This window comes from Streptomyces sp. NPDC004031, from assembly GCF_053604375.1.
Map to the genome: position 1 here is coordinate 1 of NZ_JBSGHL010000011.1, position 115,343 is coordinate 115,343.

The window sequence follows — 115,343 nt, forward strand, 5'->3', positions numbered from 1 at the left end:
CTCCGGTTGCGGGTGTGCGCGGCACGCGAGGCGCGGGCCGTACGCGGCACCGCCCTGCACGCCACATTAGTTGCGCACACAACCATATCACTCTTCCCCGCGCACCGGAAACGCGGGTTTAGCCGGAGCGCTTCCGTCCCCTTATAGCTGGTCGTCCACCGGCAGCAGCATGAACATGCCGGTCATCACGTTGCGCAGCAGCCCCGCATGCGGATCGACGTGATAGGTGGTCGGCTGGCCGTCGTCGATGCCCGTCCATTCGAGTTCGGGCGCCCCGCCGCCCGCCGGCGTCACGAGGCTCACGCGGTAGCTTTCATCCGGCCGGGTCACGCGCGCGAAGATCGTCGCGACCTGCTGCGCGAGCGCCGGGCTGTGAATCACGGGCGTCGGCGCGGCCTGCGCCACCGCTTCCCGACCAGGTCGGCGACCGCGGTGCGGCCGGAGTGCCAGAGTGTCAACGCCGGTCCCCGGACACGGAGAACCCGGCCGACCCCTCCCCCCACGGAAGGGCCGGCCGGGCGCGACGGTGGCGTGCTGCGTCAGGACAGCGTGGCCGCCACCGGGTCCCAGTCGTCCGGCAGGACGGGCACGGCCGGGGCCGACGACTCCAGCGGGAGGACGGCGTGCTGCTCGGCCGAGGCGGTGATCGTGGCCATCAGCTCCAGCACGTGCTGGGCCAGCTCGCCCGACGCGCGGTGCTGCTCGCCGCCGCGGATGGCGCGGGCCATGTCCAGCACGCCCATGCCGCGGCCCGCCGTCGACCCCGCCACCGGCAGCTCGCTCCACTCCTGCGCACCGAACGCCTGCACCCGCAGCGGGCCCTCGAAGGTGTTCGGGTCCGGCAGCGACAACGTGCCCTCGGTGCCGGTGATCTCGATCATCCGGCGCGGCACCGACGAGTCGAAGCTGAAGGTGGCCGACGCGCTCGGGCCGCTCGCGAAGTCCAGCAGCGCGTGCACATGCGTCGGCACCTCCACCGCGAACCGTGTGCCCGCCTTCGGGCCCGAGCCGATGACCCGCTCCGCGCGCGCCTGCCGCGCGGTCGCCGACACCCGGCCGACCGGCCCGAAGAGCGCCACCAGCGCCGTCAGGTAGTACGGGCCTATGTCGAACAGCGGCCCGGCGCCGTACTGGAAGAGGAACTCCGGGCTCGGGTGCCAGCTCTCCGGGCCGGGGCCCTGGGTCACCGCCGTGACGCTCACCGGCTCGCCGATGACGCCCGCGCTCACCGCGCGCGCCGCCGACTGCAGGCCCGCGCCCAGGAAGGTGTCGGGCGCGCTGCCCACCCGCAGCCCGGCGGCCTGCGCCTCGGCGAGGATCTTCGCCCCGTCGGCCGGTGCCAGCGCGAGCGGCTTCTCGCCGTAGACGTGCTTGCCCGCACCGATCGCCGCGCTCGCCACCTCGGCGTGCGCGGCCGGGATCGTGAGGTTGACGACGATCTCGACCTCGGGGATCGCCAGCACCGAGGCGACGTCCCCGGCGAAGGGCACCCCGTAGGTCTGCGCCGCCGCCCGCGCCCGCTCGACGTCGAGGTCGGCGATGCCCAGCACGCGGACGTCCGGGAAGCCGGACAGCGCCGTCAGGTACTGGGTGCTGATGACACCGGCGCCGATCAGCGCCACCCCCACCGGCCCGCGGCTCATGACCGCCCCTCCAGCTCCGTGAGGTAGGAGTGGCTGGCGGCGACGGCCTCGAACACGTCGCCCGCGCACGAGTCCAGCTCCACGATCCGGACCGCGTCCGGGGCCGCCGCGAGGATCGGCGGCACGTCGATCGTGCCCTGGCCGACCGCGGTGTGCGGCTGCTCCTTCACGCCCGGCCCGTCCTTGACGTGCAGCGAGTAGACCCGGTCGCCCAGCGTGCGCAGCAGCTCGGGCACGTCCGCGCCGCCCACCGCCGCCCAGTAGGTGTCGACCTCCAGGAAGACCTCGGGCGCCAGCAGCCCGGCCAGCACCTCCAGGGCGGTACGGCCCTCGAAGCGCGGCTCGATCTCCCACCAGTGGTTGTGGTAGCCGATGAGCGCGCCGTGCTCGGCGGCCTGCGCGGCGAAGCCGTTGAGCCGGTCGGCGACCTGCTGGAGGCCGTCGAGGGTGGTGAAGAGCTCGTGGTCGATCCCGCCGGGGATGATCGCCCGGTCGGTGCCGGTGGTGCGCACGGCGTCGAAGACCTCGCCGGCGTCCTTGCTGAACAGCGCGTACGCGTGGGTGCTCGGCACGGTGAGGCCGAGGTCGTCGGCGAGCTTGCGGAAACCGGCCGGGTCGGCGGTCGGGTCGTAGGGCTCCACCGAGCGGTAGCCGATCTCGGCGAGCCGGGTCAGCGTGCCGTCGCGGTCGGCGGCCATCTGGTCCCGGAGGGTGTAGAGCTGGATGCTCAGCGGCTCGGGCATGGAAACGGATCCTCCTGGAAGTGCGGCACTGATGGCAGTGCGGCAGGGCGAGGCGGTACGGCGTGGTGCGGGTCCTGCGGGTGGTGCGCGGTCGTCCGGCGGTGCGCGGGGTCAGCCCACGATGAGCGGGCGCAGTGTGCGGTGGGCGATCTCCAGGCCCTGGGTGACGCGGGTGGTGTCCCCGCTCCACACCGGGTCCTCGTGCTCGACGGACAGCACACCGGTGAAACCGCCCTCGTAGAGCGTGTCCACGATCCGCCGCCAGTCCACGTCCCCGAGGCCCGGAACGCGGTAGCGCCACCAGCCGCTGTCCCAGCCGTCGGCGCGCTCGACCGTCCGGCCGAAGAAGCCGTAGCGGTCCCTGGCCCGCGGGTCGAGCTGGGCGTCCTTGGCCTGGGCGTGCGGGATTCGGTCGATGTACGGCTTGAGCGCGGCCACCGGGTCGATGCCCAGCCACATCAGGTGCGACGGGTCGTAGTTGAGGTAGAGGCCCAGGCCGAACATCCACTCCCACAGCTCGGGGGAGTAGGCGAGGTTGCCCGGGTAGCCGTCCGGGTGCCAGCCCTCCATGACGCAGTTCTCGATGATGATCTTCACACCGCGCTCGCCCGCGTACTCCACCAGCGGCGGCAGCTCGCGCTCGGCCAGCGCGATGTTCTCCTTGACCGACAGGCCCGGGTGGCGGCCGATGAAGGTGCCGACGTACGGGACGCCGAGCAGGGCGGCCGCGTCCACGTTCGCCCGGACGTGGGCGGCGATCTCCGCCCGGCGCGTCTGATCTGGGTGCAGGTTGTTCTCATAGTAGGCGAGCGCCGACAGCTCCAGCGCGTGCCGCTCGAACAGCGCGCGCACCTCGTCCGCCTGCCGCTTGCCGAAGCCGGTCACGTCGATGTGGCTGGCCTCGAACTCCCGGGAGCCGGTGGACGGCCAGGTGGCCACCTCCAGCGCCTGGTAGTCGTGCGCGGCCGCCCACGCCGCGATCTCGTCCAGCGGCAGCTGCGGGAGGCAGGCGGTCAGAAAGCCCAGCTTCATCTCAGGAGACCTCTTTCCAGGACCGGTCGGCCGCCGACGCGAGCACGGCCTCGGTGAGGCGCACCATGCGGGCGGCGTCGTCGAAGGTGGGGAAGGGCCCACCGGTGCCGTCGGCGCGGACGGCGGCGTGCACGTCGCGGACGAAGGCCGCGAAGCAGTCGAGATAGCCCATCGGATGGCCGCCGGGCACCACCGACAGCCGGGCCGCGTCCGGCGCGAGCACCGCGGGGTCGCGCTGCACCGCCGCGTTCTCCCCGCGGCTGCCGACGAACAGCGTCTCCGGGTTCTCCTGGTCGAAGGCGAGCGACGTGGTGCTGCCGTCCACCTCGAACCACAGCCGGTTCTTGCGGCCGGGGGATATCTGGGAGACCGTCAGCGTGCCCGTCGCGCCCCGGTCGGTGCGGAAGAGCAACTGCACCGCGTCCTCCGTCGCGGGCACCCCGCCCGTCCGCGCCAGCGTCTGGCTGGTGGCCGTCAGTTCCGCGATGCGATGGCCCGTCACCCACTCGACCAGGTCGCACCAGTGCGAGCCGATGTCGGCGAAGGCCCGGGAGGGGCCGCCCGCCGCCGCGTCCACCCGCCAGTTGGTGTCGGTCGGCTGTGACAGCCAGTCTTGCAGGTAGTGCCCGTGCAGCAGGCGTACGTCGCCGGCCCGGCCGTCCCGCACCCGGGCGCGTGCCTCGGCCGCCATCGGGTGGTAGCGGTAGACGAACGGCACCGCGGCGACCCGGCCGGACTCCGCGGCCAGCGCCGCCAGTTCGCCCGCCGTCGCCGCCGACGTCGTCAGCGGCTTCTCGCACACCACGTGCTTGCCCGCCCGCAGCGCCAGCGCGGCCAGCTCGGCGTGCGCGTCGTTGGGCGTGCAGATGTGGACCACGTCCACGTCGTCACTGGTGACCAGCTCCGCCGAACTGCCGAAGGCACGCTCCACGCCGAGCGCGGCGGCGGCCTCTTTCGCGCGCGCCGGGGTCGAGGCGCTGACGCCGACCACCGGCGCGCCCGTACGGCGCACCGCGTCCAGATGCACGCGCCCGATCATCCCCACGCCGGCGATCGCCGTACGCAACGACGAACCGGGCGCGGATGCTGCGTTCCCGCCCACAAAAGCCCTCCCATTCCGCTTGCATACGACGCTAGCCACCCGGGTTTCGGTTGACAATGGCAAGATTTCCGCTAACTTCTGTCATAAATCGCGCCTCGCACAGCCCACCCGGGACCCGCCCCCGGGAGCCCGCCCGACGAAAGGCAGCGCCTGGTGACCGCAGCAAGCGACCGGCAACTGGCCGCGCTCAGCGAACTCGCCGGGCTGGTCGCCGCCGGGACCACCCGGCGCAGCCAGCTCGCCGCCGCCACCGGGCTGTCCCGGGCGGCCGTCGCCCAGCGCGTCGACCTGCTGATCGCCAAGGGCGTCCTGGTCGAGACCGGCACGGTCGCCACCGACCGCGGCCGCCCGCCGCTCACCCTGCAACTCGCCTCCGCCGGCGCCGTGGTGTGCGCCGTCGACCTCGGCGCCACCCACAGCACCGTCGCCGTCGCCGAACTCGGCGGCACGGTGCTCGTCGAGGCCACCGACGAACTGGACATCAACGACGGGCCCGAAGCCGTCCTCAGCGGCCTGCACCGGCAGCTCGGCCGCCTCCTCGCCGCCGCCGGCCACCCCGCCACCCACGTCCGCGCCATCAGCATCGGCGTGCCCGGACCCGTCGAGGCCAGCACTGGGACGGTCATCCGCCCGCCGATCATGCGCGGCTGGGACGGCACCTGCGTTCCCGGCTTCTTCGCCGACCGCTACCACGCGCCCGTCCTGGTCGACAACGACGTCAACATGATGGCCCTCGGCGAGTACGGCCACCGCCCCGCCGCCGACCACCTGCTCTACGTCAAGGTCGGCACCGGCATCGGCTGCGGCATCGTCTCCGGCGGCGTCGTCCACCGCGGCGCCACCGGCGCGGCGGGCGACATCGGGCACATTCGGGTGCCCGGACAGGACGACGTCCTGTGCCACTGCGGCAACACCGGTTGCGTCGAGGCGGTCGCCTCCGGCGCGGCCATCGCCGCGACGCTGCGCGAGGCGGGGCTGCCCGCCGAGCACGCCGCCGACGTCGTCCGCCTCGTCGCCGAGGGCGACCCGCTGGCCCGCCGCCAGGTCCGGCTCGCCGCGCAGCGGCTCGGCGACGTCATCGCCTCGCTCGTCAGCTTCTACAACCCCGACACGATCGTGCTCGGCGGGAGCATAGCGAGCCTCCACGACGACTTGCTCGCGGACATCCGCGCGGCCGTCTACCGCCGCGCCCTCCCGCTCGCGACCCGCACAGTCGCGATCGAGACGACCCTGCTCGGCCGACGCGCCGGCATCGAGGGCGCGCGCCGCCTCGCCGTCTCCCACCTGCTCTCTCCCGAGGGGATCGCCCACATGCTCTCCGGCACCCCCGCCTGAGCCGGCCCCCCCGTGGGGTGCCCCTTCCGCTACGGGCTGCCACCTGCGGTGAGCCCCGCGACCTTCCGCCGGTGGGCGGTTGCGCGCGCAGTTCCCCGCGCCCCTTCCGCTTCGGGCTGCCGCCCGGGGTCGCTTTGCGATCTTCCGCCGGTGGGTGGCTGATCGCGCAGTTCCCCGCGCCCCTGGTGTGCCGCCCTGCGCGGCAGGGGCAGCGCCATGCGGCGGAGGGCACTCGTTGTTGGGGGCGCGGGGAACTGCGCGCGCAACCACGGGGGAGGGACGGTCCCGCGACGGCGGGATGGGGCAGCCCGGGGGGACGGGGGGCTCGCCGGAGTGACCGGCGGAGGGTCAGGGGAGCGGCCGCCGCAGGTGGTACGCGTAGGTGCGCCACGGACGCCACCCCGCCGAGCCAGGATGCGGCTCCGGCAGGACATCGGGATCGCCGAGCCCGCGCATACGGATGAGCGCGGCGCACCCCGCCGGCATGCCCGGCAGGGCCAGCAGCGCCCGTTCCGCCTCGTCGCGGTCCGCGCCCGGGTCGAGCCGCAGCGTGCCCGACGCCAGCCCGTCCGCGAGGGCGCGGAGCAACGGCCGTACCCCCGCGGGCACTTCCGCGAGTTCCGCCCCGGCGAGGTCCGCGGGTCGCGGGAAGAGCCGGGTGAGCCCGCCGCGCGGCTGCGCGAGCCGTTCCCCGTACGCGGCGACCACCGCCGCCGACGCCTCGCCCAGCACCGCCCGCAGGGCGAACTCCTCCGGATCCGCGCTGCCCGGCGCGCGCACCCCCGGCCGTGCGGCGACCCGCTCGGCCAGCGCCGGATCCGCGCCGAGCCGTTCCGCCACCGCGTAGGGGTCCGCGTCGAGGTCGAAGAGCCGCCGCATCCGCTGGGTCGCCGTCGTGAGGTCGCGCAGGTCGTCGAGGTGCAGCCGGCAGTCCAGCCAGCCGCCGCGGCCCGGCCGTTCACCGACCTCGGCGACGCCCGCGCCGTGCGGCAGCCGCAGCGTACGGCGGTACGTCCGCGTCCCCGGGCGGCCGGTGACCTCCTCGACGCCGGGGACGGCGTGCTCGGCGAGGAAGCCGAAGACGTACCCCGTGTCGTACGGCCCGCGGTACGCGAGCCGCAGCGGCACGCCCGTCGCGGCGGCCCGCGCCTCCCGGGTGGGGGCGGGGCGCGCGGCCCGCAGCTCGGTCGGCGTGGCCGCGTAGATCTCCCGGATCGTCACGTTGAACTGCCGGACGCTCGCGAAGCCCGCGGCGAAGGCGATGTCCGCGGCCTGCATGGTCGTGGTCTGCAGAAGCACCCGCGCGGTGTGCCCGCGCTGCGCGCGGGCCAGGGCGATGGGACCCGCGCCCAGCTCCGCGTTGAGCTGCCGCTGCACCTGGCGGGCGCTGTAGCCCAGCCGGCTGGCGAGGCCCCCGACGCCCTCGCGGTCCACGACGCCGTCGCCGATGAGCCGCACCGCGCGGCCGACGACATCGGCCCGCGCGTTCCAGTCCGCGGAGCCCGGCACCGCGTCGGGGCGGCAGCGGCGGCACGCCCGGAAACCGGCGCCCTGCGCGGCGGCCGCGGTGGCGTAGAAGGAGACGTTCGCCCGCTTGGGCGTGATCGCCGGGCAGCTCGGGCGGCAGTAGATGCCGGTGCTGGACACGCCGAAGAAGAAGACCCCGTCGAAGCGGGCGTCCCGGCTGCGGACCGCCTCGTACCTGCTGTCCTCGGTCATCATGCGTCCCAGTATCGCCGCCCGCCGCGCACCGGGCTAGCGGATTTCGGACGCGGCGGTGCTCTTACGCGGGGCGGACGGCGCGGGGCCCCACGCAGCGGGCCCCCACCGCCTCGACCCGGGCCCGCAGCCCACGGTCGGCGGTGACGACCAGGCACGGGCGCGGGGCGGCTTCCGCCGCGAGCCGCGCGATGAGGTCGTCCCCGCTGCCCGGGGCCTCCACGACCTCGACGCCCGGCACGGACGGCACGCCGCGCGCCTGCCCCTCGGTGACCAGCACGACCTCGACCGCCGCTCCCACGGCCCACTCGGGCGCGCCGCTGCCCGCCCCGAGCCCGTTCGCGGCGACCGCGACCAGCCGGTCCCGCAACCGCTCCGCGGCCCCCCGCCGGTCCCGCCACCATCCGTCCGGCACCGACCCCACGACATTCGCCCCGTCCACGAGGACCACTGCGCTGGCATCACCCATCCCGGCAGTCTGCCCTCCCGGGCACCGGAAGCGCCCCCACCGGGGCGGCGGGTCGTGTCCCTCCCGGACCACCCCCGGTGGTGGGTTGCGCGCGCAGTTCCCCGCGCCCCTGAAAACGGTCATCCTGCGTGCAGAGGGCACCCCCCAGGGGCGCGGGGAACTGCGCGCTCAGCCCCCACGGGCGGGTGGTCCGGCGGCAGCGCGAACCCCCCACCGGGACGGTGGAACCCTCACCCCGGGAAGGGGTTCAGCAAGGGTCCCGCCAAGCGTCCAGCGACAAGCGCTTCCGCATGGAGCTGAATCCCCGCTTCCGTGCCTCGGGGCAGAACTGGTCGGTCCGCAGGTCGTATTCCACGTGGAAGACGGGCTTCCCGGCGGCGATGAACGGCGCCAGCCGCTCGCACTCGCCGTACTGCGCGCACTGTTCGTCGACGGAGAAGTCGAAGTCGGGGAGCAGGTCGGGCACTTGGCCGAGGTCGTTCTTGAGGGCGACGGACAGGCCGCGGTCGTGGGCGAGGGAGGCGATCATGCGGTTGTAGGCGAGTTGGTCGGCGGCGGTGAGGGGGAAGCCGGTGGTGTTGGTGTAGCCGTCGAGGAGGTCGGGTTCGACGGCGTCGAAGCCTTTGGTGCGGCACATGTCGAAGCGGGCCGCCATGAGGGGGCGGAGCCGGTCGAGGGCGCGGATGTCGAGCCAGCGTTCGCCGTCCCAGCCGTCGCCGCGGCCGAGCAGGGCGGTGGGGAAGTTTTTGGCGTCGGGCCGGAAGGATTCCCACGCGCCCGCGTTGACATAGCAGATGACGTGGCGTCCGGCGGTGTGCAGCCGGGTGACGGCGGCGGTGTCGTTCTCGAAGCCGTCGATGTCGTAGACGGGTACGTCGACGCTCGTGTCGAGCGTGCCGCTGAGCTGCCACTGCCAGGCGACCCCGGGCCGCGGCTGCCACCGCCCGGCCGCGGCCCGGTCGTCGGGCCGGTCGGGCCGGTCCGCCCGGTCCGGCCCGCCGCCCGTGGTGCATCCGGCGAGGAGCACCAGCGCGGCGGCGAGCCAGGCCAGCGGTCGGCGGGTCATGCGGCTTCCGCGGCGGCGGGGGAGTGCTGCCAGGGGTTGGGCGGGGTGCCGGGCACCGCGCAGTGGACTCCGGCGCCGCGGCGGGCGGCGGTGCGGGCCACGGCGCGGGCGGCGGCGTCGCCGGGGACGTCGTAGACGAGGTGGCAGAAGCGGGCCGGGGGGTGGGCCGCGGTCCAGTGGGGGACGGCCGCGGCGGCGTAGTCCGTCCAGCTGCCCTCGTAGGTGACGATCAGGTCGGCGATGTCGGTGTAGGCGGGGTCGGGGTGCACCCCGGGGTTGAGGACGACGGCGGGGGCGCCGCCGAGCCGTGCGGTGTGGGCGAGCCGCCGGTAGTAGGGCAGGCGGTCGCGGCCGGTGGCGGCGCGGTCGAGGAAGACCCCGCCGACGCCGTACCACTCCCGGTGCAGCAGGACGTCGCGCGCGGCGTCCTGCACGGGCCGGGTGGCGTAGTCGGTGTCGACGTAGCCGAACAGCCGCACCCCGGCGGCCCGCAGTCGCCGGGCCGCCGCGGCGAAGGCCCGGTCGGGTGTGCCGCGGCCGGGCCCGTCGGCGATGTTGAGCACCACCCCGTGCAGCCGGTCGGCGGTGTGCTCCAGCGCGCGCCAGGCGCCGGGGTCGACGGCGGGGTGGACGTACAGCGGCACCAGCAGTGTGCCGGTCGGGTGGTCGGGGGTGGGTGTCACGGGTGGGCTCCGGCGGGGGCGGGGGCGGCGGCCCGGCTGAGGGCCGCGAGGGAGTCGTGGAGGGTGCGGGTGGGGCGCCAGCCCAGCGCGGTGGCGGCCAGCGACACGTCCGCCTGTACCCAGGAGACCGCGGCGGAGCGTTCGGAGCCCGTGCCGGACTCGTCGACGCGGCCGGTGAAGCCGCACCGTACGGCCAGTTCGGCGACCAGGTCGCGTACCAGGGTCGCGACGCCCGAGCCGATGTTGAGCACCGGGGGGAGCGGGCCGGGCGCGGTGGCGGCCAGTGCCACCGCCTCGGCCACGTCCGCCACGTCCACGAGGTCACGGTACGCGCCCAGGTCGCCGGTGCGGACGACGCCGTCCGGCGGCGTGCCGCGGAAGGCCGCGGCGAGCCGTCCTGGCAGGCCGGACGCGGGGGCACCGGCTCCTACCGGGTTGAAGACCCGCAGGGCCACGGCGTCCAGGCCCGATCCGGTCACCGCGAGGGTGCCGGCCAGTTTGGTCGCCCCGTACACCCCGGCGGGGCGGGCCGGTGCGGTCTCGGCGAGCGGTTCGCCGGGCAGGCCGGGCCCGTACTCGCCCGCCGAACCCAGGTGCACCAGGCGGGCGTTCGGCACGGCGGCGGACATCGCCTCGGCGAGCGCGGCCGCGCCCCGCGCGTTGACGGCGGCCAGGGTGCTGGCCGGGCCCGCGGCCAGGCCCGCGCAGTTGACGACCGCGTCGGGGCGCAGCCCGCCGAGCGCGGCGGCGAGCAGATCGACCGGTACGGAGCCGAGGTCCACCCCGAGGTCGGGCGCGGGCCCTTCGGCGGGGGCCGCGCGGCGGCTGCCGTGCAGCACCGTCACGCCGGGTTCCGCCGCGAGACGGGCGGCGACCGGGCCGCCGAGGAAGCCGCGGGCGCCGAGCACCAGGATCCTGCGCACGGCGCTCACGCCCCCTTCAGCAGCAGCGGGCGCAGGCTGCTGAATTCGGCGTTGGCCCGGTCGTAGTCGTCGGGGCGCCCGATGTCGAGCCAGTAGCCCTCGAACTCGTGGGCGCGCGGCGGCTGTCCGGCGGCCAGCAGGTCGAGGACGACCTCGTCGAAGCCGAGTGGCAGGCCCGCGGTGAAGCGGTCGAGCGTGCTCCGGGAGACCCCGTAGACGCCCATCGACACGCGGTAGTCCATGCTCGGCTTCTCGGTGAAGCCGACGACCTGGCCCTCGTCGGTGGTGAGCACCCCGAAGTCGATGGTGACGCTGCGCGGGTAGGTGGCGATGGTCAGCGGCGCCCCGGAGGCGCGGTGGCCGTGCAGCAGTTGCCCGAAGTCGAGGTCGGTGAGGATGTCGCCGTTCATCACGAGGAAGTGCTCGGGCAGGCGGTCGCGCATCGTCAGCAGCGGGCCCATGGTGCCGAGCGGGCTGTCCTCGGTGGTGTAGCCGACGTCGAGGCCCCACTGCGACCCGTCGCCGACGTAGGCGCGGATGATGTTGCCGAGATGGCCGATGGCGATCGTGCAGCTGCGGAATCCGGCCCCGGCCAGCTGCCGGAGCACGATCTCCAGGATCGCGTGGCTGTCGCCGATCGGGACGAGCGGTTTGGGCAGGGCGGTGGTGTACGGGCGCAGCCGTACGCCCTTGCCGCCGGCGAGGATGACAGCGTGCATGGTGGTTCCCCCCAGGGGTGGTGGTTCGCTCACGCGAGATGACGGAGCGTCAGACGTTGTAGGCGGCGGTGCGGTAGCGGGCCAGGTGCGCGGGGTCGCGGAAGAAGTCGACGGTGCGGGCGAGGCCCTCGTCGAGGCGGTGCGCGGGCGCCCAGCCGGTCGCCGCGCGCAGCCGGGTCGCGTCGCACACCAGCCGCATCACCTCGGAACCGGCCGGGCGCAGCCGCTGCGGGTCCTCCAGCACGGCGAGGTCGGCGTCCATCAGCGTGCCGATGAGCGTGACGAGTTCGCCGACCGAGATCTCACCGCCCGTGCCGGCGTTGAAGGTCCGGCCGACGACGCGCTCGGCCGGAGCGGTGCCGACCGCGAGGAAGGCGGCGGCGGTGTCCTTGACGAAGAGGAAGTCCCGGGTGGGGCGCAGGTCGCCGAGCGTCACCGTCCGCTCCCCGGCGGCCACCTGCCCGATCACGGTCGGGATCACCGCCCGCATCGACTGCCGCGGCCCGTAGGTGTTGAACGGCCGCAGCGTCACCACCGGAGTGCCGAAACTGGCGTGGTAGCTGTCCGCCAGCCGGTCGGCGGCGGCCTTGGACGCGGCGTACGGGGACTGGGTGCGGATCGGGTGGTCCTCGGTGATCGGTACGGTCTGCGCGGTGCCGTACGTCTCGCTCGTGGAGGTGTGCACGAGCCGCGCGACGCCCGACTCGCGTACGGCTTCGAGGACGTTGAGGGTGCCGGTGACATTGGTGTCGACGTAACTGCGGGGCGCGCGGTAGGAGTACGGGATCGCGATGAGCGCGGCCAGGTGGTAGACGGTGTCGCAGCCCGCGACCAGCTCGCGCACCGATCCCGGGTCGCGGACGTCGCCCATCACCACCTCGACGCACGCCCGCACGTCGGCCGGCAGTTCGTCCAGCCAGCCGTGCGACGAGAAGGAGTTGTACTGCACCATCGCCCGCACCGGGCGGCCGGCGGCGACGAGCGCCTCGACCAGGTGCGAGCCGATGAAGCCCTCGGCGCCGGTGACGGCGACGGGAGTTGCGGTGGACACGGTGGATCTCCTCGGTGGGGTAAGGGGGTTGGCCAACAGGTGGGAACGGAAGGGGGGTTCAGCGGTGGGTGGTCACGCGCGCGGTGACCGTCGTGGCGGCGGCGAGCAGGACGGCCGCGGCGCCCGCGCTCACCACGCCGAACACCGCGCCCGGCGTGCCGATGTGCGCGGCCCGCAGCGCGATCGCCGCCGCGGCGGACGCCGACAGGGTGGCGGCGGCCGTCCACGGCCGCCCGCAGGACTGCAGCAGCAGGGCCAGCCACAGCGCGCAGCCCAGCGCGAGCAGGACGCCCAGGTGCGGCGCGTCCCACGCGGCCGCCCCCGGGAGCACCGCGGACTCGACGCCCGCGAGCACGGCGAGCGTGGCCGCGTAACCGCCCAGGCAGCGCGCCAGCACCCGCCACGACCTGGCGAGCAGCCGCTCGGCCACCCCGGTCGCCCGCAGCGCGCCCAGGCAGCGGCTGCGGAAGCGGAAGAGCAGCCACTCGGCCACGCCCATGCTCACGGTGAGCGCCCCCACCAGCTCCCCGGCGAGCGCCGCGCCCACCACGAGCACCCCGGCGGCCAGCCCGCCGAGCCCGAGCGGCACCGACCGCAGCAGCGGCACGGGCGCCGCGTCCCGGTCCGTGCGTGAGGGCGCGCCGTCCGCGCGGCCCGCGCGCAGCCCCGCCCACCAGGCCGCCGCCACCGCCGCGGCGACCGTCGCCGACAGCAGCGCGGCCGGTACGGCGGAGGGGAGACCGGCGGTGCCCAGGGCGGCGGCCGGGAGGAGCGGCGCGAGGACGTACAGCAGCAGCCGCTCGCGGTCCAGGACGAGCAGGGCGGTCGCCGCCGCCATGTACAGCGCCTGGCCGAGCGCGAAGAGCGGCGCGGCCGGGCGGGCGGTGCCGGTTAGGGCGAGGGCCGCGCCCGCGGCGGGAAGGACGCCGAGGGCCCCGCCGGTGAGCAGGCAGCGGGCGGCGGCGCGCGGGCGGCGGGCGAGCAGCAGCAGGCCCGCCCGGTGCGCGAGGGCCTGGTTCCAGCCCCAGCTGACCAGCGCCGCGGCGGCCCAGCCCGCGACCGCAGCGCTCACCCCGAAGGGGCCCGCGGGACCGCCCGCCCAGCGCCCGCCGAGCAGGTAGGCCACGCCGGGCAGCGCGAAGGTCAGGCCGCGCAGCACACAGCGCGCCAGGTCCGTACGCCACGGGTCGGGCAGCGGCTCCGGCTCGGGATAGGCGCGCGGCACCCGGGCGAAGAGGGCCTCGGCGAGGGAGAAGAGGTCGCGGTGCCGGTAGCGGCCGGTGATCTGCTCGTCCGTCAGCCCCTCGGACTCCAGCAGCGCGGCGATCTCCTCGGCGTGCGCGGCGGCGGCGCAGCCCTCGCCGAGACGCTCGGCCAGTTCCGCGAGTTCGGCCTCGGCGTCACCCGCCGCCCACCCGGGCGCGGCCCGCAATCGCACGGCCCGGCCGGGGGCCTGGCCCGTGTGCAGCCGTACGGCGCCGTCGGGGGCGTCCGCGGGGGCCCGGCCCGCGTCCGGCCGTGCGTCCAGGGTCTGGGCCTCGCCCAGACGTACCGCCCCGCTCATGCCGTGCCCTCCGCGGCGGACGGGGACGTGGGGGCGGCGGTCGGGCGCCACAGGCGCGGCAGCCAGGTCACACCGGCGTAGCTGCGGGCCGAGCGCGGTTCCGTGTCGGACAGGCCCGTGTAGATGGCGCGGAAGGACTCGACGGTCCTGCGCAGCGTGAAGCGGTCGATGACCCGGATCCGCGCCGCCTCGCCGAGCGCGGCGCGCCGGGCCGGGTCGCGCAGCAGGGCGAGGGCGGCGAGCGCCATTGCGGCCGGGTCGCGCGGCGGCACGACCAGGCCGGTGTCGCCGACCGCCTCGCGCACTCCGCCGACGTCCGTCGAGACGGTGCAGCGTCCGCAGGACATCGCCTCGATGAGGGTGAAGGGGAAGCCCTCGCTGATGCTGGAGAGCATCACCACCTGCCCGGCCGCGTACGCGGTGCGGATGTCGTCGACGCGGCCCTCGAAGCTCACCGCGCCGCCCGCGCCCAGCTCCCGCGCCAGCTCCTCGCAGCGCGCCCGGTAGTCCTCACCGCCGCGCGGCGTGCCGCCGAAGACGCGCAGCCGCGCCTCGGGTATCTCCTCGCGGACCAGCGCGAAGGCGCGGATCAGCGTCTCCAGGTCCTTGATCGGGTCGATCCGCCCGGCCCAGCTGAGCGTCGGCACCTCCGGTTCGGGCCCGGCGACCGGGAAGGCCGAGGGGTCCACGCCGTTGTAGACGGTGCGGATACGGTCCGGCGCGGCGCCGCCGTGCTCCTCCCAGCGCCGGTTGTAGCGGTTGCCGGGGGTGACGAGCGCGCTGTGCCGGTAGGCCTCGCGGGCGAGCAGCCGGAAGAAGTGCAGCAGCAGCGCCTTGACCGGCCAGCGGTAGGGCCCGCCGCGGTGTCCGAGGTAGCGCTCGCGCTGGTAGACGCCGTGCTCGGTGAGCAGCAGGGGGACGCCGTCGCGGTGGTGGGCGAGCAGTCCGGGCAGTGTCGCGAGTCCGCCGCTCACCGCGTGCGCCACACCCGTGGGCGGGGTGGCGGCGAGCGGGCGCAGCGCGTGCTCCAGCAGATCGGTGCCGGTCAGCGCGTCGTACTGGCTCGGGCGGGCCGCCGCCGCGTCCGTGCCCGGCCGCCGCCACAGCCGGGCCAGGGTGCGTACCGCTGCTTCGGAGCGCAGGCCCGCCGAGAGGGTGCCCGCCTCGGCCCACCCGCCGAGTTCGTGGAGCGCGGGCCCGAACAGCTCGTCGTCGCCGCTGCCCTCGGCGAGCAGCGCGGTCAGCAGCCGCTCCCACGCGGTGAGCAGTGCCCGCCGGTCGCGCCCGCGCGGCTCGCGCCCTGCTGGGGTGTCGCCCCACACCGGCAGTTCGTCCAGCGCGGTGACGTTCGGCGGGAGCTGCCAGGCGAGCGGCTCGCCGCCGGTGGCGGTGACGGCGGTGACGCGGAATTCGACGTCGGGCATCGCGCGGACCAGCTGGTCGCACCAGACGCTCACCCCGCCCGCGCTGTGTGGATACGTTCCCTCGGTCAGCAGCGTCACGTGCGCGGGACGCGCCGCGGGCAGGCCGGAAGTTGCGTGCATGACGTGGTGTCCCCCTGGACGGGTCGGTACGGGCGGGTACGGGCCGGGGCGCGAGGGCGGTGCGGGGAAGGGGCGTCGGGGCGTCCGGGCGGCGGCGCGGACGGCGGTCGTACGGGCGGGTGCGCGCGGGACGCGGATCCGCGCGCACCCGCCCAGCCGTGCGGCCGGTCAGCCGGTCGGTCTGTCAGCCGGTCGGTCAGTCGCGGGCGCTGTCGCCCGGTCCTGCGGGCACCGCGTCCGTGACGCCGCGCGGCACCGGCAGCCGTCCGGCGGGGGCGGCGAGCCGGGCGGGTGTGCCCGGCGCGGACGCCGCGGCGGCGGCGGCGGGCACGGCGGCCGCGGGCAGCGCGAGCGTCACCGCGCTCTGGAGGAGCCCCGGCGTTGCCCAGCCGGAGACGCGGCCCGCGTACGCGGTGCCGAAGGCGGTGGAGCCCAGCAGTTGGGACTGCCGGGTGCCGGCCGGCATCGTCGCGTCGATCTGGACCCCGGAGGGCGCGCTCACGGTGACGGTGCCGCCGATCCGGTAGGCGGTCACCTTGCCGCCCTTCCACGCCGCGCTCCACGCGGCCCGGCGCTGCAGCTCGGTGGCGATGTCCGCGGTGCGCAGGTTGACCGCCGGGGTGGAGGCGGCGAACAGGCCCGCGTAGTCGCCGAGGACGCGCTCCAGCACCGGGTAGGCGATGCGGTCCTCGGCGAGGTTGGACTGGTGGACGAAGTGCGGGCGCGGGTTGTTGCCGAGCACGTGCCCGAGGTCGATGCGTGCCTCCAGCGGCACGATGTACGAGGTGTAGCCGGTCGCCGGGTCCAGCGGGGCGGGCAGGCAGGTGGAGTTGCCGGACGTGGTGCACGCGCCGCTGCCGCCCTGGGCCGCGCTGGTGTAGATCCAGTTGTACTCGTCGGTCTCCTCCTGCGCCGTGCCGGCGTTGTAGAAGACGTTCATCGGGAAGCGCGGCACGGTGACCGCGGGGCCGACCGTCCGCTGGTCGGGCTCCCGGGAGTTGTCGCTCGCGAGGTACTTCACGCCGAGCGAGCTGAGCGCCGGGGCGAGGTTGGGGTTGTCGGCGGGCTGCTGCGGCAGCACCTTCAGGCCGGAGTGCTCGCCGGTCACCAGCTCGTCGTCGTCCAGGGAGAGCCCGTGGGCGGCGGCCCAGGCGCGGTTGTCCTTGACGGCGGCGGTGATGTCGGCCCTGCTCACCCACTGGGTGGCGCCGCTCGCGGTCGTCGCGCAGCGCCACGGCACCACGGTGACGTCCTGGACGCAGCCCAGGAAGGGGTGCAGATAGGTGTGGTTGACCCAGCGGTAGGACTTCTTGTCGGCCAGCAGCCGGGTCGCGAGCGGGTCGGTGGCCGTGTCGTGGTCGGACTTCCAGTCCTCGCTGCCGCCGCCGTTGAAGACGAAGTCGAAGGTGAAGCCGTGCGCGGCCGACCACTGTTCGGCGTAGGCGGCGTCGTCCGCGGTCATCCGGATCGGGTTGTCGTCCCCGCCGGTGCCGATCGGGCAGTCGACGTCGCCCGGGGTGCAGTTGAGGGTGGGGTTCCACCGGTCGTCGGCCAGGAAGACGTCGTCGACCTGCACCTCGAAGTAGTTGCGGTCGGCGCCGAGGTGGACGCCCTGCGTCATCCACTCCACGATGCCGCGCGCCAGCAGCCGGAACTGCTGCTGGTACTGGTTGTAGACGAACGGCAGCACCAGCTCGCTGCGCCCGTCGTGGGTGTACTGCCCCACCAGCACCCCGCGCCGGGTGCTGCCGGGAACGGGCGCGTCCACCAGCGTGGTGAAGGACGCCCCCGCGGCCTGGTCGGTCAGCGGCGCGGCCAGGTAGCCGTAACTCTCCGCCTGGTAGGGGTCGTTGTCCTCGAAGGGCACCGCGCCCCTGAGGTAGCCGAAGTCACCGGCGGCGCCCTGGGCGGTCACCTGCCCCTGGATGCCGTCGAGCTGGCCGATGTAGCCGCCGTTCTGCGCGTAGTCCAGCCCGACCGCGGGGGAGGCGTACGTGTACGCGTCCACCTGCCGTACGCCGTACGCCGTCTCGTACGCGGCGAGCGCCGCCATCTCGGCCGAGCCCGCCCCGAAGGGGTTCTCGTTCGGCAGCACCACGGCCTGGAACTTCGCCCGCGGGCGCCCGGAGACGGTGTCGCTCAGGAAACCCGCGGTGATCACCGGGCGTCCCGGCGCCGTGAGGTCCACCGTGGTGTACGGGGTCCCCGCGCCGTCCAGTTCCGCGGTCACCGCGGCGGTGGCCGGTCCCCCGTCGTCCACCACCAGCACCCGCAGGTCCACCCGCGGGGTGACGGCCGCCGCCCGCGCCGCCGACGGCGCGAGCACCAGGCCGACCAGTGCCGCGGCGGTCGCGACCGCCGCGGCACGCACACTTCTGCCCATGAATTTCTCCCCCGGCAGCCGCCGATTCCCCATCGGCGCACTCCCACTCGCAACGGCACTTTTCCGGCCGTATGTCCGGGGACCCATGGTGGATCATCGCGCGGAGGAATTGTGACCGTCCTGCGGAGATCGTCGGCAGGCGCGGAAACGTCCCTGCGGGGGATTTTCCGGGCGCGGCACGCTCACCTGCGGTGTTATGGGATGTCATGCTCGCGATACATGCGGATTATCGACCTGAATGATGAATGGTCGATTGTATTTTCGAAGATCACACGAACGGGTGAAGCGTTCGATTGCAGATTCGACACGAGCATGCGGGCGCGGTGCGGCTCCGGCGGTTTCCCGGGGACGAACGGGTCCGCCATCACCCGCTTTTCCGGAGGGCCGGCCGCACCGATCAGTCGATCGGCGGCGGTCCCGGCTGCGGGGTCGGCTCGGGCGTCGGCGGCACGGGGGCCGGCGGTGTCGGTGACGGCGGGGTCGGTACGGGCCCCGGAACCGGATGCGGCTCGGGGGTCGGCGTCGGGTCGGGACCCGGCACCGGTTCCTCGGGCGGCGTCGGTACCGGCGGATAGGTGTCAGGGAAGGGTGTGGTCATCGCAAGCTCCATAAGTTGCGTTCCGGTCGCCCTTCGCGTACCCGGCCCCCGCGCGCCCATGCCGTCCGCGCCCCCCGGTCCGTATCCCGCGCGCCCCCTGACGCGCCCCGCGCGCGCCCCCGTGGGGGTGAATGCCGCCCCCGGCTGCAACTGCGCCCCCGTCCCCGTGGTCCCTCCCGGCGGAAGAGACCCCGGCGGGAGGAGCGGAAGGTTGCGGAAGGACTGGGAGTGCCTGCGGGAGCCTGGCCTGGTGCACGTGGTGGTCACGGCGGGTGACGCGGCGAGCGCGTACCGCGTCTTCGACGCGCTGGTCGACCGCTTCCCCGCGGTCGGTCCGCCCGCCCGTCTCGGCGCCCCGCCGGGCCTGGTCTCCCTCGCCTTCGTGGCTCCGACGGCTCCGACGGCCCCGACGGCACCGAGGGCTACGGAGGCCCCGACCGCCCAGGCGGCGCCGCCCGCCCCCGCGCCCCCGCCCGCCTGATCCGGGTCGCCCGCGTTCGAACACAACACCGCATTCGGGGCATAATGGACAACCGAGGTTCATCGCAGATACGAGCTCCCCGGAGAGTGCGTGAGCGAAAGCAAGCCGCCGGCCCGCAGCGGGTACGACCCCCGGGTCGGACCCGTCGTCGAGGCGGACCGGCCCCCGGAGTCGGAGATCGGCCTCGGGGAGCGGCTCGCCCTGAACGGCATGGGCAGCTTCGACTGGGATCTGGACCGCGGCGTCTTCGAACTGGACGACGCCGCTCTGGAGGTCTTCGACCTGCGGCCCGGCGAGTACGACTCCCGCCCGGAGTCCCTCGTGCTGCGGGTCGCGCCCGAGGAGGGCGCCCGGGTGGACTACGCGCTGCGCCGCGCGCTCCAGTCGGGCCTGCGCAGCTACGGCGGCTACTTCCAGATCACCCGGCGGGACGGCGCCAAGCAGTGGACGCACACCCAGGGCACGATCCTGCGGGACAGCCGCGGCAACGCCTACCGCATCGTGGGCATCGTCCGGGACGCGACCGACGAGCTGGCCCAGACCCCCGACGTGCAGGCGACCGAGATGCCCGCGAGCCGGGCCGCGGACGGTGTGCGGCAGAGCCTGGCCCCGGTGGTGCGGCTGACCACCGAGGCGCTGTCCCGGGCGGTGACGGTCGAGGACGTCACCGCGGTCGTCACCGGCGCGGGCGGGCTGGAGCGGTTCGGCGCCGACGCGATGCTGCTGGCCCTCGTCGAGGGCGGCAACCTGCGGGTCCTCGGCACCACCGGCGGGCCGAACGCGTGGACCGGCGAACTCGCCGTGCGGCGCTCGGACGGGTCGCTGCCGCTGGACGACGTGGTGATGACGATGCGCTCGCGCTTCGCGTCGTCCCTGGACAAGCTGGCAGAGCGCTTCCCGGCCGCGCGTGCCTACTTCGCCGCCTCCGGGATGGCCTCCGCGGCGTTCCTGCCGCTCATCGCGCAGGGCCGCTCGATCGGCGCCCTCGGGCTGTTCTACCGCGAGGAGCGGGAGTTCGGCCACGACGACCGCGAGCTGTACGCGTCGCTCGCCGCGATCGTGGCGCAGTCCCTGCAGCGCGCGATGCTCTTCGACCGCGAGCGGGAGTTCGCCACCGGGCTGCAGTCCGCGATGCTGCCGCGCGACATCCCGCGCTTCGACGGCGTCGGCATCGCGGTCCGCTACCACGCGGCCTCCCGCGGCCGGGAGGTCGGCGGTGACTGGTACGACGTGGTGGCGCTGCCGCAGAACCGCGTCGGCCTGGTCGTCGGCGACGTCCAGGGGCACGACACGCACGCCGCCGCCGTCATGGGCCAGCTGCGGATCGCGCTGCGCGCGTACGCCGCCGAGGGTCACGCGCCCGCGACCGTGCTGGCCCGCGCCTCCCGCTTCCTCGCCGAGCTGGACACCGAGCGCTTCGCGACGTGCAGCTACGCCGAGCTGGACCTCGCGACCGGCGCGGTGCGCGCGGTGCGCGCCGGGCACCTCGGCCCGCTGATACGGCACACCGACGGCCGCACCGGCTGGCCCAATGTGCGCGGCGGCCTGCCGCTGGGCGTGGCCACGGCCGTGGACATGCACGAGTTCCCCGAGACCCGGCTCGACCTCGTGCCCGGCGAGACGCTGGTGTTCTGCACCGACGGACTCGTCGAGGAGCGCGGCCAGGAGATCACGGTCGGCATGGACGTGCTGGCCGAGGCCGTACGGGACGGGCCGCAGGACGCCGACGGGCTCGCCGACCACCTCGCGGGCAACCTGTGGGAGCGCTGGGGCTCGCAGGACGACGTGGCGCTGCTGGTGGTGCGCCGTGACCCCGACCCGGGCACGGGCCTGGCGCCGCGGATGCACTCCTACGTCCACCAGGCCGACCCGGAGGGGCTGGCCGAGGCGCGCGGGGCGCTGCGCCAGACGCTCGCCGGGTGGCGGATGTCCGACCTGGCCGACGACGTGGAGCTGGCGGCCGGCGAGCTGCTGGTGAACGTCCTGCTGCACACCGAGGGCGGCGCGGTGCTGACGCTGGAGGTGCTGCCGGAGCCGGTGCGCCGGATCCGGCTGACGGTGCAGGACCGCTCCAGCACATGGCCGCGCCGCCGCTCGCCGGGCGAGGCGGCGACGTCCGGCCGCGGGCTGCTGATGATCGACGCGCTGTCCGTCCGCTGGGGCGTCGAGCCGCGCGGCGACGGCAAGGCCGTGTGGTGCGAGTTCGGCCCCGCGGAGGATCTGGCGGCGGACCGGACGGCGGAGGAGTCCGGGACCGGGGAGCGGGACGGGCGCGGCCCGGACGGCGGCTGACCGTCCGGGCCGCGGGTGGCGCGGTTCCGCTCAGCTCACGGTGAGCGCGGTGTCGTCGATGACGAAGGACGTCTGGAGCTTGGAGCCCTCGGTCCCGGTGAACTTCACCGTGACCGTCTGGCCCGCGTAGGCGCTCAGGTCGAAGGAGCGCTGCGTGAAGCCGGACGCCGCCTGGACGTTGGTGTACGTCGCGAGCGTGCTCAGTACGGTGCCCGAGGAGTTGAGCACCTGGGCCGTGAGCGTGTCGTAGGCGGTGCTGCCGGTCTCGGCGGTGTCGATGTGCAGGTAGAAGCTCAGCTGTGCGGAGCAGCCCGCCGGGATGGCGGCCGACTGGGAGAGCGTGTCGGTGGTCGCGGTGCCGTAGCCGTCGAGCCAGGCCTTGTACGAGCCGCTGTGCGCCGCCTCGCCGCTGTCGTTGTTGATCACACCGCTGGACGCCGACCACGACGAGGCGCCCGACTCGAAGCCGGGGTTGGCCAGCAGCTGGCGGGAGGTGCAGGTGCCGCCGCCGGTCGGAGGCGTGGTCGGGGGAGTGGTCGGCGGGGCGGTCGTGGTGCCGCCGGAGCCGGACAGCCACGCCGTGGCGTTGAGCGCGAGTGCCGCGTCGGTGCCCGCGGGATCGTTCCAGCCGTCGTAGAGGGTGTTGCCGGACTGGCCGGTGCCGTCGTCCACGGGGGAGCTGTCGCCCCAGATCGCCACCCGGCCGCTGCCGAAGGTGCTGGTGGCGAAGAAGGCACCGGTGTTGCCGGAGTAGCCGGTCCGGTAGAGCAGGCCCTTGACCGCGGAGTTGTCGGACGGGTTGAGCGTGAAGGTGGTGCCGTCGCGCAGGATGCTGCCGGTCACCGTGCCGAACGGGCCGTGCAGCACGGGGTCGGAGGCGTTGCTGACCGCCCGCGGGTTGTCGGTGCTGATGTCGAGCTTGTCGACGGTGAAGCCGAACGGGTCGGTGTTGTCGACGCCGTTGTTCGTCAGCAGGTCGCTGATGACGCAGGGCGAGTCGCAGCCGTCGTTGTTGCGGTCGCTGTTGTTGTGGTCGGAGATCAGGAACAGCCCGCCGCCGTTCTTGACGAAGTTCATGACCGCGGTCTTCTCCGCGGCGGTGAGCTTCACGTTGGGCTCGGGCAGCACGAAGGTGTCGAAGTTGCTCAGGTCCTGCGCGTTGCTGCTGTTGCCGTAGGTGATGGTGCGGCCGGACGGCAGGGTCGCGAGGCTGTAGCCGCCGGCCTTCTGCAGGGCCACACCCCACGAGGACAGCGCGCCGGTCCAGTCGGTCTCCTTGCCGGGCGAGCCGTTCTGGCCGAGCGGGTCGGGCTGGCTGGTGCTGATGATCCAGTCGGCGTTGCCCGCCGTCTCCGCCTTGGTGTTGTCGAACAGCACCCGGTGCGTGGTCGCGGCGGCGGGCGCCGCGCTGTCCGGTGCGGCCTGCGCGCTGCCGGTGGCGACACCGGCCGCGGCCAGGGCGGCGGCGCCCAGGAACGCGGTCGCGGCGAGCGCCGCCCTGCGGCGCGGGTTGGGGTTACGTGTGCCGGGCATCCGTCAACCTCCAGGTGGGGGGCGGTGGGTGGGGGTGCGGGGGGCGAGCTGCGGAAGAGATTCTGCGCGCGTAGATGTGGTGACTGATGTGGCGTGCGTTACCGGTGAATGAACGCTGCCGGTCGGCTCCCCGCCGCCGCAGGCAGACCGTGGGCGATTCACCCGCACGGGCGACCGGCGGGCCGCCCGGTTGCGCCGGGCGGGTGCCGTCGGCCGCCGCTCGGGCCCGGCCGGGAGTGGCGGGCGGCGGCAGCGGGAAGGATGGCGGCACCGCCGCATGGACCGCCTCCGCGCGGGTACCCGCGCCTGGTGGGCGCCCGCTCGCCGCGCCCGCCCGGTCAGGCCCGCGGCAGGAGGAGGAGGAGCAGCATGCCGATCGCCACCGTGAACCCCGCGACAGGGGAGACGGTCCGTACCTTCGACGCCCTGGACGCGGCCGGGGTCGAGCAGCGGATCGCCACCGCGTACGAGACCTTCCGGGAGTGGCGGACGACCGGGTTCGCCCACCGGGCCGGGCTGCTGCGCGCGGCGGCCGACCTGCTCGACAAGGAGCAGGACGACATCGCCCGCATCATGACGCTGGAGATGGGCAAGACGCTGGCCGCGGCCCGCGCCGAGGCGGCCAAGTGCGCCAAGGCGATGCGCTGGTACGCCGGGCACGCCGAGGCGCTGCTCGCCGACGAGCACCCGGACACCGCCGACGTCGCCGACAGCGGCGGGAGCCGCGCGTACGTCCGCTACCGCCCGCTGGGCGTGGTGCTCGCGGTGATGCCGTGGAACTTCCCGCTCTGGCAGGTGGTCAGGTTCGCCGCCCCCGCGCTCATGGCGGGCAACACCGGGCTGCTCAAGCACGCCTCCAACGTGCCGCAGACCGCCCTCTACCTGGGCGACCTCTTCCACCGCGCGGGCTTCCCCGCGGGCTGCTTCCAGACGCTGCTGGTCGGCTCGGGCGCGATCGAGGCGGTGCTGCGCGACCCGCGGGTGGCCGCCGCGACCCTGACCGGCAGCGAGGGCGCCGGGCGCGCGGTCGCCTCGGTGGCGGGCGACGAGGTCAAGAAGACGGTGCTGGAGCTGGGCGGCAGCGACCCCTTCGTGGTCATGCCGTCCGCCGACGTGGACCGCGCGGTGGAGGTCGCGGTGACCGCCCGGGTGCAGAACAACGGCCAGTCCTGCATCGCCGCCAAGCGTTTCATCGTGCACGCCGACGTCCACGACCGCTTCGCCGAGCGCTTCACCCGCGCCATGAGCGCGCTGCGCGTCGGCGATCCGACGAGCCTGTCCACGGACGTCGGCCCGCTGGCCACCGAGCAGGGCCGGACCGATCTGGAGGAGCTGGTCGACGACGCGCTGGCGCGGGGCGCCGAGGCGCTGTGCGGGGCCCGCCGCCCCGAGGCGCAGCCGGACGGCTGGTTCTACGAGCCCACGGTGCTGTCCGGGGTGACGGAGGCGATGCGCATCCACCGCGAGGAGGCCTTCGGGCCGGTGGCGACTCTCTACCGGGTGCCCGACCTGGACGCGGCCGTGGCGCTGGCCAACGACACGCCGTTCGGGCTCAGCTCCAACGTCTGGACGCGCGACGAGGCCGAGCAGCGCCGTTTCGTCCGTGACCTGGAGGCCGGCGGGGTCTTCTTCAACGGGATGACCGCCTCGCACCCGGCCTTCCCGTTCGGTGGCGTCAAGCGCTCCGGCTACGGGCGCGAGCTGTCCGGGCACGGGATCCGCGAGTTCTGCAACGTCACGACCGTGTGGTTCGGCCGCTGAGCCCGCCCGGCCCCGTCTTGTCATGTACATCTGCCTCCCCATGGGGCATCGGTTTCACCCATGGGGAGGCAGAATCCTGCGGTACGTACTCCGGATCTTCACAACCGGCCGGGGCCCGCCCTCGGGCCCCGGCCGGGGTCAGGCGGTCAGGTGACCGTCCAGACGAAGGTCGCGGTGTCCGCCGCGCCCTTGCCGTCCGAGGCCGTCACGCTCACCGTGCTGGTGCCCTTCGCGGTCGGCGTCCCGGAGATCACGCCGTCCTTGCCGATCACCAGTCCCGCGGGCAGGCCCACCGCGTCGAAGGACAGCGCCGCGCCCGTGGACGAGGCCGCCGTGACCGGCAGCCGTACCGCGGTGCCCTTCGGGCCGCTCATGCCCGCCGGGTTGGCCACGGTCACCGACGCCTTGGCGGTGGCCGCCGCGTCGACCGTCTTCGCGCTCATCGCGGTCGCCACGTTCAGCGTCCCCGTCAGCGGCAGGTTCCGCGACGAGTCGCCGACCATGATCTGGTACGCGCCCGCCGCCGTCGTCCAGGACGACGACGAGGTGTTCCAGTACGCCAGGTCGTGCGCGCTCACTGTGAACGTCACCTTCGCGCTCGCCCCCGGCTGGAGGTCCACCCGCGAGAAGCCCTTGAGCTGCTTGGCGGGCTCGCCCGTGGAGGCCGGGTCGCCGACGTAGAGCTGGGCGATCTCGGCGCCCGCCCGGCTGCCGGTGTTGGTGACGGTCGCGCTGACCGTCGCGTTGCCGCTGCCGTCCAGCGCGCCCACCTGGAGCCCCGAGAAGGAGAACGAGGTGTAGGACAGGCCGAAGCCGAACGGGAAGAGCGGTGCGATGTTCTGCGCGTCGTACCAGCGGTAGCCGACCTTCAGGCCCTCGCTGTACTGCACGTTGCCCTGGCCCGGCCACTGCGCCGCGGTGTGCGCCGGCACGTCGTTCAGTGAGGCGGGGAAGGTCACCGGCAGCTTGCCGGACGGGTTGACGTCGCCGAACAGCAGCGCCGCCAGCGAGTTGCCGACCTCCTGGCCCGCGTACCACTCCTCCACGACGCCCTTGACCTGGCCGAGCCACGGCATGGTGACCGCCGAGCCGGTGTTGAGGACGACGATCGTGTTGGGGTTGGCCGCGGCGACCTGCTGCACCAGCGCGTTCTGGTTGTTCGGCAGGTCGATGTTCGCCTGGTCGGTGCCCTCGTTCTCGCCGTAGCCGACGCACACGACCGCCACCTTCGCCGCCCGCGCCGCGGTCACGGCCGCGTTGACGTCCGTGCCGTCGTTGTACGTCACCGAGGCGCCCGTGCCGGCCCGCTTCTTGATCGCGTCGATCGGCGCGACCGTGCCCGAACTGGTCGAGGTGGCGCTGCCGCCGCCGACGCTGCGCACGCCCGCGCCGCCGTCCGGGCCGATGACCGCGATCGAGGTGGCGTTGGCGCCCGCCAGCGGCAGCACGTTGCCGTCGTTCTTCAGCAGCACCGAGCCCTGCTCGGCGACCTGCCGCGCGGTGGTCTGGTGCGCCGCGCTGGTCACGACCGAGTCGCGGTTGCCGGTCTTGTGCTTCTCGAAGATCCCGAAGGCGAACATCTGCGTCAGCACCCGGGTGACCATCGTGTCCAGCGTCGCCTGGCTGACCTGCCCGGCGGCCACCGCCTGCGCCAGGAAGTCGGCGTAGAAGTAGCCGCCCGGCATCTCCACCGTCATGCCGTTGTTGGCCGCGTCCACCGTCGAGTGCGCGCCGCCCCAGTCGCTGGTGACGAAGCCGTTGAAGCCCGCCTCCTGGTAGAGGCCCTTCTTCAGCAGGTCGGCGTTCTGGCACGCGTACACGCCGTTGACGGTCGAGTAGGCGCACATCACCGACGCCGAGGCGCCCTTGCTCACCGCCGCCTGGAAGGCCGGCAGGTAGATCTCGTGCAGCGTGCGCTGGTCGACGATCGCGTTGTCGGCCGGCCCGTTGCGGTTGGTCTCCTGGTTGTAGACGGCGACATGCTTGGCCTGCGCCATCACACCCTGGCTCTGCATGCCCTGGATGCTCGCGGTCGCCATCTGGGCGCTCAGGTACGGGTCCTCGCTGTACGTCTCGAAGGCCCGGCCCCAGCGCGGGTCGCGCACGATGTTCATCGTCGGGCCGAGCGCCACGTCCACGCCCTTGCCCGCGAACTCGTTGCCGGCCACCGTGCCGTAGCTCTTCTGCAGCGCGGTGTCCCAGGTCGCCGCGGACGACACCGCGGACGGCAGCTGCGTCACCCCGCCGAAGCCGTCGCCGACCCCGCTGGGCCCGTCGTGGTAGCCCATCGCCGGGATGCACAGCGACGCGATCGGGTCGGTGTTGCCGATGTACGGGTACGCCTGGCCGTTGCCGTGCAGCATCGTCAGCTTCTGCGCCTGCGTCATGTGCGACAGCACCTGCGCCACCCGGTCGGCGACCGGCGCGGTCGAACCCACCCACGGGCACACGCCGTTGCCGCCGTCACCGCCCGTGCCGCCGCCGGGCGGCTCGGTCTCCCCACCGCCGGGCGAGAGGACCTGCACCTCCCACAGCGAGTAGCCCCACTGCGTGGCGCGCTGGGTGCCGTAGACCCGCACGTAGCGGGTGTGCGCGGTGAAGTCGTGGGTCTCCACGCCGCCCTTGCCCGCGGTGGTGGAGTAGGCGGTGCTCCAGTTGGTGCCGTCGGCGGACGTCTGGATCTGGTACGCCGTGCCGTACGCGGCCTCCCAGTTGAGCGTCACCCCGCACACGTCCTGGGCCGAGCCGAGGTCGACCTGGATCCACTGCGGGTCGGACGCCGCCGAGGACCAGCGGGTGCCGGCGTTGCCGTCGAAGGCCGCCGACGCCGGGAAGGTGCCGGCGTCCTGCGTGGAGGAGGCGGTGGCCGGCTTGCCGGTGGCCGCGCCGGAGTTGCCGCACGCGCCCGGCGTGGTGCCGCCCCCGCCGGTGGTGCCGCCGGTGCCGCCGCCCGAGCTGCCGCCGTAGACCTGGAACTCCCACAGCGAGTAGCCGTACTGGGTGGCGCGCTGGGTGCCGTACACCCGGACGTAGCGGCCGGTGCCGGTCACGTTCAGCGACTGGTTGCCGCCCGTCGCGGTGGTGGTGGAGTACACGTTCGTCCACGCGCTGCCGTCCGCGCTGACCTGGATCTGGAAGGCCTTGGCGTAGGCGGTCTCCCAGTGCAGGTCCACCCGGCTGACGGGCTGGCTGGAGCCCAGGTCCACCTGGATCCACTGCGGGTCGGTGAAGCCGCTGGACCAGCGGGTGCCGTCGTCGCCGTCCACCGCGGCCGACGCGGGGGTGCCGGCGTTCTCGGCGGAGGACGCGGTCGCGGGCTTGCCCTGCGAGAGCAGGACCGGGTCGGCGGCGTGCGCGATACGCGGCGCCGCGACCAGCGCCAGCGCCATGACCAGGACGAAACCGACGAGGGCGGCCAGCCGGGCCTGCGCGGCGGACGGCCCTCTGCGGGCGGACGGTGGGGGAGTGCTGTACGGGGTGTGCAGCATGGGGAAAGCCTCTCTCGCGCGGCGTGGGGGCCGTCGGAGGTGGGGGGTGGGGCAGGCCGCCCGGGTCCCGCGGGGAGGCGGGACCCGGGCGGCCCGGGGTGGCGCGGCTACTGCGAGACGCGCACGTAGTCGACGAGCATCTTCTGCGGGAAGACCGTGCTGGCGTCGGGCGCGCCCGGCCAGTCACCGCCCACCGCGTTGTTGAGGATGATGTAGAACGGGTGGTCGTAGACCCACGGGCCGCGGGTCGATTCCACCGTGGCCTTGTCGGCGGTGAAGAACGCGTGCCCGTCCACCGAGAAGGTCATGTGGGTGGAGTCCCAGTCCACCGCGTAGGTGTGGAAGTCGTTCGCGAAGTCGCCGCCCGCGATCTGGTAGGGCTGGCCGTAGCCGTTTCCGCCGTTGTACGCCGGGGCGTGCAGCGTGGAGTAGACCGAGTCCGGGACCTTGCCGACGTGCTCCATGATGTCGATCTCACCGGAGTTCGGCCACGGCGTGCCGGTCTTGAAGTTCGACCCCAGCATCCAGAACGCCGGCCACAGGCCCTGCGTGCCGGACACCTTGATCCGCGCCTCGACGTGCCCGTAGGTGAAGTTGAAGTGGTCGGAGGTGTTGATCCGGCCCGAGGTGTACTGGTGACCTTGGACGTTCTCCTTCCGGGCCTCGATGACGAGGTTGCCGTTGCCGTCCATCGTGGTGTTGTCGCCGTTGGTGTAGTACTCCAGCTCGCCGTTCTGGCCGCCGCCGGTGTCCTGGGTCCACTTGCTCGTGTCCGGCTTGGAGCCGGCCGCGCCGTTGAACTCGTCGCTCCACACCAGGTGCTCCGGGTTGCCCGGGTTCGGCGGCAGCGCGGGCGGCGGGGTGGGGTTGCCGCCGGTGCCGTAGACGTCGAAGGTCCACAGGCTGTAGCCGTAGCCGTTGCTGCGCGCGGTGCCGTACATCCGCACGTAGCGGCCGGTGCCGTCGACGTTCAGGGTCTCCTTGAAGCCCTTGCCGGTCGTGGTGGAGTAGATGGACGTCCAGTTGTTGCCGTCCGCGGACGTCTGGATCTGGTACGCCGTCGCGTAGGCCGGGTCCCACTGCAGGACGACCTGGGTGATGTGCGCGGTCGCGCCGAGGTCCACCGCGATCCAGCCCGGGTCGACCCAGCCGTTGACGTCGCTGGTGGCCCAGCGGGTCGCCGGGTCCTCGTCGAAGGCCTTGGACGGGGTGCAGCCGGTGCAGCTGTTGGCGTCCTGGTAGGTCGAGGCGGTGGCGGGCTTGTTGTACGACAGCAGCTTCGAGTCGCCGGGCGGGGTCGTACCGCCCGTGCTGCCGCCGTTGTCACCGCCCCCGTTGGCGCCGCCGTTGCTGCCGGTGCCGCCGGTGAAGACCTGGAACTCCCACAGCGAGTAGCCGTACTGCGTGGCGCGCTGGGTGCCGTACATCCGCACGTAGCGGCCGGTGCCGGTGAGGCTGATCAGCTCGGTGGCGCCGGGTCCTGTCGTGGTGGAGTAGGCGGTGGTCCAGTTGCTGCCGTCGGCCGAGACCTGGATCTGGTAGGCCTTGGCGTAGGCGGTCTCCCAGCTCAGCTGCACGCCGCAGATGTTCTGCGACGAGCCGAGGTCGACCTGGATCCACTGCGGGTCGGCCGCCGCCGAGGACCAGCGGGTGCCGTTGTCGCCGTCCACCGCGGAGGAGGCGGGGGTGCCGGCGTTCTCGGTCGAGGAGGCCGTCGCCGTCTTGTGCAGCGCCGCGTTCGCGGTGCCGCAGGCGGCGTTGCCGGTGCCGGTGGCGCCGTAGACCTGGAACTCCCACAGCGACACGCCGTACTGGGTGGCGCGGGCCGTCGTGTAGATCCGGACATAGCGCCCGGAACCGTTTACGGTGAGGTTCTGGACGCCACCGGTCGCGGTGGTGGTGGAGTAGATGTTCGTCCAGTTGGTGCTGTCGGCCGAGGTCTGGATCTGGAAGGCCTTGGCGTAGGCCGTCTCCCAGTTCAGGGTGACGGAGCTGATCGAGTCGGTGGCCCCGAGATCGACCTGGAGCCACTGCGGGTCACTGGCCGCGGAGGACCAGCGGGTGCCGGTGTTGCCGTCCACCGCGGCCGAGGCCGGGGTGCCGGCGTTCTCCGTGGAGGAGGCGGTCGCGGTCTTGCCCTGCGACAGCAGGGTGCCCGCGGCCCGAGCCGGGCTCTGGGTGACCGCGAGGGCGAACGCCGCGAGCATCGCGGCGACGAACGCGAAGACGAGCGAGCGGGGTAGGCGTCTGGACAGAGGTGGGGGGTTGCCGGTCACGGCGTCTCCTGGGTGCGTGTGAGAGCGCTCTCTGATGGCAGCGATGATTACGGCGCTGTTGCTGACACGTCAAGAAAGTGAACGAGATTGGTACCGCTGTTTCACGACGTTCCACGTCGCCGTCGAGATTCGAACGATCAGCGAACTCCTTGCCCGCATAGACGCGTTATGCGGCATCTCGCTGTGTGCAAGATCTTGACGGGCGATCACCCGGGCCCCCGGCCGGTGGCGCCGGGGGTGTGAACCCGGCGCAGCGGGACGTGCCGTACGGCCGCCGCGGCGGCTTCCGACCCTACGCTGGGGCCGTCGCCCCGGCGCCGGAAACGGGCCGGAAAGCGCCTTGACGTGACCCGGCGCCCGGCGCCGGGACCAGACCGACAGGAACGGGGGAGGCCGCAGATGCCCGCGATGCCCGATGTGCCCGAGCCCGTCGTCAAGCTCGTCCGGTGGACGGCGGAGCCCGCGGCGGTGCAGATCCTGCGGTCCGCCGCGGCCGCCGTCATCGCCTACGTGGTGGCCGTGTGGCTGCTGCCCAACCCGGCGCCGCTGACCGCGCCGCTCACCGCGCTGCTGGTCGTCCAGGTGACGCTGTACTCGACGCTCACCACCGGGATCAGCCGCGTCAACGCCGTCGTCGCCGGGGTGCTCGTCGCCGTCGGCTTCAGCGCGCTGGTGGGGCTCACCTGGTGGAGCCTGGGCCTGATCATCGTGACCTCGCTGCTGATCGGCAGGTTCGTGCGGGCCGGCGACTTCGAGATCGAGGTGGCGATCTCGGCGATGCTGGTCCTCGGCGTGACCCGGGTCGCCAACACCGCCTGGGACCGCGTCTTCGAGACGCTCATCGGCGCGGTGGTCGGACTGCTGTTCAACGCGCTCGCGCCGCCGGTGTGGGTGCAGTCGGCGGGGGAGTCCATCGAGTCGATGGCCCGCCGGATGGGCGCCCTCTTCCGCGACATCGGCGGCCAGGTCGCCGGGCACCTGCCGGTCGAGCGGGCCGCCGCCCGGCTGCACGAGGCGCGGCAGCTGGACCACGACATCGCCGAGGTGGACGCCTCGCTGCGGCAGGCCGAGGACAGCCTGCGGTGGAACCCCCGGGTCCGCGAGGGCGCGCTGTCCCGGATCGTGCTGCGCACCGGGCTCGACACCCTGGAGATCTGCGCGGTCGTGCTCCGCGTGCTCTCCCGCACCCTCACGGATCTGGCCAAGCACCGCACCACCGAGCATCTCTTCCCCGACGAGGTGTCCGACGAGCTGGAGCAGCTCATGGACCACATCGCGCACGCCATCGAGAGCTTCGCGGTGCTGATCACCAGCCAGGTCACCGCCAACGCCCAGGCGGCCGAGGACCGCCTCGCGCAAGCGCTCTCCGACAGCACCGAGAGCCGCGACACCATCGCCCGGCTGCTGCTGGCCGGCGTCCAGGAGCACCCCCGGCAGTGGCAGCTGTACGGCGCGCTGCTCGCCGAGGTGGACCGGATCCTGGACGAGCTGGGGCTGGAGAAGCGCTCCGAGCGGCTGGTGGAGGAGCTGGACCGGATCGGCGGCGAGCCGAGCGACCGGCACCCGCGGATCGCCATGGTCAAGCGCCGGCTGGCGGCCACGGGCATCTACCGGCACGCACCGGACGTGCGCAAGATCTTCAAGTAGCCGGTCGCGGTCCCTCCCTGACCGGGCCTCCCCGGCGGTACGGGCAAGCGCTTCCCGTCACCGGGCCGCCCCCGCCCCGCCGTCCCCGCGTCGTCCCCGCGCGGGCGCGCGATCCAACTCCCGCCGTCCGCAAGCGAATCGTTGCCGTCCGGGGCGTAGACGCCGCCGTAGCCCGTCTGTAACACTCTGCCAACACGTACGCAAATAATGAGCAGAACGGCGATGGATACGCATGAGATGAGCGCAACTTCAGATGTTCATCCCGCACGTTTCGAATAGATCGTCTGGACTCCTCTCGGCTGCTCTTCTCCCGGTTCTCCTCCCAACCCCCTGATCCCCCACACACCACAGAGGGACGTCATGAGAACGAAGCGCTCGATACCACGGCTGATGGCGGGGGTGGTCTCCGGCAGTCTGCTGCTGCTCGGCGGCACCACAGCGCTGCCGGCCGTGGCGGCCGCGGCAGCCCCCGACCTGGCCTCCGGCAAGGCCGCGGCGGCCAGCAGCACCAGCGGCAAGAACACCGCCGACCGGATCGACGACGGCGACCAGAGCACCTACTGGCAGAGCGGCGCGGTCAGCGCCGCGGCGCCGCAGTGGGCGCAGGTCAACCTGGGCGCCGGGCGCCTGGTCGACACGGTGCAGCTGAAGGTGCCCGCCTCCTGGAAGGCCCGCACCCAGACCCTGTCGCTGCAGGCCAGCGACGACGGCACGCTGTTCTCCACGATCGTCGGGTCCAAGTCGTACACGTTCACGCCCGACAAGAACAACACGGTCACCATCGACTTCCCGGCCACCAAGGCGCGGTACGTGCGCGCCGAGGTCTCCGCCAACTCCGCCGCCGACTCCGCGCAGCTGTCCGAGATGACGGTCGCCGCCGCCGCGGTGGGCGCCAACCTCGCGGCGAACAAGCCCACCGCCGAGTCCGGCCACGCCGACGTGTACGGCTCGGGCAACGCCGTCGACGGCAACGCGAACACCTACTGGGAGAGCACCAACAACGCCTTCCCGCAGTGGCTGCGCGTCGACCTCGGCTCGGCCGTGCCGGTCAACACCGTGGTGCTCAAGCTGCCGCCGGCCACCGCGTGGGCGAGCCGCACCGAGACGCTCGCCGTCCAGGGCAGCCAGGACGGCAACACCTTCTCCGACCTCGCCGCGTCCAAGGGCTACACGTTCGACCCGTCGAGCGGCAACACGGTGACGATCACCTTCAACACCGCCACCACCCGCTACGTCCGGCTGAACATCACCGGCAACACCGGCTGGCCGGCCGGCCAGATCTCGGAGTTCGAGGTCTACGGCCCCGCCACCGGCGACACCCAGGCGCCGAGCGCGCCGTCCGGCCTGGCGTACACCCAGCCCGCGTCCGGCCAGGTCAAGCTGACCTGGAACGCCGCGACCGACGACACCGGCGTGACCGCGTACGACGTCTACGCCAACGGCCAGCTGCGCACCTCGGTCGCCGGCAACGTGCTGACGTACACCGACAGCCAGCCCGACACCGCCACCGTCGCCTACTACGTGAAGGCCCGCGACGCGGCCGGCAACCAGTCGGCGGCCAGCAACACCGTCACGCGCACCGGCACCTCCGGCGACACCCAGGCCCCGAGCGCCCCCACCGGCCTGGCGTACACCCAGCCCGCGTCCGGCCAGATCAAGCTGACCTGGAACGCCGCGAGCGACAACACCGCCGTCACCGGCTACGAGGTCTTCGCGGGCGGCAGCAAGATCGCCACCACCGGCGGCAGCACCCTCACCTACACCGACAGCCAGCCGGACACCGCGACCGTCACGTACTTCGTGCGGGCGATCGACGCGGCCGGCAACGAGTCGGGCAACAGCAACACGGTGACCCGTACCGGCACCACCCCGCCCACCGGCGGCACCAACCAGGCGGTCGGCAAGCCGATCACCGCGACCTCCACGGTGCAGAACTTCGTCGCCGCGAACGCGAACGACGACGACGTGAACACCTACTGGGAGGGCACCGGCACCAGCTCGCTCACCGTGCAGCTCGGCGCCAACGTGGACACCAGCTCGGTGGTGGTCAAGCTCAACCCCAGCTCCGCGTGGGGCCCGCGCACCCAGACCATCGAGGTCCAGGGCCGTGAGCAGAGCGCGAGCGGCTTCACCCAGCTCGTCGCGCCCAAGAGCTACTCCTTCAGCCCGTCCAGCGGCGGCAACACCGTCACCATCCCGGTGACCGCCCGGGTCGCGGACGTACGGCTGGTCTTCAGCAGCAACTCCGGCGCGGGCGGCGGCCAGGCGGCCGAGTTCCAGGTCATCGGCACCCCCGGCCCGAACCCCGACCTCACCGTGAGCGCCCTGACCGCGTCGCCCGCCGCCCCGGTGGAGACCGACCCGATCACGCTCAACGCGACGGTCAAGAACATCGGCACCAACGCCTCCCCGGCCAGCAACGTCAACTTCTACCTCGGCACCGTCAAGGTCGGCACCGCCAATGTGGGTGCGCTGGCCGCGGGCGCGAGCACCACGGTGTCCGCGTCGATCGGCGCCAAGGACGCCGGCAGCTACCAGCTGACGGCGAAGGTGGACGAGGCGAACACGGTCGTCGAGCAGAACGACACCAACAACTCCTACACCAGCCCGACCGCCCTGGTGGTCAAGCCGGTCGACACCTCCGACCTGCTCGCCTCCCCGGTGGCCTGGTCGCCGGGCAACCCGTCGGCGGGCAACAACGTCAACTTCTCGGTCGCCATCAAGAACCAGGGCACCGTCGCCGCCGCCTCCGGCGCCCACGGCGTCACCCTGACCATCGCGGACGCCGCCTCCGGCGCCGTGGTGAAGACCCTCACCGGTTCCTACAGCGGTGCGATCGCGCCCGGCGCCACCACCAGCCCGGTGAGCCTGGGCAGCTGGACGGCGGTCAACGGCAAGTACACCGTCAAGACGGTGATCGCCACCGACGCCAACGAGCTGGCCATCAAGCAGGCCAACAACACCAGCACCCAGTCGCTCTTCGTCGGCCGTGGCGCGAACATGCCGTACGACGTCTACGAGGCCGAGGACGGCGTCACCGGCGGCGGCGCGAGCGTGCTCGGGCCGAACCGCACCATCGGCGACCCGGCGGGCGAGGCCTCCGGCCGCAAGGCGGTGCACCTGGCGGGCAACGGCCAGTACGTCGAGTGGACGACCAGGAACCCGACCAACACCCTGGTCACCCGCTTCAACATCCCCGACGGCACCGACTCCACGACGCTCAACGTCTATGTGGACGGCACCTTCCTCAAGACGATCTCGCTGACCTCGAAGTTCGCGTGGCTGTACGGCGACGAGGCGAGTCCGGGCAACTCCGCCGGCTCCGGCGCCCCGCGGCACATCTACGACGAGGCCAACGTGCTGCTCGGCACCACGGTGGCGGCCGGTCACAAGATCCGGCTGGAGAAGGACGCGGCCAACACGGCCTCGTACTACAACATCGACTACATCAACCTGGAGCAGGCCACCCCGGTCGCCAACCCCGACCCGACGAAGTACGTCGTGCCGGCCGGCTTCACCCAGCAGGACGTGCAGAACGCGCTGGACACCGCGCGGCAGGACACCACCAAGCTCGGTGTCTACCTGCCCGCCGGCGACTACTCCACGGCCAACAAGTTCACCGTCTACGGGCGGGCGGTCAAGGTCATCGGCGCGGGCCCCTGGTTCACCAGGTTCTACACGCCGCAGACCCAGGAGAACACCGACGGCGGCTTCTCTCTCCAGTCCGGTTCGGGCGGATCGAGCTTCTCCGGCTTCGGGTTCTTCGGCAACTACACCAGCCGGATCGACGGCCCCGGCAAGGTCTTCGACCTGACCGGTGTCGCGAACCTGACGATCGACAACCTGTGGATCGAGCACACGATCTGCGGTGTGTGGGCGACGAACGTCGACAACTCCACGATCAGCAACCTGCGGATCCGCGACACCTTCGCCGACGGTGTGAACCTCACCAACGGCTCGACCGGCAACACGGTGACCAACACCGAGGCCCGCTCGACCGGTGACGACAGCTTCGCGCTCTTCCCGGCCATCGACAATCACAGCGAGCAGGAGACCGGCAACACCTTCAGCAACCTGAGCGTGCAGACGGTGTGGCGGGCCGCGGGTCTGGCGGTCTACGGCGGCGGTGGCAACACCTTCAGCAACCTCTACATCGCCGACAGCCTGACCTACCCGGGCATCACGATCGGCTCGCTCCAGTTCGGCGGCATCCCGGCCCTCGGCTTCGAGGCCTCGCCGACGAGCAACTTCTCCAACATCTCGCTGGTCAGGGACGGCGGCCACTTCTGGGGCCAGCAGGCCTTCCCGGCACTGTGGATCTTCTCCGCGGAGTTCGACCTCCAGGGGCTGCGGATCAGCGACGTGGACATCTCCGACCCGACCTACCAGGGCGTGATGTTCCAGACCAAGTGGAACGGCAGCACCTCGCTCAAGCCCATCAAGGACACCGTCATCACCAACCTGTCGGTGACCGGGGCGCACAAGAGCGGTGACGCCTTCGACGCCAAGTCCGGCTTCGGTCTGTGGGCCAACCCGCAGCCGGAACCCGGGCAGGGCCCGGCCGTGGGGTCGGTGACCATCAACGGGTTGCACGAGAGTGACAACGCCGTGGACATCCAGAACACCACGACCACCTTCACGATCAACGTCACCAACTGAGGTTCCGCAGGCCAGCGCGGGTGCCCGTGTTCGAATCCTGAACACGGGCACCCGCCCATGCCTGCTGACAGTCGGTCAACAGCGGGGTTTCGTATTCAGTTGGTGAACGCGGGGTCTTGACGGGGTATTGGTCTAGTCCTACGGTCACCGATGCGCCGACAGTCAGGTCGGCGTCCATCGTTCCGCCATGTGAACGATGCGGTCTGTCCGCTACGGAAGGCCTCCCCCCATGCAAAGACCGCGCATCGGGCTCAAGCAGCTCGGCGCTCTCACCGCAGTCCCCGCGCTGGCCGCCGGCCTGCTGCTCGCCGCCGGCGGCACCGCCCAGGCCGCGGCCAACGCGGGCCCCGGCTTCCCCGCGCAGTTCGCCGCCCCCTACGCCGAGGTCTGGAACTCGCCCTCGGCCCTGACGACCGTCCGCAACGCCACCGGCCTGAAGTACTTCACGCTCGCCTTCGTCATCGACGGCGGCGGCTGCAACGCCACCTTCAACGGCGACACCTCCATCACCGACGCGAGCTGGACGTCCGCGATCAACACCCTGCGGGCGGCCGGCGGCGACGTCATGGCCTCCTTCGGCGGCGCGTCGGGCACCGAGGAAGCCCTCGCCTGTACGTCGGTCTCCGCGCTGGAGGCCCAGTACAAGCGGGTGATCGACGGGCTGAACCTCACCCGGATCGACCTCGACATCGAGGGCAGCACTCTCAACAACACCACCGCCAACGACCGGCGCAACGCCGCGCTCGCCGACCTCCAGCAGCAGTACGCCGCCCAGGGCAAGCGCCTGGACGTGCAGTACACGCTGCCGGTCTCGCCCAGCGGCCTGGAGTCCAACTCGATCAGCCTGCTGAACAACGCCAAGAGCCACAACCTGAACGTCAGCCTCGTCAACATCATGACGATGGACTACGGGTCGGCCATGGACATGGGCAACGCCGCCATCAGCGCCGCCCAGGGCCTGCACACCCAGCTCGGCCAGATCTGGACGACGAAGTCCTCCGCCCAGCTGTGGGCCATGGAGGGCAACACCCCGATGATCGGGGTCAACGACACCTCCAGCGAGATCTTCAGCACCTCCGACGCCCAGGACCTGGAGAACTTCGCCAAGGCCAACGGCATCCAGGAGCTGACCTTCTGGTCGCTCGGCCGGGACAAGGCCTGCGCCACCAACGGCGGCTCCGCGCAGGACAACTGCAGCGGCACCCCGCAGTCGGCCTGGCAGTTCTCCAGCATCTTCAACGCGATCACCGGCACCGGCGGCGGCACCACCCCGCCGCCCTCCGGCGCCACCGGCCCGGTCCGCTCCGGCTACGCCAACAAGTGCGTCGACGTCGCCGCGGCCGGCACCGCCAACGGCACGGCTGTGCAGCTCTACGACTGCAACGGCACGACGGCGCAGAACTGGACGGTCGGCAGCGACAGCACGCTGCGGGCGCTGGGCAAGTGCATGGACGTCGCCTCGGCCGGCACCGCCAACGGCACGAAGGTCCAGCTGTGGGACTGCAACGGCACCGGCTCCCAGGTGTGGCAGAAGGGCTCGGGCAACACCCTGGTCAACCCGCAGTCCGGCCGCTGCCTCGACGCGACCGGGCCCAGCTCCGCCAACGGCACCCGGCTCCAGATATGGGACTGCTTCGGCAGCACGAACCAGCAGTGGACACTGCCCTCCTGACCGGACGGCAGCGGTGAACGCCCGGCGTCGGGCGGGTCGGCGGACCCGCCCGGCGCCGGGGCCGTCGTCCGGGCCCGTCACCTCCCCACCCGTCACCTCGCCACCCGTCAGCTCACCACCTGCCACCTCACCGCCCGTCACATCCCCGCCCGGATATCCCCGCCCTCACGGCGTTCATCGGCGAAGATCGGATCATCAGGCCGCTTCGTGAGGCCCACCGGCCCCGCGCACGCGGCACCGCCCCGCAGCCGCGAGGAGCCCCGATGAACACCGCAGAACTCCTGGCCGACGCCTTCGACCGGATCAAGGACGCCGTCCACGAGGCCGTCGACGGCCTCACCCCCGACGAGCTGGCCCACCGCGTCGACCCCGCCGCCAACACCGTGGGCTGGCTGATCTGGCATCTGACCCGGGTCCAGGACGACCATGTCGCCGACGTCGCCGGCCGCCCGCAGGCGTGGACCGAGGACGGCTGGGACAAGACCTTCGGGCTGCCCTTCGACGCCGCCGACCTCGGCTACGGCCACAGCGCCGACGACGTCGCCGCGGTGCGCCCCGCCTCCGCCGACGTGCTCACCGGCTACTACGACGCCGTCCACGAGCGCAGCCTCGCCTACCTCGGCACGCTGACGGACGCCGACCTCGACCGGGTCGTGGACCGCCGCTGGAACCCGCCGGTGACGCTCGGCGTACGGCTCGTCAGCGTCGTCAACGACGACCTCCAGCACGTCGGCCAGGCCGCGTTCCTGCACGGGCACCTGCTGCGCCGGCGCGGCTGAGGCGTGCGGCGGCGGGCGGGGCGCACTCCAGGACGGGCGAGGGCGCCCTCCGTGCAGGATGCAGCCGTTCATGTCCCGATGGTAGAGTTACTTAACCTAAGTTAAATAACTTGAACCCACTGACCCGGGCGGGGTGTGAAGGGCCTGATGGCGACACAAGACGCGACCAAGCGAATACCGCGGACCCCGCGGATCGCTTCCGACCACCCGCGGTACAAGTGGGTGGCACTGTCCAACACGACCCTCGGCATGCTGATCGCCACGATCAACTCCTCGATCGTGCTGATCTCGCTGCCCGCGATCTTCAACGGCATCAGGCTCGACCCGCTCCAGCCCGGCAACGTCAGTTATCTGCTCTGGATGCTGATGGGCTACATGCTCGTCACCGCCGTCCTGGTGGTCACGCTCGGACGGCTCGGCGACATCCTCGGCCGCGTCAAGATCTACAACGCCGGCTTCCTGATCTTCACCATCACCTCGATCATCCTGTCCGTCGACCCGATGCACGGCGGCGGCGGAGCCCTGTGGCTGATCGGGTGGCGGGTGGCCCAGGCGGTCGGCGGCTCCATGCTGATGGCCAACTCGGCCGCGATCATCACCGACGCCTTCCCGGCCCGGCAGCGCGGCATGGCGCTCGGCGTCAACATGGTCGCCGGTATCGCCGGCTCCTTCATCGGCCTGGTCCTGGGCGGCCTGCTCGCCGAGTGGAACTGGCGCTCCATCTTCTGGGTGAACGTGCCCATCGGCATCATCGGCACCGTGTGGGCCTACCGCTCGCTGCACGAGACCGGTGTGCGCCGCCCGGCCAAGATGGACTGGTGGGGCAACATCACCTTCGCCGTCGGCCTCACCGCGCTGCTGGCCGGCATCACCTACGGCATCCAGCCCTACGGCGGCCACACCATGGGCTGGACCAACCCGTGGGTGCTCGCCGGGCTCATCGGCGGCGCCGCGACGCTCGTCGCCTTCTGCGTCATCGAGAACCGGGTCGCCGAGCCGATGTTCCCGATGAAGCTCTTCCGCAACGCCTCCTTCGCGGGCGGCAACGCGGCCACCCTGCTCGGCTCCATCGCGCGCGGCGGCCTGCAGTTCATGCTCATCATCTGGCTCCAGGGCATCTGGCTGCCGCTGCACGGCTACAACTACGACGACACCCCGCTGTGGGCCGGCATCTACCTGCTGCCGCTCACCGTCGGTTTCCTCGCCGCCGGACCCATCGCGGGCGCGCTGTCCGACCGCTACGGCGCCCGGCTGTTCGCCGCCGCCGGCTTCGTCGTGATGGCCGGATCCTTCGCCGGGCTGCTGCTCATCCCGACGGACTTCAGCTACTGGCTCTTCGCCCTCGTGGTCTTCCTCAACGGCCTGGGCGGCGGGCTGTTCGCCGCACCCAACACGTCGATCATCATGGCCAGCGTGCCGGCGGAGTCCAGAGGCGCGGCCTCCGGTATGCGGGCCACCTTCCAGAACGCCGGCATGGTGCTCTCCATCGGCGTGTTCTTCTCGCTGATGGTCGCCGGGCTCGCCCGCTCGCTGCCGCACACCCTCAGCACCGGACTGATGGCGCAGGGCGTGCCCGCCTCCAACGCGCACGACGTCGCCAACCTGCCCCCGGTCGGCACGCTCTTCGCGGCCTTCCTCGGCTACAACCCGATCCAGCAACTGCTCGGCCCCGACCTGCTCGGCAAGCTGCCCGCCGCCAACGCGCACACCCTCACCGGGCGGGAGTTCTTCCCGCACCTCATCTCCGGGCCCTTCCACGACGGCCTGGTCGTGGTGTTCTCCCTCGCGATCGTGATGTCCTTGGTCGCGGCGGGCGCGTCGCTCATCCGCAGCCGGCGCACCGCCCAGGACAGCTGACCGCGGTACGACCAGGAGGCGCCCCGCCATGACCGAGACCGACGGGCGCGGGGCGCCCTCCTCCGCGGCCGTCGCCCGGCTGCGGCTCATCATCGCCCGGCTCTACCGGCAGCTCGCCCAGGCCTCCGGCGACGACCTCAACCTCACCTACGCCCAGCTCTCCGCGCTCGCCAGGACCCAGCAGCACGGCCCCCTGCGGATCGGCGAGCTGGCCGCGCACGAGCAGGTCGCCGCCCCCTCGCTGACCCGTACCGTCGCCCCGCTGCTCGGCGCCGGGCTCGTCGTCAAGCAGCCCGACCCCTCCGACGGCCGCTCCTGGCTGGTCAGCATCACGCCCGAGGGCGCGCAGGTGCTCAGCCGGATCCGCCGCACCCGCTCGGAACTGCTGGCCCGCCGGATGGCCCGGCTGGACGCCGACCAGCTCGACGCGCTGCTGGCCGCCCTGCCCGCGCTGGAGCAACTGCTCACCGACCCGCAGCCGGACGAGCGGCCCGCGGACACCGCGGCGCAGCAGACGCGGGCCTGACGCCCCCGCCGGGCCGCTCCCCGTACGCCCGCCGGGCCGCTTCCGTACGCCCCGTCAGCCCGCCGCCTTGCGGCCCGGTCCGCCCGGCTCCAGCGGCGGGGCGGAGAAGCCGCAGTTGGCCCGGCACTCCGGCTGGGGGGCCGGCTCCGCGCCCTCCTTGCCCAGCGCCTGCCGCGGCACCAGCGTGAAGGCCAGCAGCGCGGACAGCCCGCACAGCCCGGCGCAGATCAGCATCGCCCTGCCGAAGGCGTCGTTCACCTTGTGCGGCGAGCGGTACGCCTGGTTCGACAGCCCCACCGCGAGCGGCAGCGCCGCCACGATCAGCAGCTGCGCCACCCGGGCGGCCGCGTTGTTGACGCCGCTGGCGATCCCCGCGTGGTCGACGTCCACCGAGGCCAGCACGGTGGCCGTCAGCGGCGCCACGAACATGCTCATCCCCAGCCCCTGCACCACCACCGCGGGCAGCACGTCCAGCAGGTACGACGACGAGCCCGGCCCCAGCCGGATGAGCAGCAGCAGCCCGGCCGCGGTCACCAGCGGCCCCACGGTGAGCGGCAGCCGCGGCCCGATGCGCTGGGCGAGCCCGCCCGCCGGGGCCGACAGCAGCAGCATCAGCACGGTGACCGGCAGCGTCGCAAGTCCCGCGTGCAGCGCGCTGTACCCGGCGGCGATCTGCAACTGCACGGGCAGGATGAAGAAGACACCGCCGATCGCCGCGTACAGGCACAGCGTCACCACGTTCATCGACGTGAACAGCCGTGAGGAGAAGACGGACAGCGGCAGCATCGGGTTCTTCACCCGGCGCTCGGTGCGCAGGAAGGCCACCCCGCACGCCACGCCGACGAGCGCGGGCACCACCACCGTCGTCCACGACGGGTGGCCGGACGCGGCGATCAGCGCGTACGTGACACCCGCCAGGCACAGCGCGGCCAGCGCCGCGCCCCGCACGTCGAAGCTGCCCGAGGCGTTGCGGTCCCGGCTCTCGGGCACATGGCGCACCGCGATCGCCACCACCACCGCGGCGATCGGCAGGTTGACCAGGAAGATCCACCGCCAGCCGGGTCCGTCCACCAGCCAGCCGCCCAGGAAGGGCCCGACCGCGCCCGCCACGCCGCCCAGGCCCGACCACGCGCCGACCGCCTTGGCCCGGTCGTCCTCCCGGAAGGTCGACTGCACGAGCGCCAGCGAACCCGGCGTCAGCAGCGCCCCGCCCACGCCCTGGAGCGCCCGCGCGGCGATGAGCACCCCGTCGTCCGGGGCGATCCCGCACAGCGCGGAGGCCAGCGCGAACCACACCACCCCGGTGACGAAGACCCGCCGCCGCCCGTAGCGGTCGCCGAGCCCTCCGCCGAGCAGGATCAGCCCGGCGAGGGTGAGCATGTAGCCGTTGACCGTCCACTGCAGCGCCGACAGCGGGGCGTCCAGGTCCTCGCCGATCCGCGGCAGCGCGATGTTGACGATGGTGCCGTCCAGCAGCGCCATCCCCGAGCCCAGCACCGAGCACGCCAGCACCCACCGCCCGGTCGCCGACGACAGCGGGACGCCCACCCCGTTCTGATCCTGGTCCATGACGCCAGATTAGGTGCTGGGGTGCCACATGGCCGGGTAACAACGGGTGGCCGCGGGGCAGGGATGACAATGGTCGGCGGGCCCGCCGCACACACCGGGCCCGGACCGACCGACGCGACCGAGCAGCCGAGGAGACGTGAATGGCGCACCAGCGTGCCGGGAAGCCCGCCCGTACCGAGGATCTGGTGGACGTGCCCCGCCTGGTCACGGCGTACTACGCGCTGCGGCCCGACCCCGCCGAGCCCGCGCAGCGGGTGGTGTTCGGGACCTCGGGGCACCGCGGCTCGTCACTGGCGACGGCCTTCAACGAGGACCACATCGCCGCCACCAGCCAGGCCATCTGCGACTACCGCGGCCGGCAGGGCACCGACGGGCCGCTCTTCCTCGGCGTGGACACCCACGCCCTGTCCGAGCCCGCCCGGGTGACGGCGCTGGAGGTCTTCGCCGCCAACGGGGTGACGGTGCTGCTCGACGAGAACAGCGGCTTCACGCCCACCCCCGCCGTCTCGCACGCCATCCTCACGTACAACAACGGCCGCACCTCGGGCCTCGCGGACGGTGTCGTCGTCACCCCGTCGCACAACCCGCCCTCCGACGGCGGTTTCAAGTACAACCCGCCGAACGGCGGCCCCGCCGCCTCCGACGCCACCTCCTGGATCCAGGACCGTGCCAACCAGCTCATCACCGACGGCCTCAGGGGCGTCCACCGCATCGGCTACGCGCGGGCGCTGGCCGCCGAGACCACCGGCCGCTACGACTTCCTCGGCCGCTACGTGGACGACCTGCCCTCGGTGCTCGACCTCGTCGCGGTACGCCGGGCCGGCGTCACGATCGGCGCCGACCCGCTGGGCGGCGCCTCCGTCGACTACTGGGGCCGCATCGCCGAGTGGCACGGCCTGGACCTGACGGTCGTCAACCCCACGACCGACCCCACCTGGCGCTTCATGACGCTGGACTGGGACGGCAAGATCCGCATGGACTGCTCCTCGCCCTACGCGATGGCCTCGCTCATCGACCGCAAGGACGACTACGCCGTCGCCACCGGCAACGACGCCGACGCCGACCGGCACGGCATCGTCACGCCCGACGGCGGGCTGATGAACCCCAACCACTACCTGGCCGTCGCGATCTCCTACCTGTCCGGGCACCGCGAGCAGTGGGGGCCGGAACTGGCGATCGGCAAGACCCTGGTGTCGTCCTCGATGATCGACAAGGTCGTCGCCGACCTCGGCCGGCCGCTCACCGAGGTGCCGGTCGGCTTCAAGTGGTTCGTCGACGGCCTGCACGGCGGCACGCTCGCCTTCGGCGGCGAGGAGTCGGCGGGCGCGTCCTTCCTGCGCCGCGACGGCTCGGTGTGGACCACCGACAAGGACGGCATCCTGCTGGCGCTGCTCGCCGCCGAGATCACCGCCGTCACCGGCAAAACGCCCTCCGAGCACTACACCGCGCTCACCGAGCGCTTCGGCACCCCCGCCTACGCCCGGATCGACGCCCCCGCCGACCGTGAGCAGAAGGCCGTCCTCGGCAAGCTGTCGCCCGGTCAGGTCCCGGCCAAGGAACTGGCCGGGGAGCCGGTCACCGCGGTGCTCAACGAGGCGCCCGGCAACGGCGCGCCGCTCGGCGGCATCAAGGTCTGCACCGACAGCGCCTGGTTCGCCGCCCGTCCGTCCGGCACCGAGGACGTCTACAAGATCTACGCCGAGTCCTTCCTCGGCGCCGACCACCTCGCCGAGGTCCAGCAGGAGGCGAAGTCGCTCGTCGACTCCGTCCTCGGCGGCTGACCCCGGGCGCGGGGCGGGGACCCGGCGTACGGGCCCCCGCCCCGGCGCTCACGCGAGCTGCGCGGCCTGCAGCCCCGCGTACGCGCCGCCGCTGCGCAGCAGCTCGGCGTGCGAGCCGACCTCCGCGACACGGCCCTCGTCCATCACCACGATCCGGTCGGCGTTCCGGATCGTCGACAGCCGGTGCGCCACCACGAAGACCGTACGGCCGCGCACCAGCCGGGTCAGCGCCTGCTGCACCAGCGCCTCGGAGCGCGAGTCCAGCGCCGAGGTCGCCTCGTCCAGGACCAGCACCCGCGGGTCGCGGATCAGCGCGCGGGCGATGGCCAGCCGCTGCTTCTGCCCGCCGGACATCCGGGCGCCGCGCTCGCCGACGACCGTGTCCAGGCCGTGCGGCAGCCGGTCGATGAACTCCAGCGCGTTGGCGTCCCGCAGCGCGGCCCGCACCCGCTCCTCCGGCACCCCGTCCATGCCGTAGGTGACGTTCTCCCGGATGCTGCCCTCGAACAGGATCGACTCCTGCGGCACCACCGACAGCCAGTTGCGGTAGTCGCGCAGATCCAGTGTCTCCATGTCGACACCGTCCAGCAGGATGCTGCCCTCGCTCGGCCGCAGGAAGCCGATGACCAGGTTGAGCACCGTCGACTTGCCCGCGCCCGACCCGCCGACCAGCGCGATCGTCTCACCGGCCCGCACGTCCAGGTCGAAGCCCGTCACCGACGGGCGGTCCGCCTCGGGGTAGGTGTGGCCGACACCGCGGAACTCGAACCGGCCGGTGACGCCCTGGACCGTCGCCTTGCCGTCGTTCTGCTCCAGGTCCGGCGCCTGGAGCACCTCGCCGATCGACCGCACCGACTCCAGTCCCTTGCCGATCTGCGGGGTCAGCGTCAGCAGCGTGGTGACCGAACCGGTGAGGCTGGAGAAGTACGCGCTGAGCATCACCACGGTGCCCGGTGTGACGCTCAGCCAGCCGTAGTACGCCACCAGCGCCGAGCCCGCCAGGCACGCCACGCCGATCGCGTTGAGCAGGATCCAGGCGATCGAGCCGAACCAGCCGTTCAGCCGGTCCAGCCGCAGCCCCGCGTGCAGCACCTCGCCGAGCGTGCGGTCCACGCGGTGCAGCGCGGTGTTCTCCAGACCGTGCGCCCGGGTGATCGGGATCAGCGCCGTCATCTCGTTGACCCGCGACGACAGCTGCTCCACCTGCTGCCGGAAGGACTCGTTGCGGTGCCGCAGCCGCCGCCGCAGCTTGACCACGAGCACCGCCGAGGCCGGCACCACGACCAGGTACACCGGCAGGAAGGCGGGCGCCTGGATGCCGATGACCACCAGACCGCCGCTCAGCGTGGCCAGCGCCGCCAGCCCGTTGTCGGCGGTCTGCTGCGCCGCGGTCTCGATCGTCTCGACGTCCCGGATCACCTTGGCCTGGAGCACACCGGCGCTCACCCGGGAGTGGTAGCCGATCGACAGCTGCTGCATCCGGTGGCACAGCGCGCTGCGCAGCCGGGTGCCGGTGCGGCGTATGGAGCCCTGCATGCAGCGCACGTACGTCAGGTGCAGCGGCAGGTTGAGCACGAGGATCACCAGCAGGACCGCCGAGTTCCACCACAGGATGTGGATCGGCCGGTGCTGGACGACGACGTCCACGACATTGGCGGTGATCAGCGGCAGCAGCCACACCGGTGTGTGCTTGCCGAAGAAGGCGGCGACGGCCAGGGCGACCCGCCGCCGGTCGGGATGGAAGAGGTAGAGGAGGGTTCGTACGGGGTGCTCGCCACGGTAGCGGTGGCTGAGCGTGCCTTGCGGCAACGCCATTGCAGGCTCCTCGAATCACGTCTTCGCGGTGGTGCGTGCGGGCGCGCCGAGCAGCACCTCAACGCTGAGGTGCTGCCCGTAGTCGATTGCGCGCGCAACCACCCTAGGGCGTGTCCGGCCTGCCGCGCCCCGGCGTTTTCCGCCGGGGCGCGGTCGCGCCGCTCACCGCACGGTCGCGCGGGGCGTCACATCACCACGACGGACCGCAGCACGTCCCCGGCCTGCATCCGGGCGAAGGCGTCCTCGACCTCGTCCAGCGCGACGGTCTCGCTCACGAACGCGCCCAGATCCAGCCGCCCCTGCAGATGCAGGTCGATGAGCATCGGGAAGTCGCGCGAGGGCAGGCAGTCGCCGTACCACGAGGACTTCAGCGCCCCGCCGCGGCCGAAGACGTCCAGCAGCGGGAGTTCCAGCGTCATCTCGGGCGTGGGCACCCCGACCAGCACCACCGTGCCGGCCAGGTCCCGGGCGTAGAAGGCCTGCTGGTACGTCTCCGGGCGGCCCACCGCCTCGATCACCACGTCCGCGCCGAAACCGCCGGTCAGTTCGCGGATCGCGGCCACCGGATCGCCCGCCCGCGCGTTGACGGTGTGGGTGGCGCCGAGCGCGGAGGCGGTCGCGAGCTTGCGGTCGTCCACGTCCACCGCGATGATCCGCGCGGCCCCGGCCAGCCGCGCCCCGGCGACGGCCGCGTTCCCGACCCCGCCGCAGCCGATCACCGCGACGGAGTCGCCGCGGCCGACCGCCCCGGTGTTGATCGCGGCGCCGATCCCGGCCATCACCCCGCAGCCGAGCAGCCCGGCGACCGACGGCGACACCGACGGATCGACCTTGGTGCACTGCCCCGCGGCGACCAGGGTCTTCTCGGCGAAGGCGCCGATGCCCAGGGCGGGGGAGAGTTCGGTGCCGTCGGCCAGCGTCATCTTCTGCCGGGCGTTGTGGGTGTCGAAGCAGTACCAGGGCCTGCCGCGCAGACAGGCCCGGCAGCGGCCGCACACCGCGCGCCAGTTGAGGACCACGAAGTCACCCGGCCGCACCTCGGTGACGCCCGGCCCCGTCTCCTCGACGACACCGGCCGCCTCGTGCCCGAGCAGGTAGGGGAAGTCGTCCCCGATGCCGCCCTCCTTGTAGTGCAGGTCGGTGTGGCACACCCCGCACGCCTGCACCCGCACCACCGCCTCGCCGGGTCCCGGATCGGGCACCGTCACCGTCTCGACGCGCACCCGCTCGCCCTTGCCCGGCGCGATCACCCCGCGGACTTCCTGTGCCATGCCTGCCGCCCTCCTGCGCCGTCGTCCGGCGCCCGTCACGCTGCTCTCATGCATTGCCGTGCCGCTGCCGACCCTAGGCGCCCGCGGGCCGCCGGGGGCAGTACGCGGCAGCGGCCGACCGGGTGGTGCCGCGGCCGGGCGCGGGTGCGCGCGGTCAGCGGCGCGCGGCGGGCCTGGTCCGGCGGTAGAGGATCGTTCCGCCGAGCAGCAGCAGCGCTCCGCCCGCCGCCATGGCGGACGCGCCGCCCGCCCCGGTGTGCGCCAGCGCGGGCGCCGGGGGAGCGGGCGCGGCGGGCGGCGCCGGGACGGGGGTGTGGACGGGCGGCGCCGCCGCGGTGTTCGCGCAGTCGTTGCCGAACGACGGATTGAGCAGCCCGGCCACACCGACGCTGTTCCCGCACGCGTTCACCGGCACCTGCACGGGCACCTGCACGGAGTTGCCCGACAGGATCCCCGGTGAGCCGGTGGCGTCACCGGAGGCGGCCGAATCCGCCTGCGCGTACCCCGCGGAGGCCAGCACGCCGCCGGCGACCACCGCGGAGACAAGGCCCTTCCGGGCGAGTCCGTTCACTTCGATTCCTGCCTTCCAGGCATCGTCACGGGCCGTGCGCCCGCTGTTCGTGACAACGCCGTCGGAGGGCCGAACGGGTCATGCCGCCGGGGGATTTCATCCCAACGTGTTTCTTCACATGGTCATGCGAACTGTTCGGCCGACTGTGCGCGATCAGGCGGCCGCGCCCTCCGCCGCGATATGGGCGCGCGCCGCCGACAGTGCGTCGGTGACGTCCCGGGTGCCCGTCGACACGCACAACGTGTAGGCGGTGTCCCGCAGTTGCCCGGCGATGCGCGGATCCGTGGCGTCGGTGACCGAGGCGAGCAGCTCGTAGCGTTCCACCAGGTTCCGCAGGACGGTCGGGTGGGCCATCAGCATCGTCGTACTCCTCGAAGATCGGTGAAGTCGACCCCCGTATGCCCGCTCCCCGCGGGCACATGCGCGATGCGCGGGGAATGTCGCGCACGTCTCATCGCGGCACGGCTCCCGACCGGTGCGCCGTGCGCGGGTGTCACGGCTGCGGGCCGGGCGGGGACCTGGGTGAACGTCCCCGCCCGGCCCGGGAGCCTGGCGCTGTTCGCCGGTCCGGCGAGAAGAGTGCGGGAAAGGCGCGAGGTGCAGAAAGGGAATGTGTCGACTAGTCGATACTGCGCAGGATGTGCGTCTCGGACGGGTCGTCCTCGTATCCGGCGAGACGGATCGGGGCACACCGGGACCACGTCTTCAGCGGTCCCTCCTCGCCGAGCCGGACGATGCGCCGTTCGCCGCCGTAGCCGCGTTCGGTTGCCGGTTCGTCCTGCGTGAGCTGATCTCCAGACACCGCGTTCTCCTTAGCGTCGCGTCGACCGGGGTCGCCCTGGCGCGGTCGTTTCCCAGCGTCGGGCGCCCGGCGGGATTTCTGACTTCGGGCGGTACGGACGCGGTGGCGCCTGTTGCGATAGCCGGAAGGGGGGCCGAGGTGGCGACTCGTTCCGGGACGGGCTCAAGGGGCCGGTACATCCCCTCCGGGCCTTTTCGTCCCGCACAGCGTATTCCGGCCAGTGCGATGGTCACCAGCCGGTTTTTCCCCAGATTCGGATTCCGGCAACCCCGGGTTCGGCTGCCTCGGAACGCCCCGGCCGCGGCAGCGCTGGGCTGCGTTGCTACCGTTTGCCGTGCTCAAGAGTAAGAAAGACAGCAGAAACCGGACTGCGCCATCCGGGTCAGGGGCGGCCCCCGGCGCCCCCGGCGACGGCCGCCGGCGACTTCTCGCCGACATCGGGCCACTGCGGGACAGCCCCGACTTCCGGCGGCTCTGGTTCGGCAACGCGGTGTCCTACATAGGCCAGCAGATGACGGCCATGGCCGTCGCCCTCCAGGTCTACGCGATCACCGGCTCCAGCTTCTACGTCGGCCTCGTCGGACTGTGCTCGCTCGGCCCGCTGATCGTCTTCGGCCTCTACGGCGGCGCCGTCGCCGACGCCGTCGACCGCCGCCGGCTCGGGCTCGTCACCGCGAGCGGCTCCACCCTGCTGTCCGTCGCACTCGCCGTCACCGCCCTCGCCCACCTGCGGGTCGTCGGCCTGCTCTACGCGATCGTCGCCCTCCAGGCGGTGTGCTTCGCCATGAACTCACCGGCCCGCTCCTCCATGATCCCCCGGCTGCTCACGCCCGAGCAGCTGCCCGCCGCCAACGCCCTCGCCTCGCTGTCCGGCGGCGTCGGGCAGATGGCCGGGCCCATGCTCGGCGGCGTCTTCGTCGGCCTGTGGGGCTACCAGGCCGCCTACCTCATCGACGCCGCCGCCTTCACCGCCTCCCTGTACGCGATGTGGCGGCTGCCCGCGATGCTCCCCGGCGAGGGCGAACCCGGCGAACGGCGCCGCCCCTCCGTCGTCGAAGGCCTGCGCTACCTCGCCGCCCGCCCCAACCTGCGGACCACCTTCGTCACCGACCTCGCCGCCATGGTGCTCGCCCAGCCCCGGGTCCTCTTCCCCGCCATCGCCGGGCTCTGGTACGGCGGCGACACCCGCACCGTCGGCCTGCTCGCCGCCGCACCCGCGGTCGGGGCCCTGCTCGGCAGCGTCTTCTCCGGCTGGCTCGGCCGCGTCCGCCGCCAGGGCTTCGCCGTCCTGCTCGCCGTCGCGTCCTGGGGCGCCGCGGTCGCCGTCTTCGGCCTGACCCGCAACCTGCTGCTGGGCCTGCTCTTCCTCGCCCTCGCCGGGTGCGCCGACACCGTGAGCATGGTCTTCCGCAACACCATGCTCCAGTCCGCCGCGCCCGACGACATGCGCGGACGCCTCCAGGGCGTCTTCCTCGTCGTCGTGGTCGGCGGCCCCCGCCTCGGCGACTTCCTCGCCGGCTCCGCCGCGGACCTCTTCACCCCCACCGCCGCCATCGTCGGCGGCGGCCTCGCCTGCATCGCCGCGATCACCTGCGTGGGGCTGTTCCAGCGCGGCTTCCTCTCCTACGACGCGGGTCGCCCGACGGCTTGAGCCGTCGGCCTGAAGAGCTACCCGCTGCGCGGGGCGGCGCGTTTCGCGCTGCCGCGCCGGGCAACCACCAGGGGCGCGGGGAACTGCGCGCGCAACCCACCTCCGGCCGGTGGTCCGGAAACGACAGCAACCGCCCCTCCGGGCCGGTGACGCCCCGCGCCCCGGTGGGGGCCGAGCGCTCCGTTCTCCCCCAGAGCTCCGCCTGGGCGGCGCCCAGGGCGCGTGCCCGGCGGGGAACGGGCGGGGTCGGAGGACGCTCACCCCCGTGAGCAGGGGAAGCGCAGAGGCTCAGCGCGGGAGGAGTTCGGAGGCGAGAGCCTCCACCGCGGAGGCGAGCCGCTGCTGCGCCGGATCCGCGGCGACGGACGCGGCGACAAGCCGCGCGACATCCGTCCGCCACACGCCCGTGAGGGCGATGCGCACGCCGACCCGGCGCAGGCCCCGGTCGATGAGCCCCCGCGCGTCGTCCGGCCGGTCCCGGCGCAACGCCTTGATCGCGCCCACGGCGTTGGCGAGCGCGCTCGCCGCGGGCGACCAGGGGTCGGCCACCTCGCCCTGCGGCACCGTGGCCGCCTCGGGCACGTCCGCCGAGACGACGAGGTCGAGCCGCCAGAAGAGCGGCAGCCCGCGGAAGGCCGCGAAGAGCAGCCGCTGCCCGGGTACTGCCGCGGAATCCGGGTCGCAGCGCAGCGACAGCAGCGGCCCGACCCGGCCGAGCGTGCGCCGCGCCCCCTCCACGCTCCGTGCGAAGTCCGCGGCCGGTGTCCGCCAGGCGATGTCGATGTCGCTGTACGCGTCGGCCGTCCCCGCGGCGAGCGATCCGCGCAGCTCCGCGGTGGAGCCGGGGCAGGCGGCGGGCAGCGCGGCCAGCAGCTCCTCGGCGAGCGCGGCGCGTACCGCGGGGTCGAGCCCGTTCCCCCGTGCCGCGGTCACCGGCCGGGCCGCCCGGCCTCGCCGACGTACACCCACAGCCCGTCCTCGCGGGCGAAGCGGCTGTCCTCGTGCTGCGCCCCCTCCTCGCCGCGGTGCCGGAAGTGCGCGCGGAACTCGACGGTGCCCTCGGTGTGGAAGGCGCTGCCCCCGGTGCCGCCGAGGATGTCGAGGCCGGTCCACCGCACGTCCCGGTCGAGGTCCAGTTCGCGCGGCCTGGTCGTCGAGTGCCAGCTGCGCAGCAGGTAGCCGGTGTCGCCCACGGCGAAGGCGGCGTAGCGCGACCTCATGAGCTGCTCGGCGGTGACGGCGGAGGAGCGGCCCTGGTGCAGGGCGCCGCAGCAGTCGGCGTAGGCGGCGGGCAGGCCGCAGGGGCAGGGGAGCGGGGTGCGGGCGGCGCGAGACGGCATGCCCCATTGTCGCGGACGCGCGCCCCGCTGTTCGGGTGACCCGGTGTTTCGTCCGCGTAGCAGCGGAAATGCGCTGAGCGGGGCAGCGGTACCCCATGCGACGGAAGGACATCCCGTGAGTACGGCACCTGAACAGTCCGCAGAGCCGACGGCGCAGGTCACCGTCATCATCGACGGCTGCGCGAAGGAGGACGCGAAGACGGTCCTCGACGCGCTGCACACCAGTTTCGCGGGCGACCGCGAGCCCGACGACGAACCGGCGGAGCCCACCGAAGGCACCCCGATCGTCTGGTCGGCGACCTTCGACGTCTCCCGCACCCTCGCCCTTCCCGGCGGCCCGGCCCCCCTGACGTCCCCGGTGAAACTCACCGCCCAGGGCGGCTACCACGCCGTCGACCGCCTCCGCGAGGCCCTGGCGGAATCCTTCACGGTCAAGGTGACCGGCACGGCCTCCGGCGACCAGGAAGAAGAAGCCGCCTTCCGCCTGACCTCCCGCTGACCCCACCCCCAAGGGACCCCCTCCCAGGGGCGCGCCAAGCCCCCACCGGCCGGAAGGCCCGCCGACTACCGGGGGCAGCCCCCACCGGCTGGAGGTCGACCACAAGCGTCAGCGATTCCAGGGGCGCGGGGAACTGCGCGCCGAGCCCCCACCGGGCGGAGGACCCGCCGACGACCCCGGCCACCCCCGGACCGGGGCCAGCCCCCCGGCTGGAGGTCGACCACAAACGGCAGGCATTCCAGGGGCGCGGGGAACTGCGTGCCGAGCCCCCACCGGCCGCAGGGCCCGCCGATGACCCCGGCCACCCCCGGACCGGGGGCAGTCCCACCGGCGGGAGGCCGAACGAGACCGGCACCCTCACGACAGCCCCCCCGGCGGCCGCTCAGCCCGCGTGCGCAGCGCGCAGCGCGGACACCGTGTCCGCCTCATCCGCCCGTTTGTCCTCCCGGTACCGAACCACCCGCGCGAACCGCAGCGTGAGCCCCGCCGGGTAGCGGGGCGACCGCTGCACCCCGTCGTAGGCGATCTCGACGACGAGTTCGGGCCGCACGGTCACCACGTGGCCGTCGTCGCGCACCGCGAGCCCCAGCAGGCGTTCGGTCTGCCAGGCCAGCAGCGCGTCCGTCAGGCCCTTGAAGGTCTTGCCGAGCATGACGAGGCCGCCGTCGTCCGTCCGTGCCCCGAGGTGCAGGTTGGACAGTTTGCCGGTGCGCCGCCCGTGGCCCCATTCCGCGGCGAGGACGACGAGGTCGAGGGTGTGGACGGGCTTGACCTTGATCCACGAGGCCCCGCGGCGCCCTGCCGCGTACGGACCGTCGTCGGCCTTGACGACGACGCCCTCGTGGCCGCGGTCTAGGGTCGCCGTCATGAAGTCCTCGGCGGCGCGCACTGCCGCCGGGTCCGCCGGGTCGGCGAGGGCCGCGCGCCGGACCCGGATCGACGGCGGCACGATGGCCTCCAGCTCCGTGTGCCGTACCCCGTACGGCAGGTCGAGCAGATCGCGGTCGCCCGCGGCGAGCACGTCGAAGAAGACGGCGGAGACCGGCAGCGTGGCCGCGGCCGCCGTGACGTCGACGCGGGATCCGACCCGGCCGGCGGTCTCCTGGAAGGGCCGCGGCCGTCCGTCGGGGCCGAAGGCCAGCACCTCGCCGTCGAGGACGAACCGCGTGCCGGTCAGCGTGCGCACGGTGGTGACGATCTCCGGCAGCCGGTCGGTGACGTCGTCGAGCGTGCGGGTGAAGAGCCGTACGTCGTCGCCGTCGCGGTGCGCCTGGATGCGGATGCCGTCCAGCTTCTCCTCCACCGCGCAGGGCCCGCCCGCCTTGCCGACGGCCTCGGCCACGGACTTCGCGGAGGCGGCGAGCATCGGGAGCAGCGGGCGCCCGACGGTGAGCCGGAAGTCCGCGAGTGCCTCGGGGCCGCGGGCCAGCAGGGCCTGCGCGACGGGTTCGAGCGCGCCCGCGAGCATGACCGCCCGCCGGACCTCCGCGGGCGGCGCGCCCGTCGCCGCCGCCAGTCCCTCCGCGGCCGCGGCGTCCAGCGCGCCCTGCCGGACCTCGCCGGTGATCAGGCCGATCAGGTACTCCTGCTCGGTGGCGGTGGCCGCGCCCATGAGGTCCTGGAGGAGCGCGCGCCGCCCGGCCTGGGCGCCCTGTCCCGACACGGCGGCGACCTCGGTGAGCGCCGCGTCGACCTCGGCGACGGTGAGCCGCGGAGCGTCGGCGGACGCGGCCCGGTCGCGCAGCGCGGCCCAGCCGACGCCGAGCCTGCCCTGGGGCAGCCGGCCGGCGAGGTAGGCGATGGCGACCGGTACGTCGCCCGCTTCCGCCTCCCGGAAGAAGCCCGCGAGCAGCTCGGTCTTGCGCGAGCGCGACGCCGTGCCCGCGACGTCCCGGGAGACCCGGGCGACTTCCGCGAAGAGCATGCCTCCATCGTGCGCCGTACGCGGCGCGGGCGCGCGCCTTCCTGCACGGTGGGATCCGGATCCCGGGGGAGCGGGCGTCCGGCGACCGCGGTCCGGGCTCCGCGCGATTCACTCGAACGGGGAATCGAAAAGGTGTGCGATCCGGCGTTATGGTGGACGCATGATCCATCAGCAGACATCACTCTTCGCCACCGGCGCCCCGGTCCTGGGCGGTCTCGACGGGCTGCGCCGCACCCCGCTCGGCCAGGGGGCGTGGATCGACGTCCTGCCGGGATGGCTCAGCGGCGCCGACGACCTGTTCGCGGAGCTGGCCGCACGTGTGCCGTGGCACGAGGAGCGCCGCAAGATGTACGACAACGTGGTCGCGGTGCCCCGGCTGCTCGCCCACTACCCCGCGGGCGCCCCGCTGCCCGACGCGCTGCTCACCGAGGCGCGTGAGCGCCTGAGCGGGCACTACGCGGCCGAGCTGGGGGAGCCCTTCGTCAGCGCGGGGCTGTGCTACTACCGGGACGGGCGGGACAGCGTCGCCTGGCACGGCGACCGCTTCGGGCGCGGCGCCACGCACGACACGATGGTGGCGATCCTGTCGCTCGGCGAGCCTCGCCCCTTGCTGCTACGCCCGCGCGGCGGCGGATCCCCGGCCCGCAAGGTCCCGCTGGGGCACGGGGATCTGATCGTGATGGGCGGCAGTTGCCAGCGGACGTGGGATCACGCGATACCCAAGACGCGGGCGGCGGTGGGCGGCCGGATCAGCGTCCAGTTCCGCCCGCGCGGCGTGGCGTGACACCGGGCGGGAGACTCCGTGCGACGGCGTCCGGGCGGGGTCCGGGCTGCCCGTGAGGGCGCGCGTGACGGCGCGTACGACGGCGTGCGGGCGGGCCCCGGCCCGTGTGCCGCCCCATACCCCCCCCCGCGGCAGGCGCGGAGGCCCCGGCACGGCCGCCGGTGTGCGCCGCCGGCATCCGCCACCGGTCCGCCCGCAGGCGCCGGGCGGGGGGCCGCCGCATGATGGAGGTGGGCCGTCCGGAGCAACCGCGGACGGCGCCCCGGCCGGTTTCCGTGCCGGCCGGACGGGCAGGCGTGCGGGTGGACGACCCGCCGAGCCGCCGCACCGGCGCGGCGGCAGCGCGGGCCGTACCGCTCCTGAGCAGGGAGGACGGTGGTCAATCGTGCGACGTGCGCTCCACGCGGCAGGTCCGGCCGCCGTTGCGCGGGCCGCGGTCCGCGAAGGGGCCAGGCCGGCGGACGAGGCAGGTGCGGCGACATGACCGAGCGGATCGACGGCACGATGGGCGACGACGTCTACCAGCCGCAGTCGGACGGCAGCGGTGTCCAGGAGGACGCCGGACCGCTGGAGCCTGAGGACACCCTGGTCGTCGGCGGGCCCGACGACGTCCTCGACGAGGGGTACTCGCCCCCGGAGAAGCCCCGCGCGGTCGACGAGTACGGCACCACTGCGGCCGAGCAGGAGGCCCGGGAGAACCTGGACGAACGGCTGCCCCGCGAGCGCCCCGACGTCTCGCCGCCCGACGGCGACGGCCTGGGCGACACCCCGGACTCCGACGGCGAGCTGATCGACGTGGAGGCGGGGGAGCGGCGTTCCGGCCGGCTCGTCGCCCCCGACGAGGGGGTGCACGTGCGCCGGGACGGGATGGTCGGCGAGGACGTCGGCATCGACGGCGCCGGTGCGTCCGCGGAGGAGGCGGCCATGCACACGGTGTCGGACGCGGACTGGCCCGAGCCGGAGGAGTAGCCCCCGGCGGCCGTTGCAGCGAAGGCAAGGAGCAAGTGCGATGAGCGAACTGATGAGGCCCGAGAACACCCCGGGCGCGCCCCCGGAGCACGACCGCATCGCCGGCCCGGCGAACATCCGCGGCCAGGCGGCCTACTTCGACGAGCGCGCGAAGGCCGACGCCGACGCGGAGGTCGCCGCCCGGGAGCACCACGAGGGGCTGTCCGCGCGGATCCAGGAGTCGGCCGGGGAGATCCACGCGATGGTGGACCACGTCCGGCACGACGACACGCGTATGCCCAGCCGGGCGGATCTGCGCCCGGTGGCCAACGCGCTGGCGCGGCACTTCGAGGCGACGGAGAAGACCGCCCGGCAGGCGCTGGACGAGCGGCACGCGGCCGCCGACGTCGTCCGGGAGGACCGGGAGGAGGGCGAGCGCATCCAGCGGAATCTGGACGACCTGCTCCGGCGCGACCAGCCGGAGGACACCTTCAACGTGTCGGCGTCCGGAGTGCTCGGCGAGCTCGACCTGTACATGGCGCACGAGCGGCGCGACCTCATACCGGCGATCGACCGCGAGCTGTCACCGACCCAGAGCGCCCGGCTGGCCCGCGCCTTCGCCGCCTGACACCGGGCGCGGCCGCCATGGGCCGCCGCCCCCCGGGTCCGCGACGCCCCCGCGCGGGACGCGGCGTCGGTACGGGACCCGGGGCGTACGGTCACAGGCCGATGAACTGGTAGTCCGTGGCGATCCTGCCGTCCAGGGCGAGCAGCAGGACCTGGAGGCCGCCGCCCCGTGGTTCGCCGCCGTCGCGCGGGACGTAGGCCCAGTGGAAGCGGACCACGTCGTGCAGCCGCTGCACGTCACCGTGAACGCGGAAGTCCGCCTCGCCGGGGGCGACGAACTCCTCGTAGGCGGTGCGGACCCGGAACTCCAGCGCGTCGTGCCCGCGTGCCTCCAGAACGACGGTGCGCATGCCGATCTTCTCCGCCTCCTCCCGCATCGCCTGCGGCGGCTGGAGGACCTGGAGGGCGTCGTCGGACCAGAGGAGTTCGACGGCCTTGCGGCGCTCACCGGGGTCGGGCTCGTTCCAGACCGCGATGTAGCGGTCGGCGAACGCGTCGAGAGCGGTGTCGGGCATGGGGTTGCCACCTCACGGGGGAGTCGCGGTGCGCGGTGCGCGGGTACGTCCGAGAGCCTGCTGCGGCCGGACGGTCCGGACAATTCCCGCCGGGGAATGGCCCGCAGGAGCCGCGGTCCGGGCCGTCCTGCCAGGCACCCGCCCACTCGACGACGCTCGCGGAGCAGGTGCCGAACAGGTGCAGAACAGCTGATGGCGTGTGTGTTCATTTCATGAAGCCAGGACGGAGTCTTGACGCCGTACGGGCGGCTGGCTTCCATGTGTTGCGGTGCCGTGTACGACCGTGGCCCCGAGAGTCGACGTCCGGTGCCGCAGCAGAGCCGTCCCTGTGTAAACCCCTTGGACTCACCGAAGTCCGGGGGCTGAGCCGCCCTCAGCGGTTGGGAGCGCTCCCACCGCGAACGGAACCACTGCCGCGCCGCCGTGTCCCCGCCCCCCACCGGGGACAGGGCAGGGGCCGCCGCCCCGGTCTCCCGGGACGGCGGCCCCCTCGGTCCTTCAGGTCGTCGCGACCGACGACCGCGTGGCGGCCCTCACCGCCGCGCGGTTACGGGTACGAGGTGACCGTCGAAGGCACCGTGCTGGTGCCCGACGTGCCGGGACCGGTGTTGTTGATGACGTGGGCGTATTGGCCCATGCCACCGAGCGACACCACCAGCAGGTCGTGGAACTTCACGCCGGGCGTGTTCGGGGCCTCGAAACCGTGGTCCTGGACGATCGTCGGGTCGGCGGTGAAGTTGCAGTAGCTGCCGAGCCCCCAACCCTCGTGCGAGGTCACGTTGTCGTCGACCTTGTAGGCCGCGTAGCCGCGGATGCTGCCGTTCTGGATCGCCGCCTGGTTCGGCGGGTCGTAGGCGATCTCGTTCTGGAAGAAGATCGTCTTGCCGTTCTGACCGTGCCACTCGACGTCGTACTTCTCGAAGTGCTCCACGAACAGACCGGTGGCCAGCACGTTGTTGCCGTTGACCTTCATGCCGTAGTTGGCCGGGTTGGTGGTCCAGCCGACTCCGGCACCGTGGTCGGCGCGCCACAGCCAGGTGTGGTCGATGATCACGTCGTTGCTGTTGATCTCGAACGCGGTGTCCGCCTTACCCGGGCCCGCGCCGCCGATCCGGGCGAAGACGTCCTGGATCGTGGTCGGGTTGGACGCGTGGCTCGCGGACGAACCGGGAGCGCCCACCTGGAGCAGCTGGGCGGAGTTGCCGGTGCCGGCGTCGATCAGGAAGCCGGCCAGCCGGACACCGTCGACGTCCGCGACCTTGACCGCGTCGACGCCGTTGTCCGGGATGACCGTGGCGTAGCCCAGGCCCAGGACGACGGTGTTGGCGCGGGTCACGTTGATCGGCTGGTCCACGTGGTAGATGCCCGGAGTGAGCAGCAGGTTCAGGCCCTGGGCGAGCGCCGCGTTGATGTGCGCCGCGGTGTCACCCGGGTGGGCCACGTAGAACTGCGACAGCGGGATCGAGGTGCCCGGGGTGTTGGGCCACGACACACCGCTGGCGTTGGTGCGCAGGCTCGGCACGAACACCGAGTAGTTGTTGCCGTCCAGGTACATGTACGGCTTCTCGCGCGACTCGGGGGTGGTGTTCAGCGTCGTGTAGACCGGGTTCGGGAAGCCCTGCGCCGGAGCGCCCTGGACACCCGAGAAGACCATGTTCCACACGCCGTTGGTCCAGCCGCCGATGGAGCTGTCGCGGGTGTACCACTGCTGCTGCGAGTACGGGCCGACGGTGCCGTCGATCTTGCTGTCGGCGATGTAGCCGCCGGACGCCCAGCCGTAGCCGTTGGGCGCCAGGTTCAGGCCGCCCTCGACGTGGATGCGGCGGAAGGGCGCGGCCTGCGCGACGGCCCAGCGGTCGTCGCCGCTGACCGGCTTGACGGCCAGGTTCTCCACCGAGCGCCAGAAGTTCTGCGTGGCGTTGCCGTTGAACCAGCCGGCGTCCACGGTGATGTCACCGTTGATCTGGACGTCGTCGGGGTTCTTGCCCAGGCCCGAGACCGAGGTGTAGAAGCCGACCTGGTCGTTGAGGCCGTTGTAGGTGCCGGGCTTGAAGAACACCTGGTAGCGGGCGTCGCCGAACTGGTTGCTCTCCTGCTGCTGGAAGATCTGGTCCAGCTGGCCCTGGATGTTCGGGGTCGACGGGTCGAAGACCTTGACGTTCGGGCCGAGGTCTCCGCCGCCCTGGATCGGGCCGCCCGGGTCGGTGGTGGGGGGCGTGGTGGGCGGGGTGGTCGTGCCGCCGCCGCCCGCGGTGCCGTAGACCTGGAACTCCCACAGCGAGTAGCCGTAGCCGGTGGCGCGGACCGTGCCGTACATCCGCACGTAGCGGCCGCTGCCCGAGACGTTGAGCGTCTGGGTGCCGCCGGTGCCGGTGGTGGTGGAGTAGACGTCGGTCCAGTTGCTGCCGTCGGCCGAGGTCTGGATCTTGAAGGACTTGGCGTACGCCGTCTCCCAGTTGAGGGTGACGGAGCTGAGGGTCGCGGTGGCGCCGAGGTCGACCTGCAGCCACTGCGGGTCACTGGCCGCCGACGACCAGCGGGTGCCGGTGTTGCCGTCCACCGCGGCCGAGGCCGGGGTGCCGGCGTTCTCGGTCGAGGAGGCGCTCGCGGTCTTGCCCTGCGACAGCAGGGTGCCCGCGCCGGGGTTGGAGCCGCCGCCGGTGGAGCCGAAGACCTGGAACTCCCACAGCGACACGCCGTACTGGGTGGCGCGGGCCGTCGTGTAGATCCGGACATAGCGCCCGGAACCGTTTACGGTGAGGTTCTGGACGCCACCGGTCGCGGTGGTGGTGGAGTAGATGTTCGTCCAGTTCGAGCCGTCGGCCGACGTCTGGATCTGGAACGCCTTGGCGTACGCCGTCTCCCAGTTGAGGGTGACGGACGTGACGGTGTCCGTGGCGCCGAGGTCGACCTGGAGCCACTGCGGGTCGCTCGCGGCGGACGACCAGCGGGTGCCGGTGTTGCCGTCGACGGCCGCGGAGGCGGGGGTGCCGGCGTTCTCGGTGGAGGACGCGGTCGCGGTCTTGCCCTGCGAGAGCAGGGTGTCGGCCGCGTGCGCCGAGCGCATGGGCACGAAGAGCAGCAGCGAGGCGATCAGCGCCGTGATCAGCGCCGCGGCCACCTTGCGCCGGTTCGACAGCACCGAGGATCTCAGTGCGGCCGTCCCGGTGGGGGGAGCGAGCATGGGCAACTCTCCTGGTTCCACAGGTGGGGGGGCAGAGGGTGCGTGTCCGGACGCGTGCGCGCACGGACGGTTCATCAGGTGCCGGGGGACGCTACGGTGAGCGCTCTCCCAGGGGAAACCCGATGGAAATGAGAGCGCTCTCCCGACACACACGGCGATGTTTCTCCCTGTGTTTCATCCATGTCAAGAGTTGTGCACAAAGCCGCTACGGCGAAAAGGTGAAGGGCCAACAAGTCCGGCAAATGGCCCGTAACTTGCGACAGATGTTGAACTTGACGCGTTGACCAGCACGTATCGCGCTCGGTGTTCGCCGCGCCGCGCCGCCGTCCCTCGTACCCACCTCGCTCGCCCAGGCGCCGGGCGACGGCGGGAGCGTGAGACGTCTTCAGATCATGAACGCGGAAGCGGTAAGTCCCCTTCCGTGCCTTCGGGAGTCCGGGGCGAGCGACGGCCCGCCGTCACGGCACCAGCGGGTCGCCCAGCGACGCCTGCGCCGCCTCCCGGTCGCCCTTCCACACCAGCCGCGGGTCGCCGGCCGGCAGCCGCCGCCACAGCATCAGCAGCAGGTCCTCGGCTCGCCCGGTGACGGCCGCGGCGGGCGCGCCCGGCCCGTACGTCCACGAACCGCCGGTGTCGGTGGCCTCGAAGACCACCGCGCAGCGCGGCGCCGCCGCCCGGCCGACCGCGATCTGCCGCGGCGCGAAGGTGTCCAGCACCTCCGCGACCCCGTCGGCGGCCAGCTCCGGATCGAGCGGTCCGGGCGTGTCGCCCGCCGCGAGCTGCGCGTCCCAGCGGTGCACCAGCGTCTCCAGGCAGCGCCGCCGCTGCCAGAAGCCCACCGTGTGGGGTGGGTGGAAGGTCCACGCGGGCCCGGCCGGATCCGCGTCCAGGGCGGTGCCCAGCGCCGCGCAGCGCTCGTCGAACCAGCGCAGCAGCGCCGCGGGTTCGCGCGGCGGTACGGGCGAGCGGTGCGCCGGGCGGCGGGCCCTGATCGCGGTGACCGCCTTGGCGTGCCCGGCGCCCACATGGCCCGCGAGGTCGTGCAGCGTCCAGCCGGGGCAGTGCGGGACCGGCGCGGCCGGGTCGCCGCCGGCCAGGCAGCCGCGCAGGGCGGCGCTCTCGCGGCGCAGCGCGGGCAGGTATCCGGCGGTCTCCATGGCGCGACCCTAAGCCTGCTCGGCCGCCCCGCCCGGCTGCGACGCGGCGCCGGCCACCCGGCTGCCGCAGCGGCCCGTCCGGGCGGCCGCCCGCGGTGCCGCGGCCCGTCCGGGGGCACGGTCGTTCGTCCGGCGCCACTGCCCGCGGCCCCCCGGCGTGCCCGGCCCGCTGCCCGGCGCCCTGTGCGGCGTCCCGAAGGCACGGCGCCCGCGCCCGTGGGTGTGCGAAGGCCGCCCCGGCGGTGTGCCGGGGCGGCCTCGGGTGGTGAACCGGGGTCAGGGGGTCCGGTTCAGCCGTGCGGCCGGGTCAGGGCCGCTCGCGCGGGGTGCGGTCAGGCCGCGGTGCCCGTGCGGCTGCGGTGCTTGCGGGCGTACCAGAGGGCGCCGCCGCCGACCAGCAGGACGCCGGCGGTGATGCCCAGGGGCAGCGCCGGGGAGGTGCCACCGGTCTCGGCGAGCGTCTGGGTGTCGGCGTTGTTGCCCTGCCCGTTGCTGCCGCCGTGGCCGCTGCCACCGCTGGTGGCGTTGCCGCCGCCGTTGGCGTTGCTCCCGCCGTTCCCGTTCCCGTTGCCGTTGCCGTTCCCGCTGTTGCTGATCGGCTTGACCGACTTCACCGAGCCGTCGGCGTTCAGCAGCACCTGCTTGTTGTTCGGGTGCTTGAAGTCGAAGGCGCCGTCCAGCGAGTTCGCGCGGGCGTCGAAGGACGCGTCACCGATGCGGCCGGTCTTCCAGTTGTCCTCGATGAACTTGGTGATCGAGGTCTGCTCGGTGCGGGTGTGGTCGACCGAGTTGGTCTTGCTGTAGGGCGAGATCACCAGCAGCGGCTGCCGGGTGCCGGGGCCGCAGCGGTCGGCGTAGCCGCCGGCCGCCTTCGGGCCCGCCTGGCAGGCCGGGCTGTCGGTGGCCTTGCCGTTGGAGCCGGCCTTGGTGTCCGTCGAGCCGTTCTGCGGCTTGGCGTAGGCGTGGTCGTACCAGCCGTCGGAGTCGTCGTAGGAGATGACGACCGCGGTGTCCTTCCACTCCGGCGACTGCTGGAGCTGGTTGATCTCCTTGATCAGGAAGTTCTGCTCGTCGATCGGGTCGGAGTAGGCGCCGTGGCCGTCCTGGAACTCCGCGGCCTTCAGGAAGCTGACGGCCGGCAGGTTGCCCGCCTTGAGCGCGGCGTCGAAGTCCGTCAGGTCGTAGTTGTGGTTCGCCTGACCGGCGTGGCCGATCTCGGCGGTGTTCTTCGGCGCCAGGTGGTGCGGGTTCGACGTCGACTTGTAGTACTGGAACGGCGAGTGGTGCGGGCTGTAGTCCACCGAGGACGCGCCGGCCACGTTGGTGTGCGTGCTGGCGGCGCAGGAGGCGTAGTCACCCTGCTTGCCGTCCCACGCGGTGGACGGGCGGAAGCCGCCCTGGAACCAGCCCCAGCTCACCTTCTGCGCGTTGAGCAGGTCGCCGATGTTCTTGCCCTGCATCACGGCCAGCGCGTTCTTGCTGGTGTGGCTGTTGTCCGAGCAGTCGTCGAACGCCGGGTCGGGGTCGTTGATGACCGTGCCGACACCCTTGGCGTCCGGGGAGACGACCGTGTACGCGTCCGGCGTGGCGGTCTGCGTGGGGTGCTCCGTGCCCGAGGCCGGGTCCACCGAGATCACGCCGTGCGTCTGGCCGGAGATCAGGTTGAGCGCGCCCGGGGTGGAGGGGCCGTAGACGGTGCTGTAGGAGTTGTCGCCGAGCGAGTAGTGCTGGGCGTAGTTCCACAGTCCCGTGACGGTGTTGCCGTCGTAGTAGTCCATGACCAGGCCGGGCTCGCCGAACAGGCCGCCCGAGCAGGTGCTGGTCTCGGTGTTCTGGACGTACAGGTCGGCCTTGCCGCCGTTGGCGGCGTACTGCTCCGGACCGTAGTTGTGGTTCTGGTCGCAGGTGACGGCCTGGTCGGGCGTCAGACGCTTGGGCGCGTACTGGTTGGGGTTCTTCTTCAGCAGGCCCGCGTGGCTGAGGGTGTCGATGTCCTTCGGCGTGTTCTTGGCCGCGGTGAACTTCGTGCCGTCGGTGTTGGCGGCCACCGGGTAGCTGCCGAAGTAGTGGTCGAACGAGATGTTCTCGTCGAAGATGACGACCAGGTGCTTGACGGGCGTGGTGGTGGAACCGCCGCCCTTCCCGTGGCCGTTGGAGTCGGCGAACGCGGGCGCGGTGCCGCCCGCCAGAACGAGCGCTGCCGCCCCCGCGAACGCGGCCCAGCGGGCCGGACGCGCTCCCCTTCTCCTGCTCGTACCGCCGCCTGTGGTGCTCATGCTTTCTCAGCCTCCGCTACGTGGCGCTTTACGCGTGCCGCTGTCGATTCGTGCACGGTGTCGAACGAGATCGTCCGGGCGGTCCGCGACATGACAACGGCCCGGTGGTGGCGGCAGGGTGAACAGCGGGTCAGTAAATCCTTGGGAAACCTTGACTCTTCTTTTACCGGTGGCGGCCGGTGCCCGGCCGGGTGCGACACGCCCGGCCGGGAGACGCGGTCAGCCCAGCAGCGTGCGTCCGAGCCAGTCCGAGCGGTCCTTCACCCCGGGCAGCGCGAAGAAGTACCCGCCGCCGAAGGGCGAGATGTAGTCCACCAGCGGCTCACCGGCGAGCCGCTGCTGCACCGCGGCGAACTGCCGCTCCAGGTCCTGCTGGTAGCAGACGAAGATCAGCCCCATGTCCAGGTTGCCGTTGGTGTCCATGCCGCGGTCGTAGTTGTAGCCGCGGCGCAGCAGCCGGGAGCTGTCGGTCTTCGGGGTGCGCGGGTTGGCCAGCCGGATGTGCGCGTCCAGCGGGATGATGTCGCCGGTCGGGTCCTCGGCGAACTTCGGCGCGTCGAACTCGTGGCTGCCGTCCAGTGGCGCGCCGGTGTCGCGGGCGCGTCCGAACATCCGCTCCTGCTCCATGATCGAGACCCGGTCCCAGAACTCCACCAGCATCCGGATGAGCCGGACCACCTGGTAGGAGCCGCCCGCCGTCCAGCCGGGCTCGGCCCCCGCGCCGACCCACACCAGGCTGTCGGCCGTCCGCGGGTCCGTCACGTCGGGGTTGGCGGTGCCGTCCTTGAAGCCCATGTGGTTGCGCGGGGTGCCGCTCGGGCGCGGCGGGCTGGTGAAGCCGTCCATCCGCCAGCGCACCTGCATGCCGCCCCGGGTGTGCCGGGCGATGTCGCGCAGCGCGTGCAGCACGGTGTCCGTGTGCGGGGCGCTGAGCTGGAGGCTCAGGTCGCCGTGGCACCACGCCGGGTCCAGGTCGTCGTCGTCGAAGGCGGGCATCGAGGTCAGGCGCAGCGGCTTGCGGCCGGCGAGGCCGAACCGCTCGTCGAAGAGCGACGCGCCGACACCGACCGTCACCGTCAGCCCGTCGCCCGGCAGCCGCGGGCCCAGCGTGCCGCTGTCGGAAGGGGCGTCGGTGATGCCCAGCGGGGCCGGCGTGCCGCCCGCCGTCAGGAAGCGCGCCCGCTCGGTGACGGCGTGCAGCAGCTCGGTCAGCTCACGCCGGTCGGCGGCCGTCACGTCGAAGGACAGGAAGGCGGTGGACATCTGGACGTCCTCGACGATGCCCGCCTGGTGTGCGCCGTGGAAGGAGGCCGGGCGCCCGGCCGCCGGGGTCGCGGACGGGGCCGCGGCCGCCGCCGAGCCGGTCAGCGCGCTGGCGCCGCCGGCCACCGCGCCGACCGCGCCCACGCCCAGGGCCGCGCCGCGCAGGAAGCCGCGCCGCCGCAGGTCGCCGCCGTTGTCGGTGCCGGTCATGCCGTCCTCCGCACTTCGAAGATCGTCGCCACCGGGGCGAGTTGTTCCAGCAGGTCGCCGAAGTCGGCGTCGATCCGCTCGCGCTGGGCGAGCGTCAGCTTGCCGACCGGGGTCCAGACGGCGCCGTGGTGCTGCGCGTCGAGGTCCTTCTGCGCGCGGTCCAGCGCCGCGTCGAGCCGCCCGACCGCGGGGTCGCGGGGGACCAGCAGCGGGCGCAGCCGGGTGAGGATCGCGCGGGTGCCGTCGAGGTTGGCGCGGGCGGTCGCGAGGTTGGTGCCGCTGCCGTAGTCGGTGCGGGCGGTGAGCTCGAACTGCTCGGCGTTCTCGATGATCTCGTGGGCCCGCAGGCCCATCGCCGCCGGATCCATCCGCTGGTCCGGCCAGCCCGCCCTGAGGTCGGCCACCGCGCCCGCGAGCGCGGCCGCCGGGGCGCGCAGCGAGGCCGCGGACTCGCCGTGCCACAGGCCGTACTCGACGCGGTGGAAGCCGGTGAAGTCCGGGTCCTTCGCCGCTCCGGGGGTACGGGCGACGGTGCCGTTGATCAGCCCGTCGGCGTCGCCGAAGGTGTCGTAGGCGGCGCCCATCCGCTCGTAGACCAGATGCGCGGCCAGCCAGTCGGTGCGGGCCGCGGCCAGGTCGCCGCGGTCGATGTCGGCCTTGAGCCGGGTGGTGCCCGCCGCCAGCTCGTCGATGCGCCCGCCGACCCACTTCTGGTAGTCGAGTGTCGGCGGGATGAGGTCGTGCTGGTTGACCGGGGCGGCGGCCGGGCCCTGCGGCAGGCTGCCGGGCACCGTGACGGTCGGGCCCGTCACGGCGTCGGTGTCGTTCTGCAGGCACTTGAAGGCGTACGAGCCGCTGCCCAGGTCCACCGTCAGCGGGCGGGTGGTGCCCGGCGCGAGGCCGTCGACCTCGCCGAAGATCTTCCCCGTGCGCGGGTCGTCGAGGTAGACCTCGGAGGCGGTGTCGGAGGTGTTGTGCAGGTCGAAGACCTGGCGGCCGGGCTTCGGCGCCGACCAGCCGCTGCCGCAGGTGCCGGGAGCGATCTCGATCGCCGTGTGCCGCAGCCCGTCAGCCGGTGCGGTGGCGGCGGCCTTGGTGTCGTCCTTCGACGAGCCGCCGGAGCCGGCGACCAGCACGGTGGCCGTGACCGCCGCGGCGACCGCGACGACGGCGGCGCCCACCTGCAGGCGCCGCCCCGGCCGGAAGCGCGGACCGGAGGAGGCCGGGGGCGGGGGCGGGGTTTCTATGCCGTCGGGTTCGGCGGACACACCGGACCTCCAGTTTCGTGCAAGTGATCGGGGCGCGGCTCACTCTAGGCACGGTCCGGCGGGGTCATACGGCTGCTGGGCGCCGGGAATCCACAATTCCGCGCCAGTTCACCCGTCGGCCACCTAAGGGTACCCTTACCGGGGTTTTTCCCGGCCGGAAGGCCCCTCGCGGTGCCCGCCGGAAAAGGGCGCGATACGCGGGGCGCCGCCGCGTTAGGCTCGGCGGCATGGCAGCGGACGAAGAGCGCAACCCGCACGGGAACGGCAACGCGGGCGTGACCGGTGACGCGGGCGCCGGCGCCAGGGTGGACAGCTGGATCTGGTGCGTCCGCCTGACCAGGAGCCGGTCGCTGGCCGCCGCCGCGTGCCGCGCGGGCCACGTGCGGGTCAACGGCGAGCGCGCCAAGCCCGCGCAGACCGTCCGCCCCGGGGACGAGGTGCGATTGCACCACGCCGGGCGCGAGCGGGTCGTCGTGGTCTCCAAGGTGCTCAGCAAGCGCGTCGGCGCCGCCGTCGCCGCCGAGTGCTTCGTCGACAACAGCCCGCCCCCGCCGCCGCGCGAGGACGTCCTCGCGATGGGTGTGCGCGACCGCGGCACCGGCCGCCCCACCAAGCGCGACCGGCGCGAGATGGAGCGGCTCTACGGCGGCTCCGCCCGCCGCACCCCCGGCCGCTGACCCCGCACCGCCCGGGTCGGGCCGGGGCGCCGGCTCACACCCCGAGGCGGTCCCAGCCGCGCGGCTGCTCGCGCTCGGTCAGCGGGCCGCGGCTGCGGTAGACGAGGTAGGGGCGGAAGAAATACTGGAGCGGCGCGCTGAACATGTGCACCAGGCGGGTGTAGGGCACGAGCGCGATCAGCACCATGCCCATCACCGCGTGGATCTTGAACTCGACCGGGATCCCCGCCATCAGGTCGGTGCGCGGGTCGAGCCGGAAGAGGCTGCGCGCCCACACCGCGATGGTGGTCCGGTAGTCGTAGCCGGTGCCGAAGCTCGCGTGCGACAGCTTGGCGTACAGCCCCATCGCGATCTCGCCGACCAGCAGGACGTACATCGCCTTGTCGTTGCGGGTCGTGGCCAGCAGCACCGGAGCGTTGGTGCGCCGCCGGTAGACCAGCAGCGCGATGCCCGCGATGGCCAGCAGCCCGGCGAGGGTGCCGCCGATGAGCGACAGCAGGTTGTACGCGTGCTCGTCCACGCCGATCGCGTCCGTCCACGACGCGGGCACGAACAGCCCCAGCAGATGGCCGGCCAGCACGAACAGGATGCCGTAGTGGAAGACCGGCGAGGCCAGCGACAGCAGCCGCGACTCGTAGATCTGCGAGGAGCGCGTCGTCCAGCCGAACCGGTCGTAGCGGTGCCGCCAGACCAGTCCGCTGACCAGCAGCGCGAAGGCGACGTAGGGCAGCGCGCCCCACAGCAGGGTGTTCACCGTCGGATCTCCGTTCCGTACGCGTCCTCGTCCGCGGCCGGGCCGCCGGTCAGGAGCGGCAGCAGCCGCAGGTGCCCGTACGGCGACAGCCCGACGTCCTCGTGCGGCGGTCCGCCGCGCGCCATCGCGAGCGCCTGCGCGCGGTCCGCGGGCGAGGCGCCCGGCAGCGCCGCGCACACCGCCCACAGCGCCGCCGCGTACGGGGTGCCGCTCTCCTCCAGCGCGAGCCGCAGCAGCTCCAGCGCCGGGCGGTGCTCGCGCAGCAGCGTGTCGTCGCGGGTCGCGGCGCAGAACTCCAGCACCGCGGGCAGGAAGTCCGGCAGCTCGCCGCCGCGCAGCGTGAACCCGCGCGCCCGGTAGGCCTGCTGGAAGCGCAGCAGGGCCGTCCCGCGGCGGCGCGTGTCGCCGTCCGTCCACCACGTCAGGTGCAGGCAGTGCCGGCCGGTGAAGTCGAAGACCCGCACGTAGTCCGCGGCGAGCGCCGCGGGCTCGCCGGCCGCCAGGTGCGCGGCCAGCGGCGCGAGCAGCGCGCCCGGCGCGCCCGCCTCGGGCAGCGCGGCCCGCAGCAGCGCCAGGTCGGCGTGCAGCGTCTCGTCCGGGCAGGTCAGCAGCCGGGCCGCGGCCTGGTGGAGCACTGCCGCCGGGTGGCTCACCGCGGGCCGGGCGGGCCCGGCGGCGGGCCGCCTGCGCAGCGGCCTCACCGTTCGGTCTCCCCTTCGCCGGGTGCCGCCCTGCCCGTGGAGGTGCCGGCCGCCGCCTCGTCGTCGCCGGTCTGCCGCCTGCGCAGGACGTGGAAGGTCTCCAGGCTCACCAGCGGCAGCCGCCGGTGCCCGGAGTCCTCGCCGAAGGGACCCTTGCCGCCGTCGCCGCCCATGCCGGGGCCGCCGTCGCCGTCGAGCGAGCAGCCGGGGGCGAGCACCGACTCCTCCAGGCCGCGCGCCTCGCCCATCGCGGCGGTCGGGATGACGTACCGCTCCTCGTACTTCGCGATCGCCAGCAGCCGGTACATCTCCTCGATCTCGCGCCCGCTCATCCCGACCGCGTCCGCCGCGTCCGAATCGGCGCCGGAGTCGGCCTCGCCGAGGCTGACGGCCCGCATGTGCGAGCGCATCGCCGCGAGCTTGTCCAGGCTCGCCCGCACCGGCACCGGGTCGCCCGCGGTGAAGAGTCCCGCCAGGTATTCGACGGGGATGCGCAGCGCGTCGATCGCGCCGAACAGGTGGCCCGCGTCCTCGCCGTCGAAGCCGCTCTCGGTGAGCGCCTCCACCACCGGCGACAGCGGCGGGATGTACCAGACCATCGGCATCGTGCGGTATTCCGGGTGCAGCGGCAGCGCCACCCGGTAGCGGCTGATCAGCGCGTGCACGGGGGAGCGGCGGGCGGCGTCGATCCAGTCCAGCGGCACCCCGTCGCGTTCGGCGGCCGCCCGCACCCGCGGGTCCTCCGGGTCGAGGAAGACGCCCAGCTGCGCCGCGTACAGGCCCTGCTCGTCCGGTGTCTCGGCGGCGGCCGTGACCCGGTCGGCGTCGTACAGCATCACCCCGAGGTAGCGCAGCCTCCCCACGCACGTCTCGGAGCACACCGTGGGCAGCCCCACCTCGATCCGCGGGTAGCAGAAGGTGCACTTCTCGGCCTTGCCGGTGCGGTGGTTGAAGTAGACCTTCTTGTACGGGCAGCCCGTCACGCACTGCCGCCAGCCGCGGCAGCCGTCCTGGTCGACCAGCACGATGCCGTCCTCGGCGCGCTTGTAGATCGCCCCGGAGGGGCAGGACGCGACGCACGAGGGGTTGAGGCAGTGCTCGCAGATCCGCGGCAGGTAGAACATGAAGGTCTCTTCGAAGGTGAAGCGCACCTTCTCCGCGATCTGCCGCGCCCGCTCGCCGCTCCCGCCGACCAGCGGGTCGGCTTCCCGGTGCTCGACCGACCCGCCGAGGTCGTCGTCCCAGTTGGCGCTCCACCCGATCTCCATCGGCCGGCCGGTGAGCAGCGAGCGCGGGGCGGCCACCGGGAAGTCGTCGCCGAGCGGGGCGTTGACCAGGTTGCGGTAGTCGTACGTCCACGGCTCGTAGTAGTCCTTGATGCCGGGCAGCACCGGGTTGGCGAAGATGTTCGCCATCCGCGCCAGCCGGCTGCCGGCCCGCAGCGCGAGGCCGCCGCGCCGGTTGAGCTTCCAGCCGCCGCGCCAGGTGTCCTGGTCCTGCCAGCGCCGCGGGTAGCCCTGGCCGGGGCGCGTCTCGACGTTGTTGAACCAGACGTACTCCATGCCCCGGCGGTTGGTCCACGTCTGCTTGCAGGTGACCGAGCAGGTGTGGCACCCGATGCACTTGTCGAGGTTCATCACCATCGCGACCTGCGCCATGACCCGCATCAGTACGTCACCTCCGCGGTGCGGCGGCGGATCACGGTGATCTCGTCGCGCTGGTTGCCCGTCGGACCCAGGTAGTTGAAGGCCCAGCTCAGCTGGGCGTAGCCGCCGATGAGATGGCTGGGTTTGAGGATCAGCCGGGTCAGCGAGTTGTGGACGCCGCCGCGCCGGCCGGTGCTCTGCGCCTTCGGCACCGCGACGGTGCGCTCCTGCGCGTGGTGCATGTAGACGGTGCCGGCCGGCATCCGGTGCGAGACGACCGCGCGCGCCGCGACGACCCCGTTGCGGTTGACCGCCTCGATCCAGTCGTTGTCGCGCACCCCGATCGCGTCCGCGTCCTGCGGCGCCATCCAGATCACCTGGCCGCCGCGGGACAGCGACAGCATCAGCAGGTTGTCCTGGTACTCCGAGTGGATGGACCACTTGTTGTGCGGCGTCAGGTACCGCACCGTCACCTCCTGCTGCCCGCCGGGGCCGAGCCGCGGCTCGCCGAACAGCCGGTGCATGTCCAGCGGCGGCCGGTAGACGGGCAGCGCCTCGCCGAGCTCGTGCATCCAGTCGTGGTCGAGGAAGAACTGCTGCCGCCCGGTCAGCGTGTGCCAGGGTTTGAGCAGTTCGACGTTCTGCGTGAAGGGGCTGTAGCGGCGGCCGCCCGCCTCGCTGCCCGACCACTCCGCCGAGGTGATCACCGGGGTCGGCGCCGCCTGGGTGTCGGCGTACGTGATGCGCCGCGACTCGCTGTCCTCGGCCAGGTGGGCCATCTCCTGCCCGGTCTTCGCGCCCAGCGAGCGCAGGCTCTGCACGGCGAGCCGCCCGTTGGTCGTGCCCGACAGCGCCAGGACCGCGTTGGCCGCCCTCGCCGCGGTGTCGAGCCGCGGGCGGCCCGCCGCGGGACCGTCGGCGGCGGCGCCGTTGAGCATCCGCAGGCTCTCGACCTCGGCGTCCGGACGCAGCGTCACGCCCTTCGCGGGCAGACCCAGCTTCTCCACGAGCGGCCCGAGGGCCGCCATCTTCGAGCCGACCGCGGTGTAGTCGCGCTCCACCACCGTCAGGCCCGGCATCGTCACGCCCGGCACGGGCTCGCACTCGCCGCTCCGCCAGTCCCGCACGAGCCCGCCGGGCTGGGCGGTCTCGCCGGGCGTGTCGTGCTGGAGCGCGGTCGCCACCAGGTCGCGCCGGGTGCCCAGATGGTCCACCGCCAGCTCGCTGAAGCGCGTCGCGATCGCCTGGAAGGCGTCGAAGTCGGTACGCGCCTGCCAGGGCGGGTCGATGGCGGGGGAGAAGGCGTGGACGTAGGGGTGCATGTCCGTGCTGGACAGGTCGTGCTTCTCGTACCAGGTCGCGGCGGGCAGCGTCACGTCCGACAGCAGCGTCGAGGACGTCATGCGGAAGTCCAGCGACAGCAGCAGGTCGAGCTTCCCCTCGGGCGCCTGCTCGTGCCACACCACGTCCCGCGGCCTGACCTCCGGCGGCGCCTCGGTGGCGTTGAGGGACGAGTGGGTGCCCAGCAGGTGCTTGGCGAAGTACTCCGCGCCCTTGCCCGACGAGCCCAGCAGGTTGGCCCGCCACAGCGTCAGCACCCGCGGCCAGTTGCGCGGCGCGTCCGGGTCCTCGCACGCGAACGCCAGCGTCCCCGCGCGCAGTTCGGCGACCGCCGCCGCGACCGGGTCGTCGCCCTCGGCCAGCTCCAGCGGGTTGCGGTCGAAGGTCGGGTAGGACGGCATCCACCCCATCCGGGCCGACTGCGCCAGGCAGTCCGCGCCCGTCATGCCCGCGAAGCGCCCCTCGCCCAGCGGCGAGGCCAGCACGTCGGCGCGGAAGTGGTCGTAGCGCCACTGGTCGGTGTTCAGGAACCAGTAGGCGGTGCCGATCATCTGCCGCGGCGGGCGACTCCAGTCCAAAGCGCCGGCCAGCGTCGCCCAGCCGGTGAGCGGACGGCACTTCTCCTGGCCCACGTAGTGCGCCCAGCCGCCGCCGTTGCGGCCCTGGCAGCCGGTCAGCTGGAGCAGCGCGAGGAAGGCCCGGTAGATCGTCTCGGAGTGGAACCAGTGGTTGGTGCCCGCGCCCATCAGGATCATGCAGCGCCCCCGCGAGCGCTCGGCGGTCTGCGCGAACTCCCGGGCGATGCGCACGCACGCCGCCGCCGGCACCGAGGTGTGCGCCTGCTGCCAGCCCGGCGTGCCGGGCGTGTCGCCGTCCTCGTACGACGAGGGCCAGCGGCCCGGCAGCCCGTCGCGGCCCACCCCGTACTGCGCCAGCAGCAGGTCGAACACGGTGGTGACGAGCCGCCCGCCGGGCAGCCGCACCGCGGGCACCCCGCGCCGCACCACCGCGCCGCGGCCCTGGCCGTGCGTGCCGCCGTCGGTGTCGAAGCGCGGCAGCGCCACCTCGGCCGGCTCCCAGCCCGCCGTGCCCAGCAGCGTCAGCGCGGGGCTGATGTCCCCGAGGTCCAGATTCCACCGCCCCTGCCCCGACTCCGCCCAGCGGAAGCCCACCGACCCGCCGGGCACCGCGGGCGCGCCCGACGCGGTGTCCCACACCGCCGTCTTCCACTGCGCCGCGTCCTGCTCGGCCTCGTCCCCGCCCAGATCCGCCGCCCGCACGAACTTGTCCGGTACGTACGCCCCTTCGCGCTCGGCCAGCGTCACCAGGAACGGCAGATCGGTGTAGCGGCGCACGTAGTCGGCGAAGAAGGGCACCTCGCGCTCGACGAAGAACTCCCGCAGCAGCACGTGCCCCATGCCGATCGCGAGCGCCGCGTCCGTGCCCGGGTGCGGGTGCAGCCACTCGTCGGCGAACTTGGTGTTGTCGGCGTAGTCCGGGGAGACCACCACGACCTTCTGCCCCCGGTAGCGGGCCTCGGCCATCCAGTGCGCGTCCGGGGTGCGTGTGACGGGCACGTTCGTGCCCCACATCAGCAGATAGGCCGCGTCCCACCAGTCGCCCGACTCCGGCACGTCCGTCTGGTCGCCGAAGACCTGCGGCGAGGCCATCGGCAGATCCGCGTACCAGTCGTAGAACGACAGCATCGGGGCGCCGATCAGCGACATGAAGCGGGCACCGGCGGCGTGCGAGACCATCGACATCGCCGGGATCGGCGAGAAGCCCGCGATCCGGTCCGGGCCGTGCTCCCTGATGGTGTGCACATGCGCGGCCGCGACGATCTCCACCGCCTCGTCCCAGCTCGCCCGCACCAGACCGCCCTTGCCGCGCGCCTGCTGGTAGCGGCGCCGCCGCTCCGGGGCGGCCTGGATGTCGGCCCACGCCAGCACCGGGTCGCCGAGCCGCTCGCGCGCCTCCCGGTACATCTCCAGCAGCACCGCGCGGACGTACGGGTAGCGCACCCGGGTGGGGGAGTAGGTGTACCAGGAGAAGGCCGCGCCGCGCGGGCAGCCGCGCGGCTCGTACTCCGGGCGGTCCGGGCCGACCGTCGGATAGTCGGTCGCCTGCGTCTCCCACGTGATGATGCCGTCCTTGACGTACACCTTCCAGCGGCACGAGCCGGTGCAGTTGACGCCGTGGGTGGAGTTGACGACGGTGTCGTGGCTCCACCGGTCGCGGTAGAAGCGATCGCCCTCGCGGCCGCCCTTGAGGTGCTCGCTGTGCAGGTCGGACGCGGTCTCGCCGCGCCGGAAGAACCTGCCCGCGGCGAGGAGTGCGGCGCCGGCCTCACTCGGGGTGCCGCCGCCGGGCGGATCGGTGTCGGTGTCGGTGTCCCTGGTGCTGGCGCGCATGGCGTTCCTTCCCGGCCGACGACTTCGGAAGCTAGCAACACCGGACAAACGGGCCGCCGAGGGCGGGTGCCGACATGCCGTACGTCCACCGTTCGGCGGGCGCGGGCCCCGCCGGTCCGCACGGCCCGCGGGCGCCGAGCGGCGTGGCGGGACCGGTGCTGCGCGGGGGGTGTGCTGCGATGCGGAGGTGACCACACCCCGGGCCCGTACCGCCGCCGCCTTCCCCGGCGTCCGTGCCGTCGGCTGGCTCGCGACGGTGCCGCCCGGGGCCGGGGCCGCCGTCATGGCGACCGGGATCGTCTCGGTCGGGCTGCACCTGCTCGGCCACGACGTGCTGTCGGACATCCTGCTCGCCGTCGCCGCCGCGCTGTGGGTGCTGCTCGCCCTCGCCTTCGCCGTCCGGCTGCTCGCCGACCGCTCCGGCTGGATCGCGGCCTCCGCCAACCCGCCCGCGCTCACCGCCGTCGCCGCCACCTGCGTCCTCGGCACCCGGCTGTCGCTGCTGGGCTCGCAGCGCACCGCTCTCGCGCTGCTCGCGCTCAGCGCCCTCGCCTGGCCGTGGCTGCTGCTGTCGGTGCTGCGGCACCTGAAACGGCCCGCACCCGGCGCGGCCTTCCTCATCTGCGTCGCGACCGAGGCCCTCGCCGTGCTCGCCGCGACCCTCGCCCTGGCCGGGCAGGGCGACTGGCTCGCCTGGGCCGCCCTCGTCGTCTGCCTGCTCGGCGTCGTGCTCTACGTCGAGGCGCTGTCCCGCTTCGACTTCGGCCAGGTCCTCACCGGCAGCGGCGACCACTGGATCGCCGCGGGAGCGCTGGCCATCTCAGCCCTCGCCGCCTCCAAACTCACCGCCTCACCGCAGTGGACCGGCGCCGGGCACAGCGCCCTGCGCGTCCTCACCTTCGTGCTGCTCGGCCTGGACCTCGCGTGGTACGCCGTGCTCGCCGTCTGCGAGGTGCTCCGCCCCCGGCCGCGCTACGACCTGCGGCGCTGGTCGACCGTCTTCCCGCTCGGCATGAGCGCGGTGGCCGCGCTGTCCACCGCGCAGGCCGGGCACGTGCGGCAGTTGCACGGGGTCGGCACCGTGCTGCTGTGGATCGCCTTCGCCGTCTGGCTGCTGGTGGCCGCGGGCTTCGCCGCCCATGTGCTGCGCGGGCGCGGGGCGGGACAGCCGCGCTTTTGAGCGTCAAAGGGTGATCCAGTAGCGCCGCTTGGTGCCCACGGCGGTCGGGCGGACGTCCTCCAGGACGCCGCCGTTGCGCTCGATGGTGCGGGCCGACGCGGTGTTGCCCTCGTCGCAGGTCACCAGGACGCGTTCCAGCCCGAGCGCGCGGGCCTGCGGCAGCACCGCGCCCAGCGCCCACGTCGCCACGCCGCGCCTGCGGAACGAGGGCCGGACGCTGTAGCCGATGTGGCCGCCCGCGTCGAGCAGGAAGTCGTTCAGACGGTGCCGCAGATCGATCGCCCCCACGTACGTGCCGCCCTCGGCGATCCACCAGTGGGTGGCGTGGACGCGCCCCTCGCCGACCGGGACGGAGGTGTCCGCCTGCCGCCGCAGCCTGCCGACCCACTCCGCGAAGACCCCGAGATCGGCGAGATCGCCCTCGGGGACGAGGTGCGCGCCCACACCGTCCTGGTGCGCCCCCCTGGGCCACTCGGCGCGGGCGGCGAGCCACGAGGCGTGCAACGCGAGAGCGGGCGTGACCAGTTCGGGCATGGGCGGACGGTAGCACCGCGGGCGGCCGGCATCAGTACGACTGGAGCTCCCACAGATTGCCCTCCGGGTCACGGACGTGGGCGGTGCGCATCGTCGGCCCCCACTCCGGGCGCGCCGCCGGACCCGCGACGCAGGCGGCACCGTGCCGCAGACACAGCTCGTACCCCGCCGTGACGTCCTCGACCCGGCTGACCAGCATGCTCGCGCCGCCGCCCGCGCCCCCGCCCTGGGCGAGCGCGCCGAGCGCGCCGCGCTCGATGAGGGCGAGGACGCCCTCGGTGCCCACGTCCCAGCTCGCGTACGGGCCGTCCGCCGAGCCGCGGGCCAGCCGGGCACCGACGAGCGGGGGGAGCACGGCGTCGTAGAAGCGGAAGGCGGCGCCGAAGTCGGCGACCAGCAGGCGGGGGTGGAGTGCGTCCATCGTGGCCTCGCTCGAATAGTGGGTGCGGACCTATTATTGGGGTGAGCCTACAATAGGGCGCATGGCCGCCGCCGGGACGCCCCCCACCCTCACCGCCCTGACCACCTACCTGCTGTCGAAGACCGGCAAGGCCGCGCGCGGCCGGCTCACCGCGCGACTCGCCGGTCAGGGGCGGCGGCTGTGGCACATGGCGGTGCTCGCCGCCCTCGCCGACTTCGGCCCGCACACCCAGCGCGAGCTGGCGGAACGCCTCACGGTCGACCCCAGCGACATGGTGAAGGTGCTCGACGACCTCACCGCCGCGGACCACGTCACCCGTACGCGCGACCCCGCCGACCGCCGCCGCGTCCGCGTCACCCTCACCCCGTCCGGCGCCGCCGCCCTCGCCGCCCAGGTCGCCGAGGCCGAGTCCGTCCAGTCCGCCCTCCTCGCCCCCCTGACCCCCGAGGAGGCCGCGACCCTGCACGCCCTGCTGCTCCGCGTCCACGAGGCGACCTGACCGGTCCGCCGCGGACCACCGGACCGGAGGGCGTCGCCCGGCACCGCGAAGGTACCCGCCTCCGGAGGCCCCCGCGGAGCGACTAGCACTGCTAGTTTGAAGCCATGCGCCCCATCCATTTCGTCGCCGCCCGCCGCACCGCGATCGGCAGACTCCGCGGCAGCCTGTCCGGCGTGCGGCCGGACGACCTGGCCGCGACCGTCATCCGCGGCCTCGTCGCCGACGTGCCCGCGCTCGACCCCGCCCGGATCGACGACGTCTACTGGGGAGCCGCCAACCAGGCGGGCGAGGACAACCGCAACGTCGCCCGCATGGCGGCGCTGCTCGCCGGCCTGCCCGACTCCGTACCCGGCGCGACCGTCAACCGGCTGTGCGCCTCCGGTATGGAGGCCGTCACCGCGGCGGCCCGCGCCATCGCCGCGGGGGAGGCGGACATCGTGGTGGCGGGCGGCTCGGAGTCGATGAGCCGCGCCCCCTTCGTGCTGCCCCGGCCGGACGAGGCCCTGCCGCGTACGCTCCAGACGTACGACACCCGGCTCGGCTGGCGGCTCACCAACCCGGTGATGCGCGATCTGCACGGGGTGCTGGCGATGGGCGAGACCGCCGAGGAGGTCGCCGCCCGCTACGGCGTCGCCCGCGCCGACCAGGACGCCTTCGCGCTGCGCTCGCACCGCGCCGCCGCCGCGGCCCGCGCCGCCGGGCGGTTCGACGCCGAGATCCTCCCCGTGACGCGGCCCGACGGCGTCACCGTCGCCCGCGACGAGTGCGTCCGCGAGGACACCACCGCCGACAAACTCGCCGCCCTCGCCCCCGTCTTCCGCTCCGGCGGCACCGTGACCGCGGGCAACTCCTCGCCCATGAACGACGGCGCCGCCGCGCTGCTGCTGGTCAGCGACACCGCGCTGCGCGACCTCGGGGTCGAGCCGCTCGGCCGCTACGCCGCCGGTGCCAGCGCGGGCGTGCACCCCGACGTGATGGGCATGGGCCCGGTGCCCGCGACCGGGAAGGCACTGGCCCGGCTCGGCCGGGACGTGGCAGGCCTGGACGCCGTGGAGGTCAACGAGGCCTTCGCCGCCCAGGCGCTGGCCTGTGTCCGCGAACTCGGCCTGGACCCCGACCTGGTCAACCCCGACGGCGGCGCCGTCGCGCTCGGCCACCCGCTCGGCGCGTCCGGCGCCCGCATCCTCACCACCCTGCTGCACCGCATGGCCCGTACCGGCGCCCGGCGCGGCCTGGCCACCATGTGCGTCGGCGTCGGCCAGGGCAGCGCCGTGCTCGTCGACCGCGACTGACCCCGCACCGGCGGCGCGCCGAACCGCCCGAAGATCGGTAGGGGTTGGCCGCGGCGCCCGGCTCTGGGAGAATCGGGTGCGCTGTTGCCGGCACCACGGGGGACGGAGTCGCCATGACAGGCTCTGACGGGGCGCATCTGCTCGCGATCAGCGACCTGCACGTCGGATACGAGGCCAACCGGCAGATCGTGGAGCGCCTCCGGCCCGAGCACGAGGACGACTGGCTGCTGGTCGCCGGTGACGTCGCCGAGCTGACGCCGGACATCACCTGGGCGCTGACCACGCTGACGAACCACTTCGCCAAGGTCATCTGGCTGCCCGGCAACCACGAGCTGTGGACCCACCCGCAGGATCCGGTCCAGCTGCGCGGCGAGCGCCGCTACCGCCACCTCGTCGACCAGGCCCGCGCGCTCGGCGTGATCACCCCCGAGGACCCCTACCCGGTGTGGGAGGGTCCGCAGGGACCGGTCGCGATCGTGCCGATGTTCCTGCTGTACGACTACACCTGGCGGGACGGCACACCCGGCGCCCGCACCAAGGACGAGGCGCTCGCGCAGGCCCGCGAGGCCGGCATCGTCTGCACCGACGAGATGTTCCTGCAGCCCGACCCGCTGCCCGGCCGCGACGACTGGTGCCGGGCCCGCGTCGCCGAGACCGCCCGCCGGCTCGACGCCCTGGACCCGTCGCTGCCCACGGTGCTCGCCAACCACTGGCCGCTGCACCGCGAGCCCACCCAGATCCTCACCTACCCGTCGTTCGCCCTGTGGTGCGGCACCGAGCAGACCGAGGACTGGCACACCCGCTACCGCGCCACCGAGGTCGTCTACGGGCACCTGCACATCCCGCGCGTCATCTGGCGCGACGGCGTCCGCTTCACCGAGGTCTCGCTCGGCTACCCGCGCGAGTGGGGCCGCCGCGAGAGCGGTCCCGCCGGCCCGCGCCGTATCCTCGCCGGGCGGCAGGCGGCCCACCGGTGATCGAACTCGTCCTGCCCGACGCCGTCTTCCACCGCGCCGCCTACGCGGGCGAGCTGGACCACGCGCCGCTGCACCCCGAGGAGACCCCCGCCGTCACCCGCGCCGTCGACAAGCGGCGCCGCGAGTACGCCGCGGGCCGGGCCTGCGCGCGCGACGCCCTCGGACAGCTCGGCATCCCGCCGGGCCCGATCCTGCGCGACCCGCAGCGCGGCGCCCCGCGGTGGCCGGACGGTGTCGTCGGCAGCATCACCCACTGCGACGGCTACCGGGCCGCGGCCGTGGCCCGTACCACCGACATGCTCGCCCTCGGCATCGACGCCGAGCCGCACGACGTGCTGCCCGAAGGGGTGCTGGACGCCGTCCTCGCGACCGACGCCGAACGCGCCCGGCTCGCCGAACTCGCCTCTGCGGCCCCCGGGATCCACTTCGACCGGCTGCTCTTCAGTGCCAAGGAGACGGTCTACAAGGCCTGGTATCCCTACCACCACCGCATGCTCGGCTTCGACGAGGCCGAACTGCTGCTCGCCGCCGACCCCGGCACGCCCGACCGCGGCAGCTACACCGCCCGCGTCCTCGTCCCCGGCCCGCTGCTCGCCGAGGGCGTCGGCCCCGACGTCTTCACCGGCCGCTGGGCCGTCCGCGACGGCCTGCTCGTCACGGCCATCGCCGTCCCGGCCGGCTGACCGGCGGGTCCGTCACCCCTGCGGCAGCCCGCCGTCAGCCCGAGTCGCGCTCCACCAGCGTCGTCCGGAAGATGACCGAGCGGGTGTCCTGCCGCGGGTCGTCGATGCGGGCAAGCAGCAGACGGGCCATCTCCGCCGCCATGTCCTCGACCGGCTGACGGATCGTGGTCAGCAGCGGGCGGGACGCCAGCGCCGCGCTGCTGTCGTCGAAGCCGATCACGGCGACGTCGTCGGGCACCCGGCGGCCCAGGTCGCGCAGCACCAGCAGGGCGCCCTGCGCCATCAGGTCGTTGGCGACGAAGACCCCGTCCGTGTCCGGGTAGCGCTCCAGCAGTTCGCGCATCGCCCGCTCCCCGCCGACCTGCGTGAAGCTGCCCTCCACACTGGGCACGTACGCGTAGCCGTGCTCGGCCATCGCCTCCCGGAAACCCGCCAGCCGGTCCTGGCCCGCGGGGGAGTCGAAGGGGCCGGCGATCGTGGTGATCCGGCGGCAGCCGCGCGCCAGCAGCCGTTCGGCCGCGAGCCGCGCGCCCGCCTGCTGCGCCACGTCCACGTAGCTGATCGGGATCGGCGTGGACGGGCGCGCGAACAGCACCGTCGGCAGGCCCGCCTCCGTCAGCAGGAAGGGCAGCGAGTCGCCGGGCGCTATCGACACCAGCGCGACGCCGTCGATGTGCTCCTGGCGCAGGTTGGCCGCGAGCGTGTGCCGCGCGTCCTCGGAGTCGGCCAGCATCAGCACCGGGTGCACCCCGCGCGGGCGCAGCACCGTCAGCAGGCCGCCGACCACCCGGCCGAAGAACGGGTCGCTGAACACCTGGCCGAGGAAGGGGTCGTCGGCGGTGCGGTGCGCCGGGACGGAGAAGACCAGGGCGACGGAGTCGGTGCGCCGGGTGACCAGGGTGCGGGCGGCGCGGTTGGGCACGTAGCCGGTCGCCGCGACCGCCTCCTGGACGATCCGCTGGATCTCCGGGTCGACGTTGCGCGTCCCGTTGACCACGCGCGACACCGTCGCCCGCGACACCCCGGCGGAGCGCGCGACGTCTTCCAGGGTGGGCTGGCGCGGCCCCGGCGGACGGCTGCTCGTCATGGGTGCAGTTATACCATGGGCCGGAGAGCGCTCTCCGGCCTTCGGTGCAGGCCACAGCACGGATCGGCACCCCGTGCCGGAACGGGGGAGCGGGGTGCGGCGACCCCCCACAGGCCCGCCGCACCCCGCCCCGGCTCAGCCGGGTCCGCCGCTCAGGCGTACACCCCGAACTCGTACAGCGAATCGCCGTAGGCCGTGCCGCGCTGAGTGATCGTCACCCGCACGTACCGGCCGGTGCCGCTGACGTCCAGGGTGTCCACCCCGCCCGCCCCGGTCGACGTCGAGCGCACGGTCGTCCAGGCGTTCCCGTCGTTCGACACCTGCACCTGGTAGGCCTTCCCGTAGGCCGCCTCCCAGGCCAGCTGCACGTGCTTGACCGCGGTCGGCGCGCCCAGATCGACCTGGATCCACTGCGGGTCGCTCCACTCGCTCGCCCACCGGGTCGTCATGTTCCCGTCGGTGGCCATCGCGGGCGTGCACGGGCAGCCGCCCGTCGGGTCGGACTGGTAGGACGAGGCGGTCGTGGGCTTGCCCTGGGCCACGTTCGTGCCGTCCACCTTCGGCGCCACCACCCGGAAGGACTTGGTCTCCACCCCGAGGTTGCCGTGCCCGTCGTAGGCGTAGACGTACACCTTCCACACCCCGAGCGTGGTCGGCGCGGTCACCGTGAACTGCCCGTCGCCGGTCTGCGTGAAGCCCACCTGGCGCAGGCCCGTCGTGCTGTCCACGTACTTGGTGGAGTACATCAGGTTGTAGCGGACGAGGTCCCCGTCCGGATCCGTCGCCTTCGCCGACACCGTGAACGTGCCGCCCGCGGGCACCGACGCGCTGTTCGACAGCGTCATCGAGCCGATCGACGGCGGGGTGTTCGCCTGCGGCGAGCCGCCGTAGTCCTTGGCGACCGAGTAGTACGCGGGCCGCTTCCAGCCCTCCGGGCGGAGGTTGAACCAGATGCCGCCGAAGTCGTTCTCCTCGCCGTAGTTGAACATCGTCGCGCCGAGCCCGACACCGGTGTGCCCGACGATGCAGTTCCACGCCGAGGTGTACGCGTCGCGCTTCTGCGCGTCCGTCGGCTCGGTCGGCACCCCGTTCGCGTCGTTCGGCACCTCCCACTCGCCCGCCTCACCGGACTCCGTCACGATGTACGGCTTGGTGTAACCGCCCGAGACCCAGTCCTGCCTGACGTTGCAGACCGCCCCGTAGGAGTTGACCGCGTACAGGTCCAGCGACGGCGTGTACTGCTTGTAGTACGGCCACGCGCCCGTCCACGCGTCGGTCGACGTCACCGGGTGGTTCGGGTCGATCGCGTGGATCGCCTGCGCCACCTGCTCCACGAACTGCGCGTACGCGATGCGCTGCTGCTCGATCGCCGCACCCGAGTAGTGGTCCTGGGTGGTGAGGATGACCTCGTTGCCGACGTCCCACATGAGCACGCCGGGGTGGTTCTTGTAGGTGCTGACCCAGTTCTTGATGTCGTTGAGGGTGTTGGTCTTGTACGCGGTGTCGTTGACGTAGTCCGCGCCCTGGTTGAGCCAGAAGCCGTTGACGACCTTCATCCCGTACGCCGCCGCCGAGTCCAGCAGCGGCTTGCTGCTCGCGTCGGTGCCCCAGGTGCGCAGCGTGTTGACGCCCATCGACTTCAGGTCGCGCATGTGCGCGTCCGCGGTCGTCGCGGACGGACCCCACGTCACGCCCTTGACCTGCCACGGCTTGCCGTCCACCGTGAGCTGCCAGTTGCCCTGGGAGCCCGTGACGTGCACGTTGCTCGCGCCGGTCGGCACCGGCGGGTCGGTCAGCGGGGACGGCGCGCTGCCGGTGGTCTGCGACACCGTGACGCTGTCGATGCTCAGCGCGCCACCGGAGGAGGTGTCGTCGGCGGGCGAGGTGCAGCCGCACACCGCGTTCGGGTAGGAGCCGCCGATGCGCAGGCTGAAGTCCAGGTAGACGCCGTGGTGCACGGCCGCGTCCCACGTGGACACGCCGACCTGCGACTCGCTGACCTGCCAGACCTGGTTGCCGTCGAGGTACCAGCGGATCTGCTCGTCGGAGGTCGTGCGGTCGATGATCTCGGAGTAGGTGTGGTAGCCGCTCTGGCAGCCCGTGCAGGTGGCGAGACCGCTGGTCAGGCCGTTGTACTCGGCGCAGTTGCCGCCCGGGGCCGTCCCGCAGTGCAGGGTGGCCGAGAGCTGGCTGCGGCCGTTGACGTCCTCCATGATGTCGCTCTCGCCGACCGCCGGCCACGCGTTGACGTTGCCGCGGTAGCCCGCGCCCATCGCGCGGAAGGACGGCCAGTAGCCCAGCGCCTTGGCGACGTCGGGCTGCTTGAGGGTCGCCGAGATCTGCAGCCGGCCGCCGGCCGGGGCCTGGAAGTCGGTGCGCTTGGTCTCGATACGGCCCGACGTCCAGGAGCTGCCCGACTTCAGGGCGGTCAGGTTGAGGTGGCCGCTGCCGTCGAGGCCGACGTTGGCGGGGGAGTCGGTGGCCGTCTCGACCTCGCCGGTGCCCCAGCCGGCCGGGCCGCCGGGGTAGGCGGTGCCGGTGTCGGTGATCCAGTTGCCCGCGTCGGGCTTGCTGCCGGCCGCGCCGTCGAAGCCGTCGCTCCACAGGGTGGTCCAGTCGCCCGGGGGCGGGGTGCCGGTGCTGCCGCCGTTCGCGCCGCCGTCGCCACCGCCGGTGGCGCCGCCGGACGTGCTGCCGCCGTTGCCGCCGCCGGTGCCCGCGGTGCCGTAGACCTGGAACTCCCACAGCGAGTAGCCGTAGCCGTTGCTGCGCGCGGTGCCGTTCATCCGGACGTAGCGGCCGGTGCCGGAGGCGGTGACGGTCTCGGTGCCGCCGGGGGCGGCACTCGTAGCGTAGATCTGCGTCCAGTGGGTGGCGTCGTCCGAGACCTGGATCTGGTAGGCCTTCGCCGGGTTCTCCCAGGTGAGGACGACCTTGCTGACGGTGGACGAGGCGCCGAGGTCGACCTGGAGCCACTGCGGGTCGGCCCAGGCGCTGGCCCAGCGGGTGCCGGGGTCGCCGTCCACGGCGGCGGTGGCCGGGTAGCCGGCGCCCTCGGTGGAGGAGGCGGTGGCGGGCTTGCCCTGGGAGAGCAGGGCGTCGGCGGCGTGCGCGGGGGCGGCCGGGACGGCGAGCGCGTAGAGCGCGAGGCCGGTGGCCACCAGCAGCAGGAAGGCGGCACGCAGCGGCGGAGGCAGGGCTCCGGCCCGCGAGCGTGCCGAGGGTGACGCTCTCATGACGGACTCCAGCGGTGGGGGGTGGGGAGGGAGGAGAGGGGGCGGGCCCGAGGGCGGGCGGGTGGGGGAGGCCCCGTGAGGGGTGAACCGGGATGCGGAGGTGGGGGAACGGGATCTGGGAGAGCGCTCTCTCAGTGGCCCCGATGGTTGCCTCAACGTTTCCGGGGTGTCAAGGGATACGACGTGAACGGCCGCTCGTGGGGCGGGTGGTGGGGCCGTGGTGTGCTGGGGCCCGCGGGGCCTTGCGGGCGTGGTCGGCGGGGTGCGGCGGGACTTGACACCCGGTCCGTGGACGGCCAAGGTAACGGCTACGGGAGAGCGCTCTCCCGCACCCTCTCGTCACCCGGACCGCTCGTCCCCAGCCTGCCGCTCACCGCGGCCTTCCTGCCGATGGGCCGTCACGCCGCGGGCGGCGCCGCACGGAAGGCCATGAAGGGATGACCATGATCACCCCAGGGCCCGTGCCCGCGCCGCCCGCCGCCGCACCCGCGACCGCCGCTGCCCCGGCCGCGGCCGCACCCGCGGCCGCGATCACCGACGAGCGGCTCGACGCCCTCGTCGCCCGGCTCGACCTGCCCGCGAAGATCCGGCTGCTGTCCGGCGCCGCGACATTCCGCACCGCGCCGGAACCCGCCGTCGGCCTGCGCGCCATGGGCTTCTCCGACGGCCCGGCCGGCGTCCGCGGCGAGCGCTGGGACGAGCGCGACACCGCCCTCGCGCTGCCCTCCCCGACCGCGCTCGCCGCCGCCTGGGACGACGCGCTGGTCGCCGAGCTGGGCGGCCTGCTCGCCGCCGAGGCCCGCCGCAAGGGGATCGACGTGCTGCTCGCGCCCACCCTCAACCTGCACCGCACCCCCGCCGCGGGCCGCCACTTCGAGTGCTTCGCCGAGGACCCGCTCCTGGTCGGCCGCACCGCCGCCGCCTACATCCGCGGCGTCCAGGACGGCGGGGTCGCCGCCACCGCGAAGCACTACGTGGCCAACGACTCCGAAACCGACCGCCTCACCCTGGACGCCCGCGTCGACGAGCGCACCCTGCACGAGGTCTACCTCGCCCCCTTCGAGGCCGCGGTGCGCGCCGGGGTGTGGGTCGTGATGTCCGCCTACAACCGCGTCAACGGCGTCACGATGTCGCAGAGCCCACTGCTCGCCGAACCCCTCAAGGGTGCCTGGGGCTTCGACGGCGTCGTCGTCTCCGACTGGGGCGCGGTGCGCAGTACGGAGCCTGCTGCCCTCGCCCCGCAGGACCTCGCGATGCCCGGCCCGCACCCGCTGTGGGGGGAGCCGCTGCTCGCGGCCGTACGCGCGGGCCGGGTGCCGGAGGAGCTGGTGGACGAGAAGGTACGGCGGCTGCTGCGGCTCGCCGCCCGGGTGGGCGCGCTGGACGGCGCCCCGCCCCCGCCGCCCGCCCCGGCGCCCGCCGAACCGCGCGCCCTGCTCCGCCGGGCGGTGGCCACGGGCTGCGTACTGCTGCGCAACGAGGGCGGGTTGCTGCCGCTGGTTCCGGCGGCGGCGCCCGGGTCGGTGGCGTCCGGATCGGTGGGGTCCCTGGCTCCGGGCGTGGAGGGGGCGCCCGGGTCGGCGGGCTCCGTGGCTCCGGGCGTGCGGGGGGCGTCCGGATCGGCGGGCTCCGTGGCTCCGGGCGTGCGGGGGGCGTCCGGATCGGCGGGGTCCGCGGCTTCCGGCGTGCCGGGGGCGTCCGGGGGTGCCGGTGCCGGTGCCGTGTCCGGCGGCCTGGCCCGGCTCGCGGTGATCGGGCCGAACGCGGCCGCCGCGCGGGTGCAGGGCGGGGGCAGCGCGGGCGTCTTCCCGGAGGCGGTCGTGTCACCGCTGGACGGCATCCGGGAAGCGCTCTCCGGCACCGGTACCGAGGTCGTGTACGCCGAGGGTGTGCGGCTGGGCACCCGGCCGACACCGCTGCACCCCGGCAACGCGCGCGACCCGCGCACCGGCGAACCCGGGGTGCTGGTGCGCTACCTGGCCGCCGACGGCACCGAGGTGTGCGCCGAACACCGGCTCAGCGGCCGCGTCCTGGAGCCGGGCGACGCGCCGGAGCTGGCCCGTACCGCGGCTTTCGTCGAGGTCAGCGCGCACTTCACACCTGCCGCCCCGGGGGAGTGGCGGCTGTCGGTGGTGGGCCTGGGCGCGGTCACCCTGCACGTGGACGGCGAACCGCTGATCGACACCGTTGTGCGGCCGGAGTCCGACGACCCGACGTATGTGCACGTGGCGCCGTCCTTCCGCACCGCGGTGCGCAAGGCGGTCGGGGGCGAGGCGCTGCACCTGGTCGCCACCCGGGAGCTGCTGCCGGAGCAGGGCCTGGCCGTGGCGCTCGCGGCCGACGCGCCGCGGCCCGCGGAGGACGTGGCCTTCGCCGAGGCCGTGGCATGCGCGCGCGCCGCTGACGTCGCAGTCGTCGTGGTCGGCACCACGGACGAGATCGAGAGCGAGGGCGCCGACCGCACCTCGCTCGCGCTGCCGGGCCGCCAGGACGAGCTGGTCGCGGCGGTGGCCGCCGCCAACCCGCGCACGGTGGTGATCGTCAACGCGGGCGGCCCGGTCGAACTGCCGTGGCGGGAGAGCGCTCCCGCGCTGCTGCTGTGCTGGTTCCCGGGGCAGGAGGCCGGGCACGGGCTCGCCGACGTGCTCTTCGGCCGCGCCGAGCCCGGCGGGCGGCTCCCCACCACCTGGGCTGCCCGCGCCGAGGGCGCGCCGCTGCCCGCCACCACCCCCGAGGAGGGCGTGCTGCGCTACGCGGAGGGGCCGTACGTCGGCCACCGCGCCTGGCGCCGCGCGGGCGCCGAGCCGGCGTACTGGTTCGGCCACGGCCTGGGCTACACCACCTGGTCCTACGAGGCGCTGGAGGTGCGCCCGGAGCCGCCGGACGGGGACGGACCCGCGGGCGCGACGGCCCTGGTGACGGTGCGCAACACCGGAAGCCGCGCCGGACGCGAGGTCGTCCAGGTGTATCTGACGACCGGTCCCGACGACCACGACGACGGCGGCCCGCGGCTCGCCGGTTACGCGGCCGTGCACGCCGCGCCCGGCGAATCCGCCGTCGCCGAGGTGCGGATCGAGCCGCGCGCGCTGCTGCGCCGGTCGCCCGCCGACGCCCGCTGGGTGCCGCGTCCCGGCCCGTACGTGCTGCACGCGGGTCCCTCCGCCGCCCGGCAGCCGCTCTCCGCGCCGCTGGCCCCTTGACGGCCCGTCACCCCGGGGGCCACCCGGACCGGGGCGCCTCCCGCCCCTGACAGCGGGGGGCGCCCCACCCCACGCCCGCCCCCCACCGGGGCCGACGGCGGCGCCCCCCCGCTCAAGATCGGCATTGTCAGACCCTCCCCCTACCGTCTGTGGTGTCGCGCCGGTCCGGCGCGCAACATCCCGGCGTGTGCAGAGGAGATGACGCGTTGTCCGAGTGGGAGCCCGACTGGGGGAAATCCAGCACGGTGCGGGTGGTGGCGCCCGCGAGTCCGCGCAAGCTCGCCAAGGTGCCGTTCGTCGAGCTGGCCGACGGGCGGTTGCAGGGAGTGGTGTCGAGCGGTTCGGACATCGCGCGGGTCTACGTCTCGTCGGTCGCCGCGGGCTCCTTCGCCTTCACCTGCAGCACGAACAACAACCGCCCCTGCGGCGGTGCGCGCGGCATGTTCTGCAACCACATCCGGGCGCTCGTCGGCGAGGCCGTCCTCCAGTACGGCGCGCAGCGCGTCGCCCGCTACATGCGGCTCGACCCCGTGGCGGCGGGCGCGGAGGCCGACGCGGTCCTCACCCCGATGGAGCAGGCCCGCCCGCAGCAGGCCGACTCGTCGGCGGCCGCCTCCGTCTTCAGCCGCTTCCTGCGCCAGCTCAGCTACCTGGAGCTGGCGCCGACCACCGCGCCGCTGCCCGAGATGCAGTGGTTCCCGCCGACCAGGGCGGTGGCGTGATGCGGGTGGACGTGCTCGCGGAGCGGATCGACGGGCTCGACGAGGCGCTGGCCGCCGTCGACGCCTTCGACGGGGCGCTGGCCGCGGGCCTGATGCGGCCGCAGCCCGCGCAGGCGGCCGGGCTCGCGGCGCTGGCCGGTGCGCTCGCCGGGTCGCCGCTGGCCGGGAAGGTCGCCGAGGCCGCGGAGAAGGCCGCGGCGGGGACGGCCGGTGAGGACCACTTCGTGGCGCTCGCCGCGGGCCGCACCGCCCTGCTCGGCTCGGTGCACGACGCGCTGGCCGCGCGCGTCGCCGAGGCGACGGGCCGGTCCGCCGCCGAGCCGGTCCGCCCGGAGCCGGGCGCGCCGCAGGCGCTGAACGTCCTGGCGGCGGCCCGCGCCTGGCTGTCGGACCTGGCCCGATGCGGCTGGAGCGGCATGGACCACGAGGTCGTCTCGGGCGTCGCGCCGGTCGTCGCGGCGCTGCTGCCCGACCCCGCGCTGCGCCGCCTGGCCGCGCTGCTCGACGGATTCGCCGACGAGCTGGCGGCGTGCTGCCCCGGCGCCGCGCTGGAGCGCGTCCCGGCCCGCCGCTGGGCCGACCTGTGGTCGCGCGCGCTGCTGCTGACGCTGCCCGGTGCCACGGGGGCGCCCGCGGGGGACCGGGCGACGGGCCGTCTGCTGCCGCTGGGTGTCGATCTGCACGAGCACGCCACCGCCGTGCAGGCCCAGGTGCACGCGGTGTTCGAGCCCGCCGACGGGTCCGCGGCGCTGCTGGTGCGGGCGAGCGTGTCGGCGCCCAAGCCGGAGACGGTGGTGGGCGCGGGCCTGTGGCAGCTGCTGCGCCCGCACATGTCGCTGCTGGCGGCGGCGGGCGAGGGCCGTTGTGTTGACGTCACGGGGATGCCGCTCACGGCCGAGGGTGATCTGGTCTGGGACGACGCGTGCGCCCGCCCGGGGGAGCCGGCCGACGCGTTCAGCACGGCCAGGGTCGCGCTGCCCGCCGCCGCCGATCCGGCGACGGCGCCGCTCGACCGGCACCCCGCGCGTATCGCCGTCCCGGTCTTCGTGGAGGGCTACACGGCCACGCGGGACGAGGAGCGGGGCCTGCTTTTCACCTTCGCGGGCGGGCAGCTGCCGGTCGACACCGACCGCGTCCCGGTCGCCGGCCCGCTGACGCCGGAGGCGGTGGCGGCGTCCGCCGCGTGCATCGGCCTGCTGCGCTGGGACGCGGGGGCCTTCCGCCTCCAGCCGCTCGCCGTCGAGAGCGTCGTCCGCAAGAAGCCCGTCGCGCTGCACGCGGGCGCCTGGGCGGGCGGTACGGCCGACAAGGCGGGGGTCAAGGCGGAGAAGGCCGCCACCGACGCCGCCGCGGCGCTGCGCGAGCGCGCGGGAAGGCTGCTGCGGAAATGACCGACCAGCACACCGCCCCCGTATCCGCGCCCGCGCCCGCTCACGACGCCCGGCGGCAGGTCGTCTACTGGCGGCTGCTCGCCCGGCTCTTCGACCAGGAGGAGCAGCCGGCCCTGGAGTCCGCGAGCCTGGCCGTCGTCGAGGACATCGGCCTGCCCGCAGCCCTCCTCGACCCGCAGGTCTCCGTCGACACCCTGGTACAGCGTCATCCCGCACTGGCCGCCGAATTCGACGGCCTGATGGTCCCGCGGGCACCGGAACAGGAGGACCCGGACACCGGCACGGAGGAGGACGCCCCCGACGACGGCCGGGACCGCGCCGCCGAGGTGCGCCGCGCCGCCCTGGTCTCCAAGGTGCTGCTCAACGTCTTCGCGACCGGCGGCGGCGCCGTCACCGCGGGGCAGCTCGCCCGCTGGCAGGCCGACGCCGGCTGGCTGGAGCGCGCCCTCGGCTGCCGCCCCGGCGAGCTGCGCGGCGGCCGGGCGGCGGGCTCCGCGGCGGGCCCCGGTGTGAGCCCGACCGGTACGGGCGGCGGGCACGGCACGCCCGACCTCAGCCGCCTCGTCCCGTCGATCGGACCGGACCTGGCGGCGATCGAGGCCGACCTGGTCAAGCGGATGCGGCTGCGCGAGGTGCTGGCCGATCCGCGGCTGGCCGCGCAGCTCACCCCGAGCATGTCGCTCATCGAGCAGTTGCTGCGCGACAAGAACAACCTGTCGGGCGTGGCGCTGGCCAACGCCAAGGCCCTGATCCGCCGTTTCGTCGACGAGGTCGCCGAGGTGCTGCGCACCCAGGTGGAGAAGGCCACCGTCGGTGCGATCGACCGGTCGATCCCGCCGAAGCGGGTCTTCCGCAACCTGGATCTGGACCGCACGATCTGGAAGAACCTCACCAACTGGAGCCCGGAGGACGAGAAGCTCTACGTCGACCGGCTCTACTACCGGCACACCGCCCGCCGCACCACACCGCAGCGGCTGATCGTGGTCGTCGACCAGTCGGGCTCGATGGTCGACTCGATGGTCAACTGCACCATCCTGGCCTCGATCTTCGCGGGCCTGCCCAAGGTCGACGTGCACCTGATCGCGTACGACACGCAGGCCCTCGACCTCACCCCGTGGGTGCACGACCCGTTCGAGACGCTGCTGCGCACCAACCTCGGCGGCGGCACCGACGGCACGGTCGCCATGGCGCTCGCCCAGCCGCTGATCGCCGAGCCGCGCAACACCGTGGTGGTGTGGATCTCCGACTTCTACGAATGGCGCGGCGAAGCGCTCTTCGAGAGCATGGCCGCCGTCCACCGCTCGGGCGCCCGGTTCATCCCGGTCGGCTCGGTGACCAGCGCCGGCCGCGGGAGCGTCAACCCGTGGTTCCGCGAGCGCTTCAAGGACCTGGGCACGCCGGTGCTGTCCGGCCACATACGCAAGCTCGTCCACGAGCTGAAGTCGTTCCTCACCTGACCGTCCCGGCCCGGCCCGTCCCCCCCCCGCCGCGTCCACGGCACCCTCATGCGTTCCCTCCTTATTTTCCGAGAAAGGCCCTGACATGTCCGACCTGCTGCGCGCGCCCGCGGAGATCAAGTACGCCGAGGAGCTGGACTGGCTGGAGTCCGTCGACGACGGCCCCAAGCCCTTCAGCTGGCGGCTGTCGCCCAAGATGGTGCGGCTGTTCGTCCTCGGCTCCGAGCGCTCCGACGGCCTGGACCGGGAGATCGCCCCGAAGTGGTTCGGCGACCGCAGCTTCGTGGAGCGCTCGATCGTCACCCTCGCCTCCGACCGCGGCCTGCTGCTGATCGGCGACCCGGGCACGGGCAAGAGCTGGCTCGCCGAGCTGCTGTCCGCGGCGATCTGCCGCAACTCCACGCTCGTCGTCCAGGGCACCGCGGGCACCACCGAGGACCACATCAAGTACTCGTGGAACGTCTCGCAGGTCATCGCGAGCGGTCAGTCGCGCGACTCGATGATCCCCTCGCCGATCATGACCGCGATGGAGGCCGGCGCGATCGGCCGGTTCGAGGAGCTGACCCGCGCCACCAGCGACGTGCAGGACGCGCTGATCTCCATCCTGTCGGAGAAGTACATCTCGGTGCCCGAACTGGGCGGCGACACCGCGCAGACCGGGGCGGACGGCACCGCCGACAACATCGTCTTCGCCAAGCCGGGCTTCTCGGTCATCGCCACCGCCAACAGCCGCGACCGCGGTGTCAACGACCTGTCGTCGGCCCTGAAGCGGCGCTTCAACTTCGTCCGCATCCCGGTGGTGACCGACAAGAAGAGCGAGGCGGAGATCGTCCGCTTCCGCACCGAGGAACTGCTCCGCCGCCACTCCATCGACCTGGACGTGCCGCCCACGCTGCTGGACGTGCTGCTCCAGAGCTTCGCCGACCTGCGTGCCTCGGCCGCCGCCGCGGGCAGCGACGACGAGAAGCTGGAGTCGGCGCTGTCCACCGCCGAGCAGATCGGCGTGCTGGAGGACGCCATCTTGCACAGCACCTTCTTCGGCGAGCGCAGCCTGACCGCCCGCACCCTGGCCGCCTCCCTCGTCGGCTCGCTGGCCCGGCGCGAACCGGAGGATCTGGCGATCCTCAACAAGTACCTGCACGGCGTGGTCGAGCCGCGCAGCAAGGACCAGGGCGGCTCGTGGCCGGAATTCCTCGACGGCGGCCGCGACGCGATAGCCACCCTGTCGTGAGCGCCGCGCAGGAGGCAGCGCCCTTCGACGCGCTGCGCGGCCAGCTCCAGCAGGCCGCCGCCGAGTTCGCGGACGGGCCGGACGCCCTGGAGGGCATCCTGCTCGGCATCGTCGACGACGTCGGCCGCGCGGTGCGCGAGCCGCTGGAGATCTTCCCGGTGTGCCACCACTCGCCCGCCTCCGCGGTCGCCATGGCCCGCAGGCTGCGCGAGAAGCAGCCCAAGGTGGTCTATCTGGAGCTGTGCGAGGACATGGCGCCGCTGCTCACCGAGCTGCGCAACTGCCGCCTGCCGGTGGCGGTGCAGGCCTTCGCCAGCGAGGTCGACGGCTTCCCCGCCGAGTGGGCGCCGCTGTCGGTCGTCGCCCCGATCACCGAGGCGTCCGCCGAGTACCAGGCGATCGCGTACGCGCTGGACACCCCCGGCGTGGAGCTGGTGCTCGTCGACCGGTCGTGCGACCACGTCTTCCAGTGGCAGCCGGACGGCCCGCGCCCCGCCGCCGGGCCCGCCGGCGACCCGGACGCGCCCGCCCCCGAGGAGGAGGCGGCGCTGCACGGGGACGCCGTCGGTGTCGAGGTCGGCGACCTGCGGCCGCGCTTCGCCGAACTGGAGGAGCACCTGCTGCACCACGGGCGGGTACGGCACTGGTCGGAGTGGTGGCACCAGTACGTCGAGGTGCCGCTCGGCGACAGCGACCACGACACGTACCGCCAGGTGATGCTGCTCATCGGCAGCCTCTTCCGGCGCCTCGCACCCGGCGACCCGGGCCGTGTGCGGGTGGACGAGGACCGTGAGCGGTACATGTGGACGCGGATGCGTGAGCACCTGGCGGCCACCGGCACCGACCCCGCCGACTGCCTCTACGTCTGCGGCGCCTTCCACGCCGCCAGCCGCGTCCCGGAGTTCGGTGTGCACGGCAGCGACACCTTCGAGATCACCCCGCCCAGCGCGAGCACCTGGCAGTACGGCCTGATCCCGTCCAGCCACGCGGCGATCGAGGCGCAGTTCGGGCTGGCCGGCGGTTCGGTGTCGATCGCCGCGACGCAGTGGGCGAAGAACGTCAAGCGCAGCCGGGTGCGGCCCTTTCGGCTCGCCGGACAGACCGGCGGCAGCAAGGCTGCGAAGTCCGTGAAGTCCGTGAAGTCCGCGAAGTCCGCAGGGCCCGCCAAGTCCGTCGTCCCCGTGCCCGATCCGGCGGCGGCCGACCGGCTCAGCGGCTTCCTGCGGCGCCCGCCGGTCCTCGACGGGCTGGACGAGGAGGAGCTGCTCGGCTGGAGCGTCGATGTCGTCCGCGCCGCCCGCCGCAACGGCTACCTCGCCTCCACCGCCGACGCCATCGCGGTCTTCGAGACCTCGATCCTGCTGGCCGGGATGCGCGACCGGGCCAGGCCGACGCCGTACGACTTCCAGGACGCGGCCGTCACCTGCATCGAGAAGGACTCCGTTCCCGGCCGCCGGGACGTGCGCCGGATCGTCGAGATCATGATGGGCGGCGACCGGATCGGCCAGGTCGGCTACGACGCCCTGCCGCCGCTCGCCCGCGACGTCCACGACCGGCTCGCCCCGCTCGGCCTGAAGCTCCAGCAGCGCGGCGTGCAGCGCGCGCTGCTGGACATGGCGTCGAAGCCGGAGCTCAAGGCCTGCTCCGACGTGCTGTGGATGCTGCGCCACCTGATGCCGCCCGGCACCGCCCGCCCCATCATGGGCGAGCGGCGGCTCGGCGAGCAGCCCATCCAGGAGTCCTGGGACCTCGCCCTCGGCACCCACCAGCGGGCCCTGATCGAGCTGGGCTACGAGGGCGTGAGCATTGAACAGGTGCTGGAGCAGCGGCTGCGGCGCGAGGCCTACGGGCCGCAGGCGACCACCGCCCGCGTGCTCCAGGCCGTCGAGGACGCCACGCTCCACCTGCGCGGCCGCCGCCTCGCCGACGAACTGGGCAACCGCGCCCTGGAGGTGCTGGCCACCGAGCGCACCGTGGACGGCGCGCCCGAGGTGCTGCGCCGGGTCCGCCGGCTGCTCGCGTACTACCGCACCAGCGAGCCGACGCTGCCCGGCTGGATCGAGTCCTTCGTCAAGACCGGCTACGCGCACTACTGCACGCTGCTGCCGACCGCGTTCACCGACGAGGACGCGACCGTGCGGCAGGTCGCCGCGACGCTCGGCTTCCTGTTCGGCATGGAGGGCCTGGCGCTGTCGCTCGGCTGCGACCGCACCCAACTGGAGCTGGCCGTCGCGCAGTCCCACCCGGAGGAGCCGGCCAGGGTCGCGCTGCTGTGGGCGGCGCAGCTCCACCTCGGGCGGCTGACCCGGGCCGAGCTGCGCGCCCGCTGCTCCGGGCTGCTGGGCAACCCGCTGGTGGTGCCCGCCTACCCGCGCTACCTGAGCGGTTTCCTGCACGCGCTGGAGCCCGTTCCACAGCTCGCGGACTTCGTGGTGGAGCTGGTGTCGGACGCCTTCGCGGTGCTGCCCGACCCGGTGCTGCTGCCGTGGCTGCCGACGCTGATCGGCACGCTGCGCTCCGGTGGCGCGGAACTGGCCCCGCTGCTGATCCGGGAGGCCGGGCGGATCTTCCCCGGCAGGCTCGCGGCCCTCGACGCATGGGTGCCGCCGTGGCTGGCGGAGCCCGCCCCCGCGCTCCTGCCCGCGGGCGCGCCCGGCGCCGCGCTGCTCGCCGCCCATCCGGCGGCGTGCGACGCGCTCGCGCAGCTGCTGGGCTGCGAGGACGGCTGGGCGGCGGCCGGTCCCGGCGCGGGCGGCGCGGTCCTCGTCGCCCGCCACCCGGCGACGGCCGAGGCGCTCGCCGGGCTCCTCGGGGTCTGAGCCGCCGGGAACGGGTCCGGGCCGTCCCGCCGCGGGGGTGTCCGGGCCCGTTCCCGTCACACCGGACCGGCGCCGAAATCCGGGAGAGCGCTCCCCGAGCGGCGGCGCCGCAGCCGCGATCTGGCACTATGTGCCATGTCGTAGCGATTCCCTGGGGCGCCGTGCAGTCCGGACGCGCCCCCGGTCCCGCCGGGCGGGTCCCGCGGTGGGACCGGCAAGGCGCGCGGATGGCCGGGACCGACAGCTTGAGGGGGAGCCCGGTGACACGTGAGGTGGGCCGGACGACGCGGGACCTGCGGCGCATCAATCGCACATCGGTGCTGACCAGGCTCTATCTGCACGGCCCGGCCAGCCGCTTCGACCTGATGAAGGCCACCGGGCTCAGCTCCGCCACGGTCAGCAACGTCGTGACCGACCTGGTCGCCGACGGCCTGGTCGCCGAGGCCGGGCTGCTGGACTCCGACGGCGGCCGGCCCCGTACGCTCCTCGAAGTCCGGCCCGGCTACGCGCAGGTCGTCGGCGTCGACATCGGCGAGACGCACGTCCAGGTCGGGCTGTTCGACTGGACGCTGGACACCGTCGCCACCGCCACCTACCCGATGGACGAGGGCCGCCCCGACCCGGGCGTGCTCGCCGAGCTGGTGCGGGCCGGCGTCGAGGAGGTCACCGCGAAGGCGGGCGCCGACCCCGCGACACTGCTCGGCGTCGGTGTCGGGGTGCCGGGCGCGGTGCTGCCGGACGGCCTGGTGCACGCGCCGACCCTCGGCTGGTCCGACGTGCCCTTCGGCGCGCTGCTGCGCCCGCACGTCGCCGCCCCGCTGCACGTCGACAACTGCGCGCGCACGCTGGGCCAGGCCGAGATGTGGCGCGGTGCGGGCCGGGGGGCGCAGCGGGCCATCGTCGGCCTGCTCGCGGTGGGCGTCGGCGCCGCGGTCGCCACCGGCTCGCCCGGCGGGGTGACCAGCACCACCAGCGAGTGGGGCCACACCGTCGTCGAGTCCGGCGGCGCGCCCTGCCGGTGCGGATCGCGCGGCTGCCTGGAGGCGTACGTCGGCGCGGACGCGATCCTGGAGCGCTACGGGCGGCTCGCGGGCCTCCCGGAGCCGTCCGCCGCCCGCCCCGGAACCGGCGGCGGCGCGGACACCGAGGCGCGGCTCGCCGCCCTGGTCGCCGACGCGGCCCGGCCGGGCCCCGCGGCCGACACCCTGCGCGGCACCGCCGAATACCTCGGCATCGGCGTCGCCAACCTCGTCAACCTGCTCGGCCCCGACCGGGTCATCCTCTCCGGCTGGGTCAGCGCGGCCATGGGCCCCGCGGTGCTGCCCGCGGTACGCGACGCGATGCGCCGCCACACCCTGGACTACCTCGCCGGGCGCACGGTGCTGGAGCTCGGTCGGCTCGGCCCGGAGCAGGTCGCGCTGGGGGCCGCGACCCTGCCGGTGCACGAACTCCTCACCGCCGGCGGGCGCTGACCCGTGACGGGCCCGGCCCGGCCGGTCAACCCTGCCATGTCGCAGGACTTCTGACGTCTCGTCACCCGGGCTGAAGGGCTCCCGGGGCGTGCCGCTCGCGCCCGTTCACGCGCACCGGGCGGCAACATCGCGGAAATTTCTGTGTCACGACCGTTGACCCCCCATTCGCTTCTACTTAGTTTAAGTCGCAGAAAAAGCGGGCGGACGATGCTCCGCCACCCTCCCCGTACGCACCCTGGAGCCCGTATGCCCTCCCAACCCGGCGACGGCCGGCTGTACATCGACGGCGCCTTCGTGCCCGCCGCCTCCGGAGCGACCGCGGTCGTCGAGGAGAAGGCCACCGGCCGCCCCCTCGGCAGCTACGCCCGCGGCGGCGCCGCCGACATCGACCGCGCGGTGGCCGCCGCGCGGGCCGCGCAGCCCGGCTGGGCCGCGCTGTCCGCACCGGACCGGGCGGCGTACCTGCGCGCCATGTGCGGCTACCTGGAGGCGCACTTCGCCGACCTGGTCGAACTCAGCATGCGCGAGACCGGCGGGGTGCGGGCCAAGGCCGAGGACGAGGTCGGCACGAGCATCAAGCAGCTCACGCTGTCCGCGGTCCAGGCGAGCGAGAACGCCGGCGACATCCTGCCGCCGTACAAGGCGGGCAAGCTGTCGCTGTCGCGCGCGGTGCCGCTGGGCGTCCTCGGGCTCATCACACCGTGGAACTACCCGATGAACCTGGCGATGCGCGCCCTCGCCCCGGGCCTCGCCTTCGGCAACACCGTGGTGCTCAAGCCCGCCGAGCTGACCCCGGTGATCGGCGGCCAGGTGCTCGCCGCCGCCGCCGACCACGCGGGGCTGCCGCCCGGCGTCCTCAACGTCGTCACCGGCGACGGCCCGGACGCCGGCTGGCCGCTGGCCCGCCACCAGGGCCTGGACATGCTGGACTTCACCGGCTCGCGCGAGGTCGGCCTGGCGATCGAGCGCGCCGCCGCGGGCGAGCTGCGCGACATCCGGCTCGAACTCGGCGGCAGCAACGCCTTCGTGGTCCTCGACGACGCCGACATCGACCTCGCGGCGGGCTGCGCCATGATCGCCTCGCTGGAGTTCCAGGGCCAGACGTGTATCAGCGCCAGCCGCCACATCGTGCTGCGCGAGGTCGCCGACGCCTATCTCGACGCGCTGACCCGGCGGGCCGCCGCCCTCACCGTCGGGGACCCGTTCACCCCCGGCACCGCGCTCGGCCCGCTCATCAGCGAGGCGCAGCGCGACCGGGTGCACCGCGGCATCGTCGAACCGACGCTCGCGGCGGGCGCCCGGCTGCTGACCGGCGGCACGTACGACGGGCTGTTCTACCGGCCCACCGTGCTCGCCGACGTCACCGCGGACATGCCCGCCTTCCGCGAGGAGATCTTCGGCCCGGTCATCCCGGTGACCGTCGTCGACAGCGAGGCGGAGGCGGTGGCCCTCACCAACGGCCTGCCCATGCTGATGAACTCGGTCTTCACCCGCGACCTGGTACGCGGCCTGTCCGTCGCGGAGCAGCTGCACGCCGGAGAGGTGCACGTCAACGACGCGCACGCCCGGCACGGCGCGGACAACCAGATGCCCGGCTTCACCCGGCGCCAGTGGATCGGCCTCCAGCGCACCCCACTGACCCTTCCCGACTGGGCCGCCGCGCCCGCCACCACAGAGAGCTGAGGACACCCCATGAGCGTGACACCGAGAAGACGGCGCGCGGGCGCGAGCGCCGCCGCGGCCCTCGCGGCCGGGCTGCTGCTGGCCACGGCCGCGTGCGGGGGCGGCGGCTCCGGCGACAAGGCGGACGGCAAGCCCGGGGGGACGGACGGCGGCAAGGGCAAGGTCACTCTGACCTTCTGGGACTGGGACCCCAACATCGACAAGGTCGTGGCGAAGTGGAACACCACCCACCCCGACATCCAGGTCAAGCTCTCCAACCCGGCGGGCGGTGACCAGCTCGTGGCGAAGATGATCACCGCCCACGAGGCGAAGAACGGCCCCGACATCGCCAAGGTCGAATACCAGTCGCTGCCCGCGCTGGTGTCCAAGGGCGTGGTCGCCGACATCACCGACTACACCAAGGACACCGTCACCAAGTTCGACGACGCGACGCTGCGGAGCACCGTCTTCCAGGGCAAGGTCTACGGCGTCCCGCAGGACGTCGCCCCGCTCATGCTCTTCTACCGCACCGACCTCTTCCAGAAGTACGGCCTGAGCGTCCCGAAGACCTGGGCGGACTTCGCGACGACGGCCAAGGCGCTGCGCGCGAAGGACCCGAAGGCGTACCTCACCAACTTCGACGCCGCGGACCCGGGCTGGTTCACCGGGCTCGCCCAGCAGGCCGGCGCGCAGTGGTGGTCGGCGAGCGGCGACACCTGGAAGGTGAACATCAACGACGCGCCCACCAAGAAGGTTGCCGGCTACTGGCAGCAGCTCGTCGGCGACGGCAGCGTCGCCAAGAACCCCTCGTTCTCCCCGCAGTGGAACAAGCAGATGAACGACGGCACGCTGCTCACCTGGATCTCCGGCGCCTGGGCCCCCGCCCAGCTCGGCGGTATCGCCCCCGCGACCAAGGGCAAGTGGGCCGTGGCCCAGCTGCCCGCCTGGACCGCGGGCGACCCGGCCACCGGCATCTGGGGCGGCTCGGCGACCACCGTCACCGCCGACTCCAAGCACCCGAAGGAGGCCGCCGCCTTCGCGTCCTGGCTCAACACCGACGACGCGGCCGTGACCGAGCAGGTCAAGCAGATCAACGTCTACCCCGCCGCGACCGCGGGCCGCTCCCTGCCGGTGCTCCAGGCCGCGCCCGCGTTCTTCCCCAACCAGCCCGACTTCTACGCCGAGGTGAAGAAGGTCGCCCCCGCCGCCCGCAGCTTCCCGATGTGGGGCCCGGACGTCACCGTCACCTTCACCGGCTACACCGACGGCTTCGGCAAGGCCCTGCAGTCCGGCGGCGACTTCGGCGCCGCGCTCGACGGCATGCAGAGCGCGACCCTGGCGGACATGAAGAAGCTCGGATTCACGGTCGGCTGATGGCACGCCACGTTCCTCCCGCGCGCCGGACCAGCGGGTTTCCCTACCTGCTGGTCCTGCCCGCCGTGCTGCTCTTCGCCGGTTTCGTCGTGGCCCCCGGCGGCTACGCGCTGCTGCTCAGCTTCCAGCGCCGCAAGGTCAACGGCGGCCTGCTGGGCGGCGGAACGCACACCGTCTGGGCCGGGCTCGCCAACTACCGCGACGTCCTGGGCGACTCCGAGCTGTGGTCCGGCGTGGTGCGGATGCTCGCGCTCGGCGCGATCACCGTGCCCGCGACCGTCGGCCTGGCGCTGCTCTTCGCGGTGCTGCTCGACCTGGAGGGCACCCGGCTGCGCCGCGCCACCCGGCTGACGATCTTCCTGCCGTACGCGGTGCCCGGCGTCATCGCCTCGCTCATGTGGGGCTTCCTCTACCTGCCCGCCACCAGCCCGATCGGCGGCGACCGCGCCGACTTCTTCGGCCAGGTCGCGGTCTACTTCTCGGTCGCCAACGTCTCGGTGTGGGGCGCGGTCGGCTTCAACATGATCGTCATCTACACCGCGCTGCGCGCCCTGCCCGCCGAACTGTACGAGTCCGCGCGCCTCGACGGCGCCTCGGAGTGGCAGATCGTACGGCGCATCAAGGTGCCGATGGTGATGCCCGCCGTCGTGATGTGCGCGCTGTTCACCGTCCTCGCCGCGCTCCAGGTCTTCAACGAGCCCAACACCCTCAAGCCGCTGTCCAACGCGGTGTCGTCCACCTGGGTGCCGCTCATGAAGATCTACGACGACGCGTTCGGCAACTCCGACATCTACTCGGCCGCCGCCACCTCCGTCGTCCTGACCGCCGCCGCCCTCGCGGTGTCCTTCGTCACCGCCCGCCTCATCCACACCCGGGTCCAGCAGGAGTCCGCATGACCGCCCCCTCCCTGGCCCCCGCCGCCCGCGGCCGTACCGCCGCCGCCCCGGGCGCGGCCCGGCGCCCGCGGCGGATCGCGGTGCTGCCGACCGCCGGGCTCGTGCTCGGCGCGCTCTACTGCGTCGTGCCGACGCTGTGGATCCTGGTCGCGGCCACCAAGTCGAGCACCAAGCTGTTCTCGACCGACACCTACACCCCCTCGCTCGACCTCGGCCTGGTGCACAACATCCGCGACCTGTCGGACTACCAGGGCGGCATCTTCTGGCACTGGATGTTCAACAGCTTCCTCTACGCCACCGTCGGCGGGGTGCTGGCGTCGCTGGTGTCGGCCGCGACCGGCTACGCACTGGCCAAGTACGCCTTCCGCGGGCGGACCGCGCTGTTCAACACCATCCTCGCCGGGGTGCTGCTCCCGCAGATCGTGCTCGCGGTGCCGCAGTACCTGCTGCTGTCCAAGGTGGGGATGACCGACAGCCTGGTCGGGGTGCTGCTGCCGCAGTTGTTCAACCCGTACGGCATCTACCTGTGCAAGATCTACGCGGAGTCCGCCGTGCCGGACTCGCTGCTGGAGGCCGGGCGGATCGACGGGGCGGGGGAGGGGCGGCTGTTCGTCTCGGTCGGCCTGCGGCTCATGGGACCGGGACTGGTGACGGTCTTCCTGCTCCAGTTCATCGCGATCTGGAACAACTTCCTGCTGCCGTTCGTGATGCTCACCTCCGACGACAAGTTCCCGCTCACCGTCGGGCTCTACAGTCTGCTGCGGCACGGCGCGGCGGAGGCGTCGCTCTACTCACTGGTGATCACCGGGACCCTGCTGTCCGTGCTGCCGGTGATCGCCCTGTTCCTGTCCCTCCAGCGCTTCTGGCGGATCGACCTGGTGACGGGGGCCCTCAAGTAGGGGACCGCGGCTCGCGCCTGTGCCCGGCCCCGACCCTGTGCGGGCTTCGAGGTCTTCACTTCTTGAAGCCCGCACAGGGGATTGACGCCGGTAGTGCTGCGAGGAGTTAATTCCTTCAACCGCCGGTGGGAGCGCTCCCATCCCATGCCGGGCAGCGCTCCCCGGCGGTCACCGTGTCCTGTGCCCGAGGAGTACCGAGGAGCCCGTCCGCATGACCGCACGCGCCCGCGCCCGTACCCGTACGCTCACCGTCGCCGCCGCGACCGCCGCACTCGCCGCCGTCACGGCCGCGGTGCCCGCGCACGCCACCGCGCCCGGCCACCCCGCAGCCGCCCCCACCACGCTGTTCACCCCGCCGGCCAACGCGGACGCGAACGCGCAGATCCTGGACCTCGCCAAGCACCTGAAGCTCAAGGACGCCGCCGGACTGCTGGCGATGACGCTCACCCCGCAGGCCGTGTGGTTCGACGGCGGCACCGATCCCGCCGCCACCCGCGCCGCCGTCGACAAGACCGTGAGCGCGGCCGCCCGCCGCCACCAGTTGCCCGTCCTCGCGCTGTACAACATCCCCGGCCGTGACTGCGCCCAGTACTCCGCGGGCGGCGCCGCGAACACCGCCGACTACCAGGCCTGGATCGACGCGGTGAAGGCCGGCATCGGCAACCGCCCCGCCGACGTGGTCCTGGAGCCCGACTCGCTCGCGCTCGTCCCCTCCGACTGCGGGATGGACGACGCCCAGGGCACCAAGACCGCCGAGCGCTACGACCAGATCCACTACGCCGTGGACGCCCTCGAACCGCTGGCCGGCACCAAGGTCTACCTCGACGCCGGGCACAGCGGCTGGCACAGCATCAACGACATCGTCCCGCGGCTCGTCGCGGGCGGCGTGGACGACGCCACCGGCTTCTACCTCAACATCTCCAACTACCGCTCCGACAGCGAGATCGCCTGGTACGGCAAGCTCGTCTCGTCCTGCCTCGCCTATGTCTCCGGCGGCGGCGACGCGGCGGCCTGCCCCAACCAGTGGTGGCCCGTCAACGACGCCCAGACCTGGCTCGACGCCAACGTCCACACCGCGCCCGCCGCCATGAAGCACTACGTCGCAGACACCAGCCGCAACGGCCAGGGCCCGTGGACACCCCCGTCCGGCGTCTACTCCGACGCCCAGGACTGGTGCAACCCGCCCGGCCGCGGCCTCGGCGCCCGCCCGACCCTCAAGACCGGCGACCCGCTCCAGGACGCCAAGCTCTGGGTCAAGATCCCGGGTGAGTCCGACGGCCAGTGCACCCGCGGCACGGCCGGCCCGAACGACCCCGAGCGCGGCTACCAGGACCCGGCGGCCGGCAAGTGGTTCCCGCAGCAGGCGCTGGAACTGCTGCACAACGCGAACCCCGCGGTGCTGCCGCACTGAACCGGGACGGGGGCCGGGTCCGTGGCGGGCCCGGCCCCCGCTGCGGCTCCGCGCCGCACCTCTGGCGGACCCGCGCCGGCCCCGGACCGCCCCCGGGCCGCGCGCCGCGGCTCCTCCGCCCTCAGCCTCGGGCGAGGACCGCGCAACGAGCCCGCCCGCCGGCACCGCGCCGGCGGGCGGGCTCTCCGCCCTCCCGGCGTGGGGCCGCCGGTGCGGTGGTGGGCGATGGGGCAGAGTGGCCGCATGCTGCCCGAGGTGCCCTCGCCGGACGACCCGCACGTGCGCCACATGCGCCGCGTGCTGCTGGCCGTCATCACCGGAAGCTTTCTCTTCCTCATCCCCTGGATCGGCTATCTCTACGTGAGCCTGCCCACTCACCGGACGGTGAGCAACTGGCGCTACGCCTGGGTGGGTTTCGACGGCGCGCTCATCGTGCTGCTCGGCATCACCGCGGTGTGCGCGTGGCGCCGGCTGCAGATCTTCATCCCCTGGGCCGTCGCCACGGCGACGCTGCTGTGCTGCGACGCGTGGTTCGACATCGTGCTGGACTGGAACAGCGGCGATCTGGCGGTCTCGATCATCACCGCCGCCGTGGCCGAACTCCCGCTCGCCGCCCTGCTGCTGCACGCCGCCCGGCGGATGATCCGGCTGACCCTGACCGTCGCCTGGGTCCGGGCCGGGCGCGAGGGTCCGGTGCCGCCGCTGTCCCGGATGTCGGTGCTGGTGCTGACGGAGGACGCGGAGCCGGAGCGCCGGTCCGAGCACCGGTCGTAGCCCGGGGGCCTGGCTCCGGCGGGACCGGGGGAGTTGTCCACAGGGCGGGGCGCGGGCCTGGCCGGGGCATGGGCGGCTCGGTAAGATCTTTCTGTAAGTTTCAGCACGGCCGGTCAGGTTGAGGCCGGCCGGGAAGCGGGGGGAGCACAGCCATGGCGGTCGCAGCGGAGGGCGCGGCGTACGACGTACTGGTCGTCGGCGGTACGGGCGTCGACACGATCGTGCTGGTGGACGAACTGGCGGTGCCGGAGGGCGACTCGCGCTCCGTCCCGCCGATCAGGGACTACGTGGCGCACTCGGGCAACGGGGTGGCGCTCGGCTTCCACGCTCTGGGCCTGGCCACGGCTTTCATCGACTTCCTCGGCGAGGACGTGCAGGGCCGGATGATCCTGGAGCGGTACGCCGCGGCCGGGCTCGACTTCCACCACCTGCCCGCTCCGGCCGGCACCCCGCGCAGTGTCAACCTGGTCGACCGCGAGGGCCGCCGCTTCTCCTTCTACGACGGCCGCCATCCGCTCGACCTGCGGCTGCCGCGGGAGTTCTACCTGCCCCACGTCGAGCGGGCGCGGCACGTGCACATATCCCGCTCCGCGCACGCCGAGCCGGTCTTCGCCGATGCGGTACGCCTGGGCCGCACCGTCTCCACCGACCTGCACGCCTGGGACGGCCAGGACGCCTCCGCGCTGCCCTGGGCCCTGGGAGCCGATCTGGTCTTCCTCAGCGCCGCGGCCGTGGGGGAGCGGATACCCGAGGTCATGCAGCGGATCCTCGCCGAGGGCCGTGCCTCCCTCGTGGTGGCGACCGACGGCGCCGCGGGCTGTCACGTCCTGGAACGGGGCGAGCCGGTCCCGCGACGCTTCCCCGCCGTGGCACCGGAGCGGCCCGTCGTGGACAGCAACGGGGCGGGCGACGCCTTCCTGACGGCCTTTCTGCACCGCCGTTTCTCCGGCGCGCCCCTGGAGGAGTGCGTACTCGCGGGCGCGGTCTCCGGAGCCTTCGCGTGCGGCAGTCCGGGCACGCACGAGGAGCTGATCGGCGCCCCGCAGCTGGCCGCGGCCGTCGAGCGGGCCGCGCGGGCCCGCACAGCGGTGGGCTGACCGGCTCCGCACGGGCGGCGGACCGGCGGACCGGCGGTCCCGCCGGGTGGGCGGCGCGGGATCCGGGACGCCGGTACGGCGGCGGGAGTCCGCCGGGAGGTCCTTTCGGGAAGGCGGTCAGCCCGCCTCGATACGGCGGACGGCGGTGTCGAGGGCCGCGTCCTGCGAGGTGTAGACCTCGCACACCGGGTTGCCGGTCGGCGTCCTGGTGTGGTCGATCTCCCACAGGCTCAGCTCGGTGCCGTCCAGCAGCAGGAAGGCGTGCTCGTAGAGCGACCAGGACACCTGCCGGCCGGCCACCAGGGTGCTCCGGCGGGTGACGATGCTGATGTCGTGCGCGATGGCCGCGCGCAGCCGGGCCCGCAGTTCGTCGCCGGGCGCGCTCGGGTTCGCGGCGCGGCGCAGCAGCCGCCGGGCGTGCTCCGCCGAGTCGCCCTCGGTGTACGTGCGCCGCAGCGTCTGCTCCGGTCCCGTGGCGGCGAGCAGGGCGTCCACGTCGTCGGCGTCGCCCGTGGCCGGAACACCGGTGCGGGGGCCGTCCGCCGGGCCGGTGTCCCGCGGTGCTCCGCCGAGAGCGGCGTAGGGCACCTCGGGCGGGCCGCTCGGACCGCCGAAGGCCAGGTCGACCTCCCACTCGGCGAGAGCCAGGTCCTCGGGCTGTGTGAAGAGGGTGCGGTGCGGCAGCCTGTCGGGCCGGGTGTCGTGCTCCAGCTCCCACACCAGCCGCACGTCGCCGTCCGGCATGAGGAAGCTGTGCCGGAAGGTCCGGCGGTTCATCCGGCGCGGCGGGCCCTTGGCGTGGCGGCAGGACTGCAGGCCGCAGTGGTGCATCAACGCGGTCCGTAACGCGTCCAGTTCGTGCGCCGCCTCGATTCCGCCGACCGCTCGGGCGAGCAGTCCTGCGAGCTGGTCCGCGGGTGTGCCGCCCGCGCGCTCGGGTTCCGCCGTGTCCGCGACCTCGCCGTCCATACGGTCCTCCCGGCCTCCGCCGTACCGCAACCCCGGCGACTCAGGGTAGTAGGACCGTTGCCGATTGCGCCCGCGAACGCCGACATTTCCGGGCGTGCGGCCGATTTTCGCGCCTCTCGCGATACGTTCCGGCCCCGCGCGCCCCGTACGCAACCCGCCGCGCTCCTGCCGCAACGGCCCCACGCGTCAGAGGTGTCAGGGCGCACGGCCGCGGCGGTCTGCGGCGGTCAGTCCGCCGGGTGGGGGGCGCCGTCCGGCTCCGGTCCGGGGAAGGCAGTGCCGCAGCGGGCGCAGCGGGGGGCCTTCATGTCCTCGCGCAGCGCGCCGCATTCGTCGCAGACCCGCTCCAGCCAGCACACCGGGTCACCGCCCTCGGTGCGCTCGTGCTGTCCGTGCTCGCCGTCCGCCGTCATGGCCGCTGCGTCCCTTCCTCCGTCGCCGGTCCGCCGGTGCCTTCCGCGGCCCTGGGGCCGTCGCCGCCCGCCGGGTGCCCGTCCTCGCGGGCGCCCCAGCGGCTCCGCGCCCGCCGCAGCGAGCGGGCCTCGGCGTAGCCGAGCCGGGCCGCGGCCTGCTGCGCCGACCAGTTTCCGGTACGCCGCAGGCCCAGGGAGAACTCCTGGCGCACGGCGTCCAGTTCCGCCCGCCAGGTGGTGCCGGACTCGGCCAGCCGGCGTTGCAGGGTGCGCGGGCTGACCGCGAGCTGCCGGGCGGCGGTGGCCAGCGACGGGCGGCCGTCGGCGAACTGCGTGAGGATCGCCCGCCGCAGGTCGGGCAGCGGCCCCGTGGGCCGGGGCGGCGGGACGGCCGCCGCGGTGCGCCGGATGATGGCCGCGAGCGCCGGGTCCGCGCCGGGCAGCGGGGTGTCCAGGGCCCGGCGGGTCAGGGTGATGCTGTCGGCGCCGGTGCCGAAGTCGAGGCGCCCGCCGCCGAACAGCTCCGTGTGGCCGCCGGTCCTGCGCGGGGCCCGGTGGGCGAAGGAGACACGCGCGGGGGTGACCGCGCCGCCGGTGCTGTGCCAGATCACCTGGGCGAAGGCCCCGAGGACGAACTCCGCCACCGGGCCGCGCAGTTCGCTGTCCGGCAGCAGCGCGCCGTAGGTGATGGTCACCTCCTCGTCCGACTCCTCGGTGGCCAGCGCGGAGCCGTCGCTCAGCAGGTGCAGGTAGGTGCCGGTGACCGCCAGCCCCTCGCCCAGCGTGGGCGCGGTGCTGAACAGGTAGTCGAAGAGGTCGAACTGGCCGTGCCGGTAGGCCGCGGCGGTCAGCAGTCCCGCGTCCTGCCGTCCGGTGCGGCCGAGCACCTCGGTCCACAGCCGGTACAGGTGCATCGACGGCACGCGCGCGGTCACCGGGCCGTCGAGCACGCCGGGCGGCAGCCCCGCCGCGCGCAGCAGTGAACGGGCCTGCGTGTCACCGGTCGCGGCGGCGCGGGCTATCAGCCGGGGAAGGGCGACGCTCTCGGTCGGCCCGGCGTTCTGCGCGGCCACGGCGGGCGGCGGGGACGTCAGGGTCGGCGGCATGCCGGGCACCTCGCGAGTCTGCGGCGTGGGGGGTGTGCGGACGTCGGGCGGGCCGGAGGGGAGCGGTCGCGCGGCGCCGCCGGACTTTCCGGAAGCCTAGCCTCCTGCTGGCGCGTCGCGTCCGCCTCCTGGCGCGTTCTGTCCTCCCCGGCCGCGGGAGCCGTGACGATGATCAGACGAACTGGTGTCTCCGGGCACCGGGTACGCCCGCGCCAGGGAGGGGGCGGGCGTGCCGGGGGGAGGGGCGCCGGCGCGGATGGGCCACCGTCCGCGCCGGTGAACCGTACCGCTGGTCTCAGCCGACGCCGTCGCCGCCCGCGTGTTCGCGCGGCCAGTGGCGGCGGCCGAGGCTGACGATCCGCATCCGCAGGGCGGCCGTCTCGGCGATCGAGGCCCGGACCGCCGTGTCGTCGGGCGGCGCCTCCATGACGGCCGCCGCGGTCAGCACCATGTGGTCCACGTACAGCCCGGCCAGCACCCGCAGTTCGGCGGGCCGCCAGCCCGCGGAGTCCGGCTGGGCGGCGAGCCCGTCGGCCACCTCGCCGGTGAAGCGCTCCAGTTCGGCGGCGATGGCCTCGCGCACCGGGCGCACCCCGCCGTAGCGCTCGCGCGCGATGAAGCGGACGTGCGCGCGGTGCTCGTCGGCGTACGCGACGGTGAGCGCCACCGCGCGGTCGATGAGGTCCGCCGGGTCGCCGGGGTCCGTCCCGTCCCCGGTCGCCGCGTGGTCCGTACCGTCCGCCATGACCTCCCGGACGACCGCGTGCAGGCTGCCCAGCGCCTCGCCGACCAGCGCCACGCCCAGCGCGGCCATGTCCGGGAAGTGCCGGTAGAAGGCGGCGGGCGCGACGCCGACCTCCCGGGTGACCTCGCGCAGGCCGAGGCTGCTGAGGCTCTGCCGGTCCAGCAGCCGCAGCCCCGCGTCCAGCAGCGCCCGCCGGGTCTGCTCCTTCTGGGCCTGCCGGACCCCTGGCGTGTGACTCATGTCATTCAGTAAACAACCGTTCTCCGACTCCCGCTACTACTAGACTCATCAGTCAGTGAACAACTGTTTTCCGAATCTCCGACCGACTGGAGGTGCCGCCGGTATGGCCCTTGTCGTCTTCCTGCTCGGCATCGGCGTCATCATGGGCGCCGCCGCCCACATGCCGCTCACCGTCTTCGGCGTCGCGTCCGCGGCCGTCGCCGCGTGGCTGCTCGCCTTCGCCGTACGCGAGGCCGTCGCGCGCCGCCGCGGCTGACACCCGCCCCGGCGCCGTCCCCGCGCCGCCCGCCCCCACTCGACCACCGCCCACGGAAACGGAAGAGGACACCGTGAACTCCGCAGCCCATCCGGTCCCGGCCGGCGCCCCGGCCGCGACCACCCGTGACGCCGACGGCATGGCCGTCGCGTCCTTCCTGCTCGGCCTGCCCGGCCTGCTCGTGCTGAACCTCGTGCTCGGCCCCGCCGCGATCGTGCTGGCCCTCGTCGCGCTCCGCCGCGGCACCCGCCGCCGCGGCCGCGCCCTGCTCGGCCTCGCCCTCGGCGTGGCCGGCGTCGCCGTCCAGGTCGCGCTGACGATCGCCGGCCACGGGGTGCTCTGGTCGTTCGAGTGAGCCCCGCCCGCCGGGCGGTAAGAACAGGAAAAGGGTGAGGGCCCGGCCGGACGGCCGGGCCCTCACCCTTCCTCGCGGGGCGCGCACCGGCGCGCCCGTCACGTCAGCTCAGGTCGATGCCGGGGTAGAGCGGGAAGCCGGACAGCAGGTCCGCCGCGCGCTTGGCGACCTCGTCGGCGACCGCGGCGTCCAGCACGTGGTGCGCCTTCGACAGCCCGCCCTTGGGCGCGGCCGCGGCCGTCGTCCCGGACAGCACGGTGTGGATCAGCCCGGCGATCTCGTCCATCTCCGGCGCGCCGAGCCCGCGGGTGGTGAGCGCCGGGGTGCCGATGCGGATGCCGGAGGTGTACCAGGCGCCGTTCGGGTCCTGCGGGACGGAGTTGCGGTTGGTGACGATGCCCGCGTCCAGCAGCGCCGCCTCCGCCTGCCGGCCCGTCAGCCCGTAGCCCGACACGTCGATGAGCACCAGGTGGTTGTCGGTGCCGCCGGTCACGAGCTTCGCACCGCGGTTCAGCAGGCCCTCGGCGAGCGACCGCGCGTTGTCGACGATCCGGTGCGCGTAGGCCCCGAACTCGGGCCGGGAGGCCTCCGCGAGCGCCACCGCCTTCGCCGCCATGACGTGCGGCAGCGGCCCGCCCAGCACCATCGGGCAGCCCCGGTCGACGTGCTCGGCGAGCGAGTCGTCGCACAGCACCATGCCGCCGCGCGGGCCGCGCAGCGACTTGTGGGTCGTGGTGGTCACGATGTTCGCGTGCGGCACGGGGTCGAAGTCGCCGGTCAGCACCTTGCCCGCGACCAGGCCCGCGAAGTGCGCCATGTCGACCATGAGCGTCGCGCCGACCTCGTCGGCGATCTCGCGCATGATGCGGAAGTTGACCAGCCGCGGATAGGCGGAGTAGCCCGCGACGATGATGAGCGGGCGGAACTCGCGCGCGGTCTCGCGCAGCGCGTCGTAGTCCAGCAGGCCGGTCTGCGGGTCCGTGCCGTAGCTGCGCTGGTCGAACATCTTGCCGGAGATGTTCGGCCGGAAGCCGTGGGTGAGGTGTCCGCCGGCGTCCAGCGACATGCCGAGCATCCGCTGGTTGCCGAACTCGGCGCGCAGCTGCGCCCAGTCCTGCTCCGACAGGTCGTTGACCTGCCGCACCCCGGCCCTGGCCAGGCCCGGGGTCTCGACCTTCTGGGAGAGAACCGCCCAGAAGGCCACCAGGTTCGCGTCGATCCCGGAGTGCGGCTGCACATACGCGTGCGAGGCGCCGAAGACGTTGCGGGCGTGCTCGGCGGCGAGCGCCTCGACGGTGTCGACGTTGCGGCAGCCCGCGTAGAAACGGCGGCCGATGGTGCCCTCGGCGTACTTGTCGCTGAACCAGTTGCCCATCGTCAGCAGCACGGCGGGCGACGCGTAGTTCTCGCTGGCGATCAGCTTGAGCATCTCGCGCTGGTCGGTCAGCTCACCGGCGATGGCGTCCGCGACACGCGGCTCGACACCCCGGATCACGTCCAGGGCACTGCGGAAGGCGATCGACTCGGTGCTGTACGGCTGTTCGGGCGCGGCCACGGCGGTCCTCCGGTTGGTCAACGGGACGGCCCAGGCGCACGGCACTTCGATCTTCCGGATCTTTCCGGTCGAGCCGCTCCCCGATGGTTGACCCCATCCCAGCGCGCCAGTCACGGCTCCGCCCCGAGCCTACCAACCCCGCCCGGCGGGCACACCGGGGGAGCGCGCCGCCCGCGCCGTCCGGGGCGGGCGGCACCGCAGCTCAGGGCGGAGGGCGGGCGGTGTTTGATGGGGGCAGGCGACGGCGGAAGGAGCCGCATGGCAGGCAGCAACGGGCCCGCACCGGTGCAGACCCGGGTCGGGGCGGACGGCACGGCGGTGATCGAGCTGGACCGCCCGGCGGCCCTCAACGCGCTCGACCTCACGATGGTGCGGCTCATGACGGACGCGCTGGTGCGGTGGCGGGACGACCCGGCCGTCCGCTCCGTCCTGGTCGTCAGCACCTCGCCCAGGGCGTTCTGCGCGGGCGGCGACATCGTGGCGGTGCGGGCCGCGGGCGCGTCGGGCGACGAGGACGCCGTGCGGGGCTACTTCACCGCCGAGTACGGCCTCAACGCGCTGATCGCGCGCTACCCGAAGCCGTACACCGCGCTCATCGACGGCTACGCGATGGGCGGCGGGCTCGGCATCTCGGTGCACGGGTCCGCCCGGGTGGTCACCGAGCGCGCGTTGCTGGCGATGCCGGAGACGGCCATCGGCTTCTTCCCCGACATCGGCGCGAGCCACTTCCTGCCGCGGCTGCCGGGCGCCTACGGCTGGTACCTGGGCCTGACCGGCGCGCGGATCGGCGGGCCGGACGCGGTGGCCTGCGGGCTGGCGACGCACCATGTGCCCGCGGCCGAGCTGCCCGCCCTGCGGGCCGCGCTGACCGCGGACGGCACACCCCCGGACGCGGTCCTGCGCAGCTTCGCACGTCCCGTCCCGGAGCGCCCCGCGCACGCCGCCGCGGTGGCCCGCTGCTTCGCCGAGCCGGACCCGGCGCGGGTGCGGGCCCGGCTGGCGGCCGAGACCGAGGACGCGCGGTGGGCGGCGGACACGCTCGCGCTGCTCGACGCCGCCTCGCCCGCGAGCCTCGCGGCCACCGCTGGCCTGTTGCGGGCGGGTGCGGGATCGACGCTGGAGGAGTGCCTGGCCCGTGAGCTGGAGCTGGCGTGCCGTACGGCGGGCAGCGCGGACTTCCAGGAGGGGGTGCGCGCGGCCCTGGTGGACAAGGACCGGAAGCCGGTCTGGTCGACCCCCGTGCAGTCCACATTGTAAGATGGCGGTGTCACTATACGGACAACGCGCGTAGTGTCGCTGTCGAACCCGCCGCGCCGCGGCGGGACATGGCCATGGGAGGGCCGAGCATGCCTCGCGAATGGGACGCCAAGACCTACGACTCGCTGCCCCTGCCCCACCTGGGCTGGGGCCGCCGCACGCTGGGGCGGCTGGAGCTGCGCGGCGACGAGCGGGTGCTCGACGCGGGCTGCGGCACCGGCCGCGACACCGAGGGTCTGCTCGACCGGCTGCCGCAGGGGCAGGTGGTCGCCGTGGACGGATCCGTCCGCATGCTGGACCAGCTGCGCGAGCGGCTGTCCGGCAGGCTGGACCGCGTCGAGGTCGTGCACGCCGACCTGACGAAGCCGCTGCCCTTCGACGGCGAGGTGGACGCCGTCTTCAGCGTCGCCGCCTTCCACTGGATCGAGGACCACGCCGCCCTCTTCTCCTCGCTGGCCGGGCGGATGCGGCCGGGCGCCCGGCTGGTCACCGAGTGCGGCGGCCAGGGCAACATCGCGGCGGTCAACGCCGCGGTCGCCGAGGTGACCGGCGAGGCGCGCGACGCCTGGGAGTTCGCCGGCGTCGAGGACACCCGGCAGCGGCTGGCCGAAGCGGGCTTCACCGACGTCGAGGTGCAGCTGCGGCCCGACCCGGCCCGCTTCGAGCCGGGTGAGCAGCTGGAGGCCTTCCTCGCCACCGTCGTGCTGGGCGCCTATCTGGACGCGATGGCCGAGGACGACCGCGAGCCGTTCGTCAAGGCGGTGGCCGCGCGCCTGGCCGAGCCCGTCGTCGACTACGTGCGGCTGGAGATCGCCGCGACCCGCGGCTGACGCCGGGGCCACCGCGCGCTGCGGCCCGGCGTGCGGTGGGACGGGGGGTCCGGCGGCCGTGCCGGGCCGCCGTCCGCGTTGTTAAGGTATGGGCGCCGATCACCCGATCACCCGTCAGTCCGCCCGCAGGCCCGTCAGCCGGGACCGGCGCGCGGGCCCGCGGGCCGTCCGCCGTATCGAGGCCCCATGAGCCCCAAGAAGCGTCCCACCATCGCCGACATCGCCGAGGCCGCCGGTGTGTCCAAGGGCGCCGTGTCCTACGCGCTCAACGGCAAGGCGGGGGTTTCGGAGCAGACCAGGGCCAGGATCCTGGAGATCGCGGCGCGGATGGGCTGGCACCCCAGCAGCGCCGCCCGCGCGCTGTCCGACGGGCGCAGTGGCGCGGTCGGCCTGGTGGTTGACCGCCCGGCGTGGGTGCTGGGCATCGAGCCGTTCTTCATGCAGCTCATCTCCGGAGTCGAGGCGGGTCTCGCGGCCACCGGCACCGCGCTGCTGCTCCAGGTCACCGACGACGCCCGCGCCGAGGAGGCGGCCTACCGCCGCTGGTGGGGCGAGCGCCGGGTGGACGGGGTGCTGCTGGTCGATCTGCGCGAGCAGGACGCCCGGCTCGGCCTGGTCGCGGAGCTGGGCCTGCCCGCGGTGGTGATCGGGCACGCGGCGGAGTCCTCCGGGGTGCCGTCGGTGTGGATCAACGACGGCGCGGCCGTACGCGAGACCCTCGCGTACCTCGGGGCGCTGGGCCACCGCAGGATCGCCCGGGTCGCCGGTCCCGCCGACTTCGTGCACACCCGCGAGCGCAGCGAGGCCTTCGAGTCCGCCGCCGCGGAACTGGGCCTGGAGGGCGTGCCCTGCGTCTACACCGACTACTCCGGCGAGGCGGGCGCCCGTGCGACCCGGCGGCTGCTGTCGGGCTCGGCGCGCCCCACCGCGATCGTGTACGACAACGACGTCATGGCCGTCGCCGCGCTGAGCGTCACGCAGGAGATGGGCGTGCACGTCCCCGGCGAGCTCTCCCTCGTCGCATGGGACGACAGCGAGCTGTGCCGCCTGGTGCACCCGGCGCTGACCGCGGTCAGCCGGCGCGTGATGGAGTACGGCGAGCGGGCCGCCGCCGCGCTGCTCTCGCTCATCGACGGCGGCCCCGTCCCGGACATCCAGCTGCCCGCGCCCGCCCTCGTCCCGCGTGGCAGCACCGCGCCCCGGGGGGCGTGACCCCCGTCCCGCAGCACCGTCCGCGCCCGCACCCCACCGGTGCGGGCGCCTTCGCGTGCGCGGCCCGAGTCGCCTGCGTTACATGGTGTTTCATGGCGCCGACCCCGTCGCGATCCCTTGACGGGCGGGAGGCGCGCTAGTTAAATCACGTCGCGATATAAGGCGTGAAACAAGTGATGAAACAAGCGTGCGGACCCCCTCGCTGCACGCTTGACCCTGTCAGGCCCATGCCATCGTGCCGAGAAAGGCAACGACTCATGAGCGCAGCAACCCGGCCCCACACGGGCAGATCCACCGCATCCCGGCTGCGGCGCACCGCCGTCGGGATCCTCACCGCCGCCGCGGCGGCCGTCGTCCCGGTGCTCGCGGTCCCCACGTCCGCGCACGCCGCGGGCGAGAGCGTGCAGGTCTACCTCACCACCACCAACGACTCCGGCGGCCGCAACGTCGTCAAGGGTCTGGAGCAGCAGTCCGCGGTGTCCTTCGCCGCCGGCACCGGCGGCTCCGGGCAGAACGTCACGGTGGACGAGGGCACCACCTACCAGCAGTTCACCGGCGGCGGCGCGTCCTTCACCGACACCGCCGCATGGCTGATGAACAGCAGCGGGGCGCTGTCGTCGGCGACCCGCAACACGGTCATGCAGAAGCTCTTCGACCCGGTCAACGGCATCGGTCTGGGCTTCCTGCGCAACCCGATGGGCGCCTCCGACCTGGCCCGCAACAGCTACACCTACGACGACATGCCGGCCGGCCAGACCGACCCGACGCTCGCGCACTTCTCGATCGCCCACGACCTCGCGGACGTGGTCCCGCTCACCAAGCAGGCCCGCCAGCTCAACCCGAACGTCAAGGTCATGGGCACCCCCTGGACCCCGCCGCCGTGGATGAAGGACAACGGCGCCTACAGCCAGGGCTGGCTCCAGTCGCAGTACTACGCGGCCTACGCTCAGTACTTCGTCAAGTACCTCCAGGCCTACCAGGCGCAGGGCGTGCCGGTGGACTACGTCACCGTGCAGAACGAGCCCACCTGCTGCTCCGGCTACCCGTCGGCGCAGTGGAACGGCTCGGGCCTGGCGTACTTCACCAAGACGAACCTGCTGCCCGCGCTGCACGCGGCGGGCCTGCCCACCAAGGTCCTGGCGCTGGACTGGAACTGGGACACCTACGACAGCTACGCCGCGCCCACCGTCACCGACGCGTCGATCCGCAACGACCCCAACTTCGGCGGCATCGCGTGGCACGGCTACGGCGGCAACGTCTCCGAGCAGACCACGGTGCACAACCAGTACCCGAACCTGCCCGCGTTCGACACCGAGCACTCCGGGGGCACCTGGATCGGCAACCAGCAGAAGGAGGACATGGAGAACCTGATCGACTACACCCGCAACTGGGGCCAGAGCTGGGTCAAGTGGAGCCTCGCGGTCGATCAGAACATGGGCCCGCACAACGGCGGCTGCGGCACCTGCACCGGCCTGGTCACCGTGCACAACGGTGACAGCCGCAGCGGGCAGGTGGACTACACGATCGAGTACTACACGATGGGCCACCTCACGAAGTTCGT

General features: G+C 73.6%; 89 protein-coding genes and 1 riboswitch (1 of these 90 running past the window's edge). Of the genes, 43 read left to right on the forward strand and 46 right to left on the reverse strand.

What is annotated here, in order from left to right:
• Positions 1–141: 141 nt before the first annotated feature.
• From ACWERV_RS09265 to ACWERV_RS09285, 5 genes are all read right to left on the reverse strand, one after another.
• A complete protein-coding gene (locus tag ACWERV_RS09265) occupies positions 142–405 on the reverse strand; it encodes a hypothetical protein (protein ID WP_452930672.1) in 264 nt (87 codons plus the stop codon).
• Between the two features lie 134 nt (positions 406–539).
• On the reverse strand, positions 540–1,643 hold the full coding sequence (locus ACWERV_RS09270; protein ID WP_452930675.1) for a Gfo/Idh/MocA family protein: 1,104 nt from the start codon (positions 1,641–1,643) through the stop codon (positions 540–542).
• Positions 1,640–2,386 carry a sugar phosphate isomerase/epimerase family protein gene (locus tag ACWERV_RS09275; RefSeq protein WP_398180058.1) on the reverse strand — a complete coding sequence of 249 codons (747 nt, stop codon included), beginning with the start codon at positions 2,384–2,386 and terminating at the stop codon, positions 1,640–1,642. The genes ACWERV_RS09270 and ACWERV_RS09275 overlap by 4 nt, the downstream gene beginning before the upstream one ends.
• Before the next feature lie 111 nt (positions 2,387–2,497).
• Positions 2,498–3,418 carry a sugar phosphate isomerase/epimerase family protein gene (locus tag ACWERV_RS09280; RefSeq protein WP_452930678.1) on the reverse strand — a complete coding sequence of 307 codons (921 nt, stop codon included), beginning with the start codon at positions 3,416–3,418 and terminating at the stop codon, positions 2,498–2,500.
• 1 nt (position 3,419) lies between these two features.
• Positions 3,420–4,520, reverse strand: coding sequence for a Gfo/Idh/MocA family protein (locus ACWERV_RS09285; RefSeq protein WP_452930680.1), 1,101 nt, complete (start codon positions 4,518–4,520; stop codon positions 3,420–3,422).
• Positions 4,521–4,673: 153 nt separating this feature from the next.
• On the opposite strand from ACWERV_RS09285, the gene ACWERV_RS09290 reads away from it, so the two are divergent.
• Positions 4,674–5,855 (forward strand): ROK family transcriptional regulator, encoded by a 1,182-nt coding sequence (locus ACWERV_RS09290; protein ID WP_398180049.1) that lies wholly within the window; start codon positions 4,674–4,676, stop codon positions 5,853–5,855.
• Between the two features lie 348 nt (positions 5,856–6,203).
• On the opposite strand, the gene ACWERV_RS09295 is transcribed toward ACWERV_RS09290, so the two are convergent.
• From ACWERV_RS09295 to ACWERV_RS09340, 10 genes are all read right to left on the reverse strand, one after another.
• Positions 6,204–7,574, reverse strand: a complete 1,371-nt coding sequence (locus ACWERV_RS09295; RefSeq protein WP_452930969.1) for a bifunctional transcriptional activator/DNA repair enzyme AdaA — start codon at positions 7,572–7,574, stop codon at positions 6,204–6,206.
• A gap of 64 nt (positions 7,575–7,638) precedes the next feature.
• On the reverse strand, positions 7,639–8,043 hold the full coding sequence (locus ACWERV_RS09300) for an NTP pyrophosphohydrolase (RefSeq protein ID WP_452930683.1): 405 nt from the start codon (positions 8,041–8,043) through the stop codon (positions 7,639–7,641).
• Positions 8,044–8,290: 247 nt separating this feature from the next.
• Positions 8,291–9,109: an endo alpha-1,4 polygalactosaminidase gene (locus tag ACWERV_RS09305; RefSeq protein WP_452930687.1), complete on the reverse strand. Its 819-nt coding sequence runs from the start codon at positions 9,107–9,109 to the stop codon at positions 8,291–8,293.
• The gene (locus ACWERV_RS09310) at positions 9,106–9,792 is read right to left on the reverse strand and encodes a spherulation-specific family 4 protein (RefSeq protein ID WP_452930690.1); all 687 of its coding nucleotides are present in this window, start codon (positions 9,790–9,792) and stop codon (positions 9,106–9,108) included. Before ACWERV_RS09310 ends, ACWERV_RS09305 begins: the two co-directional genes overlap by 4 nt.
• A complete protein-coding gene (locus tag ACWERV_RS09315; protein ID WP_452930693.1) occupies positions 9,789–10,724 on the reverse strand; it encodes an NAD-dependent epimerase/dehydratase family protein in 936 nt (311 codons plus the stop codon). Before ACWERV_RS09315 ends, ACWERV_RS09310 begins: the two co-directional genes overlap by 4 nt.
• On the reverse strand, positions 10,721–11,434 hold the full coding sequence (locus tag ACWERV_RS09320; RefSeq protein WP_452930696.1) for a sugar phosphate nucleotidyltransferase: 714 nt from the start codon (positions 11,432–11,434) through the stop codon (positions 10,721–10,723). The genes ACWERV_RS09315 and ACWERV_RS09320 overlap by 4 nt, the downstream gene beginning before the upstream one ends.
• Before the next feature lie 49 nt (positions 11,435–11,483).
• Positions 11,484–12,485, reverse strand: coding sequence for an SDR family NAD(P)-dependent oxidoreductase (locus ACWERV_RS09325; RefSeq protein ID WP_452930699.1), 1,002 nt, complete (start codon positions 12,483–12,485; stop codon positions 11,484–11,486).
• 58 nt (positions 12,486–12,543) lie between these two features.
• Positions 12,544–14,049, reverse strand: coding sequence for a hypothetical protein (locus ACWERV_RS09330; RefSeq protein WP_452930701.1), 1,506 nt, complete (start codon positions 14,047–14,049; stop codon positions 12,544–12,546).
• The gene (pelF, locus tag ACWERV_RS09335; RefSeq protein ID WP_452930704.1) at positions 14,046–15,593 is read right to left on the reverse strand and encodes a GT4 family glycosyltransferase PelF; all 1,548 of its coding nucleotides are present in this window, start codon (positions 15,591–15,593) and stop codon (positions 14,046–14,048) included. The genes ACWERV_RS09330 and pelF overlap by 4 nt, the downstream gene beginning before the upstream one ends.
• A gap of 196 nt (positions 15,594–15,789) precedes the next feature.
• Positions 15,790–17,976, reverse strand: coding sequence for a hypothetical protein (locus tag ACWERV_RS09340; protein ID WP_452930707.1), 2,187 nt, complete (start codon positions 17,974–17,976; stop codon positions 15,790–15,792).
• Between the two features lie 809 nt (positions 17,977–18,785).
• Between ACWERV_RS09340 and ACWERV_RS09345 the strand changes: the two genes are divergently transcribed.
• Positions 18,786–19,055 carry a hypothetical protein gene (locus tag ACWERV_RS09345; RefSeq protein WP_452930710.1) on the forward strand — a complete coding sequence of 90 codons (270 nt, stop codon included), beginning with the start codon at positions 18,786–18,788 and terminating at the stop codon, positions 19,053–19,055.
• A 90-nt stretch (positions 19,056–19,145) separates the two neighbouring features.
• Complete coding sequence (locus ACWERV_RS09350; RefSeq protein ID WP_452930712.1) at positions 19,146–21,347, forward strand: SpoIIE family protein phosphatase; 2,202 nt, start codon at positions 19,146–19,148, stop codon at positions 21,345–21,347.
• 30 nt (positions 21,348–21,377) lie between these two features.
• Here the strand turns inward: ACWERV_RS09350 and ACWERV_RS09355 are convergent, their stop codons facing one another.
• The gene (locus ACWERV_RS09355) at positions 21,378–22,880 is read right to left on the reverse strand and encodes a hydrolase (protein WP_452930715.1); all 1,503 of its coding nucleotides are present in this window, start codon (positions 22,878–22,880) and stop codon (positions 21,378–21,380) included.
• Between the two features lie 369 nt (positions 22,881–23,249).
• Here ACWERV_RS09355 and ACWERV_RS09360 point away from each other — a divergent pair, with 369 nt between their 5' ends.
• Positions 23,250–24,641, forward strand: coding sequence for an NADP-dependent succinic semialdehyde dehydrogenase (locus ACWERV_RS09360; RefSeq protein WP_452930718.1), 1,392 nt, complete (start codon positions 23,250–23,252; stop codon positions 24,639–24,641).
• A 146-nt stretch (positions 24,642–24,787) separates the two neighbouring features.
• Here the strand turns inward: ACWERV_RS09360 and ACWERV_RS09365 are convergent, their stop codons facing one another.
• Both ACWERV_RS09365 and ACWERV_RS09370 read right to left on the reverse strand, forming a co-directional pair.
• Entirely contained in the window at positions 24,788–28,129 is a 3,342-nt protein-coding gene (locus tag ACWERV_RS09365) for a glycoside hydrolase family 3 C-terminal domain-containing protein (RefSeq protein ID WP_452930721.1), read from the reverse strand.
• A 107-nt stretch (positions 28,130–28,236) separates the two neighbouring features.
• Complete coding sequence (locus tag ACWERV_RS09370) at positions 28,237–30,336, reverse strand: discoidin domain-containing protein (RefSeq protein ID WP_452930971.1); 2,100 nt, start codon at positions 30,334–30,336, stop codon at positions 28,237–28,239.
• A gap of 477 nt (positions 30,337–30,813) precedes the next feature.
• Between ACWERV_RS09370 and ACWERV_RS09375 the strand changes: the two genes are divergently transcribed.
• The 6 genes from ACWERV_RS09375 to ACWERV_RS09400 all read left to right on the forward strand — a co-directional run bounded on the left by ACWERV_RS09375 (position 30,814) and on the right by ACWERV_RS09400 (position 41,545).
• Positions 30,814–32,052, forward strand: a complete 1,239-nt coding sequence (locus ACWERV_RS09375; protein ID WP_398180832.1) for an FUSC family protein — start codon at positions 30,814–30,816, stop codon at positions 32,050–32,052.
• 360 nt (positions 32,053–32,412) lie between these two features.
• Positions 32,413–36,711, forward strand: a complete 4,299-nt coding sequence (locus tag ACWERV_RS09380) for a discoidin domain-containing protein (protein WP_452930723.1) — start codon at positions 32,413–32,415, stop codon at positions 36,709–36,711.
• Positions 36,712–36,940: 229 nt separating this feature from the next.
• Positions 36,941–38,383 carry a ricin-type beta-trefoil lectin domain protein gene (locus ACWERV_RS09385; protein ID WP_452930726.1) on the forward strand — a complete coding sequence of 481 codons (1,443 nt, stop codon included), beginning with the start codon at positions 36,941–36,943 and terminating at the stop codon, positions 38,381–38,383.
• 263 nt (positions 38,384–38,646) lie between these two features.
• A complete protein-coding gene (locus ACWERV_RS09390) occupies positions 38,647–39,162 on the forward strand; it encodes a mycothiol transferase (protein ID WP_398179999.1) in 516 nt (171 codons plus the stop codon).
• A 147-nt stretch (positions 39,163–39,309) separates the two neighbouring features.
• A complete protein-coding gene (locus ACWERV_RS09395; protein ID WP_452930729.1) occupies positions 39,310–41,019 on the forward strand; it encodes an MFS transporter in 1,710 nt (569 codons plus the stop codon).
• A gap of 28 nt (positions 41,020–41,047) precedes the next feature.
• Entirely contained in the window at positions 41,048–41,545 is a 498-nt protein-coding gene (locus tag ACWERV_RS09400) for a MarR family transcriptional regulator (RefSeq protein ID WP_452930731.1), read from the forward strand.
• A 54-nt stretch (positions 41,546–41,599) separates the two neighbouring features.
• Here the strand turns inward: ACWERV_RS09400 and ACWERV_RS09405 are convergent, their stop codons facing one another.
• Positions 41,600–43,114: an MFS transporter gene (locus ACWERV_RS09405; protein ID WP_452930733.1), complete on the reverse strand. Its 1,515-nt coding sequence runs from the start codon at positions 43,112–43,114 to the stop codon at positions 41,600–41,602.
• A 140-nt stretch (positions 43,115–43,254) separates the two neighbouring features.
• Here ACWERV_RS09405 and pgm point away from each other — a divergent pair, with 140 nt between their 5' ends.
• The gene (gene pgm, locus ACWERV_RS09410; protein ID WP_452930736.1) at positions 43,255–44,895 is read left to right on the forward strand and encodes a phosphoglucomutase (alpha-D-glucose-1,6-bisphosphate-dependent); all 1,641 of its coding nucleotides are present in this window, start codon (positions 43,255–43,257) and stop codon (positions 44,893–44,895) included.
• Positions 44,896–44,943: 48 nt separating this feature from the next.
• Here the strand turns inward: pgm and ACWERV_RS09415 are convergent, their stop codons facing one another.
• The 5 genes from ACWERV_RS09415 to ACWERV_RS09435 form a co-directional block, all read right to left on the reverse strand.
• Positions 44,944–46,710, reverse strand: a complete 1,767-nt coding sequence (locus ACWERV_RS09415) for an ABC transporter ATP-binding protein (RefSeq protein WP_398179983.1) — start codon at positions 46,708–46,710, stop codon at positions 44,944–44,946.
• Positions 46,711–46,895: 185 nt separating this feature from the next.
• On the reverse strand, positions 46,896–47,981 hold the full coding sequence (locus tag ACWERV_RS09420) for an S-(hydroxymethyl)mycothiol dehydrogenase (RefSeq protein ID WP_452930740.1): 1,086 nt from the start codon (positions 47,979–47,981) through the stop codon (positions 46,896–46,898).
• 154 nt (positions 47,982–48,135) lie between these two features.
• A complete protein-coding gene (locus ACWERV_RS09425; protein ID WP_452930742.1) occupies positions 48,136–48,552 on the reverse strand; it encodes a chaplin in 417 nt (138 codons plus the stop codon).
• A 153-nt stretch (positions 48,553–48,705) separates the two neighbouring features.
• Entirely contained in the window at positions 48,706–48,912 is a 207-nt protein-coding gene (locus ACWERV_RS09430) for a DUF5133 domain-containing protein (protein ID WP_398179974.1), read from the reverse strand.
• Positions 48,913–49,171: 259 nt separating this feature from the next.
• The gene (locus ACWERV_RS09435; protein WP_398179971.1) at positions 49,172–49,354 is read right to left on the reverse strand and encodes a hypothetical protein; all 183 of its coding nucleotides are present in this window, start codon (positions 49,352–49,354) and stop codon (positions 49,172–49,174) included.
• A 436-nt stretch (positions 49,355–49,790) separates the two neighbouring features.
• Between ACWERV_RS09435 and ACWERV_RS09440 the strand changes: the two genes are divergently transcribed.
• Positions 49,791–51,005, forward strand: a complete 1,215-nt coding sequence (locus tag ACWERV_RS09440; RefSeq protein WP_398180828.1) for an MFS transporter — start codon at positions 49,791–49,793, stop codon at positions 51,003–51,005.
• Between the two features lie 288 nt (positions 51,006–51,293).
• Here the strand turns inward: ACWERV_RS09440 and ACWERV_RS09445 are convergent, their stop codons facing one another.
• Positions 51,294–51,938: a hypothetical protein gene (locus ACWERV_RS09445; RefSeq protein ID WP_452930746.1), complete on the reverse strand. Its 645-nt coding sequence runs from the start codon at positions 51,936–51,938 to the stop codon at positions 51,294–51,296.
• Positions 51,935–52,345, reverse strand: a complete 411-nt coding sequence (locus ACWERV_RS09450) for a YchJ family protein (protein ID WP_398179965.1) — start codon at positions 52,343–52,345, stop codon at positions 51,935–51,937. The genes ACWERV_RS09445 and ACWERV_RS09450 overlap by 4 nt, the downstream gene beginning before the upstream one ends.
• Before the next feature lie 115 nt (positions 52,346–52,460).
• Between ACWERV_RS09450 and ACWERV_RS09455 the strand changes: the two genes are divergently transcribed.
• Positions 52,461–52,844, forward strand: a complete 384-nt coding sequence (locus ACWERV_RS09455) for a hypothetical protein (protein WP_452930749.1) — start codon at positions 52,461–52,463, stop codon at positions 52,842–52,844.
• Between the two features lie 382 nt (positions 52,845–53,226).
• Here the strand turns inward: ACWERV_RS09455 and ACWERV_RS09460 are convergent, their stop codons facing one another.
• Positions 53,227–54,768 carry an ATP-dependent DNA ligase gene (locus ACWERV_RS09460; protein ID WP_452930752.1) on the reverse strand — a complete coding sequence of 514 codons (1,542 nt, stop codon included), beginning with the start codon at positions 54,766–54,768 and terminating at the stop codon, positions 53,227–53,229.
• Positions 54,769–54,928: 160 nt separating this feature from the next.
• Here ACWERV_RS09460 and ACWERV_RS09465 point away from each other — a divergent pair, with 160 nt between their 5' ends.
• The 3 genes from ACWERV_RS09465 (at position 54,929) to ACWERV_RS09475 (ending at position 57,128) form a co-directional block, all read left to right on the forward strand.
• Complete coding sequence (locus ACWERV_RS09465) at positions 54,929–55,552, forward strand: alpha-ketoglutarate-dependent dioxygenase AlkB (protein ID WP_452930755.1); 624 nt, start codon at positions 54,929–54,931, stop codon at positions 55,550–55,552.
• Positions 55,553–56,032: 480 nt separating this feature from the next.
• Complete coding sequence (locus ACWERV_RS09470) at positions 56,033–56,521, forward strand: DUF5709 domain-containing protein (RefSeq protein ID WP_452930758.1); 489 nt, start codon at positions 56,033–56,035, stop codon at positions 56,519–56,521.
• A gap of 40 nt (positions 56,522–56,561) precedes the next feature.
• Positions 56,562–57,128: a hypothetical protein gene (locus ACWERV_RS09475; RefSeq protein WP_452930761.1), complete on the forward strand. Its 567-nt coding sequence runs from the start codon at positions 56,562–56,564 to the stop codon at positions 57,126–57,128.
• Positions 57,129–57,219: 91 nt separating this feature from the next.
• On the opposite strand, the gene ACWERV_RS09480 is transcribed toward ACWERV_RS09475, so the two are convergent.
• The 6 genes from ACWERV_RS09480 to ACWERV_RS09505 all read right to left on the reverse strand — a co-directional run bounded on the left by ACWERV_RS09480 (position 57,220) and on the right by ACWERV_RS09505 (position 67,000).
• Positions 57,220–57,642: a hypothetical protein gene (locus ACWERV_RS09480; RefSeq protein ID WP_452930763.1), complete on the reverse strand. Its 423-nt coding sequence runs from the start codon at positions 57,640–57,642 to the stop codon at positions 57,220–57,222.
• Positions 57,643–58,189: 547 nt separating this feature from the next.
• Positions 58,190–60,826, reverse strand: coding sequence for a discoidin domain-containing protein (locus ACWERV_RS09485; RefSeq protein WP_452930765.1), 2,637 nt, complete (start codon positions 60,824–60,826; stop codon positions 58,190–58,192).
• A 458-nt stretch (positions 60,827–61,284) separates the two neighbouring features.
• Positions 61,285–61,983, reverse strand: a complete 699-nt coding sequence (locus ACWERV_RS09490; protein ID WP_452930768.1) for a maleylpyruvate isomerase family mycothiol-dependent enzyme — start codon at positions 61,981–61,983, stop codon at positions 61,285–61,287.
• Between the two features lie 332 nt (positions 61,984–62,315).
• Positions 62,316–64,259 carry an alkaline phosphatase family protein gene (locus ACWERV_RS09495; protein ID WP_452930771.1) on the reverse strand — a complete coding sequence of 648 codons (1,944 nt, stop codon included), beginning with the start codon at positions 64,257–64,259 and terminating at the stop codon, positions 62,316–62,318.
• Positions 64,260–64,478: 219 nt separating this feature from the next.
• Positions 64,479–65,732 carry an iron uptake transporter deferrochelatase/peroxidase subunit gene (gene efeB / locus ACWERV_RS09500; protein ID WP_452930774.1) on the reverse strand — a complete coding sequence of 418 codons (1,254 nt, stop codon included), beginning with the start codon at positions 65,730–65,732 and terminating at the stop codon, positions 64,479–64,481.
• Positions 65,729–67,000 carry an EfeM/EfeO family lipoprotein gene (locus ACWERV_RS09505; protein ID WP_452930776.1) on the reverse strand — a complete coding sequence of 424 codons (1,272 nt, stop codon included), beginning with the start codon at positions 66,998–67,000 and terminating at the stop codon, positions 65,729–65,731. The genes efeB and ACWERV_RS09505 overlap by 4 nt, the downstream gene beginning before the upstream one ends.
• 227 nt (positions 67,001–67,227) lie before the next feature.
• Here ACWERV_RS09505 and ACWERV_RS09510 point away from each other — a divergent pair, with 227 nt between their 5' ends.
• Positions 67,228–67,677, forward strand: a complete 450-nt coding sequence (locus ACWERV_RS09510; RefSeq protein WP_452930778.1) for an RNA-binding S4 domain-containing protein — start codon at positions 67,228–67,230, stop codon at positions 67,675–67,677.
• Between the two features lie 34 nt (positions 67,678–67,711).
• Here ACWERV_RS09510 and narI read toward each other — a convergent pair whose 3' ends face one another.
• Genes narI through ACWERV_RS09530 form a run of 4 tightly spaced genes read right to left on the reverse strand, consistent with a single transcriptional unit; the run spans position 67,712 to position 74,530 of the window.
• Positions 67,712–68,431, reverse strand: coding sequence for a respiratory nitrate reductase subunit gamma (narI, locus tag ACWERV_RS09515; RefSeq protein WP_452930780.1), 720 nt, complete (start codon positions 68,429–68,431; stop codon positions 67,712–67,714).
• Positions 68,428–69,123: a nitrate reductase molybdenum cofactor assembly chaperone gene (gene narJ, locus ACWERV_RS09520; protein WP_452930975.1), complete on the reverse strand. Its 696-nt coding sequence runs from the start codon at positions 69,121–69,123 to the stop codon at positions 68,428–68,430. The genes narI and narJ overlap by 4 nt, the downstream gene beginning before the upstream one ends.
• A gap of 5 nt (positions 69,124–69,128) precedes the next feature.
• Positions 69,129–70,799: a nitrate reductase subunit beta gene (narH, locus tag ACWERV_RS09525; RefSeq protein ID WP_452930783.1), complete on the reverse strand. Its 1,671-nt coding sequence runs from the start codon at positions 70,797–70,799 to the stop codon at positions 69,129–69,131.
• Positions 70,799–74,530: a nitrate reductase subunit alpha gene (locus ACWERV_RS09530; protein ID WP_452930785.1), complete on the reverse strand. Its 3,732-nt coding sequence runs from the start codon at positions 74,528–74,530 to the stop codon at positions 70,799–70,801. The genes narH and ACWERV_RS09530 overlap by 1 nt, the downstream gene beginning before the upstream one ends.
• 187 nt (positions 74,531–74,717) lie before the next feature.
• On the opposite strand from ACWERV_RS09530, the gene ACWERV_RS09535 reads away from it, so the two are divergent.
• On the forward strand, positions 74,718–75,710 hold the full coding sequence (locus tag ACWERV_RS09535) for an SLAC1 family transporter (protein WP_452930787.1): 993 nt from the start codon (positions 74,718–74,720) through the stop codon (positions 75,708–75,710).
• Between the two features lie 3 nt (positions 75,711–75,713).
• On the opposite strand, the gene ACWERV_RS09540 is transcribed toward ACWERV_RS09535, so the two are convergent.
• Complete coding sequence (locus ACWERV_RS09540; protein ID WP_452930790.1) at positions 75,714–76,244, reverse strand: GNAT family N-acetyltransferase; 531 nt, start codon at positions 76,242–76,244, stop codon at positions 75,714–75,716.
• A gap of 31 nt (positions 76,245–76,275) precedes the next feature.
• Positions 76,276–76,665: a VOC family protein gene (locus tag ACWERV_RS09545; RefSeq protein WP_452930792.1), complete on the reverse strand. Its 390-nt coding sequence runs from the start codon at positions 76,663–76,665 to the stop codon at positions 76,276–76,278.
• 61 nt (positions 76,666–76,726) lie between these two features.
• On the opposite strand from ACWERV_RS09545, the gene ACWERV_RS09550 reads away from it, so the two are divergent.
• From ACWERV_RS09550 to ACWERV_RS09565, 4 genes are all read left to right on the forward strand, one after another.
• A complete protein-coding gene (locus ACWERV_RS09550; RefSeq protein WP_452930794.1) occupies positions 76,727–77,164 on the forward strand; it encodes a MarR family winged helix-turn-helix transcriptional regulator in 438 nt (145 codons plus the stop codon).
• Positions 77,165–77,268: 104 nt separating this feature from the next.
• Positions 77,269–78,456 carry an acetyl-CoA C-acyltransferase gene (locus tag ACWERV_RS09555; protein WP_398179907.1) on the forward strand — a complete coding sequence of 396 codons (1,188 nt, stop codon included), beginning with the start codon at positions 77,269–77,271 and terminating at the stop codon, positions 78,454–78,456.
• 113 nt (positions 78,457–78,569) lie between these two features.
• Positions 78,570–79,433: a metallophosphoesterase family protein gene (locus ACWERV_RS09560; RefSeq protein ID WP_398179904.1), complete on the forward strand. Its 864-nt coding sequence runs from the start codon at positions 78,570–78,572 to the stop codon at positions 79,431–79,433.
• The gene (locus ACWERV_RS09565; RefSeq protein WP_452930798.1) at positions 79,430–80,116 is read left to right on the forward strand and encodes a 4'-phosphopantetheinyl transferase family protein; all 687 of its coding nucleotides are present in this window, start codon (positions 79,430–79,432) and stop codon (positions 80,114–80,116) included. Before ACWERV_RS09560 ends, ACWERV_RS09565 begins: the two co-directional genes overlap by 4 nt.
• A gap of 34 nt (positions 80,117–80,150) precedes the next feature.
• Here ACWERV_RS09565 and ACWERV_RS09570 read toward each other — a convergent pair whose 3' ends face one another.
• Together ACWERV_RS09570 and ACWERV_RS09575 are read right to left on the reverse strand one after the other, a co-directional pair.
• Positions 80,151–81,203 carry a LacI family DNA-binding transcriptional regulator gene (locus ACWERV_RS09570; protein ID WP_452930800.1) on the reverse strand — a complete coding sequence of 351 codons (1,053 nt, stop codon included), beginning with the start codon at positions 81,201–81,203 and terminating at the stop codon, positions 80,151–80,153.
• 152 nt (positions 81,204–81,355) lie between these two features.
• A complete protein-coding gene (locus ACWERV_RS09575; RefSeq protein ID WP_452930802.1) occupies positions 81,356–84,439 on the reverse strand; it encodes a galactose-binding domain-containing protein in 3,084 nt (1,027 codons plus the stop codon).
• A 288-nt stretch (positions 84,440–84,727) separates the two neighbouring features.
• Here ACWERV_RS09575 and ACWERV_RS09580 point away from each other — a divergent pair, with 288 nt between their 5' ends.
• From ACWERV_RS09580 to ACWERV_RS09650, 15 genes are all read left to right on the forward strand, one after another.
• Positions 84,728–84,880: a hypothetical protein gene (locus ACWERV_RS09580; RefSeq protein ID WP_452930804.1), complete on the forward strand. Its 153-nt coding sequence runs from the start codon at positions 84,728–84,730 to the stop codon at positions 84,878–84,880.
• Between the two features lie 89 nt (positions 84,881–84,969).
• The gene (locus tag ACWERV_RS09585) at positions 84,970–87,639 is read left to right on the forward strand and encodes a glycoside hydrolase family 3 C-terminal domain-containing protein (protein WP_452930978.1); all 2,670 of its coding nucleotides are present in this window, start codon (positions 84,970–84,972) and stop codon (positions 87,637–87,639) included.
• Between the two features lie 206 nt (positions 87,640–87,845).
• On the forward strand, positions 87,846–88,361 hold the full coding sequence (locus ACWERV_RS09590) for a hypothetical protein (protein WP_398179888.1): 516 nt from the start codon (positions 87,846–87,848) through the stop codon (positions 88,359–88,361).
• Complete coding sequence (locus ACWERV_RS09595; protein ID WP_452930807.1) at positions 88,361–89,752, forward strand: hypothetical protein; 1,392 nt, start codon at positions 88,361–88,363, stop codon at positions 89,750–89,752. The genes ACWERV_RS09590 and ACWERV_RS09595 overlap by 1 nt, the downstream gene beginning before the upstream one ends.
• Positions 89,749–91,209, forward strand: a complete 1,461-nt coding sequence (locus ACWERV_RS09600) for a vWA domain-containing protein (RefSeq protein WP_452930809.1) — start codon at positions 89,749–89,751, stop codon at positions 91,207–91,209. Before ACWERV_RS09595 ends, ACWERV_RS09600 begins: the two co-directional genes overlap by 4 nt.
• A gap of 85 nt (positions 91,210–91,294) precedes the next feature.
• Positions 91,295–92,440 carry an ATP-binding protein gene (locus ACWERV_RS09605; protein ID WP_452930812.1) on the forward strand — a complete coding sequence of 382 codons (1,146 nt, stop codon included), beginning with the start codon at positions 91,295–91,297 and terminating at the stop codon, positions 92,438–92,440.
• Positions 92,437–95,259, forward strand: coding sequence for a DUF5682 family protein (locus ACWERV_RS09610; RefSeq protein WP_452930814.1), 2,823 nt, complete (start codon positions 92,437–92,439; stop codon positions 95,257–95,259). The genes ACWERV_RS09605 and ACWERV_RS09610 overlap by 4 nt, the downstream gene beginning before the upstream one ends.
• A gap of 260 nt (positions 95,260–95,519) precedes the next feature.
• Positions 95,520–96,731, forward strand: a complete 1,212-nt coding sequence (locus ACWERV_RS09615) for an ROK family transcriptional regulator (protein ID WP_398179877.1) — start codon at positions 95,520–95,522, stop codon at positions 96,729–96,731.
• Positions 96,732–96,977: 246 nt separating this feature from the next.
• The gene (locus ACWERV_RS09620; RefSeq protein WP_452930816.1) at positions 96,978–98,414 is read left to right on the forward strand and encodes an aldehyde dehydrogenase family protein; all 1,437 of its coding nucleotides are present in this window, start codon (positions 96,978–96,980) and stop codon (positions 98,412–98,414) included.
• Between the two features lie 9 nt (positions 98,415–98,423).
• On the forward strand, positions 98,424–99,767 hold the full coding sequence (locus ACWERV_RS09625; protein ID WP_452930817.1) for an ABC transporter substrate-binding protein: 1,344 nt from the start codon (positions 98,424–98,426) through the stop codon (positions 99,765–99,767).
• Entirely contained in the window at positions 99,767–100,663 is an 897-nt protein-coding gene (locus tag ACWERV_RS09630) for a carbohydrate ABC transporter permease (protein WP_452930820.1), read from the forward strand. The genes ACWERV_RS09625 and ACWERV_RS09630 overlap by 1 nt, the downstream gene beginning before the upstream one ends.
• Entirely contained in the window at positions 100,660–101,562 is a 903-nt protein-coding gene (locus ACWERV_RS09635; RefSeq protein WP_452930823.1) for a carbohydrate ABC transporter permease, read from the forward strand. Before ACWERV_RS09630 ends, ACWERV_RS09635 begins: the two co-directional genes overlap by 4 nt.
• Before the next feature lie 211 nt (positions 101,563–101,773).
• Positions 101,774–102,973 carry a glycoside hydrolase family 6 protein gene (locus tag ACWERV_RS09640; protein ID WP_452930825.1) on the forward strand — a complete coding sequence of 400 codons (1,200 nt, stop codon included), beginning with the start codon at positions 101,774–101,776 and terminating at the stop codon, positions 102,971–102,973.
• A gap of 243 nt (positions 102,974–103,216) precedes the next feature.
• Complete coding sequence (locus ACWERV_RS09645) at positions 103,217–103,747, forward strand: hypothetical protein (RefSeq protein WP_452930827.1); 531 nt, start codon at positions 103,217–103,219, stop codon at positions 103,745–103,747.
• Positions 103,748–103,899: 152 nt separating this feature from the next.
• Positions 103,900–104,844 carry a carbohydrate kinase family protein gene (locus ACWERV_RS09650; protein ID WP_452930830.1) on the forward strand — a complete coding sequence of 315 codons (945 nt, stop codon included), beginning with the start codon at positions 103,900–103,902 and terminating at the stop codon, positions 104,842–104,844.
• 117 nt (positions 104,845–104,961) lie between these two features.
• Here the strand turns inward: ACWERV_RS09650 and ACWERV_RS09655 are convergent, their stop codons facing one another.
• From ACWERV_RS09655 to ACWERV_RS09670, 4 genes are all read right to left on the reverse strand, one after another.
• Positions 104,962–105,813: a DUF6227 family protein gene (locus tag ACWERV_RS09655; RefSeq protein WP_452930832.1), complete on the reverse strand. Its 852-nt coding sequence runs from the start codon at positions 105,811–105,813 to the stop codon at positions 104,962–104,964.
• Positions 105,814–106,040: 227 nt separating this feature from the next.
• Positions 106,041–106,226 (reverse strand): hypothetical protein, encoded by a 186-nt coding sequence (locus ACWERV_RS09660; RefSeq protein ID WP_452930834.1) that lies wholly within the window; start codon positions 106,224–106,226, stop codon positions 106,041–106,043.
• Entirely contained in the window at positions 106,223–107,332 is a 1,110-nt protein-coding gene (locus tag ACWERV_RS09665; protein WP_452930836.1) for an AraC family transcriptional regulator ligand-binding domain-containing protein, read from the reverse strand. Before ACWERV_RS09665 ends, ACWERV_RS09660 begins: the two co-directional genes overlap by 4 nt.
• Before the next feature lie 295 nt (positions 107,333–107,627).
• Complete coding sequence (locus tag ACWERV_RS09670) at positions 107,628–108,317, reverse strand: TetR family transcriptional regulator (protein ID WP_452930838.1); 690 nt, start codon at positions 108,315–108,317, stop codon at positions 107,628–107,630.
• 103 nt (positions 108,318–108,420) lie between these two features.
• On the opposite strand from ACWERV_RS09670, the gene ACWERV_RS09675 reads away from it, so the two are divergent.
• Both ACWERV_RS09675 and ACWERV_RS09680 read left to right on the forward strand, forming a co-directional pair.
• Positions 108,421–108,573: a hypothetical protein gene (locus tag ACWERV_RS09675; RefSeq protein ID WP_398179843.1), complete on the forward strand. Its 153-nt coding sequence runs from the start codon at positions 108,421–108,423 to the stop codon at positions 108,571–108,573.
• A 73-nt stretch (positions 108,574–108,646) separates the two neighbouring features.
• Complete coding sequence (locus tag ACWERV_RS09680; protein WP_398179841.1) at positions 108,647–108,928, forward strand: DUF4190 domain-containing protein; 282 nt, start codon at positions 108,647–108,649, stop codon at positions 108,926–108,928.
• A gap of 103 nt (positions 108,929–109,031) precedes the next feature.
• On the opposite strand, the gene ACWERV_RS09685 is transcribed toward ACWERV_RS09680, so the two are convergent.
• On the reverse strand, positions 109,032–110,483 hold the full coding sequence (locus ACWERV_RS09685; RefSeq protein ID WP_452930842.1) for a glycine hydroxymethyltransferase: 1,452 nt from the start codon (positions 110,481–110,483) through the stop codon (positions 109,032–109,034).
• A 21-nt stretch (positions 110,484–110,504) separates the two neighbouring features.
• A riboswitch (ZMP/ZTP riboswitch) is annotated at positions 110,505–110,607 on the reverse strand.
• A gap of 134 nt (positions 110,608–110,741) precedes the next feature.
• Between ACWERV_RS09685 and ACWERV_RS09690 the strand changes: the two genes are divergently transcribed.
• The 4 genes from ACWERV_RS09690 to ACWERV_RS09705 all read left to right on the forward strand — a co-directional run.
• Positions 110,742–111,740, forward strand: coding sequence for an enoyl-CoA hydratase/isomerase family protein (locus ACWERV_RS09690; RefSeq protein ID WP_452930844.1), 999 nt, complete (start codon positions 110,742–110,744; stop codon positions 111,738–111,740).
• An 89-nt stretch (positions 111,741–111,829) separates the two neighbouring features.
• Positions 111,830–112,570 carry a class I SAM-dependent methyltransferase gene (locus ACWERV_RS09695; protein WP_452930847.1) on the forward strand — a complete coding sequence of 247 codons (741 nt, stop codon included), beginning with the start codon at positions 111,830–111,832 and terminating at the stop codon, positions 112,568–112,570.
• Between the two features lie 186 nt (positions 112,571–112,756).
• Positions 112,757–113,782, forward strand: coding sequence for a LacI family DNA-binding transcriptional regulator (locus ACWERV_RS09700; protein ID WP_452930850.1), 1,026 nt, complete (start codon positions 112,757–112,759; stop codon positions 113,780–113,782).
• A 257-nt stretch (positions 113,783–114,039) separates the two neighbouring features.
• Positions 114,040–115,343 carry the 5' portion of a ricin-type beta-trefoil lectin domain protein gene (locus tag ACWERV_RS09705; protein WP_452930853.1) on the forward strand. It continues 616 nt past the right edge of the window, so 1,304 of the gene's 1,920 nt are visible here — the first part of the coding sequence; its start codon is at positions 114,040–114,042; its stop codon lies off the right edge, out of view.

What these genes read in the sequence shown, in the direction of transcription:
- ACWERV_RS09270 (WP_452930675.1), bottom strand. Translation starts at nt 1,643, where the DNA reads ATGAGCCGCGGGCCGGTGGGGGTGGCGCTGATCGGCGCCGGTGTCATC.
- ACWERV_RS09275 (WP_398180058.1), bottom strand. Translation starts at nt 2,386, where the DNA reads ATGCCCGAGCCGCTGAGCATCCAGCTCTACACCCTCCGGGACCAGATG.
- ACWERV_RS09280 (WP_452930678.1), bottom strand. Translation starts at nt 3,418, where the DNA reads ATGAAGCTGGGCTTTCTGACCGCCTGCCTCCCGCAGCTGCCGCTGGAC.
- ACWERV_RS09295 (WP_452930969.1), bottom strand. Translation starts at nt 7,574, where the DNA reads ATGACCGAGGACAGCAGGTACGAGGCGGTCCGCAGCCGGGACGCCCGC.
- ACWERV_RS09300 (WP_452930683.1), bottom strand. Translation starts at nt 8,043, where the DNA reads ATGGGTGATGCCAGCGCAGTGGTCCTCGTGGACGGGGCGAATGTCGTG.
- ACWERV_RS09305 (WP_452930687.1), bottom strand. Translation starts at nt 9,109, where the DNA reads ATGACCCGCCGACCGCTGGCCTGGCTCGCCGCCGCGCTGGTGCTCCTC.
- ACWERV_RS09320 (WP_452930696.1), bottom strand. Translation starts at nt 11,434, where the DNA reads ATGCACGCTGTCATCCTCGCCGGCGGCAAGGGCGTACGGCTGCGCCCG.
- ACWERV_RS09330 (WP_452930701.1), bottom strand. Translation starts at nt 14,049, where the DNA reads ATGAGCGGGGCGGTACGTCTGGGCGAGGCCCAGACCCTGGACGCACGG.
- pelF (WP_452930704.1), bottom strand. Translation starts at nt 15,593, where the DNA reads ATGCACGCAACTTCCGGCCTGCCCGCGGCGCGTCCCGCGCACGTGACG.
- ACWERV_RS09340 (WP_452930707.1), bottom strand. Translation starts at nt 17,976, where the DNA reads ATGGGCAGAAGTGTGCGTGCCGCGGCGGTCGCGACCGCCGCGGCACTG.
- ACWERV_RS09355 (WP_452930715.1), bottom strand. Translation starts at nt 22,880, where the DNA reads ATGCCCGGCACACGTAACCCCAACCCGCGCCGCAGGGCGGCGCTCGCC.
- ACWERV_RS09360 (WP_452930718.1), top strand. Translation starts at nt 23,250, where the DNA reads ATGCCGATCGCCACCGTGAACCCCGCGACAGGGGAGACGGTCCGTACC.
- ACWERV_RS09365 (WP_452930721.1), bottom strand. Translation starts at nt 28,129, where the DNA reads ATGCTGCACACCCCGTACAGCACTCCCCCACCGTCCGCCCGCAGAGGG.
- ACWERV_RS09370 (WP_452930971.1), bottom strand. Translation starts at nt 30,336, where the DNA reads ATGCTCGCGGCGTTCGCCCTCGCGGTCACCCAGAGCCCGGCTCGGGCC.
- ACWERV_RS09375 (WP_398180832.1), top strand. Translation starts at nt 30,814, where the DNA reads ATGCCCGATGTGCCCGAGCCCGTCGTCAAGCTCGTCCGGTGGACGGCG.
- ACWERV_RS09380 (WP_452930723.1), top strand. Translation starts at nt 32,413, where the DNA reads ATGAGAACGAAGCGCTCGATACCACGGCTGATGGCGGGGGTGGTCTCC.
- ACWERV_RS09385 (WP_452930726.1), top strand. Translation starts at nt 36,941, where the DNA reads ATGCAAAGACCGCGCATCGGGCTCAAGCAGCTCGGCGCTCTCACCGCA.
- ACWERV_RS09390 (WP_398179999.1), top strand. Translation starts at nt 38,647, where the DNA reads ATGAACACCGCAGAACTCCTGGCCGACGCCTTCGACCGGATCAAGGAC.
- ACWERV_RS09395 (WP_452930729.1), top strand. Translation starts at nt 39,310, where the DNA reads ATGGCGACACAAGACGCGACCAAGCGAATACCGCGGACCCCGCGGATC.
- ACWERV_RS09400 (WP_452930731.1), top strand. Translation starts at nt 41,048, where the DNA reads ATGACCGAGACCGACGGGCGCGGGGCGCCCTCCTCCGCGGCCGTCGCC.
- ACWERV_RS09405 (WP_452930733.1), bottom strand. Translation starts at nt 43,114, where the DNA reads ATGGACCAGGATCAGAACGGGGTGGGCGTCCCGCTGTCGTCGGCGACC.
- pgm (WP_452930736.1), top strand. Translation starts at nt 43,255, where the DNA reads ATGGCGCACCAGCGTGCCGGGAAGCCCGCCCGTACCGAGGATCTGGTG.
- ACWERV_RS09415 (WP_398179983.1), bottom strand. Translation starts at nt 46,710, where the DNA reads ATGGCGTTGCCGCAAGGCACGCTCAGCCACCGCTACCGTGGCGAGCAC.
- ACWERV_RS09420 (WP_452930740.1), bottom strand. Translation starts at nt 47,981, where the DNA reads ATGGCACAGGAAGTCCGCGGGGTGATCGCGCCGGGCAAGGGCGAGCGG.
- ACWERV_RS09430 (WP_398179974.1), bottom strand. Translation starts at nt 48,912, where the DNA reads ATGCTGATGGCCCACCCGACCGTCCTGCGGAACCTGGTGGAACGCTAC.
- ACWERV_RS09450 (WP_398179965.1), bottom strand. Translation starts at nt 52,345, where the DNA reads ATGCCGTCTCGCGCCGCCCGCACCCCGCTCCCCTGCCCCTGCGGCCTG.
- ACWERV_RS09460 (WP_452930752.1), bottom strand. Translation starts at nt 54,768, where the DNA reads ATGCTCTTCGCGGAAGTCGCCCGGGTCTCCCGGGACGTCGCGGGCACG.
- ACWERV_RS09465 (WP_452930755.1), top strand. Translation starts at nt 54,929, where the DNA reads ATGATCCATCAGCAGACATCACTCTTCGCCACCGGCGCCCCGGTCCTG.
- ACWERV_RS09470 (WP_452930758.1), top strand. Translation starts at nt 56,033, where the DNA reads ATGACCGAGCGGATCGACGGCACGATGGGCGACGACGTCTACCAGCCG.
- ACWERV_RS09475 (WP_452930761.1), top strand. Translation starts at nt 56,562, where the DNA reads ATGAGCGAACTGATGAGGCCCGAGAACACCCCGGGCGCGCCCCCGGAG.
- ACWERV_RS09480 (WP_452930763.1), bottom strand. Translation starts at nt 57,642, where the DNA reads ATGCCCGACACCGCTCTCGACGCGTTCGCCGACCGCTACATCGCGGTC.
- ACWERV_RS09485 (WP_452930765.1), bottom strand. Translation starts at nt 60,826, where the DNA reads ATGCTCGCTCCCCCCACCGGGACGGCCGCACTGAGATCCTCGGTGCTG.
- ACWERV_RS09490 (WP_452930768.1), bottom strand. Translation starts at nt 61,983, where the DNA reads ATGGAGACCGCCGGATACCTGCCCGCGCTGCGCCGCGAGAGCGCCGCC.
- ACWERV_RS09495 (WP_452930771.1), bottom strand. Translation starts at nt 64,259, where the DNA reads ATGAGCACCACAGGCGGCGGTACGAGCAGGAGAAGGGGAGCGCGTCCG.
- efeB (WP_452930774.1), bottom strand. Translation starts at nt 65,732, where the DNA reads ATGACCGGCACCGACAACGGCGGCGACCTGCGGCGGCGCGGCTTCCTG.
- ACWERV_RS09510 (WP_452930778.1), top strand. Translation starts at nt 67,228, where the DNA reads ATGGCAGCGGACGAAGAGCGCAACCCGCACGGGAACGGCAACGCGGGC.
- narH (WP_452930783.1), bottom strand. Translation starts at nt 70,799, where the DNA reads ATGCGGGTCATGGCGCAGGTCGCGATGGTGATGAACCTCGACAAGTGC.
- ACWERV_RS09530 (WP_452930785.1), bottom strand. Translation starts at nt 74,530, where the DNA reads ATGCGCGCCAGCACCAGGGACACCGACACCGACACCGATCCGCCCGGC.
- ACWERV_RS09540 (WP_452930790.1), bottom strand. Translation starts at nt 76,244, where the DNA reads ATGCCCGAACTGGTCACGCCCGCTCTCGCGTTGCACGCCTCGTGGCTC.
- ACWERV_RS09545 (WP_452930792.1), bottom strand. Translation starts at nt 76,665, where the DNA reads ATGGACGCACTCCACCCCCGCCTGCTGGTCGCCGACTTCGGCGCCGCC.
- ACWERV_RS09550 (WP_452930794.1), top strand. Translation starts at nt 76,727, where the DNA reads ATGGCCGCCGCCGGGACGCCCCCCACCCTCACCGCCCTGACCACCTAC.
- ACWERV_RS09555 (WP_398179907.1), top strand. Translation starts at nt 77,269, where the DNA reads ATGCGCCCCATCCATTTCGTCGCCGCCCGCCGCACCGCGATCGGCAGA.
- ACWERV_RS09560 (WP_398179904.1), top strand. Translation starts at nt 78,570, where the DNA reads ATGACAGGCTCTGACGGGGCGCATCTGCTCGCGATCAGCGACCTGCAC.
- ACWERV_RS09570 (WP_452930800.1), bottom strand. Translation starts at nt 81,203, where the DNA reads ATGACGAGCAGCCGTCCGCCGGGGCCGCGCCAGCCCACCCTGGAAGAC.
- ACWERV_RS09575 (WP_452930802.1), bottom strand. Translation starts at nt 84,439, where the DNA reads ATGAGAGCGTCACCCTCGGCACGCTCGCGGGCCGGAGCCCTGCCTCCG.
- ACWERV_RS09595 (WP_452930807.1), top strand. Translation starts at nt 88,361, where the DNA reads ATGCGGGTGGACGTGCTCGCGGAGCGGATCGACGGGCTCGACGAGGCG.
- ACWERV_RS09600 (WP_452930809.1), top strand. Translation starts at nt 89,749, where the DNA reads ATGACCGACCAGCACACCGCCCCCGTATCCGCGCCCGCGCCCGCTCAC.
- ACWERV_RS09605 (WP_452930812.1), top strand. Translation starts at nt 91,295, where the DNA reads ATGTCCGACCTGCTGCGCGCGCCCGCGGAGATCAAGTACGCCGAGGAG.
- ACWERV_RS09620 (WP_452930816.1), top strand. Translation starts at nt 96,978, where the DNA reads ATGCCCTCCCAACCCGGCGACGGCCGGCTGTACATCGACGGCGCCTTC.
- ACWERV_RS09625 (WP_452930817.1), top strand. Translation starts at nt 98,424, where the DNA reads ATGAGCGTGACACCGAGAAGACGGCGCGCGGGCGCGAGCGCCGCCGCG.
- ACWERV_RS09630 (WP_452930820.1), top strand. Translation starts at nt 99,767, where the DNA reads ATGGCACGCCACGTTCCTCCCGCGCGCCGGACCAGCGGGTTTCCCTAC.
- ACWERV_RS09635 (WP_452930823.1), top strand. Translation starts at nt 100,660, where the DNA reads ATGACCGCCCCCTCCCTGGCCCCCGCCGCCCGCGGCCGTACCGCCGCC.
- ACWERV_RS09640 (WP_452930825.1), top strand. Translation starts at nt 101,774, where the DNA reads ATGACCGCACGCGCCCGCGCCCGTACCCGTACGCTCACCGTCGCCGCC.
- ACWERV_RS09645 (WP_452930827.1), top strand. Translation starts at nt 103,217, where the DNA reads ATGCTGCCCGAGGTGCCCTCGCCGGACGACCCGCACGTGCGCCACATG.
- ACWERV_RS09650 (WP_452930830.1), top strand. Translation starts at nt 103,900, where the DNA reads ATGGCGGTCGCAGCGGAGGGCGCGGCGTACGACGTACTGGTCGTCGGC.
- ACWERV_RS09655 (WP_452930832.1), bottom strand. Translation starts at nt 105,813, where the DNA reads ATGGACGGCGAGGTCGCGGACACGGCGGAACCCGAGCGCGCGGGCGGC.
- ACWERV_RS09660 (WP_452930834.1), bottom strand. Translation starts at nt 106,226, where the DNA reads ATGACGGCGGACGGCGAGCACGGACAGCACGAGCGCACCGAGGGCGGT.
- ACWERV_RS09665 (WP_452930836.1), bottom strand. Translation starts at nt 107,332, where the DNA reads ATGCCGCCGACCCTGACGTCCCCGCCGCCCGCCGTGGCCGCGCAGAAC.
- ACWERV_RS09670 (WP_452930838.1), bottom strand. Translation starts at nt 108,317, where the DNA reads ATGAGTCACACGCCAGGGGTCCGGCAGGCCCAGAAGGAGCAGACCCGG.
- ACWERV_RS09675 (WP_398179843.1), top strand. Translation starts at nt 108,421, where the DNA reads ATGGCCCTTGTCGTCTTCCTGCTCGGCATCGGCGTCATCATGGGCGCC.
- ACWERV_RS09690 (WP_452930844.1), top strand. Translation starts at nt 110,742, where the DNA reads ATGGCAGGCAGCAACGGGCCCGCACCGGTGCAGACCCGGGTCGGGGCG.
- ACWERV_RS09695 (WP_452930847.1), top strand. Translation starts at nt 111,830, where the DNA reads ATGCCTCGCGAATGGGACGCCAAGACCTACGACTCGCTGCCCCTGCCC.
- ACWERV_RS09700 (WP_452930850.1), top strand. Translation starts at nt 112,757, where the DNA reads ATGAGCCCCAAGAAGCGTCCCACCATCGCCGACATCGCCGAGGCCGCC.